At 68.2% G+C, this 115,343-nt stretch carries 95 protein-coding genes, 2 tRNA genes, 2 pseudogenes and 1 riboswitch (1 of these 100 running past the window's edge); of the genes and pseudogenes, 38 read left to right on the forward strand and 61 right to left on the reverse strand.

Annotated elements, in window-relative coordinates; translation table 11 throughout:
- Positions 1-223 precede the first annotated feature (223 nt).
- The 4 genes from folP to rlmE form a co-directional block, all read right to left on the reverse strand.
- Positions 224-1,123, reverse strand: a complete 900-nt coding sequence (folP, locus tag WB794_RS01240; protein WP_337334029.1) for a dihydropteroate synthase — start codon at positions 1,121-1,123, stop codon at positions 224-226.
- 12 nt (positions 1,124-1,135) lie between these two features.
- Positions 1,136-1,627, reverse strand: a complete 492-nt coding sequence (locus WB794_RS01245; protein WP_337334030.1) for a hypothetical protein — start codon at positions 1,625-1,627, stop codon at positions 1,136-1,138.
- 142 nt (positions 1,628-1,769) lie between these two features.
- Positions 1,770-3,692, reverse strand: a complete 1,923-nt coding sequence (gene ftsH / locus WB794_RS01250; RefSeq protein WP_337334031.1) for an ATP-dependent zinc metalloprotease FtsH — start codon at positions 3,690-3,692, stop codon at positions 1,770-1,772.
- Positions 3,685-4,338: a 23S rRNA (uridine(2552)-2'-O)-methyltransferase RlmE gene (gene rlmE, locus WB794_RS01255; RefSeq protein ID WP_337334032.1), complete on the reverse strand. Its 654-nt coding sequence runs from the start codon at positions 4,336-4,338 to the stop codon at positions 3,685-3,687. The genes ftsH and rlmE overlap by 8 nt, the downstream gene beginning before the upstream one ends.
- 70 nt (positions 4,339-4,408) lie before the next feature.
- Between rlmE and yhbY the strand changes: the two genes are divergently transcribed.
- From yhbY to rnt, 6 genes are all read left to right on the forward strand, one after another.
- Positions 4,409-4,711: a ribosome assembly RNA-binding protein YhbY gene (gene yhbY / locus WB794_RS01260; protein ID WP_337334033.1), complete on the forward strand. Its 303-nt coding sequence runs from the start codon at positions 4,409-4,411 to the stop codon at positions 4,709-4,711.
- 9 nt (positions 4,712-4,720) lie between these two features.
- On the forward strand, positions 4,721-5,104 hold the full coding sequence (locus tag WB794_RS01265; RefSeq protein WP_337334034.1) for an Mth938-like domain-containing protein: 384 nt from the start codon (positions 4,721-4,723) through the stop codon (positions 5,102-5,104).
- A gap of 82 nt (positions 5,105-5,186) precedes the next feature.
- Complete coding sequence (locus WB794_RS01270; protein ID WP_337334035.1) at positions 5,187-5,594, forward strand: HvfA family oxazolone/thioamide-modified RiPP metallophore; 408 nt, start codon at positions 5,187-5,189, stop codon at positions 5,592-5,594.
- 22 nt (positions 5,595-5,616) lie between these two features.
- A complete protein-coding gene (locus WB794_RS01275; protein ID WP_337334036.1) occupies positions 5,617-6,477 on the forward strand; it encodes an HvfB family MNIO-type RiPP peptide maturase in 861 nt (286 codons plus the stop codon).
- The gene (locus WB794_RS01280; RefSeq protein WP_337334037.1) at positions 6,467-7,219 is read left to right on the forward strand and encodes an HvfC family RiPP maturation protein; all 753 of its coding nucleotides are present in this window, start codon (positions 6,467-6,469) and stop codon (positions 7,217-7,219) included. The genes WB794_RS01275 and WB794_RS01280 overlap by 11 nt, the downstream gene beginning before the upstream one ends.
- A gap of 64 nt (positions 7,220-7,283) precedes the next feature.
- Positions 7,284-7,940, forward strand: a complete 657-nt coding sequence (gene rnt / locus WB794_RS01285; protein WP_337334038.1) for a ribonuclease T — start codon at positions 7,284-7,286, stop codon at positions 7,938-7,940.
- Between the two features lie 61 nt (positions 7,941-8,001).
- On the opposite strand, the gene WB794_RS01290 is transcribed toward rnt, so the two are convergent.
- From WB794_RS01290 to hrcA, 11 genes are all read right to left on the reverse strand, one after another.
- Positions 8,002-8,075: transfer RNA gene (locus WB794_RS01290), tRNA-Cys, on the reverse strand.
- Between the two features lie 85 nt (positions 8,076-8,160).
- A tRNA-Gly gene (locus WB794_RS01295) sits at positions 8,161-8,236 on the reverse strand.
- Positions 8,237-8,339: 103 nt separating this feature from the next.
- Positions 8,340-10,139 (reverse strand): SpoIID/LytB domain-containing protein, encoded by a 1,800-nt coding sequence (locus WB794_RS01300; RefSeq protein WP_337334039.1) that lies wholly within the window; start codon positions 10,137-10,139, stop codon positions 8,340-8,342.
- A gap of 84 nt (positions 10,140-10,223) precedes the next feature.
- On the reverse strand, positions 10,224-10,817 hold the full coding sequence (pgsA, locus tag WB794_RS01305) for a CDP-diacylglycerol--glycerol-3-phosphate 3-phosphatidyltransferase (RefSeq protein WP_337334040.1): 594 nt from the start codon (positions 10,815-10,817) through the stop codon (positions 10,224-10,226).
- A complete protein-coding gene (uvrC, locus tag WB794_RS01310; RefSeq protein WP_337334041.1) occupies positions 10,814-12,694 on the reverse strand; it encodes an excinuclease ABC subunit UvrC in 1,881 nt (626 codons plus the stop codon). The genes pgsA and uvrC overlap by 4 nt, the downstream gene beginning before the upstream one ends.
- Before the next feature lie 28 nt (positions 12,695-12,722).
- Complete coding sequence (locus WB794_RS01315) at positions 12,723-14,150, reverse strand: redoxin family protein (protein WP_337334042.1); 1,428 nt, start codon at positions 14,148-14,150, stop codon at positions 12,723-12,725.
- Positions 14,151-14,201: 51 nt separating this feature from the next.
- Positions 14,202-14,681: a low molecular weight protein-tyrosine-phosphatase gene (locus WB794_RS01320; protein WP_337334043.1), complete on the reverse strand. Its 480-nt coding sequence runs from the start codon at positions 14,679-14,681 to the stop codon at positions 14,202-14,204.
- A 169-nt stretch (positions 14,682-14,850) separates the two neighbouring features.
- A complete protein-coding gene (gene dnaJ / locus WB794_RS01325) occupies positions 14,851-15,966 on the reverse strand; it encodes a molecular chaperone DnaJ (protein ID WP_337334044.1) in 1,116 nt (371 codons plus the stop codon).
- Between the two features lie 258 nt (positions 15,967-16,224).
- Complete coding sequence (gene dnaK, locus WB794_RS01330; RefSeq protein ID WP_337334045.1) at positions 16,225-18,135, reverse strand: molecular chaperone DnaK; 1,911 nt, start codon at positions 18,133-18,135, stop codon at positions 16,225-16,227.
- A gap of 123 nt (positions 18,136-18,258) precedes the next feature.
- On the reverse strand, positions 18,259-18,765 hold the full coding sequence (grpE, locus tag WB794_RS01335; protein ID WP_337334046.1) for a nucleotide exchange factor GrpE: 507 nt from the start codon (positions 18,763-18,765) through the stop codon (positions 18,259-18,261).
- Between the two features lie 84 nt (positions 18,766-18,849).
- Positions 18,850-19,893: a heat-inducible transcriptional repressor HrcA gene (gene hrcA / locus WB794_RS01340; RefSeq protein ID WP_337334047.1), complete on the reverse strand. Its 1,044-nt coding sequence runs from the start codon at positions 19,891-19,893 to the stop codon at positions 18,850-18,852.
- A 128-nt stretch (positions 19,894-20,021) separates the two neighbouring features.
- Between hrcA and recN the strand changes: the two genes are divergently transcribed.
- Positions 20,022-21,686, forward strand: a complete 1,665-nt coding sequence (recN, locus tag WB794_RS01345; protein ID WP_337334048.1) for a DNA repair protein RecN — start codon at positions 20,022-20,024, stop codon at positions 21,684-21,686.
- Between the two features lie 93 nt (positions 21,687-21,779).
- Here recN and pnp read toward each other — a convergent pair whose 3' ends face one another.
- The 5 genes from pnp to WB794_RS01375 all read right to left on the reverse strand — a co-directional run bounded on the left by pnp (position 21,780) and on the right by WB794_RS01375 (position 28,752).
- On the reverse strand, positions 21,780-23,879 hold the full coding sequence (pnp, locus tag WB794_RS01350) for a polyribonucleotide nucleotidyltransferase (RefSeq protein WP_337334049.1): 2,100 nt from the start codon (positions 23,877-23,879) through the stop codon (positions 21,780-21,782).
- Positions 23,880-24,005: 126 nt separating this feature from the next.
- Positions 24,006-24,266 carry a 30S ribosomal protein S15 gene (rpsO, locus tag WB794_RS01355; RefSeq protein ID WP_337334050.1) on the reverse strand — a complete coding sequence of 87 codons (261 nt, stop codon included), beginning with the start codon at positions 24,264-24,266 and terminating at the stop codon, positions 24,006-24,008.
- Between the two features lie 431 nt (positions 24,267-24,697).
- Entirely contained in the window at positions 24,698-25,075 is a 378-nt protein-coding gene (locus WB794_RS01365) for a hypothetical protein (protein ID WP_337334051.1), read from the reverse strand.
- Between the two features lie 357 nt (positions 25,076-25,432).
- Entirely contained in the window at positions 25,433-28,207 is a 2,775-nt protein-coding gene (locus tag WB794_RS01370; protein WP_337334052.1) for a serine/threonine-protein kinase, read from the reverse strand.
- Positions 28,204-28,752 carry an ECF-type sigma factor gene (locus WB794_RS01375; RefSeq protein WP_337334053.1) on the reverse strand — a complete coding sequence of 183 codons (549 nt, stop codon included), beginning with the start codon at positions 28,750-28,752 and terminating at the stop codon, positions 28,204-28,206. Before WB794_RS01375 ends, WB794_RS01370 begins: the two co-directional genes overlap by 4 nt.
- A 174-nt stretch (positions 28,753-28,926) precedes the next feature.
- On the opposite strand from WB794_RS01375, the gene WB794_RS01380 reads away from it, so the two are divergent.
- The 6 genes and pseudogenes from WB794_RS01380 to WB794_RS13560 all read left to right on the forward strand — a co-directional run.
- A complete protein-coding gene (locus WB794_RS01380; protein WP_337334054.1) occupies positions 28,927-29,538 on the forward strand; it encodes a hypothetical protein in 612 nt (203 codons plus the stop codon).
- A 71-nt stretch (positions 29,539-29,609) separates the two neighbouring features.
- A complete protein-coding gene (locus WB794_RS01385) occupies positions 29,610-31,049 on the forward strand; it encodes a hypothetical protein (RefSeq protein WP_337334055.1) in 1,440 nt (479 codons plus the stop codon).
- A gap of 71 nt (positions 31,050-31,120) precedes the next feature.
- Positions 31,121-32,047: an LCCL domain-containing protein gene (locus WB794_RS01390; RefSeq protein ID WP_337334056.1), complete on the forward strand. Its 927-nt coding sequence runs from the start codon at positions 31,121-31,123 to the stop codon at positions 32,045-32,047.
- Positions 32,048-32,314: 267 nt separating this feature from the next.
- Positions 32,315-33,205 (forward strand): Lcl C-terminal domain-containing protein, encoded by an 891-nt coding sequence (locus tag WB794_RS01395; protein WP_337334057.1) that lies wholly within the window; start codon positions 32,315-32,317, stop codon positions 33,203-33,205.
- On the forward strand, positions 33,202-34,377 hold the full coding sequence (locus tag WB794_RS01400; protein ID WP_337334058.1) for an Lcl domain-containing protein: 1,176 nt from the start codon (positions 33,202-33,204) through the stop codon (positions 34,375-34,377). Before WB794_RS01395 ends, WB794_RS01400 begins: the two co-directional genes overlap by 4 nt.
- Positions 34,378-34,496: 119 nt before the next feature.
- Positions 34,497-34,653: pseudogene (locus WB794_RS13560) on the forward strand (helix-turn-helix domain-containing protein); the annotation flags it as partial.
- On the opposite strand, the pseudogene WB794_RS13500 reads toward WB794_RS13560, so the two are convergent.
- The 12 genes and pseudogenes from WB794_RS13500 to WB794_RS01465 form a co-directional block, all read right to left on the reverse strand.
- Positions 34,605-35,026 (reverse strand): annotated as a pseudogene (locus WB794_RS13500) (transposase zinc-binding domain-containing protein); the annotation flags it as partial. The pseudogenes WB794_RS13560 and WB794_RS13500 sit on opposite strands and share 49 nt — an antisense overlap.
- Before the next feature lie 257 nt (positions 35,027-35,283).
- Positions 35,284-36,252 carry a DNA polymerase III subunit delta' gene (gene holB, locus WB794_RS01415; protein WP_337334059.1) on the reverse strand — a complete coding sequence of 323 codons (969 nt, stop codon included), beginning with the start codon at positions 36,250-36,252 and terminating at the stop codon, positions 35,284-35,286.
- Positions 36,249-36,875: a dTMP kinase gene (gene tmk / locus WB794_RS01420; protein ID WP_337334060.1), complete on the reverse strand. Its 627-nt coding sequence runs from the start codon at positions 36,873-36,875 to the stop codon at positions 36,249-36,251. The genes holB and tmk overlap by 4 nt, the downstream gene beginning before the upstream one ends.
- Positions 36,872-37,945: an endolytic transglycosylase MltG gene (mltG, locus tag WB794_RS01425; RefSeq protein WP_337334061.1), complete on the reverse strand. Its 1,074-nt coding sequence runs from the start codon at positions 37,943-37,945 to the stop codon at positions 36,872-36,874. The genes tmk and mltG overlap by 4 nt, the downstream gene beginning before the upstream one ends.
- Positions 37,946-38,035: 90 nt before the next feature.
- Positions 38,036-39,409 (reverse strand): aminodeoxychorismate synthase component I, encoded by a 1,374-nt coding sequence (locus tag WB794_RS01430; RefSeq protein WP_337334062.1) that lies wholly within the window; start codon positions 39,407-39,409, stop codon positions 38,036-38,038.
- Positions 39,410-39,427: 18 nt separating this feature from the next.
- Positions 39,428-40,666, reverse strand: a complete 1,239-nt coding sequence (gene fabF / locus WB794_RS01435; protein WP_337334063.1) for a beta-ketoacyl-ACP synthase II — start codon at positions 40,664-40,666, stop codon at positions 39,428-39,430.
- A gap of 82 nt (positions 40,667-40,748) precedes the next feature.
- Complete coding sequence (acpP, locus tag WB794_RS01440) at positions 40,749-40,988, reverse strand: acyl carrier protein (RefSeq protein ID WP_337334064.1); 240 nt, start codon at positions 40,986-40,988, stop codon at positions 40,749-40,751.
- 114 nt (positions 40,989-41,102) lie between these two features.
- Positions 41,103-41,846, reverse strand: a complete 744-nt coding sequence (gene fabG, locus WB794_RS01445; RefSeq protein WP_337334065.1) for a 3-oxoacyl-ACP reductase FabG — start codon at positions 41,844-41,846, stop codon at positions 41,103-41,105.
- Positions 41,843-42,781 carry an ACP S-malonyltransferase gene (fabD, locus tag WB794_RS01450; protein ID WP_337334066.1) on the reverse strand — a complete coding sequence of 313 codons (939 nt, stop codon included), beginning with the start codon at positions 42,779-42,781 and terminating at the stop codon, positions 41,843-41,845. The genes fabG and fabD overlap by 4 nt, the downstream gene beginning before the upstream one ends.
- Before the next feature lie 110 nt (positions 42,782-42,891).
- Positions 42,892-43,866, reverse strand: coding sequence for a beta-ketoacyl-ACP synthase III (locus WB794_RS01455; RefSeq protein ID WP_337334067.1), 975 nt, complete (start codon positions 43,864-43,866; stop codon positions 42,892-42,894).
- Between the two features lie 136 nt (positions 43,867-44,002).
- Positions 44,003-44,197, reverse strand: coding sequence for a 50S ribosomal protein L32 (gene rpmF, locus WB794_RS01460; protein ID WP_337334068.1), 195 nt, complete (start codon positions 44,195-44,197; stop codon positions 44,003-44,005).
- A 50-nt stretch (positions 44,198-44,247) separates the two neighbouring features.
- Positions 44,248-44,781, reverse strand: a complete 534-nt coding sequence (locus WB794_RS01465) for a YceD family protein (protein WP_337334069.1) — start codon at positions 44,779-44,781, stop codon at positions 44,248-44,250.
- 168 nt (positions 44,782-44,949) lie between these two features.
- Here WB794_RS01465 and WB794_RS01470 point away from each other — a divergent pair, with 168 nt between their 5' ends.
- Positions 44,950-45,426 carry a hypothetical protein gene (locus tag WB794_RS01470; protein WP_337334070.1) on the forward strand — a complete coding sequence of 159 codons (477 nt, stop codon included), beginning with the start codon at positions 44,950-44,952 and terminating at the stop codon, positions 45,424-45,426.
- A 9-nt stretch (positions 45,427-45,435) separates the two neighbouring features.
- Here the strand turns inward: WB794_RS01470 and WB794_RS01475 are convergent, their stop codons facing one another.
- A complete protein-coding gene (locus tag WB794_RS01475; protein ID WP_337334071.1) occupies positions 45,436-47,274 on the reverse strand; it encodes a glycosyltransferase family 39 protein in 1,839 nt (612 codons plus the stop codon).
- Between the two features lie 42 nt (positions 47,275-47,316).
- Between WB794_RS01475 and WB794_RS01480 the strand changes: the two genes are divergently transcribed.
- The 4 genes from WB794_RS01480 to WB794_RS01495 are packed head-to-tail and all read left to right on the forward strand — an operon-like array spanning position 47,317 to position 51,811.
- A complete protein-coding gene (locus WB794_RS01480; RefSeq protein ID WP_337334072.1) occupies positions 47,317-48,267 on the forward strand; it encodes an AAA family ATPase in 951 nt (316 codons plus the stop codon).
- A 14-nt stretch (positions 48,268-48,281) separates the two neighbouring features.
- Entirely contained in the window at positions 48,282-49,280 is a 999-nt protein-coding gene (locus WB794_RS01485; protein ID WP_337334073.1) for a DUF58 domain-containing protein, read from the forward strand.
- A 3-nt stretch (positions 49,281-49,283) separates the two neighbouring features.
- Positions 49,284-51,260, forward strand: a complete 1,977-nt coding sequence (locus WB794_RS01490) for a transglutaminase TgpA family protein (RefSeq protein ID WP_337334074.1) — start codon at positions 49,284-49,286, stop codon at positions 51,258-51,260.
- On the forward strand, positions 51,257-51,811 hold the full coding sequence (locus WB794_RS01495; RefSeq protein WP_337334075.1) for a Slp family lipoprotein: 555 nt from the start codon (positions 51,257-51,259) through the stop codon (positions 51,809-51,811). Before WB794_RS01490 ends, WB794_RS01495 begins: the two co-directional genes overlap by 4 nt.
- 33 nt (positions 51,812-51,844) lie before the next feature.
- Here the strand turns inward: WB794_RS01495 and folE2 are convergent, their stop codons facing one another.
- The 5 genes from folE2 to efp all read right to left on the reverse strand — a co-directional run bounded on the left by folE2 (position 51,845) and on the right by efp (position 56,439).
- Positions 51,845-52,804 carry a GTP cyclohydrolase FolE2 gene (gene folE2, locus WB794_RS01500; protein ID WP_337334076.1) on the reverse strand — a complete coding sequence of 320 codons (960 nt, stop codon included), beginning with the start codon at positions 52,802-52,804 and terminating at the stop codon, positions 51,845-51,847.
- 135 nt (positions 52,805-52,939) lie between these two features.
- Positions 52,940-53,746, reverse strand: a complete 807-nt coding sequence (locus WB794_RS01505; RefSeq protein WP_337334077.1) for a hypothetical protein — start codon at positions 53,744-53,746, stop codon at positions 52,940-52,942.
- The gene (locus WB794_RS01510) at positions 53,743-54,420 is read right to left on the reverse strand and encodes an HAD family hydrolase (RefSeq protein ID WP_337334078.1); all 678 of its coding nucleotides are present in this window, start codon (positions 54,418-54,420) and stop codon (positions 53,743-53,745) included. The genes WB794_RS01505 and WB794_RS01510 overlap by 4 nt, the downstream gene beginning before the upstream one ends.
- Positions 54,421-54,474: 54 nt before the next feature.
- Positions 54,475-55,809, reverse strand: a complete 1,335-nt coding sequence (locus WB794_RS01515) for a TRZ/ATZ family hydrolase (protein WP_337334079.1) — start codon at positions 55,807-55,809, stop codon at positions 54,475-54,477.
- 63 nt (positions 55,810-55,872) lie between these two features.
- Positions 55,873-56,439 carry an elongation factor P gene (gene efp, locus WB794_RS01520; RefSeq protein ID WP_337334080.1) on the reverse strand — a complete coding sequence of 189 codons (567 nt, stop codon included), beginning with the start codon at positions 56,437-56,439 and terminating at the stop codon, positions 55,873-55,875.
- A gap of 79 nt (positions 56,440-56,518) precedes the next feature.
- Between efp and epmB the strand changes: the two genes are divergently transcribed.
- The 5 genes from epmB (at position 56,519) to mnmA (ending at position 61,844) form a co-directional block, all read left to right on the forward strand.
- Positions 56,519-57,532, forward strand: coding sequence for an EF-P beta-lysylation protein EpmB (gene epmB, locus WB794_RS01525; protein ID WP_337334081.1), 1,014 nt, complete (start codon positions 56,519-56,521; stop codon positions 57,530-57,532).
- Between the two features lie 67 nt (positions 57,533-57,599).
- Entirely contained in the window at positions 57,600-59,678 is a 2,079-nt protein-coding gene (locus WB794_RS01530; RefSeq protein WP_337334082.1) for an EAL domain-containing protein, read from the forward strand.
- Between the two features lie 77 nt (positions 59,679-59,755).
- On the forward strand, positions 59,756-60,286 hold the full coding sequence (locus WB794_RS01535) for a hypothetical protein (RefSeq protein WP_337334083.1): 531 nt from the start codon (positions 59,756-59,758) through the stop codon (positions 60,284-60,286).
- A complete protein-coding gene (locus WB794_RS01540; RefSeq protein ID WP_337334084.1) occupies positions 60,283-60,738 on the forward strand; it encodes an NUDIX hydrolase in 456 nt (151 codons plus the stop codon). Before WB794_RS01535 ends, WB794_RS01540 begins: the two co-directional genes overlap by 4 nt.
- The gene (gene mnmA, locus WB794_RS01545; RefSeq protein ID WP_337334085.1) at positions 60,735-61,844 is read left to right on the forward strand and encodes a tRNA 2-thiouridine(34) synthase MnmA; all 1,110 of its coding nucleotides are present in this window, start codon (positions 60,735-60,737) and stop codon (positions 61,842-61,844) included. The genes WB794_RS01540 and mnmA overlap by 4 nt, the downstream gene beginning before the upstream one ends.
- Positions 61,845-61,929: 85 nt before the next feature.
- On the opposite strand, the gene WB794_RS01550 is transcribed toward mnmA, so the two are convergent.
- Positions 61,930-63,810, reverse strand: coding sequence for an HAL/PAL/TAL family ammonia-lyase (locus WB794_RS01550; protein WP_337334086.1), 1,881 nt, complete (start codon positions 63,808-63,810; stop codon positions 61,930-61,932).
- Positions 63,807-65,213, reverse strand: a complete 1,407-nt coding sequence (gene hisS, locus WB794_RS01555; RefSeq protein WP_337334087.1) for a histidine--tRNA ligase — start codon at positions 65,211-65,213, stop codon at positions 63,807-63,809. Before hisS ends, WB794_RS01550 begins: the two co-directional genes overlap by 4 nt.
- 360 nt (positions 65,214-65,573) lie before the next feature.
- On the opposite strand from hisS, the gene WB794_RS01560 reads away from it, so the two are divergent.
- Positions 65,574-66,920, forward strand: coding sequence for a formimidoylglutamate deiminase (locus WB794_RS01560; RefSeq protein ID WP_337334088.1), 1,347 nt, complete (start codon positions 65,574-65,576; stop codon positions 66,918-66,920).
- A 183-nt stretch (positions 66,921-67,103) separates the two neighbouring features.
- Here WB794_RS01560 and WB794_RS01565 read toward each other — a convergent pair whose 3' ends face one another.
- Positions 67,104-69,059, reverse strand: a complete 1,956-nt coding sequence (locus WB794_RS01565; RefSeq protein ID WP_337334089.1) for an OPT family oligopeptide transporter — start codon at positions 69,057-69,059, stop codon at positions 67,104-67,106.
- Positions 69,060-69,282: 223 nt separating this feature from the next.
- Between WB794_RS01565 and WB794_RS01570 the strand changes: the two genes are divergently transcribed.
- Positions 69,283-72,540 carry a lamin tail domain-containing protein gene (locus tag WB794_RS01570; RefSeq protein ID WP_337334090.1) on the forward strand — a complete coding sequence of 1,086 codons (3,258 nt, stop codon included), beginning with the start codon at positions 69,283-69,285 and terminating at the stop codon, positions 72,538-72,540.
- 191 nt (positions 72,541-72,731) lie between these two features.
- Here the strand turns inward: WB794_RS01570 and ilvN are convergent, their stop codons facing one another.
- From ilvN to WB794_RS01595, 5 genes are all read right to left on the reverse strand, one after another.
- A complete protein-coding gene (ilvN, locus tag WB794_RS01575; RefSeq protein ID WP_337334091.1) occupies positions 72,732-73,319 on the reverse strand; it encodes an acetolactate synthase small subunit in 588 nt (195 codons plus the stop codon).
- Between the two features lie 9 nt (positions 73,320-73,328).
- Complete coding sequence (locus WB794_RS01580) at positions 73,329-75,086, reverse strand: acetolactate synthase 3 large subunit (RefSeq protein WP_337334092.1); 1,758 nt, start codon at positions 75,084-75,086, stop codon at positions 73,329-73,331.
- Between the two features lie 338 nt (positions 75,087-75,424).
- Positions 75,425-76,660: a dicarboxylate/amino acid:cation symporter gene (locus tag WB794_RS01585; RefSeq protein WP_337334273.1), complete on the reverse strand. Its 1,236-nt coding sequence runs from the start codon at positions 76,658-76,660 to the stop codon at positions 75,425-75,427.
- 207 nt (positions 76,661-76,867) lie between these two features.
- On the reverse strand, positions 76,868-77,575 hold the full coding sequence (locus tag WB794_RS01590; RefSeq protein ID WP_337334093.1) for a BamJ family beta-barrel-assembly machinery protein: 708 nt from the start codon (positions 77,573-77,575) through the stop codon (positions 76,868-76,870).
- Positions 77,576-77,697: 122 nt separating this feature from the next.
- Complete coding sequence (locus WB794_RS01595; protein WP_415926627.1) at positions 77,698-78,291, reverse strand: glutathione peroxidase; 594 nt, start codon at positions 78,289-78,291, stop codon at positions 77,698-77,700.
- A 182-nt stretch (positions 78,292-78,473) separates the two neighbouring features.
- Here WB794_RS01595 and WB794_RS01600 point away from each other — a divergent pair, with 182 nt between their 5' ends.
- The 5 genes from WB794_RS01600 to WB794_RS01620 all read left to right on the forward strand — a co-directional run bounded on the left by WB794_RS01600 (position 78,474) and on the right by WB794_RS01620 (position 81,727).
- Positions 78,474-78,803: a hypothetical protein gene (locus WB794_RS01600; RefSeq protein WP_337334095.1), complete on the forward strand. Its 330-nt coding sequence runs from the start codon at positions 78,474-78,476 to the stop codon at positions 78,801-78,803.
- A 2-nt stretch (positions 78,804-78,805) separates the two neighbouring features.
- Positions 78,806-79,186, forward strand: a complete 381-nt coding sequence (locus WB794_RS01605; protein ID WP_337334096.1) for a GntR family transcriptional regulator — start codon at positions 78,806-78,808, stop codon at positions 79,184-79,186.
- Positions 79,183-80,037: an ABC transporter ATP-binding protein gene (locus WB794_RS01610; protein WP_337334097.1), complete on the forward strand. Its 855-nt coding sequence runs from the start codon at positions 79,183-79,185 to the stop codon at positions 80,035-80,037. The genes WB794_RS01605 and WB794_RS01610 overlap by 4 nt, the downstream gene beginning before the upstream one ends.
- Positions 80,034-81,026 (forward strand): ABC transporter permease, encoded by a 993-nt coding sequence (locus WB794_RS01615; protein WP_337334098.1) that lies wholly within the window; start codon positions 80,034-80,036, stop codon positions 81,024-81,026. Before WB794_RS01610 ends, WB794_RS01615 begins: the two co-directional genes overlap by 4 nt.
- Positions 81,027-81,127: 101 nt before the next feature.
- Positions 81,128-81,727, forward strand: a complete 600-nt coding sequence (locus WB794_RS01620; RefSeq protein WP_337334099.1) for a YggN family protein — start codon at positions 81,128-81,130, stop codon at positions 81,725-81,727.
- Positions 81,728-81,861: 134 nt separating this feature from the next.
- Here WB794_RS01620 and WB794_RS01625 read toward each other — a convergent pair whose 3' ends face one another.
- The gene (locus tag WB794_RS01625; protein WP_337334100.1) at positions 81,862-83,271 is read right to left on the reverse strand and encodes a class II fumarate hydratase; all 1,410 of its coding nucleotides are present in this window, start codon (positions 83,269-83,271) and stop codon (positions 81,862-81,864) included.
- A 108-nt stretch (positions 83,272-83,379) separates the two neighbouring features.
- Between WB794_RS01625 and WB794_RS01630 the strand changes: the two genes are divergently transcribed.
- Positions 83,380-84,684 carry a hemolysin family protein gene (locus WB794_RS01630; RefSeq protein WP_337334101.1) on the forward strand — a complete coding sequence of 435 codons (1,305 nt, stop codon included), beginning with the start codon at positions 83,380-83,382 and terminating at the stop codon, positions 84,682-84,684.
- Positions 84,685-84,858: 174 nt separating this feature from the next.
- Here the strand turns inward: WB794_RS01630 and WB794_RS01635 are convergent, their stop codons facing one another.
- From WB794_RS01635 to WB794_RS01650, 4 genes are all read right to left on the reverse strand, one after another.
- Positions 84,859-87,366: an ABC transporter permease gene (locus tag WB794_RS01635; RefSeq protein ID WP_337334102.1), complete on the reverse strand. Its 2,508-nt coding sequence runs from the start codon at positions 87,364-87,366 to the stop codon at positions 84,859-84,861.
- Positions 87,367-87,374: 8 nt separating this feature from the next.
- Entirely contained in the window at positions 87,375-88,073 is a 699-nt protein-coding gene (locus WB794_RS01640; RefSeq protein ID WP_337334103.1) for an ABC transporter ATP-binding protein, read from the reverse strand.
- A 4-nt stretch (positions 88,074-88,077) separates the two neighbouring features.
- On the reverse strand, positions 88,078-89,196 hold the full coding sequence (locus tag WB794_RS01645; RefSeq protein WP_479686622.1) for an HlyD family secretion protein: 1,119 nt from the start codon (positions 89,194-89,196) through the stop codon (positions 88,078-88,080).
- 83 nt (positions 89,197-89,279) lie between these two features.
- On the reverse strand, positions 89,280-89,840 hold the full coding sequence (locus WB794_RS01650; protein WP_337334104.1) for a hypothetical protein: 561 nt from the start codon (positions 89,838-89,840) through the stop codon (positions 89,280-89,282).
- Positions 89,841-90,607: 767 nt separating this feature from the next.
- On the opposite strand from WB794_RS01650, the gene purB reads away from it, so the two are divergent.
- On the forward strand, positions 90,608-91,972 hold the full coding sequence (gene purB / locus WB794_RS01655) for an adenylosuccinate lyase (protein WP_337334105.1): 1,365 nt from the start codon (positions 90,608-90,610) through the stop codon (positions 91,970-91,972).
- 86 nt (positions 91,973-92,058) lie between these two features.
- Entirely contained in the window at positions 92,059-93,738 is a 1,680-nt protein-coding gene (locus WB794_RS01660) for an ABC1 kinase family protein (protein ID WP_337334275.1), read from the forward strand.
- Positions 93,739-93,856: 118 nt separating this feature from the next.
- Here WB794_RS01660 and WB794_RS01665 read toward each other — a convergent pair whose 3' ends face one another.
- On the reverse strand, positions 93,857-96,031 hold the full coding sequence (locus WB794_RS01665) for a S46 family peptidase (RefSeq protein WP_337334106.1): 2,175 nt from the start codon (positions 96,029-96,031) through the stop codon (positions 93,857-93,859).
- 165 nt (positions 96,032-96,196) lie between these two features.
- Here WB794_RS01665 and tdh point away from each other — a divergent pair, with 165 nt between their 5' ends.
- The 3 genes from tdh (at position 96,197) to WB794_RS01680 (ending at position 101,459) form a co-directional block, all read left to right on the forward strand.
- Positions 96,197-97,219, forward strand: coding sequence for an L-threonine 3-dehydrogenase (gene tdh / locus WB794_RS01670; protein WP_337334276.1), 1,023 nt, complete (start codon positions 96,197-96,199; stop codon positions 97,217-97,219).
- Between the two features lie 113 nt (positions 97,220-97,332).
- Positions 97,333-99,279: a M2 family metallopeptidase gene (locus WB794_RS01675; protein WP_337334107.1), complete on the forward strand. Its 1,947-nt coding sequence runs from the start codon at positions 97,333-97,335 to the stop codon at positions 99,277-99,279.
- 80 nt (positions 99,280-99,359) lie between these two features.
- Positions 99,360-101,459: a S46 family peptidase gene (locus WB794_RS01680; protein WP_337334108.1), complete on the forward strand. Its 2,100-nt coding sequence runs from the start codon at positions 99,360-99,362 to the stop codon at positions 101,457-101,459.
- Between the two features lie 83 nt (positions 101,460-101,542).
- Here the strand turns inward: WB794_RS01680 and secF are convergent, their stop codons facing one another.
- The 3 genes from secF to yajC all read right to left on the reverse strand — a co-directional run bounded on the left by secF (position 101,543) and on the right by yajC (position 104,752).
- Positions 101,543-102,481 carry a protein translocase subunit SecF gene (gene secF, locus WB794_RS01685; protein WP_337334109.1) on the reverse strand — a complete coding sequence of 313 codons (939 nt, stop codon included), beginning with the start codon at positions 102,479-102,481 and terminating at the stop codon, positions 101,543-101,545.
- A 19-nt stretch (positions 102,482-102,500) separates the two neighbouring features.
- Positions 102,501-104,354 (reverse strand): protein translocase subunit SecD, encoded by a 1,854-nt coding sequence (gene secD, locus WB794_RS01690; RefSeq protein WP_337334110.1) that lies wholly within the window; start codon positions 104,352-104,354, stop codon positions 102,501-102,503.
- 68 nt (positions 104,355-104,422) lie between these two features.
- Positions 104,423-104,752 carry a preprotein translocase subunit YajC gene (gene yajC, locus WB794_RS01695; RefSeq protein WP_337334111.1) on the reverse strand — a complete coding sequence of 110 codons (330 nt, stop codon included), beginning with the start codon at positions 104,750-104,752 and terminating at the stop codon, positions 104,423-104,425.
- Between the two features lie 298 nt (positions 104,753-105,050).
- On the opposite strand from yajC, the gene hutI reads away from it, so the two are divergent.
- Positions 105,051-106,280 carry an imidazolonepropionase gene (gene hutI, locus WB794_RS01700; protein WP_337334112.1) on the forward strand — a complete coding sequence of 410 codons (1,230 nt, stop codon included), beginning with the start codon at positions 105,051-105,053 and terminating at the stop codon, positions 106,278-106,280.
- Between the two features lie 81 nt (positions 106,281-106,361).
- A riboswitch (S-adenosyl-L-homocysteine riboswitch) is annotated at positions 106,362-106,437 on the forward strand.
- Positions 106,438-106,490: 53 nt separating this feature from the next.
- Positions 106,491-107,936, forward strand: a complete 1,446-nt coding sequence (gene ahcY / locus WB794_RS01705) for an adenosylhomocysteinase (RefSeq protein ID WP_337334113.1) — start codon at positions 106,491-106,493, stop codon at positions 107,934-107,936.
- Between the two features lie 73 nt (positions 107,937-108,009).
- Here the strand turns inward: ahcY and WB794_RS01710 are convergent, their stop codons facing one another.
- The 6 genes from WB794_RS01710 to WB794_RS01735 form a co-directional block, all read right to left on the reverse strand.
- Positions 108,010-110,409 (reverse strand): TonB-dependent receptor plug domain-containing protein, encoded by a 2,400-nt coding sequence (locus WB794_RS01710; protein ID WP_337334114.1) that lies wholly within the window; start codon positions 110,407-110,409, stop codon positions 108,010-108,012.
- Between the two features lie 132 nt (positions 110,410-110,541).
- Positions 110,542-111,264: a sulfite exporter TauE/SafE family protein gene (locus tag WB794_RS01715; protein WP_337334115.1), complete on the reverse strand. Its 723-nt coding sequence runs from the start codon at positions 111,262-111,264 to the stop codon at positions 110,542-110,544.
- Positions 111,254-111,496, reverse strand: a complete 243-nt coding sequence (gene ccoS, locus WB794_RS01720; protein ID WP_337334116.1) for a cbb3-type cytochrome oxidase assembly protein CcoS — start codon at positions 111,494-111,496, stop codon at positions 111,254-111,256. Before ccoS ends, WB794_RS01715 begins: the two co-directional genes overlap by 11 nt.
- The gene (locus WB794_RS01725; RefSeq protein WP_337334117.1) at positions 111,493-114,054 is read right to left on the reverse strand and encodes a heavy metal translocating P-type ATPase; all 2,562 of its coding nucleotides are present in this window, start codon (positions 114,052-114,054) and stop codon (positions 111,493-111,495) included. The genes ccoS and WB794_RS01725 overlap by 4 nt, the downstream gene beginning before the upstream one ends.
- Before the next feature lie 11 nt (positions 114,055-114,065).
- Positions 114,066-114,581, reverse strand: a complete 516-nt coding sequence (locus WB794_RS01730; RefSeq protein WP_337334118.1) for a FixH family protein — start codon at positions 114,579-114,581, stop codon at positions 114,066-114,068.
- A gap of 5 nt (positions 114,582-114,586) precedes the next feature.
- Positions 114,587-115,343: the end of a 4Fe-4S dicluster domain-containing protein gene (locus tag WB794_RS01735; protein ID WP_337334119.1), read on the reverse strand. 815 nt of this gene lie beyond the right edge of the window; the window shows 757 of its 1,572 coding nt (coding positions 816-1,572); the start codon falls outside the window, past its right edge — the gene reads right to left on this strand; it ends in the stop codon at positions 114,587-114,589.

Raw genomic sequence — 115,343 nt, forward strand, 5'->3', positions numbered from 1 at the left:
AAACGCGCCACCAAGCCTCGCGTCGGCGGCGCGGCATCCCGTCGGGGACGTAGGTCGGCCCTACGCGGCCGACGTTGCCGGGAATCGAACATCCCGTCGGGGACGTAGCCCGACCTACGACGACATCGCGTTGCGGCGTGCGAAAACGCGCCACCAAGCCTCGCGTCGGCGGCGCGGCATCCCGTCGGGGACGTAGGTCGGCCCTACGCGGCCGACGTTGGCGTCAGTCGTCGTCCGGCCAAAACGGCGCGCTGGCGCGTGCCGCCGGCTTCGACACAGGCCGCAGCGGCTTGAGCGCCTCCCACAGCGCCAGCGCGTCGCGCAGCGCCGGGATGTCGTGGCTGCGCAACAGCATCGCACCGCGTTCGGCGGCCATGAGGTGCGCGGCGGCGGAACCTGCCACCCGCTCGCCCGGCTCGCGACCCGTGACTTCGCCGATCATGCGCTTGCGCGACATGCCGGCCAGCAGCGGCACGCCAAGTTCGGCAAACGCATCCAGCTGCGCCAGCAGGGCGAGGTTGTGCTCCAGAGCCTTGCCGAAACCGAAGCCCGGATCGACCACGATGCGCGATTTCGGAATCCCGGCCAGCTCGCAGGCAAAGATGCGATCGGCGAGAAAACGCCGCACCTCAGCCACCACGTCGTCGTAGTGCGGCGCGGCCTGCATCGTGCGCGGCTCGCCCTGCATGTGCATCAGCACCACCGGCACGCCCAGTGCCGCCGCCGCCGCCAGCGCGCCCTCACGGCGCAGGGCGTAGACGTCGTTGATCATGCCGGCACCGGCGGCCACGGCGGCGCGCATCACCTCGGGCTTGGACGTGTCCACGCTGATCGGCACCGTCGTCTCGCGCGCGAGCCGCTCGATCACCGGCACCACGCGCGCGATTTCCTCCCCCACACCGACCTCGGCGGCACCCGGACGGGTCGATTCACCACCCACGTCCAGCGCATCGGCACCCTCTGCCACGAGCATCAAACCATGCGCCACGGCAGCGTCCGCATCGGCGTGCGCGCCATGGTCGGAAAACGAATCGGGCGTGACGTTCACCACGCCCAGGATGCGCGTGCGGTCGAGCTTCAGCGGCCGGCCGGCGCAGTCGAGCGTGGGAACGATGTCGAACACGGCTGCGGTGGCCTACAGATCGCCCAGGCGCGCGCCATCGACCGGGCTGACCAGCCACGAGGCGATGTCGCTGCCGATGGCCCTGACGGTGCGCCCCAGCACCGAACAGGAGCCCTTGAACCCCGCGCCGAAACCGCCGCGCGAATGGCGTCGGGCGCGGAAAGCCGCGATCCTTTCGCCGTTGTCGTAGAGCACGCCGAGCACCGACGTGGACTTCATGTGCCCCGTCCAGGCATTGCCGACACTTTGCGCATCGATGATTTCAAGCATCAGAACCCGGCCTTCCGTCGCTTGGGATGCCGCATCATCGAACACCACGTTCACACCGGATCTCGCGGAGAACTCGCGCACGAAATCGGCCAGCTGCCGGCCAATCGGACACTCGGCCTTGATATTCGCCGCCACGAAATTGTCCTCGGCGTAGGGCACGAGGCTTTGCAGGCGCACTTCGCCGGCCGTCGCAGCAACGGCAAAGGCACACGCCAACACGCCGGACAACAGCAACACTGTTCTTCGAATCACCGTTTTTCCCCTCGCCATGCCATGCCAATGGCATGGCCATGATGCCCCAGCCGCCTGAAATGAAAAAGGCCAGGTTGCCCTGGCCTTTTTCCTTCGGGATTCCGCAGGCACCTGGCGCCGCCGCTCACACCTGCGGCGCGGGGCCGCCCACGGTGGCACCGGCGTTGGGGCCGCTGCCGTCCTTGCGCGGCGGCAGCGGGCTCTTGCCGCTCTTGGCCCAGTCCGCCGGCGGGCCCGGATCGCGCCCTTCCATGATCTCGTTGATCTGCGCGGCGTCGATGGTCTCGTACTGCAGCAACGCTTCGGCCATGGCGTGCAGCTTGTCGCTGTTGTCACGCAAGATTCCGGTGGCACGGGCGTAGGCGCGATCCAGGATGCCGCGCACCACCTCGTCGATCTTGCGGGCGGTTTCGTCCGAGACGTTCTTGGTCTGGGTCACCGAGCGGCCGAGGAATACCTCATCCTCTTCCTCGCCGTAGGCGATCGGCCCCATCTCATCGGAAAGACCCCACTTGGTGACCATGTTGCGTGCCATCTTGGTGGCGCGCTCGATGTCGTTGGAGGCACCGGTGGTGACCTTGTCCGGCCCGAAGATCAGTTCCTCGGCCACGCGCCCGCCGTAGAGCGAGCACAGCTGCGATTCGATCGCGACCTTGTTGTAGCTGTACTTGTCGCCCTCGGGCAGGTACATGGTCACGCCCAGCGCGCGGCCGCGCGGGATGATGGTGACCTTGTAGACCGGATCGTGCTCGGGCACCAGGCGGCCGACGATGGCGTGGCCGGCCTCGTGGTAGGCGGTGAGCTTCTTTTCGTCCTCGCTCATCGCCATGGAGCGGCGCTCGGCCCCCATCATGATCTTGTCGCGGGCCTTGTCGAAGTGCTCCATGCGCACCTCGCGCGCGTTCTCGCGCGCGGCGAACAGGGCCGCCTCGTTGCACAGGTTGGCAAGGTCCGCGCCGGAGAACCCCGGCGTGCCGCGCGCGATGGTCATCGGATCGACATCGTTGTCCAGCGGCAGCTTGCGCATGTGGACCTTGAGGATCTGCTCGCGCCCCTTCACGTCCGGCAGCGGCACCACCACCTGGCGGTCGAAGCGGCCCGGACGCAGCAGTGCCGGATCGAGCACGTCGGGGCGGTTGGTCGCCGCAATCACGATCACGCCCTCGCCGCCCTCGAAGCCGTCCATTTCCACCAGCAGCTGGTTGAGGGTCTGCTCGCGTTCGTCGTGACCGCCGCCCAGGCCGGCACCGCGGTGGCGGCCGACCGCGTCGATCTCGTCGATGAAGATGATGCAGGGCGCGTGCTTCTTGGCCTGCTCGAACATGTCGCGCACGCGGCTGGCACCCACGCCCACGAACATCTCGACGAAATCCGAACCGGAAATCGAAAAGAACGGCACCTTGGCCTCGCCCGCGATGGCGCGCGCCAGGAGCGTCTTGCCGGTGCCGGGCGAACCGACCATCAGGATGCCGCGCGGAATCTTGCCGCCGAGCTTCTGGAAGCGCGAGGGATCGCGCAGGAACTCGACCAGCTCGCCGACCTCTTCCTTGGCCTCGTCGCAGCCGGCCACGTCGGCGAAGGTCACCTTGACCTGATCCTCGCTCTGCATCTTGGCGCGCGACTTGCCGAAGCTCATCGCGCCGCGCCCGCCGCCGCCGGACTGCAATTGGCGCATGAAGAAGATGAAGATGCCGATGAAGATGACGTAGGGCAGCAGGTTCAGCAGGATGTAGGCGAGCGAAGGCCCGGTCGAGATCGGCGACTGCACGATCTTGACGTTGCGCGACACCAGATCGTCGATCAGCTTGGGATCGTTCGGCGGCAGCGCCACGCTGAACTTGCCGCCGTCCTTGGTGGTGCCGGTCAGCTCGCGGCCGTTCTCCGAATAGGTGACCTCGCTCACGCGTTCGGCCCGCACCTGGGCGAGGAACTCCGAATAGGACAGCCCCTGGGCGCTGCCCACGCGCGGCGTGAAGCTCTGGAACACCGCCATCAGCACGACGGCGATCACCACCCAGAGCACCAGATTCTTGGTCAAGTCATTCATTCCTGTTTCCTGCGCCCTGTCCCTGGGCTTCTCGTTTGTCGGTTGCCAGCGCGTAGACCTCGGAAGATCGGCTGCGTGACGCTTCCGGCTTCCTCACCTTGACCTGCCGATAGCGCCTGCGCAAGTCCCGGATGTAATCGTCGAATCCCGTGCCCTGGAACAGCTTGATGAGGAACGTGCCGCCGGCCCGCAGGTGCTGGTCGGCGAAATCCCTGGCCAATTCCGCCAGATACATCGAACGCGGCTGGTCGACGGCATCCACGCCCGACATATTGGGGGCCATGTCGGAAAGCACAAGGTCCACGGGCTGGCCATCCAGGAGGGCTTCGAGCCGTGCCAGCGGCTCCGGCTCGCGGAAATCGCCGAGAATGAACTCGACCCCGGCCAGCGGCGGCATGTCGAGGATGTCCAGCGCGATCACCCGTCCGCTGTCGCCCAGCTCGCGCCGCACCAGCTGCGACCAGCCGCCCGGTGCCGCGCCCAGGTCCACCACCACCATGCCCGGCTTGAGCACGCGATCGCGTTCGAGCAGCTCCTCCAGCTTGTAGGCGGCGCGCGAGCGCAGGCCTTCGGCCTGGGCCTTCTTCACGAAGGGATCGGAAAAGTGCTCGCGCAGCCAGCGCTGGCTGCTCTTGCTGCGTGCCATGGGTCGGTGCGTGGGAGCGGGAAGGCGTACATGGTAACCTGTCGCGCTCATCTTCCCGCTGCGACCGTTCATGCCCGCCCCGCTGACCTCGAACCAGAAACGCTACCTGCGCGGCCTCGCGCATCCGCTCAAGCCGGTGATCCTGGTCGGTGCCAAGGGCGTCACCGAGGCGTTGCTGGCCGAACTGGACCTCGCGCTCGACCACCACGAGCTGGTCAAGGTACGCATCGCCGCGGAAGACCGCGACGCGCGCGATGCCGGCATCGCGATCCTGATCGAGCGCTCCGGTGCGCAGCTGGTGCAGCGCGTGGGCAACATCGCCTGCCTGTTCCGCCGCAACCCGGAAGCCCCGCAGGTTCCCCTGCCGCGCTGATATCCCGCCATGCAGCTCGCCCACCAGTCCGACGAAGGCCACCATGCGGTACGCCGCCTGGGCGCGGGCTTCGTGCAGGTGGGCGACCGCGTCTTTTCCGCCAGCCTGCTGTTGGCCCCGGACCGCTGCATCGACGACTTCGCGCCGCATTCCCTGGACGAGTTCGACGCCGCGGCCATCGCGGCCGTGCTTGCGCTCGAACCGACCGTGGTGCTGATCGGCACCGGCGAGCGCCAGCGCCTCGCGCCGCCGGCGCTGATGGCGGCCTTCCTGGCGCGCGGCATCGGGCTGGAAGCCATGGACAGCGCCGCCGCCGCGCGCACCTTCAACCTGCTGGCCGGTGACGGCCGTCGGGTGGTCGCGGCGTTCCTGATCGGGACCGCGGATTCCTGAAGGCACCGTTGTGCACCGCAGCGGCGCAGGTTCCTCCCGCTCGACTATCATCGCCGCCTTACTTCCGGCCGCAGGAGCCGCCATGTCCCGTTCCCGTTTCGCCACCCCGCTGATGCTCTCGCTTACCGCCGTCGGCGCGTTCGGGCTCGCCGCCGCCCAGGCCGGCATCGTCGATCTGCCTTCCGGCTACGGGCTGGTGGAGGACGCGCCCGCGAAGTCGCAGGATGACGGCAAGAAGGCGGAGCACGAGCACCGCTGCGGTGCCCGCCACGCCGAACACGCCGAACGCATGAAGGACAGCAAGGAAGGCATGTGCGGCGCGGATCATCCCGAGCATCTCCAGCACATGAAGGACGGCCACGAAGGCAGCTGCGGTGCCGGCCACCACGCCCCGGCCGAGGCCGCCGCGGCAGAAACGGCCAAGGACGATCAGGAAGGCAAGTGCGGTGAGGGCAAGTGCGGTGAAGGCAAGTGCGGCGGCATGATCTGACGCCGCGCGACGCGGCATCGTGATGCCGGAATCGCCCCGCACCCTGCCCGCCCGGTCCGCAGGGCTCGGGCTGCGCCGCGCGCTGGCCGCGCCGCTGCTCGCGGCTCCGGCCGGCGCGCTGGACTTCCTCGAAGTGGCACCGGAGAACTGGATCGGCGTGGGCGGTCGTCACGGCAAGGCCTTCGCCGCACTCGCCGAGCGCCATCCCATCGTCTGCCACGGCCTGTCGCTCTCGCTCGGCGGCCCGGCACCGCTCGACATGGACTTCGTCGCGACGCTGAAAGACTTTCTGGATCGCTGGCAGGTGCCGATCTGCAGCGAACACCTGAGCTGGTGCGCCGATGAGGGCCACCTCTACGACCTGGCACCGATTCCGTTCACCGAGGAGGCCGTGCGCCACACCGCGGCGCGCATCGCCCGGGTGCAGGACGCCCTGGGCCGGCGCATCGCGGTGGAGAACGTCTCCTATTACGCCGCACCCTGGCAGGAGATGCCCGAGATCGACTTCATCAATGCGGTGCTGGCCGAGGCCGACTGCGACCTGCTGCTGGACGTGAACAACATCCACGTCAATGCCGTGAACCACGGCTACGACGCCCTCGCCTTCCTGCACGCGCTGCCGTCGGAGCGGGTGCGCTACATCCACGTGGCCGGCCACTTCCGGCAGGCGCCCGACCTGCTGGTGGATACCCACGGCGCGGCGGTGACCGATCCGGTCTGGTCGCTGCTCGCGGCGGCCTATCGCCACGCCGGCGTGCGGCCAACCCTGCTGGAGCGCGATTTCAACATCCCGCCGCTGCCGGTCCTGCTCGAGGAAATCGACACCATCCGCATGATGCAGGACGCCGCGCTGGCCGAAGGAGCGCCTGCGCGTGTCGCCTGAGTCGTCCCGCCTGGCGCAGCAGCAGGCGATCTTCGCGGCAAACCTGCGCGATCCGGCGCATGCCGAACCCGTGCCGGTCGCGCCCGCACGCATCGCGCTCTACCGCGAACTGTTCTTCAACACCCTGCGGGATCTGGTCGGCGGCACCTTCCCGGTATTGCGCGCAATCCTCGGGGAAACCGGCTGGGAAACGCTGATCCACGATTTCCAGCGCGAACACCGCTGTCGCACGCCGCTCTTTCCCGAGCTGGGGCGCGAATTCCTCGACTGGCTCGACACGCGCCCGGCGCAGCCGCCCTTTCTGCACGAGCTGGCGCACTACGAATGGATCGAGCTGGCGCTGGCGCTGGACGAGGCCGATACCGTGCTGGCGGACGTCGATTCCGACGGTGACCTGCTGAACGGCGTACCCGTGGCCTCGCCGCTGGCCTGGCCGCTGGCCTATCGCTTCCCGGTGCACCGCATCACCCCGGCATTCCAGCCGCAGGAGCCGCCGGCCGCGCCCACTTTTCTGCTCGTGCGGCGCGATGCGGACGACGCCATCCACTTCCACGCGATCGACGCTCTCACCCATGCCCTGCTGCAGACCCTGCACGATGCGCCGGCAATCCGCTCCGGCTTGCAGCTGATCGAACACCTCGTCGGCGGTCGCGAGGACGCTGCGGCGCTGCGTACCCAGGCCATCGCGCGGCTGCATGAACTGCATGACCGCGGTGCCATCTGCGGCACGCGGCGCGCGTGAACGGCGGCTGCGCGCGGCAGCGGCGCGGCACGCAAAAGCGCATGGCACGCTCTAAACTTTCCCGATGACCGATTCCCCCGACTACGGTGCCGCCTTCGCCAGCACCATCGCCGCGCGCTTTCGTGGCTTCCTGCCCGTGGTGGTGGATGTGGAAACCGGCGGCTTCGACTGCAATCGCCACGCGCTGCTGGAAATCGCCGCGGTGCCCGTCACGCTCGATGCCGCCGGACTTGCCGTTCCCGGCACCACCCTGCACGCCCACGTCGCGCCTTTCCCCGGTGCCGAACTCGATCCCCGCTCGCTCGACATCACCGGCATCGACCCGCACAACCCGCTGCGCGCGGCGCTGTCCGAACGCGCCGCGCTCGACCACATCTTCAGCGGCGTGCGTCTGGCGGTGCGCGAGGCCGGCTGCAACCGCGCGATCCTGGTCGGTCACAACGCCGGTTTCGACCTGGGCTTCATCAACGCCGCCGCCCTGCGCGTGGCGCACAAGCGCAACCCGTTCCACCCGTTCAGCAGCTTCGACACCGTGGCCCTGGCCGGCCTTGCCTACGGCCAGACGGTGCTGGCCAAGGCAACCGAGGCGGCCGGCCTGGCGTGGGACGCCAACCAGGCCCACTCGGCCATCTACGACGCGGAAATCACCGCCGCGCTCTTCTGCCGCATCGTCAACCGCTGGCGCACGCTGTCGCTGCACGACACCGCATCCTCGGCCTGAGCGCTCGCCGCACGACGAAAAGCCCGCGTGCGGGCGGGCGGGCTTTTCGTGTTCGACGCTATGGAGGCCTGGGTCGGAATCGAACCGGCGTACGCGGATTTGCAGTCCGCTGCATGACCACTCTGCCACCAGGCCGGAGGCGTTCACCGCGTGCGGCGGCGTGGATCGGAGGGCGATCCATAAATGCGAAACCCCGGCGAACCGGGGCTTCGACCGCGTTTGGAGCGGGAAACGAGACTCGAACTCGCGACCCCGACCTTGGCAAGGTCGTGCTCTACCAACTGAGCTATTCCCGCGTTGTCGGACCATTCTAGACGAGATCGTGTCGATGTCAATATGCGGCAGCGCCGCAACCTGCGGAAACCCCTGGATCAACGCGGTCGCACGAATCCACCGGCGTCACGGGCCGCCTTCGAAACCATCAGCGAAAATCGCGCCGCCCGGCACCTGGATCGTCACGGCTCCCGGCACCGTTTCCAGCGCCAGCGGCAGGTCCGTCGCGCTGATCGATCCGTTCTCGTCCACGTCCAGATACAGCGAGACCCACAGGGCGTAGCTGCCCGCAGGCGTGCCCGGCGGGACCTGGAAATCGCGGGTCACGGCGTGGGTTCCAGGGGCGAGCGAGATCGGCGCGTCGTTCGCGCCATCGTCAATGTAGCCCACGCCGCTGCGGTAAAGGCTCGCGCCCATCAGGAGGTGCGCGTGCGCGGCTCCGGCGGCATTGGTGGCCTGGGCCTGGATCTGGAACGTGGCACCGGGCAGCAGCGCGGCGAGATGGGCCTGGATCGATGCGAGGGAGACGGGCGAGGTCATCACCGCGGTGCGCAGGCCGCTGCCGGCCCCGCTGGCGTTGTAGTAGTGGTCGACGATCCACGGCCAGGACTTGCCGTTGGGCGCATCGCCCCAGCGCTTGGTGCCCCACTGTGACATGCCGCGCCCGTGGCCGAAGCAGCCGCGCCCCGCAGCAACCGCATCGGCGAGGCAAGACCAGCCGGTCGCCGGCGAACCCACGAAGCCATTGCCGCAGGAAAGGTCCGAATTGCTGCAGTTCAGCCCGTCGTCGGGGTCGTCCCAGCTGTTGTTCTCGGCCGAATACTCGCTCGATATCGGGCCGCTGGCAGCGCGCATCAACATAATGCCCGGGGTGCGCGCCACAGCGTTGGTGGTACTGGTATAGGTATCGGGATCGTTGACCTGGCAGCAGGCGCTGGAGCAGATGTCGAAGGTCGGGCGGATCGGATTGGCGACGCGCCAGGCACCGTAGCTGCGGTAGGCGATGCTGCCGGCGCGCAGGCTGGCCTGATTCCAGCCGCTGATCCACTCGTCGCCGAGGCCGCGCGCCACGTAGGTTTCCAGCGAATAGGTGCAGGTATGTGTGCAGCTTCCGGTGCAGCAGATATCGGTGCAGGCGGCGTTGGAGTAGCCGACCCGGATCGACGCGGGCGGCAGCAGGGTCGGCGCGACCAGCGGGCCGATCGGCATCCGCGCACGCGCGGGCAGCGCACCCGTGAGGACCTCCCCGGCCGCATCGCCGGTCACCGCAGAATCGCGACGATCCATCGCGCCGATCACCTCGCGCGACAGCCCGGGTGCCTCCCCGCCCAGCGCCAGCAGGCGCGTCTGGACGCCGGGCGTGCAGACCAGCCCATCGCGAACCTGCTCGGCGAATCCGGTGGCCTGCACCCGCAGGCGCGAGCGGGTCAGGTCGCCGGGTCCGCAGGCGACTAGGGCGAGTTCGAAATGTCCCTCGGCGTCGCTGTAGGCCACGCGTCCTTCGAAATCGATGCGCGCGCCGGCGACGGCCGCGCCGTCGTCGCTGCGGCGCACCCAGCCATGCAGCCAGCGTGCGGCAGGATCGCGCGCCGCCTGCGCCGAGAGCCGCGCGACGGCCTCGGGCTCGACCAGTGGATCGAGCAGCAGGGTCATCCCGGCCGTCGCGGGATCGAGCGTGAAGCCCAGATCGCGGTATCCGGCCGCGCGCGCCGTGGCCTGGACCTGGCGCGACGGCGAGGCAACCTCGGCCAGTCGTCCGTGGACATCGAAACGGCGCACGCCGCCCGGATCGGCGAATTCCACGCTCGCGTCCAGCGGCGCGCCGGTGCGCGCGTCGCGCGCGGCCAGCTCCAGTGCCGAACCCGAACCGGCCGCGAGCAGCCAGAGCGCCGTGACCAGCCCACCGCGAAAAATCATCCTTCCCATGGTTCCCTCGTCCAACCCGCACGCCCCCGCGGGGTTCGAGCCTAACCCGGAGCGGGGCACCGCAAAGCGTCGGCAATGCCGCGCCTATTCGTCCGGCGCGTCGCGCAGCGCGGGCCAGGCCGCGCGCAAGTACTGGAAACCCGACCACAGAGTGAGGAGGGCCGCCACGGCCAGCAGCCAATCGCCGATATGGAAGATCGGGCCGCCCATCCAGGGCGCGACCCGGCCGGGCTTGTCCGGCACCACGGAGTACAGCAGGAAGATCAGCGCCACCATCTGCACCACGGTCTTGAACTTGCCGATCCAGGCCACCTTCACGCGCGCGCGCTGGCCGACTTCCGCCATCCACTCGCGCAGCGCCGACACCGCGATCTCGCGTCCGACGATGACCGCCGCCCAGAGCGCCATCCACGGCGTCGGGTGCGCCTGCACGATCAGGAACAGCGCCACCGTCACCATCAGCTTGTCAGCCACCGGATCGAGGAAGGCACCGAACGCCGAGTACATCCGGTAGCGGCGCGCAATCCAGCCGTCGAGCCAGTCGGTGAGCGCTCCCAGCGCAAAGATGAGCGCGGCGGCGATGTGGGTCCAGGAATAGGGCAGGTAGAACACCACCACGAGCACCGGAATCAGCGCGATGCGGAACAGCGTCAGCAGGGTCGGGATGGTGAGCTTCACGCGGGCCCCTGATCGGTCGGATCGGGGACGCCGTGCAGCGCCCTCCAGAGGCGCTGGGCCAGGGCCATGTTGATGCCTTCCACGCGTGCAATCTCCTCGACGCCGGCAGCCTTGAGCTCGGCAAGGCCGCCAAAATGCCGCAGAAGCATAGCGCGGCGACGCGGGCCGATGCCCGGAATATCCTCCAGCCGGCTGTGCTCGCGCGTCCTGGCGCGCCGCCCGCGGTGTCCGGTGATGGCGAAACGATGGGCCTCATCGCGCACCTGGGCGATCAAGTGCAGCGCAGGTGAATCGGCACCCGGATGCAGTTCACGGCCATCGCCCAGCACCAGGGTTTCATCGCCGGCGCGGCGCGCCGCGCCCTTGGCCACGCCCACGAGGATGATGTTTCCGATGTCCAGCTCCCCCAGCACCTCCATGGCCTGCGCCAGCTGTCCCCGGCCGCCGTCGATCAGCAGCAGATCCGGCAGCACGCCCTCCTCCCTGGCGCGCAGGAAGCGGCGCGTGAGCGCCTGGCGCATCGCGGCGTAGTCGTCGCCCGGCGTGATCCCGGCGATGTTGAAGCGCCGGTACTGGCCGCGCACCGGCCCGTCGGCATCGAACACCACGCACGAAGCCACGGTGGCCTCGCCCTGGGTGTGGCTGATGTCGAAACACTCGATGCGGCGCGGCGGGCCGTCGAGCGCCAGCAGCTCGCACAGGGCATCGATGCGGGCGCGCTGGGTCGCCTCGCTGCCCTGCCGCGCGGCCAGCGCGATCTTCGCGTTCTGCATGGCGAGATCCAGATAGCGCGCGCGCTCGGCGCGCACCGAGGATTTGAGCGCGACGCGCCCGCCGCGGCGCTCGCCCAGCACCGTTTCGATCAGCGCCTGCTCGGCGATCGGGTGGCTGAGGATGACCTCGCGCGGCGGCAGCTGGCTGCCGTAGTACTGCGAGACGAAGGCCTCGAGCACCTCGCCCGGTTCGTCGGCACCGTTGGTGCGCGGGAAGTAGCTGCGCGTGCCCTGGTTCATGCCGCCGCGAAAGCACAACAGCACCACGCAGGCCGCGCCGCGGTCGATGGCGCAGGCCAGCACATCCATGTCGATCTGCTCGCCATCGACGTACTGGCGCGCCTGCATCCTGCGCAGGCTGGCGATCTGGTCGCGCAGCTGTGCGGCGCGCTCGAACTCCAGTGCCGCGCTGGCCGCCTCCATCGCCACGGCCAGTTCATCGACCAGCGCATCGCTGCGCCCGTCGAGGAACAGCTCGGCGCGGCGCACGTTGGCGCGGTAGTCCTCGGCGCTGATGAGCCCCACGCACGGCGCGCTGCAGCGTCCGATCTGGTACTGCAGGCAGGGGCGGCTGCGGTTGCGGAACACGCTGTCCTCGCAGGAGCGCAGCTTGAACAGCTTGTGGATCAGGTTGAGCGTCTCGCGCACCGCCGAGGAGCTCGGGTACGGCCCGAAGAAGCGCCCCGGCAGGCTGCGCGTACCGCGATAGAAGGTGATGCGCGGGAATTCATCCTGGGTCGAGATGTAGATGTACGGATAGCTCTTGTCATCGCGCAGCAGCACGTTGTAGCGCGGCTTGAGCGACTTGATGAGCTGGTTCTCCAGCAGCAGCGCCTCGCCTTCGGTGCGCGTGACGGTGACCTCCATGCGCGCGACCTGGGCCAGCATCGCGCGCTGGCGCGGGCTGCGCTCGGCGGTGACGAAATAGCTGGCCACGCGCTTCTTCAGCGAGGCCGCCTTGCCGACGTAGAGCACGCTGTCGTCGGCCGCGTACATGCGGTAGACGCCGGGCGCGGTGGTCAGCTCGCGCGCGAAGCGCTTGCCGTCGAATCCGGGGGCATCCTCACCCGGGCTCCGGGCCCGTTCGTCGTTCGAACCGCGCATCGCCCGCCCCGGTTTCAGCCGGTGCCCATCATGCCGTCATCGGCAGAACGACGGCCTCGCGCGAGGCAAGATCCACGCGCAGCACTTCGTGCGCGTCGGTGTTGGAAACCCACAGCCGCGCACCGTCGCTGACCACGGCGGTCGGGCGACGCAGGGGATAGTCCACCGGCAGATGGGTCAGCTCGCCGGTGCCCAGTCGCAGCATCGCGATGGCATCGTTGTAGCAGTCGGCCACCCACAGCACCGGCGATTTGGGATCGAGCGCGATGCCCACCGGGTACTGCAGGCGCGCGGTCGGGCGCTTGCCGCTGGCCTGGCCGAAATCGAACAGGCCCAGCCCGATCAGGGTCTGCACCATCCCGCTGCCCAGATGCAGGCTGCGCAGCGCCGAGGCCTGGCCGTCGGCCACATACAGCGTGTGCTGCAGCACCGCCAGGCCCATCGGCTGCGCGAACGCGGCCAGCGCGCCGGCACCGTCAGCCAGCGCCAGCCGTCCGGACCCTGCGAGCGGGCGGAACCCGAAGCGGGTCAGATCCGCCTCCCAGACCTGGTTCGCGCCCGCCATCGCGATGTAGAGACGATCGAAGTTGGCCGCAAGACCGCACGGGCGATCGAGCAGCACGGGGCTCTCGCGGAAGTTGGCGACCGCCTGCGGCGTTCCCGGCGATCCCTGGCCCAGCAGCGTATCGACCTGCCCGGTGCCCAGCTGGATGCGGCGGATCGCGTGGTTGCCGACGTCCGAGACATACAGGGCATCCTTGAGCACCACCAGACCGCCCGGCGACTGGAAGCTCGCCTGGATGCCCGGCCCGTCCTCGAACCCCGCCGAACCTGAGCCGAAGACGCGCAGCACCTGACCCTCGTGGCTGCACTCCATCACGCGATGGTGCCCGCTGTCGCAGACGTAAAGCCGCTGCGGCGTGAGCGCCAGCGCGGTGGGAAAACACAGTTCGCGCATCGGCTCGGGGCGCAGCGCGGGCTGCGCGTTCTCGTAGACCCGAACGCCGCGCTCGCCGGCATCGTCCAGGAGTTCCACGATCCGCTGTTCAAGCGCTTCGCGCTGCCGGTCTCCGGCGATGATGTCCACCAGCCGCCCGAACGCGTCGACCAGCGCCACCGAGGGCCAGGCGCGGATGCCGTAGTGCTGCCAGGCCACCGCATCCGGGTCGCTCGCCACCGGAAAGCGCACGCCCAGCCGGTTCACCGCCCGCGCCACGAGGTCAAGCTCGCGCTGGGCATCGAACTTCGGCGTGTGGATGCCGATCACGCTCAGGCCGTCGGCGTACTTGGTCTGGAGATAGCCGATATCGGCCAGGGCGTTGGCCGAGGTGGCCGATCCCGTGTGCCAGAAGACCAGCGCGACCAGGCGGCCGCGCAGCGCCGCGATGCGCAGCGGTGCCGCGTTGACCCAGTCCAGCGCGGGAGGAAGATCGGGAGCCAGCGGGGATTCGGTCATCGGCAGGCCTGTTGCGCGGAAAGCCCGCGCATCATTGGAGCATTATCGGGATCAGGCCCGATCCCGCAAGCGCGCAATCAGGCCGGGCATCGCCGCGTGCAGCATGGAAGCCACTTGGCGGAAGTCGCCCAATCCGCCGTAGTAGGGATCGGGCACCTCGGTTCCAGCCGCAGCGCCGCACCAGGGCAGCAGCAGATCCAGCTCGCCGCCGGTCGTGGCCGGACGATGCTGATGCAGCCAGGCGAGGTTGGCGCGGTCGGCGGCGAGGATCAGATCGAAGCTGCCGAAGTCCCGTGCCGCCACCTGGCGCGCGCGCAGGTCCTCGATGCCGCAGTCGATCTCCCGCGCGATGCGGCGCGCGCGCTCGTCCGGCGGCGCGCCGACGTGGTAGTCGTGCGTCCCGGCCGAATCGAGCGCCAGCGTCAGCCCGGCATCGCGCAGCGCGACGCGGGCGATGCCCTCGGCCAGCGGCGAGCGGCAGATGTTGCCCATGCAGACGAACAGGATCGATGAGATTTCTTTGCGCTTCATTCTGTGACAAGTCCACTCATGGCGGCGCAGGTGATGGCCCGGCGGTCCCCGCGGACCTGCGGGAAGACCGGCTCGCGCACCGCCACCCGGTCAGGCGACTTTCCATCATGCCGCGCTCCGCACCCGCAGCGGCCGCGCCCTGCCGCTGGCGGATGCGGCCCCGATGCCATCACGACGTCATGCGCGACCAGAACGCCTTGACGCCATCCAGGAAGGTGCTCGAACGCGGCGAATGCGCGGCGCCCTTTTCGCCCTCGAACGTGGCCTCGAAGTCCGCCAGCAGCTCGCGCTGGCGGCGGGTGAGGTTGACCGGGGTTTCCACCACTACTCGGCACATGAGATCGCCGGGCGCGTGGCTGCGCACCGACTTCACGCCCTTGCCACGCAGGCGGAACAGCTTGCCGGTCTGGGTCTCGGCGGGAATCTTCAGCTCGACCATGCCATCGAGCGTCGGCACCTCGATCTGCGCGCCCAGCGCCGCCTGCGACAGGCGGATCGGCAGCTCGCAGTAGAGGTCATCGCCATCGCGCTGGAAGATCGCGTGCTCGCGAACGCGCACCTCGACGTAGAGATCGCCGGGCTGGGTGCCGGCCGGTCCGGCCTCGCCTTCACCCGCCAGGCGGATGCGGTCGCCGTTGTCCACGCCGGCGGGAATCTTGACCTGCAGGGTTTTCTCACGCTCGACGCGGCCGTGCCCGTCGCAGTCCTTGCAGGGATTGACGATGTGGCGTCCGCTGCCGCCGCAGGCCGGGCACACCTGCTGCACCGCGAAGATGCCCTGCTGCATCCGCACCCGACCATGACCACGGCAGGTGGGGCAGGTGTCGGTCTTGCCATCCTCGGAACCCGAGCCCTTGCAGCCCTCGCACGACACCAGCCTGGGCACCTGGATGGTGCGCTCCACGCCGAAGACGGCGTCCTGAAGGTCCAACTCGATCACGTAGCGCAGGTCCGCCCCGCGTCGCGCCTGCTGACGTCCACGCGCGCCGCCGAAGATGTCGCCGAAGATGTCGCCGAAGATGTCGCCGAAGTCGGCACCGCCACCGCCACCGCCCATGCCCTGCTCGAACGCGGCGTGGCCGTGCTGATCGTACATGCGGCGCCTGGCCGGATCGGCCAGCACCTCATAGGCTTCCTTGCACTCCTTGAACGCGGCCTCGGCGCTGGCATCCCCCGGATTGCGGTCCGGGTGGTACTTCATCGCGCAGCGGCGATAGGCCTTCTTCAGCTCATCGTCGCCGGCGCTTTTGGCCACGCCCAGGATTTCGTAGTAGTCGCGTTTCATGGGAGCCGGGAATCGGGAATGGGGAATCGTTGAAAGCTCCCTCTCCCCCATCAGCTGATGGGGAGGGGGTTGGGGTGAGGGGGCTTTTCAGGCTGTTGCCTTGGATATCAAAAAGCACTCGCGGCATCGCCGCTCACCCCTCACTCTGGCCCCCGGCCAGCCGACTTGCTTGTCGGCTGGCGCTTGCAGGCTCGCAGCGATGCTGCTCGAAAGCCCTGCGCGCCCCCGCCGCGGGCGGGGGAGAGGGGATGTAGCGGCTTACTTGTTGTCGCCTTTGACTTCCGTGAACTCGGCATCGACCACATCCTCGTTGCCGCCCGCCGGAGCTTCGGGCTGTGCGCCGCCTGCGCCGGCCTGTGCGGCGGCGAAGAGCGACTGCGAGGCGTCTTCCAGGGTGCGGGTGCGCGCCTCGATCTGGGTCTTGTCGTCACCCTTGGCGACGCCGTCGAGATCGGCGATGGCGGCCTCGACGCGGCCGATCACGTCGCCCGGCACCTTGCTGCCGTGCTCCTTGATCGCGTTGCGCGCGGCGTGCAGCACGGCGTCGGCCTTGTTGCGCGCGTTGACCAGTTCGTGGAACTTCTGGTCTTCCTCGCGGTTGAGCTCGGCGTCGCGCACCATCTTCTGGATCTCCTCCTCGGACAGGCCGGAGCCCGCCTTGATCTCGATCTTCTGCTCCTTGCCGGTCTTCTTGTCCTTGGCCGAGACGTGCAGGATGCCGTTGGCGTCGATGTCGAAGGTGACGTCGATCTGCGGCATGCCGCGCGGCGCGGGTTCGATGCCGGCGAGGTCGAACTTGGCCAGCGACTTGTTGTAGCGGGCCTGCTCGCGCTCGCCCTGCAAGACGTGCACGGTGACCGCGGTCTGGTTGTCGTCGGCGGTGGAAAAGGTCTGCGAGGCCTTGGTCGGGATCGTGGTGTTCTTCTCGATCAGCTTGGTGAACACGCCGCCCATGGTCTCGATACCGAGCGAAAGCGGGGTCACGTCGAGCAGCAGCACGTCCTTCACGTCGCCGGCCAGCACGCCGCCCTGCACCGCTGCGCCCATGGCCACGGCCTCGTCCGGGTTGACGTCCTTCTTGGGCTCCTTGCCGAAGAACTCGGCCACCGCCGCCTGCACCTTAGGCATGCGGGTCTGGCCGCCGACCAGGAGCACGTCGTGGATGTCGGACACGCGCAGGCCGGCGTCCTTGAGCGCGGTGCGGCAGGGCTCGATGGTGCGCTTGACCAGCTCGTCCACGAGGGCTTCGAGCTTGGCGCGGGTGAGCTTGATCGCCAGGTGCTTGGGGCCGGAGGCATCCGCCGTGATGTAGGGCAGGTTCACTTCGGTCTGCTGCGCGCTGGAAAGCTCGATCTTGGCGCGCTCGGCGGCGTCCTTGAGGCGCTGCAGGGCGAGCGGGTCCTTGCGCAGATCCAGGCCCTGATCCTTCTGGAACTCTTCCACCAGATACTCGATCACGCGGTTGTCGAAGTCCTCGCCGCCCAGGAAGGTGTCGCCGTTGGTGGCCAGCACCTCGAACTGCTTTTCGCCGTCGATCGAGGCGATCTCGATGATGGAGACGTCGAAGGTGCCGCCGCCCAGGTCGTACACCGCCACCTTGCGGTCGCCGCCGGCGGACTTGTCCAGGCCATAGGCCAGTGCCGCCGCGGTCGGCTCGTTGATGATGCGCTTGACGTCGAGGCCAGCGATGCGGCCGGCGTCCTTGGTCGCCTGGCGCTGGGAATCGTTGAAGTAGGCCGGCACGGTGATGACGGCCTCGGTGATGGTCTCACCCAGGAAGTCCTCGGCGGTCTTCTTCATCTTGGACAGCACTTCGGCGGAAATCTGCTGCGGCGCCATCTTCTTGCCGTCGGCGCTCTGCACCCAGGCATCGCCGTTGTCGTGCGCGACGATGCCGTAGGGCACGTGGCTGATGTCCTTCTGCACCTCGGCGTCGGTGAACTTGCGCCCGATCAGGCGCTTGACCGCATAGAAGGTGTTCTTCGGATTGGTGACCGCCTGGCGCTTGGCCGCCGCGCCCACCAGCACCTCGCCATCCTTGGTGTAGGCCACGATGGACGGGGTGGTGCGGTCGCCCTCGGCGTTCTCGATGATGCGGCCCTTGCCGCCTTCCATGATCGCCACGCAGCTGTTGGTCGTGCCCAGGTCGATGCCGATGATCTTGCCCATGATGTGTTTCCTCCGGAAAGTTGTCTTCGGTCATGCGACCGGGATTGAGCCGTATGTAGGGGTTTTGTCCGCCGCTTCAAGGGCCGGTGCGCGGAAATCGCTTCCGGCCGGTGCGCCGATGCCCTATTCGGCGGCGACCACCACCAGCGCCGGGCGAAGCAGGCGGTCGTTGAGCACATAGCCCTTCTGGTAGACCTGCACCACGCTGCCCGGCGCGTGTGCTTCCGAGGCCGCCACGCTCATCGCCTGGTGCCGCTCGGGATCGAAGGCCTGCCCGGCCGGGTCGACCACCTGCAGGCCGTTGGCCTCGGCCACGCGGGTGAGCTGGCGCAGGGTCAGTTCCACGCCCTCGCGCAGGCTTCCGGCCTCGCCGTTGGCGGCAAGCCCCGCCTCCAGGCTGTCGAACACGGGCAGCAGTTCGGCCAGGAGCTTTTCATTGGCGAACCTGCGCGCCTGCTCGGCTTCCCGCAGCAGGCGCCGACGCTGGTTCTCCAGCTCGGCGCGGTCGCGCAGCTGCTCGTCGCGCGCCTGACCCAACTCCTGCTCCAGCGCCTCGATCCGCAGCGCCAGGTCGTCGGGATTGTCCGGAAGATCCTGCGCGGTCGCGTCCGGGTGGTGGTGTGTCGTCATCGGAATCTCTCCGTGGGTAACGGCAATCGGAAGGAAAAGAAGGCAGCCGGCGCGCGCAAGCACGCCGGCGGCACACTCAGGGGCTTATTGGGCCTGCCCGGCGCGATTCAAGGCCGCGCCCAGCACGTTGGCGGTCGCCTGCACCATCGGAATGACCCGGTCGTAGGCCATGCGGGTGGGGCCGATCACGCCCAGCACGCCCAGCACGCGGCCGTCCACGCCGTAGGGCGCGGTCACCACCGAGCACTGTCCGAGCGGCGCCACGCCGCTTTCCTCACCGATGAACAGCCGCACGCCCTGGGCGTGGGCGCAGCCTTCCAGCAGCTGCAGGAGTTCCTTCTTGCGCGAAAACGCCTCGAACAGGTCACGCAACCGGTCCAGATCGGAAAGATCCTGCACGCCCATGAGCTGGGTCTGGCCGGCCACCAGCATGTCGTCCTCGCCCACTTCGGCAAAGGCTCCTTCGGCGACATCGGCGACCACGGTCAGCAGGCGATCGACCTCGCTGCGCGCCTCGGCCAGCTCGGCACGAAGGCGCTGCCGGATCGCGGGCAGCGGCAGCCCGGCGAAATGCTGATTCAGATAATTCGCGGTGCGCTCCAGCTCGGCCGGCGAATACGGGCGGCGGGTGTGGACGATGCGGTTCTGCACCTCGTTGTCGGTGAACACCAGGATCACCAGCACCCGCTCGGGATCGAGCGTCACGAAATCGATGTGGCGCAGCGCGAACTGGTCGCGCCGCGGCACCGTCACCATGCCGACGAAGTGGGTCATGGCCGAAAGCAGCTCGGAGACCTTGCTGATCAGGCCGTGGGTGCCCAGCTGCGGCGTCAGGCGCTGGCCGATCTGCGCCATCTGGGCCTCATCCAGCGGCTCGACCTGCAGCAGGCTGTCGACGAACAGGCGATAGCCCTGCGCGGTCGGCACGCGCCCGGCCGAAGTGTGCGGGGTGGCGACCAGACCCACGTCCTCCAGATCGGCCATGACGTTGCGGATCGTGGCCGGGGAAATGTCGAGTCCCGCGGATTTGGACAGGGTGCGCGAGCCGACCGGCACCCCGTCGCGGATGTACTGCGCGATCAGGGTCTGCAGGAGATGGCGGGAGCGGGCGTCGAGCGACAGGTTCACGGCGGCGATCGTAGAAGATTTCCCGCTAGATGTGGGGACGCGGACGCGGTTCGACAAGCGTTGGCGGACGCCGCCGCCCGTGCTAGCGTGCGCCCGCCGCGCGGTTGCGGTGGATTGCCACTCATTTCATGCTGGTTTCCCTCTTCGTCAAGGATTTTGCGATCGTCCGCGAGATCGAGATCGCGCCCGTCGGCGGCCTGACCGTGGTCTCGGGCGAAACCGGCGCGGGCAAGTCCTTGCTGGTGGATGCCCTGATGCTGCTCACCGGCGCGCGCGCGGATGCAGGCGCGGTGCGCCACGGCGCGGAGCGCGCCGAACTGGTGGCGCGATTCGCGCCCGCTGCGGACTCCCCGGCGCTGGCCTGGCTGCACGAAAACGATCTTGACGAAGACGCCGAGTGCCAGCTGCGCCGGGTGATCCGCGCCGACGGCGGTTCGCGCGCCTGGATCAACGGCCGGCCGGCCACCGTGGCCCAACTGGCCGCGCTCGGTGCGCTCCTGGTGGAAATCCACGGCCAGCACGAGCATCAGGCGCTGCTGGATCGCCGCCATCAGCTTGCCCTGCTTGATGCCTTCGCGCGTCATCCCGAGGCCCTCGCGCAGCTGCGCGACAGCGCGCGCGACTGGCAGCGCGCGACCCAGGCCATCACCGCTCTGCAGGCGCGCGGCGACAGCGCCGACCGTCGCCTGTACCTGGAGCACCAGATCGCGGAGCTGGCGAACGAAAATCTCGCCCCCGAGGCCATCGAAAACCTGCTGAACGAACACCGCCGCCAGAGCCATGCCACCGCCCTGATCGAAGGCTGCGGCCGCGCCGCCGCGGTGCTGGAGGGCGATCTTCCCGACCTGCTGCGCCGCCTGCGTCACGACCTCATGCGCCTGGTCGAACACGAACCCGGACTGGCCGAGATCGACGCCCTGCTGGACGGCGCGCAGATCCAGGTCGACGAGGCCGCCGCGGCGCTCGAACGCCTGCGCGACGGCTTCGACCTCGATCCCGAGCGCCTGGCCGCGCTCGACGCCCGGCTCGCGCGCCTGCACGACCTGGCGCGCAAGCACCGCACCACCCTGCCCGCGCTGGCGGCGCGGCAGCAGGCGCTGCAGCAGGAGCTGGACGAATTGGGCAACAGCGAGGCGCAGCTGGCCGATCTGGCGCGCGCGCGCGACGACGCGCTGGCGCGCTGGCGCAGCGCCGCGGCGCAGGTCAGCGCCGGGCGAAAGGACGCGGCCACGACGCTTTCGACCCGCGTCAGCGCGATCATGGACGGTCTCGGAATGGCCGGCGGGACCTTCGCCGCATCGCTGGAGCCGATTGACGGCGACGCGCCGCAGGGCGACGGTGCCGAACGGGTCGAGTTCCTGGTCAGCGCCAACCCCGGTCAGCCGGCGCGCGCGCTGCGCAAGGTCGCCTCGGGCGGCGAACTGTCGCGCATCAGCCTCGCCATCGAAGTTGCCGCGATGGGCCTGGACGCGGTGCCGACGATGGTGTTCGACGAGGTCGATACCGGCATCGGCGGTGCCGTGGCCGAAGTCGTCGGCCAGGCGCTGCGCGCCCTGGGCAACGAGCGCCAGGTGCTGTGCGTCACCCACCTGCCGCAGGTCGCGGCGCAGGGGCACCAGCACCTGCGGGTAAGCAAGGCCGACGACGGCGACGGCACCCAGAGCCGGATCGAGGCGCTCGACGCGCAGGCGCGCGTGGACGAGCTGGCGCGGATGCTGGGCGGCGTGGACATCACCAAAGCCACCCTCGCCCACGCCCGCCAGATGCTCGATCACGCCCAGCGGCGCGGCTGAGCGTTGCGCCGGGCGCGCGGAATCAGGCTCGAATCAACATGAAAAAAAGCGGGCCAAAGCCCGCTTTTTTCTGGTGTTTCTGTTGACGGGGAATTACTCGCCGCCGTTCTCGTCCAGCGCCTTCATCGACAGGCGGATGCGGCCCTGCTTGTCCACTTCCAGCACCTTGACCTTGACCAGGTCGCCTTCCTTGAGCTTGTCGGAGACCTTCTCGACGCGCTCGTTGGAAATCTGCGAGACGTGCACCAGGCCGTCCTTGCCGGGAGCGATGGTGACGAAGGCACCGAAGTCCATGATCTTGGCGACCTTGCCCTCGTAGACTCGACCCGGCTCGACGTCGCTGGTGATCTGCTCGATGCGGGCCTTGGCGGCCTGCGCCGCGGCGTTGTTGACCGAGGCGATGACGATGGTGCCGTCGTCCTGGATGTCGATCTGGGTGCCGGTTTCCTTGGTGATGGACTGGATCGTCGCGCCGCCCTTGCCGATCACCTCGCGGATCTTGTCCGGATGGATCTTGATGGTCAAAAGGCGCGGGGCGTACTCGGAGAGCTCGGCGCGCGGCGTGGTCAGCGCCTTGGCCATCTCGCCGAGGATGTGCAGGCGGCCCTGCCGGGCCTGGGCCAGCGCCACCTTCATGATCTCCTCGGTGATGCCGTCGATCTTGATGTCCATCTGCAGCGCGGAAATGCCTTCGGCGGAGCCGGCCACCTTGAAATCCATGTCGCCGAGGTGGTCCTCGTCGCCGAGGATGTCGGACAGCACGACGTAGCGATCCCCTTCCTTCACCAGGCCCATCGCGATGCCCGCGACCGGTGCCTTGACCGGCACGCCGGCATCCATCAGCGCCAGCGAGCTGCCGCAGACCGAGGCCATCGAGGAGGAGCCGTTGGATTCGGTGATTTCCGACACCACGCGCACGGTGTAGGGGAACTCTTCCAGCGAGGGCATCACCGCCATCACGCCGCGCTTGGCAAGGCGGCCGTGGCCGATTTCGCGACGCTTGGGCGCGCCGAAGCGGCCGCACTCGCCCACCGAGAACGGCGGGAAGTTGTAATGGAACAGGAAGTTGTCTTTGTATTCACCGGCGATGGCATCGATGATCTGGCCATCGCGCGCCGTGCCCAGCGTGGTGACCACGATGGCCTGGGTCTCGCCGCGGGTGAACAGCGCCGAGCCGTGGGTGCGCGGCAGCACGCCGGCCTTCACGGTGATCGGGCGCACGGTGTCGAGCGCGCGGCCGTCGATGCGGACCTTCGTGTCGAGCACCGCGTCGCGCAGGGTGCGGTATTCCAGCTCGCCGAACTCCTTGGACAGCTCGGCCTTGTCCCAGCCGTCGGCTTCGGCGCGACCGGCGAGCTGCTCCAGAACGTCCTTCTTGATCGCGGCGATGGCGTCGCGGCGCTGGAGCTTGTCGGTGATCTTGAAGGCACCGGCCAGCTGCGTGCCGACGGCTTCCTTCAGGGCGGCGATCAGCGCCGCGTTCTTGGCCGGGGCAACCCAGTCGCTGGGCTTGGCGCCGGCTTCGACGACGAGCTCGTTGATCGCGCTGATGACCTTCTGCATCTCGCGATGGCCGAAGGTGACGGCGCCGAGCATCACTTCTTCGCTCAGCAGCGCGGCTTCGGATTCGACCATCAGCACGGCGTTGGAGGTACCGGCGACGACCAACTCGAGCTGGGAGTCCTTCAGCTCGGAGACGCTCGGGTTGAGGAGGTACTGCCCGTCCCTGTAGCCGACCTTGGCGGCACCGATCGGGCCCTGGAACGGCGTGCCGGCCAGCGCCAGCGCGGCCGAGGCGCCGATCAGGGCAGGAATGTCGCCGTCCACTTCCGGATTCAGCGAGATCACCTGGGCGATGATCTGCACTTCGTTCTTGTAGTCCTCGGGGAACAGCGGGCGGATCGGGCGATCGATCAGGCGGCTGATCAGGGTTTCCTTTTCGGTCGGGCGGCCTTCGCGCTTGAAGAAGCCGCCGGGGATGCGGCCGCCGGCGTAGAACTTCTCGACGTAATCGACCGTCAGCGGGAAGAAGTCCTGGCCTTCGCGTGCGCTCTTGGCGGCGACGGCGGTAACGAGCACGACGGTGCCGTCCACGTTCACCATCACCGCACCGCTGGCCTGGCGCGCGATCTCACCCGTTTCCAGGGTGACCTGGTGATTGCCGTACTGGAATGACTTGCTAACTTTCGCCACGATCTGGATTCCTTGGACTTGCGTGTGATCCCGCGATCGCACGTGCTGCCGCGGGAGACTGGATGCAATCGCATCCGGAAAAACGCGCGCGGCGCATTTCTGCGCCGCGCGGTTGAAACGGTTGGATCAGCGGCGCAGGCCGAGACGCTCGATCAGCGTCTTGTAGCGCTCGTTGTCCTTGCTCTTGAGATAACCCAGCATGCTGCGGCGCTGGTTGACCAGCATCAGCAGGCCGCGGCGGCTGTGGTGGTCCTGCTTGTGGACCTTGAAGTGCTCGGTGAGCATTTCGATGCGGGCCGACAGCAGGGCAACCTGCACTTCGGGCGAGCCGGTATCGTTGGCGCTGCGCTTGTAGTCGTTGATGATTTTTGCGGTGTCGATGGACATGGTGACCTCGTTGACGCGGGACCTGCAGGAACGCCGGCATCCACCGTACGCACCGCCTGATCCGCCAGGAAAGATCCGCCGCGCGGCGGGAAATGAAGGGCCTTGCGCAAACAAAGCCGCGGAATTATAGCGACGAACCGGGGCCGGCCTCAAGCGGCGATCGCCTTGGCGGTCGCGTCGAGGCCCAAACCGCGGGCCGCTCCCCTTCCCCGAGCGGCCCGCTGGGGCCTCGTGCCGCCCTCCCGACCCCGGCCCGCCGGCTGACGCGCGGGCTCGGACGCGCAGGCTCTTGCCTTCCGTACGCGCTGCCGGCCGCAGCAGGGCCAGCAGGGGCCATGCCGCATCGAAGAGCAGGAGGGGCGCGACATAGCGCAGGAGCTCGTCGACCCGCCCGGCATCGAACAACCTCCCACCGAGCGTCGGCCCCGCCTCTACCTGGAACTCGTTGACGCCACGACGCGCAAGCTCCGCGAGCACCGCTCCGAGGTCCAGTCCACCCGCGCCCGGCTAGTCCCCACGCGCGCGAAGCGCTGCACGAATTCCGCGTCCGCATCAAGCATCGCCCGCAGCAATGCCAGGCGGTCGGGCACCGTGTCCGCATCGCCGATGTAGGTCAGGTTCGCCATGCGTCCGAACTTCGGATCGCGCCAGATGTGCTTGCGTCCCTCAGGCCGCAGGTCCACTACTTCCACCTTGCCGCTTGCTGCCGGTATGGTGCCGAGGCGGATGCCGAGCGAGGGCACGGCGCAACCGCCAAGGAGCAGCGTTGCAACTGCCACGAAGCTTGCGTAGGTCACGGGTTTCGACATCGGTCCATCCTCCTTGCAGGAGCCCGACCGGCCGACGCCGCCCAAGCCGGAGTATAGGAAATTCAACCGCCCATTCTGCATCACCTGCGAAGCAGTCGGCGACGATGCGAGGCCGGTTTCCGGCGCTCGGGAGGGGGGGCGTAGTGTAGCGGGCGCGGGGGCGGCGAACATCCGTTTGCGCAGGCGGGGCGACGGCAGCTTTTGCGTCGTTTCCGGCGTGCGGGCGTACGCCTTCCTGCGGAGCCGTTGCCGCATGGGTGGGATTGCGCGGCGGACGCGAACATAGACCAGACCCGCGCTGGCCGCTGCTCGCGGCGCGATGACAGCATGGAACCGCGACCACGGTGGCGCTGCCTGCTACGGCGTCGCCGGCGGCACAGCAGCGGACGGGCGATCGGCCTCCAGGCTTGAGATCCGTGCCTGCATGTCGGCCTGGCCCCGGGCACCGCCACTGCGCTCATGCATCAGCAGCATGGCGCGGGCATGCCCGATGCGGTTGACCAGCGGCAACGGCGAGTCCTCCCCGCCAATGACCTGATCGGCGGTCAGCAGGTGTTCGCGCCCCGCCTCATGCTGCCCGGCCAGCAATAGCACATGACCCAGTTCCGAACGCACCAGCGCACGCTCCGCGTCGTCCTCGGGCAGCAGCGCCTGCGCCAGCTCCCACGCGGCCTCGGCCTCCGGCAGCGCGGCAGCCACGTCGTCCATGCTGCGCAATACGCTGGCCAGCGAATGGCGGATATACATCGCATTGGTGCGATCGCTGGCATCCAGCGCCTCGTGCATCGCCAAGGCTTCATGCAGCAGATCATGGGCGCTGGAGAAATCCTCCAGCAGCGCATCGACCGTCGCCAACGCCTGGACGAAGAATGCGGTAACCAGGTGCGGTCCGTCGCCATAGGCCTTGCGTGCGACTTGCAGGCCGCGCGCGAAGCGGACCCGGGCCTCGTCCAGCCGCCCCGCATCGCGCAGCAGGTTGCCGGCGGCGCCCAGTGTCATCACGTGGCGCGGGCTGTCGGGCACCAGCGTGGCCGCATAGATTTCGTCGGCGCGCAATGCATTGGCCAGTGCCGGTTCGGCCTTGCCGAGCACGCTTTGCGCGCCCGACAACACCGTCATCACCTCGCCGACCAGGTGGTGCTCCTCGCCATAGAGCGTGCGCCGGATGGCCAGCGCCTCCTCCAGCAACTGCTCGGCTTCGGCCGCGCGACCCTGGTTCAACAATCCCGCCGCCAACCGCCACGCGGCCTCGGTGGTATCCAGATGCGGTTCCGAATAGGCCTGGCGGTAAAGCTCGTAGGCCTGCCGTGCGCCGCGCTCAGCGGCCTCGAAATCCAGCTCGGCCAGGCCGATCGCGGCCAGGTCGTTGTACAGGCCGGCGCGTCCTGTGAGGTTGTCCGGCTCCAGCAGCGGCAGGCTGAGCTGGACCAGTTCCCGCGCCTCGTCGTAGCGCCCCATGTATTCCAACACCTGCGCCATGCGGCGGTTGGCGAAGATGCGTGCGCTGCCGCGCTCGCCGGCCAGCGCCACGGCGTGCGTGGCGGCCTCCAGCGCCTCATCGAGCCGCCCCATCGCACGCAGCGAACCGGCCCGCTCGGACTGGATCGCCGCCTGCTGCACCGCCTCGATCCCGCTGTCTTCGCCCTGCGCCAGTTCCAGCGCACGATCGAACAGCGCCAGCGCGGCGGCATCCTCGCCCAGCGATACGCGAATCCGGCCAACCTGCAGATACAAGTCCACCTGCAACCGTGGGTCGCCGGTGCCCTGCAGGCGCAACCTCTCCTCGGTGGCATCCAGCAGCGCGGTCAGGCCGATGCCGGTTTCCGAGCGGGTCTTGGGATTGATCGCCTCCAGCGAATCGATCAGATAGCGGCTCGCCAGGCTGGCGCGCGCCGCTTCGCGTTCGGCCCGGTCGCGCTGTTGGCGCAGATCGGCCGCCTGCCAGGCCAGCACCGCCGCCATCGCAAGGATGGCCACACCCGCCAGGACGCCGGCCGGCAACACCACCGGATGGCGTCGCAATGCGGTACGCAGCCGATAACCCAGACTGTCCGGCCGCGCCTTCACCGGGCGGCGCTCGATGATGGCGCGAAGATCAGCCGCGAAATCGCCGGCACTGGCGTACCGCCGGGCCGGGTCCGGATGCATCGCGCGCGCAATCACCGCATCCAGGTCGCGCGGCAAGGTACCCAGCACCCGGCTCGGCGGCTCCGGGCCTTTCTCGATACGCGCCACCGCATCGGTGACCGAAAGCCCGGCCAGATCGAACGGCGTGCGGCCCGTAACGATGCGATACAGCGAGGCACCCAGTGAGTGGATGTCGGCCGCGACCGTCGATGCTTCACCGCGCAGGCGTTCAGGCGCGGCGTAATCAGGCGTGAGCCAGCGTGCCACCGTCGCGGTGGCGCTGGCTTCGCCGTCCTCGCCCAGCACCCGTGCGATGCCGAAATCCAGCAGCACCGGATCGCCGGCCGGCGTCACCAGCACGTTCTCCGGCTTGATGTCCAGATGCACCACCAGTTGCCGGTGCGCAGCCGCGACCGCATCGGCCACGCGCGCCACCAGCGACAGTTTCTGCACCAGCGGCTTGGCTTCCGCGTAGCGATGCAAGGCCGCACCATCGACCCGATCCAGCACCAGGAACGGCCAACCTTCCGGCGAGCGGCCAAAATCGCGCAGGCGGCAAATGCCCGGGTGGTCCAGCCGCGCCAGCGCCAAGGCTTCATGCCGGAAGCGTTCGGCGGCACCGGCATCGAACAACGGGATGGACAGCAGCTTGATCGCGGCGTCCTGGCGCACTCCCTCACGCACCCGCTGCGCTCCGAACACCACGCCCATGCCGCCGCGCCCGAGCACCTCGGTCAGATGCCAGCCATCCAGTTCGCGCCCGACCAGCGCTTCGGTATCGAACAGCCCCAGCGCCGAACGGGCGGATGCGCCGAGCTGCTCCACTTCGTCGGCATGGCGCAGATGCGCATCCAGCAGCGCCGCCAGGCGTCGCGCCATCACCGGTGTGGTTCTTGCCATGGCACGCAGCGCGATCTCGCGCGTTGCCGCATCGCTGCCGGCCAGTTCGTCGAACCGTCGCTCCAGTTCGGCCGGATCGATGTTTCCGGATTGCGTACCGCTCATGCTTCCTCCCGCATCGCATCCGCCAGCCAGGCGGTGGCGAACGTCCAGTCGCGCTTCACCGTGGCCAGGCTGATATCCAGCACTTCGCCGATCTCATCCAGCGCCAGCCCGGCAAAACAGCGCAACTGCACCACGTCTGCGTGCCGCGCGTGTTGCTGGCGAAGGCGATCCAGCGCCGCATCCAGATCCAGCAGGCGCGGATCGGTGAAGCTGGCATCGTTGGACGCCCAGCGCAGGCTGACACACTCCACACCACCGCCACGCTTGGCCGCCAGACGCTCGCGCGCCCGATCCACCAACAGGTGTCGCAGCGAAAGCGAAGCCAGCTTGAAGAAATGCGCGCGGCTGTCGGTACGCAGCGCCGACGGCTTCAGCCGCAGCCACAGCTCGTGCACCAGATCGGTGGGCGTGGACACCGTATGCGGCTCATGCCGCAGGCGGGAGGCCGCCAACTGACGCAACTGCGCGTACACCGCCGCCGCCAGATGCGAGGCCGCCTGGCGGTCGTCCGGATCGGACTGCCAGCGCTGCAACAACAAGGTCAATGATGAATCCGGCACAGCACCCCACCCCTGAGAAACGCATACCGCACGACGCGGAAACTAACAGGCCGGGACCACGGGGTCACGCCTGGCGATCACATTTTTGCGCCGGGATGAGCCGTTTGCGCACGGGATTCCGCTAGGGGTCATCGTTCCGGTCCATCAAAGGGAATCCACATGAAGCGTTTTCTCGTCCTAGTCCTCGTCAGCTCACTGGCGTGTCTTTCCGCCGGCTGCGGCAGTCCATCCGAGTCACCCGTTGAAGCCGCCGCCCCTGTCGGCATTGCTGCCTTTCCCTCGCCCGGCATGGCACCTCCGGGTATCGACGATCTACGGATCGGCATGCCCTGCGATGCAGCGCTCAACGTGGTGCGCGCCAACACCCATGGTCAGCAGGGCGGTTTCGACCGGCTTGCCGGACGCCTGCACCACCCTGTCGCCAACCTGCTCAACATCATCCATGCACTGTGCAGCGAAGGCGAACTCGTCGAACTGCGTTTGGCCGGCCCGCCCAGCAATCACATGAACACCGGCGGCATGGCGATGGGCCAGCTTGAGGACCTGAACCGCTTTCTGGTGCAGCACCTGGGGCGGCCCACCGGCAGCGAAGCGGTATCGGTACCCACCTCGCCCCTGCCTGGCCTGCCTGCCCTTCCACTGGATAGTCGGCTGACCCACTGGGCAACGACACAGGGCTTGAACGTGAGCAGCGAACTTCGGGTGCTGCAAGGCATGGATGTCTACGCGGCGATGACGATCCAGCGCGACAAGGCTCCGGATCAATTCTGAAGCGGTGCCCTGAGCCGATCCAGCAACCTTTTCCGCCAACAGCACCATCGATCCAACCAAGGGGAATCCGCATGAAACGCCAAGCCCGACCTGCCCGCACCCGCCTGCGGTATGCCCTGACGGCATATCTGATCTCGGCCCTTGTGCCTGCCTCTGCACAGGCCGCCGATTTGGACGCAGCAGAAGCAGCGCTTCGCGCCAACAACCATGCCGAAGTCGTGAAGCTGCTGCTGCCGGCCTACCGCAACGGCACGCTCACCGATGCACGTGCGTTGTACGTCCTCAGCCGTGGCTGCTTCTTCCAGCGACCCACCCCGTTGCAGGCCTTGAAAAAACAGGCGTGCAACAACCAGTCCGGGCGCATCACTTTCGCAGCGGCCGAAGCGGGCAGCGTGGATGCCATGCTCGACTTGGCCTATACGCTCGAATCCGACCTGCCGGCGATGCGCCATCCAGACTTCCCACGCCAACCGGACAGAGCGTATTTTTTCGCACTGGCCGCAGGCGAGTTCGCGAGCACCGACGAACAACGCGAGCGCGCCAGCAAAGCCATCGCCGAGATCGGAGCCAAGCTGCCCGCCGCCACACGCGAAGCAGTGCGTGCGCAGATCGCGGCTGCCAACGCAATGCACCCGCCACCTGGAAAAGCCCAAGGCGATGCCGCCGGCGGTGTTGCTTCTGCCGGCCACGGCCCGGCCGGCGCCGCAGGTCCGTTCGGACTCACGTTCGGCATGTCCGCGGCGGCCGTTCCACTCAAGCCGGTCGCTACGGACAAGTACGGCCGCGACAGCATTGGTTCGGGCAAAAGCCACTACTCCTGCAACGACACCCTCACCTTTCCGTTCAACGGCAGCTACAACACGAGCGACCTGTCCGGCGATCAGCGCGACAACCACCTGGCGATGCGCGAACTGTGGCTGGACGCATTGCGCCAGACCGATCCTGAGGCCGTCACGATGGCCACCGGGATGAAAGGGGCGACCGTGCGATTCGGCGTCACCTTCGAGAGCCCTGATTCGGCACTCACGGATGTAACGATCAAGAACTACGCCACCGACTCAGGAACAACGCTGTGTCTTGGCTTCTTCAAGGATCAACTTTTCCGGGTAAAGGTGAACCTGTCGGGCAAGCGCGACCTGATCGACCCATTGGTGGAAAAGGTCAAAAAGGACTATGCCGGGGCGCGCTACGAATACTGGCCCAAACGCCCGGTCGACTCCACCCGCACCTACCTGCACCGCTGGGCCGGCCATCCGCAAGGAGTCTGGATCACGATCGAGCACGACGTGTACGAAAGGCCGCGGAACGTGGACTGGTCCAAGGCCTATGCCTTCGGCGGCACACCGCCGTCGCCTCCCAGCCCCGCCGAACTTTCCGCAGAAGCCGATTACGTCTACGCACCACTGTTTGCCCGGGCATTGGCCCATCACCGGGCGCAGAAACAGCGGACAGCCGAACAGCAGCAGACTCGGCGCACGGAACAGCGCGACAAGGCTCTGGACGAATTCTGAAGCGGTGCCCTGAGCCGACTCACCAACCTTTTCCGCTAACAGCACCATCGATCCAACCAAGGGGAATCCAGATGAAACACCTGATGCTTGCGTTGTTCACCATCGGCCTGCTGGCCGCCTGCGGCAGCAGCGGCCCGACCCAAAGCGAAATCCGTGCCGCGTTCGAACAAGAGATTCCGGGCCTACTGGAACTCAAGGAGTTCAAACTCGAACAGGCCCGCAATACCGGTAGCGACGAAAATCCCGTCTGGGTGGCACGCGTCATCGCCACGCTGGCGCCGCGTGAAGCCACCTACGAGATCGATACCGTGGAAGACGGCGTGCGCATCCTGAAACAGGTGCGTGCCGCCGGGGAACGCATCAACACCTATGGCACCGCACGCTCGGTGCGCAACGACAAGGGCTGGCGCCACAGCTTCCAGTACGACGGCAGCACCGACCCGGCTCTGGGCCGCCCGCTCAGCGAGTACGGCGCCGGCGCGCTGGTCGCCGGCACGCCGGAGGCCGATGCATTGCTGGCCGAAATCAAGCGCAAGCGCGAGGAAGCCCGGATTGCCGAGGAGACGCGGCTGGCCGAGGAGGCAGCGGAGCGGAAGCGCAACGAGGAAGCGGAGGCAGCCAAGCGCAAGCGGATCGAGGAGGCGGTTGCGAAGTATCGCGCTGAATTCGCTCCGGAATCGTTGAGTCGCTTCCAGTACGGCTGTGACCGCGGACACATCGGCAAAAGTTACCACTATCTAGTGCAGGACGCTTCCCCCGAAGGGGGCGGGGAATGCAGGGGAACCGACGCATACATGCCAAACAGCAATTTTGTGAGATGCATCGTGCACGCGGGAGTACTGGCGCGAGGGGAGTCGGGCGTGGTGAAAGTGACAATCGGAGGATCACAACGTCACTTCGTCGGTTCACCACGGAACGGAATCAACTCCGTATCTGCCGGAGATGCCTATTGCTCCTATCAGGTCGAATTGGCAGAAAAGTTGCGAGTAACGGACTGAACCGCACATCATTCGCAGCCCGGTCACCATCACCCACTGTTCGACCTGATTAGCCCCACCTCTCAGCCGGCGCCATGGCGGAAAATGGCTCTAGCTCATCATTCCCGCGTGTTCTTGGCGGGAATCCAGTGACTTGGCTTGTGCTGTTTGCCTGGCCATGGCGCAAAAGGGGCTGGATTCCCGCCTCCGCGGGAATGACTGGCTGAGGGATAGGGCTAATCAGGCTGCTCGAACATATCTCCAATGAACAAAGCAGCAGTTATTCCCATGATCCATATTTCCCGCACCACCCCTCCCCACGCGGCGCATATCCGCCGCGCAGGCCCGATGCTGGCATTGCCGCTGGCGCTGGCACTCGCCGCACCTCCGACAGCCTTCGCGCAGGCCACCCCGCTGTTCACCGATGGTTTCGAATCCGAGCAACTCGGCGGCGGCGCCAGCGGCAACGACTTCATCAACGACAGCGGCGTGGGCTGGTGTGCCACCGCATCGGCCATCAACCTGCCCTGCCCGCAACCGGGCTGGCCTCAGCAGGATGGCGAACGCGGGCGCGATGCGCTGGCTGCCGCCGGCAGCCTGCCGAAAATCGGCGGCGGGCGCGCTGGTTTTGATTTCACCAAAGTTTCGTCCCAGGGCGTGATGCTGCCGGCCAGCGCCACACAGTGGGCCTGCGTCCATGATGAAGTCACCGGGCTGACATGGGAGCTCAAGCACGACGGCGGTGGCGGCGCACGGGATTACCGCAACCGGTTTTCCTGGTACGACCCCAACCCCGCTACCAACGGCGGTAGCACGGGTAGTCCAGGAGGCACCTCCACCTGCAACAACAGCCTCAATGGCGCCGCCTGCAATACCTACGAATACGTGAAGTACATCAATGCCGTGGGCCTGTGTGGTGAGAATGACTGGCGTATTCCCACCCGGCGCGAACTGCTGTCCATCGTGGATCGCGGCGCGTATTCCCCACGTGTGGATACGGACTACTTCAAGCCATTCTTCGTCAACTCCCTTCAAGGCCCTTACAGCTACTGGACCGCGACGCCGGCCGCCAATGGCCAAGGTGCCTGGTGGGTCAACTTCTCCAACACTGGCGTATCCAACGCCACCAACGCCTCGCTGAACTGGATCATGCTCGTACGTGGAGGGGCCAACCAATGAAACGTTCCCTGTTCCTGCCCTGCGTGATTGCCCTGGCGTTGTCACTTCCCGGCCCGACCCAGGCGGCCTGCAACCCCAACCTCACGCGCGAAACCCCGGATTCGGATTTCGTCGTCAATGCAGGCGGCCATACCGTCACCCACACCCGCACTGGCCTGACCTGGCGGCGCTGCCAGCTCGGCATGGCGTGGAATGGCAGCACCTGTTCGGGCACTGCGCAGAGCATGATCTGGCAAAGCGCCTTGTTGGCGGTGCAGGCGATCAACGACGGCACCGGCCTGGACGGACACCGCGACTGGCGGATGCCGGACCTGAACGAGCTGATGACCCTGGTCGATCACGCCTGCTACGACCCTGCGATCAACACCAATCGCTTTCCCAACACCGCCTACCCTTCGGCGCATATCGCCAAGTACTGGTCCTCCACCCCGGACGGCAGCGTCGGCCGGGCGTGGAGCGTGGATTTCCAGTTCGGCATGATCGTGGCCGAAACCATGGCCGGCACCTCGCTGCGCGCAAGACCGGTGCGCGGCACGCTGCGGGATACGCCCGGCACGCCCCCACCCGCGTTGCCTTCCTTCGTGGATAACTTCGACACGCTGGAAGGTACCCACGCCAACCAGTGGATCACCGGCAATTTCAGCGAGCCGGAGGGCGCGCGCACCTGGTGGCTGTTCGACAATTCCTATTTCGACGCCCAGGCCGGCGCACCGGAAAGCTTTGTCAGTACCACGTTCGAGGCCACCGGTGACAACGGCACCATCAGCGACTGGCTGGCCACGCCTTTGCTGGAATTCCGCAGCGGCTCCTCGCTGAGCTTCTACACCCGCACCGTAACCGGCGCCTATTACGCCGACCGGCTCCAGGTACGGCTGTGCACCGGCGAACCCTGCAACAGCGCCGGGCCTGGAGCGCTGGGTGTCGGAGGATTCACCACGCTGCTGCTGGACATCAATCCGAACCTGCTCTCTGGTCCGGATGGCAGCGGCGTCAACGGCTATCCCGATACCTGGACCCGCTTCCAACTCGGCGCAGCACAAGGCATTCCGAGCAGCGGTCGCGGGCGCATCGCGTTCCGCTATTTCGTACCGGATGCCGGCGCCTATGGCCTCCACTCGCATGCCATCGGACTGGACACCGTACGGATCGAAGCCACGCCGATCCTGGACTGACGACACTCCGCATCGAGTAACGGTGCGGAGGGCGGATTCAACCCTGAAGTGCAATTTCCTTGAACCGAGGCGGGCCAGGTGCCGTAGGCTGGGCCGCTCCACGACCAAGCGAAGCTGCCATGTCCTATCGACACCTGACCCAGGAAGAACGCTACCAGATCGCCGCCCTGCTGCGTGCAGGATTCTCCAATGTCGCCATCGCCCGACAGCTTGGCCGCCACCCCAGCACCATCGGCCGGGCCGATGGCTTCCGGCTTGCTGGCGAACAGGGAGCGCAGCGGGTACGGAAAGCTCAGCACCCATTGCCGCACCGGGCACGGGCCGAACACTTCTTCCACCAGATGCCGCGCGGATTCGGCCATGCGCCGCGCGCCGCAACTGGGGCAGAAGCCGCGTCGCTTGCAACTGAACGCGACGAGGCGCTCGGCGTGGCAGTGTTCGCACACCACACGTACGAAGCCGCGTTCGAGCACGCTCGCAACGCAAATACGCATCGAACTCCTCTCGCACATGCATCGGCGGTATGCGGCCTTCGCAAGGCGGGCGCGTGGTCGCGCACCAGCCCGTAAAGGCGCGTGTGTTCGGGAACGTGGCGTGCGTGGCGCGGCGATGCGGACGCCGCGCGCAATGGCGGGGCAGTGCGCGACATGGCAACGCGCAGTGTTTGCGGCCGTCAGCGCGCACGGCATCGGCGTTCGCCGCAACGTGGGCTGGGAAATTTCCCGCTGATCGAACCAGGTACCCCTGCCCGCTATGCGGCAAGCGCGGCGCCCCCCATCGCCTTGAGCAGGTCACGTCGATCCACGGCATACCTCCGGCGGGAAAACGGGAGCGCGGATTCCAGGCCGCACCCGCAGGCCGCAATAGGCCCAACGGGCGCGATGCCCGATCAGCGGCGCGCTGGCTTCAGACGAAGAGTTCGCGCCAGCGCACCAGGCGCTCGGCAATCTGCAGCTCGTCGCGCAGCGGGCCATCGAGCGCGTTGAGCGCGCGGGTCGCGCCGTCGAACCAGGCTCCCAGCTCCGCAATGCCCACGGTTCGCGGCAGATCGGCCAGCGGATCGGAAAGCGGGCCGCCGGCGCGCTGCGCCAGGTGGTCGCGCACCAGCTCGCCGGCAAAGCGCAGCCGCAGCGCCGGACGATCGCTCGCCCAGGCCGATGAAAGCTCTGCCGCGCCGGCGCGTCCCGCGGCCAGCTCCACCAGCTCCCGGGCCACCGCGCGCCGCAGCGCCAGGGCATCGCCGGCGAGATACTCCTGCGCCAGGCCGGGATTGCCCTGCGCGGCATCCAGCGCCTCGCGCGCGGGGCGCGCGTCGTGGCCATGCGCCGCCAGCCAGCCCAGCGCCTCCTCGCGCGCGGGCAGATCCAGGCGCAGCAGCTGGCAGCGGCTGCGGATCGTGGCGGGAAGACGCTGTGGCTGATCGGCAACGAGGATCAGGTAACGCCCGGCCGCCGGCTCTTCCAGGGTCTTGAGCAAGGCGTTGAAGGCGCTGCGGTTCATGGCCTCGGCCGGATGGATCAAGGCCACCTGCGCGGCCGCGATCTGCGGCGTGAGCGCCAGCTTCTCGCCCAGCCGCCGGACCTGTCCGATCAGGATTTCCTTGCGCAGCTCGCCCTTGTCGTTGGGCTCGAAGGTTTCCTCGATGAGATCGGGGTGGGTGCCCGCAGCGACCAGCGCGCAGCCGCGGCACTGGCCGCAGGCGTGACCGTCATGGGGCGAGGCGCACAGCAGGCGGCGCGCCAGCGCGCGAACCAGGGCACGCTTGCCCAGCCCTGCGGGACCACCAACCAGGAGCGCGTGCGGCAGCCGACCGGCGTCCAGCGCCGCCATCGCCTGCGCCCAGGCACGCGCCTGCCAGGGCGAAAAGCCGGTCATGGGCGCGCCTCGAAGTGCGCGTCCAGCGCGGTACCGAGCGCGACGAGCACCTCGTCCAGCGGCCGCGAGGCGTCGATCACGCGCCAGCGCGCCGGCTCCTGCGCCGCGCGCTGCCGGTAGGCCGCGCGCACGCGCTCGAAGAACTCGGTGCGCTCGGCTTCGATGCGATCTGTGGGGCCACGCCCGCGCGCGCGCGCCAGGCCCTGGTCGACCGGAAGATCGAGCAGCAGGGTGAGGTCGGGCCTGATGCCGCAGGCCCAGCGCTCCAGTTCGGCGATGCGGCCGGCGTCGATGCCGCGCCCGCCGCCCTGATAGGCGAAGCTGGCGTCTGTGAAGCGGTCGCTCAGCACCACCGCGCCGCGCGCCAGCGCAGGTCCGATCACCTCGCGCACGAGTTGGGCGCGCGCGGCGAACATCAGCAGCAGTTCGGTTTCCGCGCACAGGCCGGCGTGACCCGGATTCAGCACGACGCGGCGGATCGCTTCGCCGGCTTCGGTACCGCCCGGCTCGCGTACCTGCAGCAGTTCCACCCCGCGCGCGGCGATGCGCCCGGCCAGGAAGGCCATGGCGGTCGACTTGCCCGCGCCCTCGCCGCCTTCCAGCGTGATCAGCCGCCCGGTCACTGCGCGCGCATCCTGCGCCGGTACTCGGCCACGGCGCGATTGTGTTCGTCCAGGGTGCGCGAAAAGACGTGGCCGCCGCTGCCGTGCGCCACGAAATACAGCGCCTGCCCCGCATCCGGGTGCAGGGTCGCGTGGATCGCGGCGCGCCCGGGAAGCGCGATGGGCGTCGGCGGCAGGCCGTCCCGGGTGTAGGTATTCCAGGGCGTGTCGGTATCCAGGTGGCGGCGGGTGAGCGGGCCGGCAACGTCCGCGCCGCGCCCGTAGATCACGGTCGGATCGGTCTGCAGCCGCATCCCGCGCTTGAGCCGCCGCACGAAGACGCCGGCGACCTGGTCGCGCTCTTCCGGTATGCCGGTTTCCTTTTCCACGATCGAGGCCAGCACCAGCGCCTCGAACGGCGTGGCCAGCGGCAGGTCCGGCGCGCGCGTGGCCCAGGCCGCCGCCAGCGCCTCGCGCAGCGCCTGATGGGCGCGGCGCAGGATCTGGGCGTCGGTGCTGCCGCGGGTGAACTGGTAGGTCTCGGGCAGGAACTGGCCTTCGGGCACGCGCGCCGCTTCGCCGCCTTCGATCGCGTCCCCTGCACCAATGGCCGCCAGCAACTCGTCATCCGGGATGCCGGCCAGCGTCTGCACCAGCACCGGATCGGCCGCCAGCGCCAGGCGCAGCTCGCGCAGGGTCCAGCCTTCGACCAGGGTGATCCGGTACTGGACCACCTGCCCGCGCGCCAGCTTGTCGAGCAGGGCCGGCGGCGTCAGGCCCGGTTCGATGGCGTATTCGCCGGCCTGGATGTGCGCCTTGCGCTGCCAGCCCAGCGCGCGCCAGTAGGCTTCGTGCACGCTGCCGTCGAGGCCCGCCTGCCGCAACTGCGCCACCGCGCCGCGAAAGCTCTGCCCGCGTGCGATGTCGATCACGTGCGGCGCGCCGCCGCGGGCGAGCGGGGTTTCAAGGAAGCGCTGGTAATCGCGCCATACCCACAGGCCGGCCGCCGCCGCGGCCACGAGGCACAGCAGCGCGAACAGGAACAGGCCGCGCCAGAAGCCGCGCTGGCGCGCTGGGCCGGGGCGATTCACGCGCGGCCTCCGCCGCGCGCGGGCGGCGAAAGCGCGGGAAAATGCGTGTGGCAGTGATTCATTGCGCAAGGATACCGGAGCCGGGTGCCCTCACCCGGCCACGCCGAACGCGCGCAGCAGCCCGCGCGCCTTGGCGCGGGTTTCCGCCAACTCCCGATCCGGATCCGAATCGGCCACGATGCCGGCCCCGGCACGAAAGCTGGCGCGATTCTCGTGCAGGGTCAGGGTGCGGATGAGGATGTTGAGATCCATGCGCCCGTCGTGGCCCAGATAGCCCAGCGCCCCGGTGTAGGCGCCGCGCCCTTCGCCTTCCAGCGCCGCGATGATCTGCATGCAGCGCACCTTGGGGCAGCCGGTGATGGTGCCGCCGGGGAACAGCGCGTGCAGGACATCGCCGGGCGACGCATCCGGCCGCAGCCGCCCGCGCACGTTGGAAACGATGTGGTGAACGTGGGCGTAGCGTTCCACCGCCATCAGCTCGTCGACCTCGACGCTGCCCGGCGTGCAGACGCGCCCCAGGTCGCTGCGCTCCAGGTCGATCAACATGATGTGCTCGGCCCGCTCCTTGGGGTCGCCCACCAGTTCCACCGCGCGCGCCGCGTCGTCGTCATCCGGCAGCCGCGGCCGGGTGCCGGCGATCGGCCGGGTCTGGATGCGGTCCCCGCGCACTTCCACCAGGCGCTCTGGCGAGGAGCTGGCGATGGCCCAGTCCTCGAACGCCAGCAGCGCCGCGAACGGTGCCGGATTGGCGTCTCGCAGCGCGGCATAAACCGCGGCCGGCGAGGTTCCCGCAGCCAGGTCCATCTCCCAGCGGCGCGAGAGGTTCACCTGGAAGGCATCGCCCGCCGCGATCCAGGCCTTGGCGCGACGCACCGCCCGCAGGAAATCCTCGTCAGGGGCTTCGCGCACCGCGCCGGCAACCAGCGCCGGGGCAGACACAGGCGCGCCGCCGCAGGCGGCCACGTCCTGCGCCAGAGATTCGAGCAGCGCCATCTGGCCCGGCTCGACCACCACCCAGGTCACCGCCTCGGCGCGGTCCACGATCACCGCACCGGGGCAACGCAGCGCCAGCGCCACCGGCAGCGGCCCGGGAGCCGCAGGCAGACTCAGGACGGGCTCGATGACGCCGGCATATTCATAGGAAAGGAAAAGCGCCCAGCCGCCGGAAAACGGCAGCCGCGCGGCCTGCGCGGCATCCGGATCGGGGCCCATCGCCCCGGCAAGCGCGCGCTGCGCCGCATCCAGCGCGTGGGCGAATTCCTGCGGGCAGATGCGTCCGTCGAGGTGGCGCGTGCCGCCGTCGCGATCCCGCCGCAGGCCCTCGCCCGAGCAGGCCAAGGCGATGTCGTGGCGCGCGCGCCCGGGTTCGAACGCGGCGCTTTCGAGGATCAGCGGATAGCGCGCCGGATCGCGCCGGTGCAGCGCCAGAGGATCGATCCGGCCGGGAAGCCTGAGGACGGGCAAGACCGCGGCGCGCCCGAGTCAGATGCGGCGGAAGACCAGGGTGCCGTTGGTGCCGCCGAACCCGAAGCCGTTGGACATCACGGCATCCAGCGACACCTCGCGCGCCACATTGGGCACATAGTCGAGATCGCAGCCTTCGCCGGGTTCGTCGAGGTTGATCGTCGGCGGCGCGATGCCGTGGTGCAGGGCCAGAATGGTGAAGATGGCTTCCACCCCGCCGGCCGCGCCCAGCAGGTGCCCGGTCATGGACTTGGTGGACGACACCAGCACGCGCCTGGCGTGATCGCCGAAGGCACGCTTCACCGCAAGGGTCTCGGCCAGGTCGCCGAGCGGGGTCGAGGTGCCGTGCGCGTTGAGGTAACCGATCGCCTCGGGCGCAAGGCCCGCATCGCGCAGCGCGGCGTGCATGCAGCGCGCCGGGCCTTCGCCGTTCTCGGAAGGCGCGGTCATGTGCCAGGCGTCGGAACTTGCGCCAAAACCCGCCAGTTCGCAGTAGATCCGCGCACCGCGCGCCCTGGCATATTCGTATTCCTCGAGGATCAGCACGCCGGCACCGTCGCCCAGCACGAAGCCGTCGCGATCCTTGTCCCAGGGCCGCGAAGCGCGTGCCGGGTCGTCGTTGCGGGTGGACATGGCCTTCATCGCGCAGAAGCCGCCCATCGAGGTGGGCGAGGAGCCGCGTTCGGCACCGCCGGCCACCATCACGTCGGCGTCGCCGTACTGGATCGCGCGCATCGCCAGGCCGATGGAATGGTTGGAGGAGGCGCAGGCCGACACCGCCGACATGCTCGGCCCCTTGAGGCCCTTCAGGATGCTGATCTGGCCCGGCAGCATGTTGATGATGGTGCTGGGCACGTAGAACGGGGATATCTTGCGCGGGCCGCCTTCGTGCAGGCGGATCGCGGTTTCCTCGATGCCGTAGATGCCGCCGATGCCGGAACCGACGAGGACGCCGATGCGCTCGGCATTGTGTTCGCCCACTTCCAGCCCGGAGTCGTCCAGCGCCATGAAGGCCGCCGCCACGCCGTAGTGGATGAAGGGGTCCATCTTGCGCGCGTCCTTGGCCGGCACGAAGGCCGCCGGATCGAAGTCGCGCACTTCGCCCGCGATGGTGGTGGCGAAGCCGGTGGTATCGAACCCGGTCACCTGTCCGATGCCCGAGCGCCCGTTGACGATGGCATCCCAGGCCGATGCAACGGTATTGCCGACCGGAGAGACGATGCCCAGACCGGTGACCACGACGCGACGTCGACTCATGCGCGGGTTTCCTCAGAATTGGGGAATGACAGGCGCCGGAACCCTTGCGGCCCGCGCGGGGCCCCGGCGCCTTGGGCGTGCGTCAGGACTTGACGTGCGCCTTCACGTAGTCGATCGCCTGCTGCACGCTGGTGATCTTCTCCGCGTCCTCGTCCGGAATCTCGCACTCGAACTCTTCTTCGAGCGCCATCACCAGCTCCACGGTATCGAGGGAGTCCGCGCCCAGATCGTCGACGAACGAGGCGTTGGCGGTGACATCCTCCTCCTTGACGCCCAGCTGGTCCACGACGATCTTCTTGACACGCTCTTCGATGCTGCTCATTGCTTGTTGTCCTCCGGGAAAAAGCCCGCGCATTGTAGTGGACGCCGGCGAGGCGAGCCAGCCGCCGGCGCATGAACCAGGAGGCGTGCCGAAAGCCCGGCGCGCCGGGAAAAATCAGGGCATGTACATGCCGCCATTGACGTGCAAAGTCTCGCCGGTGATGTAGGCCGCCGCCGGCGACGCCAGGAAAAGCACCGCGTCGGCGATGTCCTGCGGCGAGCCCAGGCGGCCCAGCGCGATCTGCCCCAGCATCGCCTCGCGGGCGCTGTCGGGCAGGTCGCGCGTCATGTCGGTTTCGATGAAGCCCGGGGCCACCACGTTGACGGTCACGCCGCGCGAGCCGATCTCCTTGGCCAGCGACTTGGAGAAACCGATGATGCCGGCCTTGGCGGCGGCGTAATTGGCCTGCCCGGCGTTGCCGGTGACGCCGATCACCGAGGCGATGTTGACGATGCGTCCGCCGCGCGCCTTCATCATCGCGCGCATCACCGCCTTCGAGGCCCGATAGATGCTGGTCAGGTTGGTGTCGATCACCGCCTGCCAGTCCTCGTCCTTCATCCGCATCAGGAGACTGTCGCGGGTGATGCCGGCGTTGTTGACGAGGATGGAAATCGCGCCGAAGTCCGCCGCCACGGCCTCGACCAGGGCCTCGATCGCGCCCGGAACGGACACGTCGAGCACGCGCCCCGCCCCGCCCTGCCCGGCCAGGCGCGCGGAAATCGCGTCCGCGCCCGCCTGCGTGGTGGCGGTGCCGATGACCGTTGCGCCGTGTGCGGCCAAGGTGTCGGCAATGGCGGCACCGATACCGCGGCTGGCACCGGTGACCAGGGTGATTTCGCCCGCGAGGGTCTTGCTCATGCCCAGGCTTCCAGGGCCGCGTTGAAGTCTTCCGGCGTACCCAGCGCGCGCGCATCGAGGGTCTTGTCGATGCGTCGCGCCAGACCGGTCAGCACCTTGCCCGGTCCGCATTCGCCCATGCGCGCGGCTCCACGCGCGACCAGCGTTTCGACGCAGGCAACCCACTGCACCGGCAGGTAGAGCTGGCGCACCAGGGCATCGCGGATCGCCTCCGGCGTGTCATGCACCTTGCCATCGACGTTCTGCACCACCGGAATGGCGGGCTGACGCCAGTCCAGTGCGGCCATCGCCTCGGCCAGGCGATTGGCCTCATCGCGCATCAGCGGCGTGTGGGACGGCACGCTGACCGCCAGCTTCACCGCCTTGCGCACGCCGCGTTCGGCCAACAGCGCCAAGGCACGATCCACCGCCTCGACATGGCCGCCGATCACGATCTGCCCCGGCGAGTTGAAGTTCGCCGGGACCAGCACCTGGCTCTGCGCCGCGATCCCGCAGACCTCGCGCACCAGCGCCTCTTCGGCACCGAGTACGGCGGCCATGGCACCGGTACCGTCAGGCGTGGCTCCCTGCATGAGCTGGCCGCGCAGGCGCACGAGCCGCGCGCCCTGATCCAGCGGCAGCGCGCCGGCGGCGACCAACGCGGCGTACTCGCCCAGGCTGTGTCCGGCCAAAAGCGCCGGTGACGCACCGCCGGCCGCCTGCCAGGCGCGCCACACCGCGACACCGGCGGCAAGCAGCGTCGGCTGGGTGTACTCGGTGCGGTTGAGCAGTTCCTCCGGCCCCTGCTGAGACAAGGTCCACAGGTCGATCCGCGCACCTTCCGAGGCCTCGGCAAAGGTGTCGCGAATCAGCGGATGCAGGTCCGACAGCCCGGCCAGCATTCCCGGCGACTGCGAGCCCTGTCCGGGGAAAACGAACGCCAGCGATTGCGTCATGGCAAGTTCTTCGGGAAAGGCCGGACATGATAAGTCAGGCCCGGCGCGAGCGTCTGTACCCGGGCGTAGGGTGTCTGCGACACGTCCTCGGGAGCCGGGCGGCCGCAGGCTCAGTAGCGGATCAGCGCCGAGCCCCAGGTGAAGCCGCCGCCGAATGCCTCCAGCAGCAGCAGTTCGCCGCGCTGCACGCGCCCGGAGCGGACCGCCTCGTCGAGCGCCAGCGGCACCGAAGCGGACGAGGTGTTGCCGTGGCGATCCACCGTCACGACCACCCGATCCATCGGCATGTCCAGCCGCTTGGCCGTGGCGGTGATGATGCGCAGGTTGGCTTGATGCGGAATCAGCCAGTCGACGTCCGAGCGCGACAGCCCGTTTGCATCCAGGGTTTCATCGACGACGGCATCCAGCGTCTTGACCGCGAACTTGAAGACCTCGTTGCCGGTCATGTGGACCTTGACGCCGTGGTTGGGCGCATCGGTGAATCCGCGCGAGACGCCCACCGGGTTGTAGAGCAGGTGTTCGTGCCCGCCGTCGGCGTGCAGATGGGTGGAAAGGACCCCCGCCTCGGTGTCGGCCTTCAGCACCACCGCGCCGGCACCGTCGCCGAACAGCACGCAGGTGCCGCGGTCGCTCCAGTCGATCATGCGCGAGAGGGTTTCCGCACCAACCACCAGCGCGGTTTTCGCCGCCCCGGCACGGATGAAGTTGTTGGCCACGCCCAGCGCATAGATGAAGCCCGAGCAGGCGGCGTTGACGTCGAACGCGGCGCAGCCGTTGGCACCCAGGCGATGCTGCAGCAGGCAGGCGGTGGACGGGAAGATGATGTCGGGCGTGGTCGTGCCCAGCACCAGCAGGTCGATTTCGGAAGCATCGACGCCGGCGGCTTCGAGCGCGCGCGTGGCGGCCTCGAAAGCCAGATCCCCGGTGGTCTGTCCCGGCAACGCGATGTGGCGCTGGCGTATGCCGGTGCGTTCGCGGATCCATTCGTCGCTGGTCTCGACCTGCTTTTCCAGATCGGCGTTGGTGACGATGTTGTCCGGCAGGTAGCTGCCGGTTCCGACGATGCGCGCGTACGCCTGCGTCATGCTCTGCTCCGGGAATGAATGTGGCTGGCGCGGATCGTACCGCGGGAAACGACGACGCGACGCGCCTGCACGGCAGGCACGTCGCGTCGGGGGATCAGCGGGTGGCCGACCTGCGGCACGCGGGCCGCGCGGCACGTCAATCCTCGGCGGCAACGTCCGTCTTGACATCCACCACCTTGCGGCCACGGTAGTAGCCATCCTTGGTGATGTGGTGGCGCAGGTGGGTCTCGCCGGTGGTCGGATCGGTGGCGAGCTGCTTGGCGCTGAGGGCGTCATGCGCGCGACGCATGCCGCGGCGGGAGGGGGTCTTGCGACTTTTCTGGACAGCCATGGGAATCGTTCCTCGAAATTCGACAGACTTCTGTTGCCTGCGGGCGCCTGTCAGCCCGCGTGTTTTTTCCAATCGGCCAGCGCCGCGAAGGGACTGGCCTGTACCGAATCCTGCGATGGTGCCCGGGCCCCATCAACGTCCTGCCACACCACGCCATCGTCGCTCGCGCAACTGCCCGATACCGGCACCACCGGCACGGCGAGGATCAGCTCGTCCTCGATCGCATCGGCCGGCCGCAGCGTCGCATCCAGCGGCACCAGCAGCGGCTCGACGCCCTCCTGCAGTCCCGCCTCCTCGGCCTCGCTGCGGATCAGCCCGAGGCGCTGGTGGATCGAAACCGGCAGCTCGAAGCGCTCCAGCGTCCGCTGGCAAACCAGCGGCAACCGCGCCTCGGCGTGCACCTGGAGGAAAGCAACGCCGCTTGCGTCCCGATCAAATTCGAGCAGATACTCGCATTCGCCTTCGGCATCGGCCAGATACATCGCCAGCCGGGGCATCGAATCGAGCCGGATGCGGCCCTCGAAAATGCGCCGTGCCGACACCATCCGCCATGCGTCGACCGCTTCGGGCAGGGCACTGGACATAAGCCGCACATCTTATCAAACACGGCGGCACAGTCAATCCATGCCCGCTGCGCTCGCCGCCGGGACGGAAATGATGCGTCGGCATTCGCCCAGCGGCGCGATGCATGCATTTGCCCGGCACGTGGACGATTTGGCAGACTCGTGGGCCGACCGATCCCTGACACGCGCGTGAACCACTTCCACCTTGCCATCCTCGCCATCGGCGCACTGGTGCTCCTTGCGGCCTGGCTGCGGCATCGCGGCTTGCGCCGCGAGCGCAGCTTGCGTCACCTGCTGGATCGCGCCGACGCGCTCGAGCAGGTCCTGCACCGCACCCGCGAACGCATGAAGGACATGCGCGAGGTGGTGGATCGCGTGCCGCAGGAAATCGCCGCGCGGGCGCACGCCTCGCTCGATGCCCAGGACCAGGTCCAGCAGGGCCTGCGCGATGTGCTTGAGCACCGCCTGTGGATTTCCAGGCACGGACTCAGCGCGCCGCAGAAGGAGCTGGATGCCGCCTGCCGCGCCATGGATCGCGCCCATGCCGCCATTTCCGACCAGCTCGCCCGTCTGGAAAGCGCCGGTGCCGAACTGGCCGATGTCACCCAGGCCGCGCTGGAACAGGCCGCGCGCGAGCCCTCCACCCTGACCCGCCGCAGCGACTGATCCAGACGGTCAGCGCGCCGGATCGATCCGCACGCGCGGACCACGCCAGCGCTCCACGCTGCCGTCGCCGCCGTACAGATCCAGCGACAGACGCCGCCAGCCGGCCGTGCCGTCGGCAAGCTCGACCACGGTCTCGAACTGGACGCGCGGCGCATCCGGATCGCGCGAGGTGCCCCCGAGGAAATTCATCACCCAGGCGTTGTCGGCTTCGCGCCGCGCCTCGGCCACCGCGGCGTCATCGAGCCGCACGACGATGCGCCCGATGCCGGCCTCATCCTTCACCGCCCAGCCGCGCACGACAAAGCGCCGTCCCACGGTTTCGCCATCGTCCGGCAGATCGACGTGCGCGACGGCGGGCGTAACGCAGGGTGCCGGTGCCGGGTCCGGCGGCAGCGCCAGCAGGACAAAGCGCCGCGCCCCCGCGTCGACCTCGACCACATCGGGCGGCGGCAGCGGCCCCAGGCGCGCGCACAGGGACTGGTAGTGCGCCAGCAGCGCGCTGAACTTCACGTCGCTGGCCCCGACCACCAGCAGCCGCCACCCGTCGCGACCGCCCTCGTGGAGCAATCCCCAGTCCTGAAGCTGGCGGGCGCGGCCGTGGCGATGGTTGAGCGGATGATCGAGCACGGCGATGTCCGGCTCGCCCAGGGCAAACCCCAGTTCGGCACCCAGCTTGAAGTGGTCGGCGATCAGGCGCGTGCCTTCGGGCAGCGCCGCCCGTCGCACGCGCACGGCCTCGGCAAGTTCGCTCCAGCCGGAGAAGTTCGCCGGGTGCATCCCGGCATCGGCCAGGCGCACGCGCCCGTCGGACGAAGCCACCATCACCTGCCCGGCCAGCGCCACGCCGCAGGCCGCGATCAGGCACCCCCATGTCGCCGCGCGCATTCCGCGCGACCAGCCCGCCAGCACCGCCGGCACCAGCGCCAGCAGGGCCAGGTAGCCGGGCAAGGGCCAGTGGAAGCTGGCGCGATCCGCATCGGCGACGAAACCGAGCAGGAAAAAGCCCAGCAGCGTCAGCCCACCGCTCAGCGCCAACCAGCGCTGCGCCACGGGAAAGCGCGGGCGAAACCGCATTGCCGCCTGGATCAGTGCGGCCAGCAGCAGCGGCGTGACAAGTGCGGCCTGCACCGCAATGAACCGCCAGCCCTCGATTTGTGGCGTCCAGGGATGACGATCGACGAACTGGAAGCGCCAGCCGGCCTCGCCGTGCCCCAGGTTCCACAGCACCAGCGGCAACCACGCCGATGCCCCCAGCGCGATGGCGAGCCATAGCCGCCCATCGCGCAGCGCGCGGCGGCCCTGCGGCAGGATCAGCAGCGCGACCAAGCCCACCGCGATCACGCCGACGAATCGATAGTGGCTCAGGGCTCCGACGATCAGGCCCAATGCCAGCCACGCGACCGCCGCCCAGTCCACGCCGCGCAGCGCGCGCGCGCCGCCCAGGAGACACAGCGCGGCGGCAAGGTTCATCGGCACATCCGGCAGCGCCAGCACGCCCAGAAACCCGGACAGGGGAAAGAGCAGCGCGAGCAGGCCGGCACGCCAGGCCGGCAGCGCACCCAGCGGCCACGCCAATCGCACCACCAGCCAGGGCAGCAGGCTGCCGAGCGCGAGGAAGGGCCAGCGCACCCCGAGCAGGCTGTCGCCACCCAGCGCGGTGCCCAGCGCGATCAGCCAGGCGGTCAGCCCGGGAAGGTCGGAATAGGCCGCCGCCAGGTGCCGGCTCTCCTGCCAGTAGAAGGCCTCGTCCACGAACAGCGGGAGGCGCGACGCGATCGCCACCTTGGCGACCAGCAGCGCCATCCACAGCGCGAAAAACGTGAACCGCGCGCCTCGCTCCTCCCGCATATCCCGCTACACTCCCGACCGACCGTTTCAGCGAGATACCGGATGGCTGCTCCCGCCCACGCATCCACGATACCCGACTTGCCGCTGGCCGCCCTCACCCGCGCCCGCGCACAGGTCAATGCGCTGGTCCTGGGCAAGGCGGCGCAGGTGGATCTGGCCTTCGTCGCGCTGCTGGCCGGCGGCCACGTGCTGATCGAGGACCTCCCCGGCCTGGGCAAGACCACGCTGGCGCAGGCGCTGGCGGCCACCCTCGGGCTGGATTTCCAGCGCGTCCAGTTCACCTCGGATCTGATGCCCGCCGACGTGCTCGGCATCTCGATCTACGATGCGCCTTCGCGCGAGTTCCGCTTCCATCCGGGACCGGTGTTCACCCGCGTCCTCCTGGCCGACGAGATCAACCGCGCCCCGCCGCGTACCCAGAGCGCGCTGCTGGAAGCCATGGCCGAGCACCAGGTCACCCTGGACGGCGTCACCCACACCCTGCCGCAGCCCTTTTTCGTCATCGCCACACAGAACCCGGTCGATCTTTCCGGCACCTTTCCCCTGCCCGATTCGCAGCTCGACCGGTTCCTTCTGCGCTTTTCGCTCGGCTACCCGGATACCGATTCCGAACGCGCGCTGCTCACCGGCAGCGACCGCCGCGAGCAGATCGCGGTAACGCAGGCCCAGCTCGACGCCGGCAAGGTGCTGGCGCTGCGCGCGGCGGTGGACCAGGTGCACGCAAGCGAGGCGCTGGTGGGCTACGTGCTGGCACTGCTGGAGCGCAGTCGGCGCGATCCGCGCGTGGAAGTGGGCCTGTCGCCGCGCGCCGGCCTCGCCCTGCTGCGCGCCGCCCGCGCCCATGCCCTGCTCGCGGGCCGATCCCACGTACTGCCCGACGATGTGCAGGCACTTTTCGTTCCGGTCGCCGCGCACCGGCTGGTGCCGGCGGCGGACGGCGGCTCGGGCGCAGCGCTGGCCGAATCGCTCCTGGCCCGCGTGGCGGTCGACTGACCCGGCCCGGCATCGTGCCGCTTCGCTTCACCCGCGACCGGACCCCGCCACCCGACCGGGACGCACTTTCGCACGAGCGTCCGCGCATCCCGCGCCTCCTGCGCCGATTCGTCAAGCCGCGCGGTCCCGAGCCGCTGCCGATCGGCCTGCACCGCCGCCGCATCTACGTGCTGCCCACGCCCTACGGCCTGTTCTTCGCCGCGCTGCTGGCCACCATGACCCTGGGCGGGCTCAACTACAGCAACAACCCGGCGCTGATCCTGTGCTTCCTGATGCTCTCGGTGATGCTCACCGCGCTGTTGCGCGGCTACCTCAACCTGAGCGGAGTGCGGCTGGACGCGCTCGACGCCGCGCCGGTCCATGCCGGCTGTCCGCAGACCCTGCGCCTGGAATTTTCCGGCAGCGGCACCCGGCTGCGTGAAGGGCTCGTGCTGGAGCAGGCCAGCCAGCGCGCGGCCTTCAATCTCGCGGCCGATACCCCGGCCCACGTCGAGCTCACGCGAGCCACGCGACGCCGCGGATGGCAGGCGGCGGGACGATTCAAGCTCTCCTGCCGCCAGCCGATGGGCCTGTTCGAAGTCTGGAGCTGGCTGCATCCGGAGACGAACACCCTGGTGTGGCCGGCGCTGGAAAAGGATCCGCCGGCACCGCCCGGTGAAGGCGGGCGCAATCGCCCCCAGCCGCGGCGCGGTGACGGCGACGAGCCGATCGCCCTGCGCGACTGGCGCCAGGGCGACGCGACCCGCCAGGTGTCCTGGAAACACAGCGCCCGCCTCGACCGCCTGCTGGTGCGCGAGTACGAACAGCCCGCCGGCAACGAACGCCTGCTCTCGTGGGAGGCGCTGGCACCGCTCGCGAGCGAGGCGCGCGCACGACGGCTGGCGCGCTGGCTGGCCGATGCCGAACGCGCCGGCGAGTCGACCACGCTGCACCTGCCCGGCCAGCGCCTCGGGCCCGGACAAGGGCAGGCGCACCTGCACGCCTGCTTCCGCGCCCTGGCGCTGGAGCCTTAGGGCATGAAAGCCGTCGCGCTGGACCGGACCAGCTTCCTGTGGGTCGCCGCGGCGGTGGTGGCGGCACTGCTGCCGGTGCTGCCCGCCTTCCCGATCTGGCTGGCGGCGCTTTTGCTGGCGATCATCGCCCTGGGCATCGGACTGGGACTGCGGCGCAAGCGCCTGCCGGTCGTGCTGCGCCTGCTGCTCACGCTCGCCACGGCGGTCGCCGCGGTAGCCGCCTCCGGCTTCAGCGTGTCGCAGGACACCGGTGCCGCGCTGCTGGCCGCCATGCTCGCCTCCAAGCTGCTGGAGACCGGCAGCGTCCGCGACGGGCGCAGCGCCTGCAGCTTCTCGCTGTTTGCGGTGATGGCCGGCTTCCTGCGCGACCAGGGCCCCTGGACCCTGCTGCTGGCATTGGGAGCCTGCGTCCTCATCCTGACCGCGCTGATCCGGCTCGCACGCGTGGAGCTTCCCGGCCTGGAGGCCGCGCCGGTGCGGCCGGCGCGCGCACTGGCCGCCAGCATGAAAATGCTGGCGATCTCCCTGCCGTTCGCCGCCGTCGTGTTCTTTCTGTTCCCGCGCTTCCCCGAGCCGCTGTGGGGCAGCCCCGGGGCGGAGGACCGCGCCCGCACCGGCCTGTCCAACGAGATGAGCCCAGGCGATATCGTCGAGATGCTGCTCGACGACAGCCCTGCCCTGCGCGTGACTTTCGAAGGCGACCCGCCGTCCGCCAGCACGCTGTACTGGCGCGGTCCGGTGCTCTCGGACTTCGACGGGCGGCGCTGGTCGCGCTGGATCGGCGGTGGATTCGGTCCGGAAACCGAACTGGAGGCCACCGGCCCGATGCTGTTCCACGAGGTGATGCAGGAGCCGACGGTCTATCGCTATCTGGTGGGTCTGGACGTGCCCGGCGTGGCTCCGGAGGGCGCGCGAATCGCCCCCGACCGCACCGTGTACGCGACGCGCCCGAGTCGATCGGTGCGCCAATTCCGCATGGGATCGGCGGTGCAGTATCGCCTCGAACCGGCGCTGCCGGCGCTCTCGCGCCAGCGCCAGCTGCGCCTGCCCGAGGGCTACAACGCGCAGACCGCGCAGCTCATGGCGCAGTGGAAAGCCGAGGATGCCCGGCCCGATGCCCTGATCCAGCGCGCCCTTGCCCTGTTCAACCGCAGCTTCACCTACAGCCTGACCCCGCCGCCGCTGGCGCGCGACAGCATCGACGACTTCCTTTTTGCCACCCGCGAGGGCTACTGCGAGCATTTCGCCTCGGCCTTCGTCGTAATGATGCGCAGCGCCGGCATTCCGGCGCGCGTAGTCACCGGCTACCAGGGCGGGTTCCACAACCGCATCGGCGATTACTGGCTGGTGCGCAACTCCGACGCGCATGCCTGGACCGAGGTGTGGCTGGAAGGGCGCGGCTGGGTGCGCGTGGACCCCACGGCGGCAGTCGCGCCCGAACGGATCCAAAGCGGACTGTCGGGCATCGTGCCGCCGCCCGGCGCGCTGTCGCGCTTCGGCCAGCCGCTGTGGAACACGCTCGACGCGCTGCGGCGCGGCTGGAACTACCTGATCGTGGACTTCAACGCCGCCCGCCAGCGCCAGCTGCTGCGCCGGCTCGGGCTGGACATCGAGGACTGGCGCCAGCTCGGCGTGGCGCTGATCGCAGCCATCGCGCTGGCGCTGGCGCTGTCCTTCGCGATGCTGTGGCGCTCGGGATCGACCGTTGCCGAGGACCCGCTGCTTGCGGCCTGGAAAAAGCTGTGCCGACGCCTGGCCGGTGCCGGGATTGAAAAGATGCCGTCGGAGACCCCGACGCAATTCATCGAACGCGCCGCCCGGGCGCTGCCCGACGATGCCCGGCACCTCCAGTCACTTAGCGTCCGTTATGTCGCCCGGCGCTACGCTGACCAGCCACGGGATTCGGACGCCACCCGCGCGCTGATCCGCGAGTTGAAGCAGTTTCGTCCACGCACCCGCATCACCAGGAGGGCACCATGAACCGCATCTTGATTCTGTCCCTGTTGTCCGTCGCCGCCGCCGGCTGCGCCACCGCGCCCAAGCCGCTGCGAGGCGAGTTCGCCGCCGTCGCGCCGGAGCAGAGCGCCCTGAGCGGCCAGGTTGGCGGCACGGTACGCTGGGGCGGCCGGATCATCAGCGTGGATCCTTCGGAGCAGCAAACCTGCTTCGAGATCGTCGCGCGCGAGCTGTCGTCCGGCGCGCGCCCGGTGCAGGCCGTCGACCACAGCCTCGGGCGCTTCATCGCCTGCCGCAGCGGCTTCTACGACCCGGCCATCTTCACCAACGAGCGCGACGTCACCATCACCGGGCGCATCGTCGATTTCGAGACCCGCCGCATCGGCGAGTACGACTACCGCTACCCGCGCCTGGCGGCCGAGGTGATCTACCTGTGGCCGCTGCGCGTGGCGCAGGAGCGCATCTACTTCAGCGACCCGTACTGGCCGGGCTATTACGGCGGCTGGGGCTATCGCGCGCCGGTGATCGTGCGTCCGGTGCCCAAATCGGAGCCGACGCCACCACCGTCCAAGTGAGGCGCGACGATCGTCGCGCCATCTCGGCGGGAGTCAATCGGGCGTGAAACCGCCGGCCACACCCTTGACCACCCGCGCGACCGCATCGTGCGGGTGCAGGCTTTCCAGGTGCGCCGCTTCGATCGCGTAATCGGCCACCCAGGCTTCGGCATCCAGCGCCGCCGCGAGGCGGCGCGCGGCGTCTTCGCAGTACATCGGGTGGGCACCGTTGAGGCGCGCGAATTCCTGCTCGTCCATGCGCTTGACCGCAGCCTGCACCGGCGTGGCCAGCGCGCGCTCGGCCAGATCGACCAGGTGCGCCATCGGCAGGTGCGCTTCTCCGATGCCGTCGGCCAACCTCACGTCCAGCGTCGCGCGCGAGCGTTGCGCGTGCGGCGTTGCGGCACCGCCGTCGGGCGATTCCAGCCAGCGCGCCACCGCCGCCGCATCCACCGCGCCGCCGCCGAAGCGCCCGGAAAACCGCTGCGCGACCACCTGCCGCGCCATCGCCGCGGAGCCCGGGCAGGTACTCGAATAAAGGACATCGACGCCCAGCTCGCAGCGCCAGCGCCCCTGCTCCAGCGATGCGGCAATCCTTACCGGGTACTGGCGCCAGCCTGACAGTCCGCTCAGCAGCGCAACGCGCCGCAGCGGAAGCTCGAAGGCGATGCCCAGCCAGGCACCCTGGGAAAGCCCGGCGTGCGAGGCCAGAAGCGCCTCCAGCAGCGCGCGCAGCCGGCTGCGATCCAGCGGCTCGGCGGCGGAAACGTGCGCATCGCACAGGCGATAGAGCCGCGACATGTGGATGCCGCGCGCCGCAGGATCACGCAGATCGACCGCCACCTCGACGCGCGCCGGCAGCAGCGCAGGGCCGTCGTCCAGCAGCACGCGCACCGGCATTTCGATGCCGCGCATGCCGACGCGATCCAGCGGGGCCAGTCGCGCGGCGGGCATCCGCGCCACCTCGTCGGCCAGCGGATCGGTGAAGGAGTCGGGAGACGGAAGATCGGTCATGGGATCGGTGCGAGGAGGGTTTGGCATCAAGACAGGCCGGCAATGATCGGACAAGGGCGCGGAAGGAGGCATGAATCGGGCGGCATGATGATGGGATGCTGCGTTCCATTCACGCCACCCGCGCCGGCGCTGGAATCAGCCTGCCACACCGCGCGACGCGCACCAGCTTTGCCAGAGGATGCCCAGGCCCGAACCGGCGAATGGCTGCGGGTGACCGCGACGCAGCCGCCGCAGCGCGAGGGTATCAAGGCGGGTGCGCGCCCGCCGCAGGCGCGGCCCGACCGGCGCACAGGGACAGCCCAGCAGCGCCTCGGCCATGTCGGCCAGAAGCGGCGCGACGGCGGGATCGGCCGGATTCGCGTACACGTCCTGCGCGCGCAGGCTGTGACGCGCCAGCAGCTGCAGCGGCAGCCAGCCCGGGCGCGGATCGCGCTCGCGCCGGTGCTGGCGCCACTGCCACACGACCAGCGAGCGCGCCACCGCCCCCGCATCGCCCGCGCCACTGTCCGGCCACAGCGCGGATTCCACCGCCGCCAGGGCACGCCCCAGGGCCATGCGGCTGCCGATGAGGGCAGGAAAATCCGTTGGGTGCGCCTCCCGCGATACCAGTTCCAGCGCCGAATGCGCCGCATCGGCCCAAAGTGTGGCGGGCACCGCCTCGCCGCCGGCGAGAGCGAAGGCCCGCACCAGCGGGTGAGCCGACTCGGCGGAGGTTTGGCCCAGAGCCTCGCCCCACCACGCCAGCTTGACCCGCGCGACGCCCGCATCGCTTGGCATGAAGCAGGCCTCCAGCCAGGCGTCCAGCACCGCACCCCAGAGCGCGGCCAGCGGACGTCCCGAGGCGGCAAACAGCAGCGCGGTTTCCATTTCCGGCTCGCGCGCGAGCCACTTGGCGATGTGGCTGCGGCTGTCTTCGCCCAAGGCGGCTGGCTCGGGCGTCATCGGATTGCGGCCGCGGACAGCACGCCTGCGCCCAGCAGGTGAATGGGCTCGTCGACCACCGCATCCGCGCCCCAGCCGGCCGGGTCGTCGACAGCGGCGTGGAAGCCCCAGCGCACCGCCAGGGTTCGCGTTCCGGCGCTGCGTCCGGCCTCGATGTCGCGCCGGTCGTCGCCGATGAAGACGGACCGGTCGCAGGCCACGCCGAGGCGCTGGCAGGCGGTGACGACCGGCAGCGGATCGGGCTTGCTGCGCGCCAGGGTATCGCCGCCAATGAGGATCGCGCAGCGCGCGCCCAGATCGAGCCGCTCCACGACGCGGCGCGCCAGATCCTCGCGCTTGTTGGTGACCACGCCCCAGCGCGAACCGGCCTCGTCGATGGCGGCCAGCACCGCGGCGATGCCCGGAAACAGGCGATCGCTCTCGCCGATCCGTTCGCGATAGAAGGCCAGGAACACGTCGCGCTGCGCCTCGCGCTCGGCCTCGGAAAGCTCCGGCAGCCCCTGTCCCAGGATGGCGCGGGCACCGGAGGAAATGGCGGTGCGCACCTGCGCATGCGCCACCGGTGCCAGGCTGAAGCGGGCGCGCACGTCATTGAGCGCGGTGGTCAGGTCGCCGACCGAATCGACCAGGGTCCCGTCGAGATCGAACAGCACGAGCGGCGCGATCCTCGTCATGGTGCCGTCTGCGCCAGCCCGCAGGCCCGTGTCAGCGAACACATCGCGGCCGGCTCAGCTCGCCCGCGGCAGGCGCGCGATGCGCTCGCGCCACTCGCGCGCGCGGGCGAGGACTCCCGCCACATCCATGCCCACCAGCCCGCGCTCGCGCAGCCGGGCCTCACCGTCGATCCACACCCAGTGCACCTGATGGCGGCCTGCGGCGTACACCACTTGTGCGATCGGATCGTAGAGCGGCTGGGTTTCCGGATCGTCCAGTCGGATCGCGGCAAGATCCGCCTGTTTTCCCGGCTCGATCGAACCGATCCGGGTATCGAGGTCCAGCGCACGCGCCGCATCCAGCGTGGCCATGCGCAGCACCGAGGCGGCATCGAGCGCGGCGGCATCCTGCGCCACCGCTTTGGCGAGCAGCGCCGCCGTGCGCATCTCCCCGATCATGTCCAGGTCGTTGTTGCTGGCGCAGCCGTCGGTCCCCAGCGCCAGATTGACGCCGGCGCGGCGCAGCGCTTCGACCGGCGAAAACCCCGAGGCCAGCTTGAGGTTGGACTCGGGGCAATGCACCACCGAAACGCCCTGCTCGGCGCACAGCGCGATTTCCGCCTCGGTGAGCTGGGTCATATGCACCGCGATCAGGTGCCGATTCACCAGGCCCAGCCGCTGCAGGCGCGCGAGCGGACGCTGGCCGTGCTCCCTGAGCGAGTCCTCCACTTCCTGCGCGGTCTCGTGGACATGGCAGTGCACCGGGAGATCGAGCTGGTCCGAGAGCATCCGGATGCGCTCGAAGCCGGCATCGCTCACGGTGTAGGGCGCGTGCGGCGCAAAGGCGGTCGACACGCGCGCATGCCCGATGAACCCGTCGTGCACCTCTTGCGCCTTTTCGAAATACTCGTCGCGGGTGCGCGCCCAGGGCGTGGGAAACTCGATCACGGGCAGGCCGAGACGACAGCGAAATCCCAGGCGGGCGTAGACCGCGCCGATCGCATCGGGGAAAAAGTAGTTCTCGTTGCAGCAGGTGGTGCCGCCACGCAGCATTTCGACCACCGCCAGCTCCGCGCCGTCGGCGCAGAAGCGCGGCCCCAGCACCGCCGCCTCGATCGGCCAGATGTGGCCGGTGAGCCACTGCATCAGCGGCAGGTCGTCGGCGACTCCGCGCAGCAGCGTCATCGGATTGTGGGTGTGGGCGTTGACGAAGCCCGGCAGCAGGGCGCTGTCGGGCAGTTCGACGCGTTGGCGCGGGGCGTAGCGCGCCCGCGCCTCGGCAATCGGGAGCACGGCAAGGATGCGTCCGTCGTCCACCGCCACCGCATGGCTTTCGAGCGCCACGCCGTGCGGCTCGACCGGAATCACCCAGCCGGCTTCGATCACCAGGTCGCAGGGATGCGAATCCATCAGCAACCGCGCCTTGCTGCGCGCCCGGCGCAGCACCGCAAACCGTTGATCCTCATTCCCGCGTCACTTCACCCGGCTGACGTATTCGCCGGTGCGGGTATCGACGCGGATCACTTCCTCCTGGCCCACGAACAGCGGCACCCGCACCACGGCACCGGTTTCCAGCTTGGCCGGCTTGCCGCCGCCGCCGGAGGTGTCGCCGCGCAGGCCCGGATCGGTCTCCACGATCCTGAGCTCGACGAAGTTGGGCGCGGCCACGGCGATCGGCACGCCGTTCCAGAGCGTCACCACGCACTCTTCCTCGCCCTTGAGCCACTGCCCGGTTTCGCCCATGGCGTTGGCATCGGCGGTGTGCTGCTCGAAGGTGTCCGGCTGCATGAAGTGCCAGAACTCGCCGTCGTTGAAGAGGTACTGCATGTCGGTATCGACCACGTCGGCGGTTTCCACCGAATCGGTGGACTTCATCGTCACTTCGCCCACGCGACCGGACCGGATGTTGCGGTACTTCACGCGGGTGAAGGCCTGGCCCTTGCCAGGCTTGATGAAGTCGGTATCCACGATCACGCACGGATGTCCGTCCACGATGATCTTCATGCCGTTCTTGACGTCGTTCATGCCGAGGGTGGCCATAGGCGGACTCCGGTTCCTGCCGCTCGCGCGGCTACAATGGTGGCAAGGAAAAGTCGGCACAGCGCCGACCGAGCACGCCATGATACCTGCAACACCCCGCGCCGCGCAGCCGTCGGACTGGCGCAGGCAGTACCGGGACGCCATCACCCGACCGCACGAACTGCTCGCCCTGCTGGGGCTGACGCATCTGGCCGACCGCGTGCCGGCCGACGCCGCCGGCTTTCCGCTGCGGGTGCCGCGCGCCTTCGCGGCGCGCATGCGCCACGGCGACCCGGACGATCCGCTGCTGCGCCAGGTGCTGCCGCTGGACGAGGAAACCCGCTGCGCCCCCGGATTCGGGATCGATGCGGTCGGCGATCTGGCGGCGCGCGAGACCCGCGGCCTGCTGCACAAGTACGAAGGCCGCGCGCTGCTGATCGCCACCGGCAGCTGCGCGGTGAACTGCCGCTACTGCTTCCGACGCCACTTCCCCTACGCCGAGGAAACCGCCGCCGCGAACGGCTGGCGCGAGGCCGTCGCCCACCTGCTGGCAAGCCCCGACATCCACGAAGTGCTGCTGAGCGGTGGCGATCCGCTCGCCCTGTCCACCGCCAAGCTGGCCGAACTCACCGCCGCTCTGCGCGCTGCCCCGCACCTGAAGCGCCTGCGCATCCATTCGCGCCTGCCGGTGGTGCTGCCGGCGCGGGTGGACGACGCCCTGCTCGACTGGCTGGCCGCCCTGCCCTGGCCGGTGGTGATGGTCATCCACGCCAACCACGCGCAGGAAATCGACCCGTCGGTGGCAGCGGCCTGCGCGGCGCTGGCCAGCCGCCCGGTGCGGCTCTACAACCAGTCGGTGCTGCTGCGCGGGGTCAACGACAGCGTGGACGCCCTGGCGGACCTGTCCGAGCGCCTGTTCGAGATCGGCGTACAGCCCTACTACCTCCACCAGCTCGACCGCGTCGCCGGCACCGCGCACTTCGAGGTTCCGGAGTCCCGCGCCGTTGCGCTGTACGAAGACCTGCGCGCGCGCCTGCCGGGCTACCTCCTGCCGCGACTGGTCCGGGAAGTGCAAGGCGCGCCTGCAAAGCTGCCGCTTTTCGGCACTTCATGACCTCCAGTGCTGGACATTATCCGACAAGCGTGTAAAAACACCCGACGAAACTCCACTGCCCCAACCCATGTCCAAACAGCAATCCGTCATCCGTCTCATGCTGGTCGACGACAAGATCGACGACGCCGAGCAGAGCATCAGCCTGCTGCGCAACGGCGGCATCCCGGTTCGTCCGAGTCGTCCCGAGACGCTGGCCGAGCTGGAGGCTGCCCTGACCAACGCCAGCGGCGAGATCATCCTGGCCAGCTACGCGGCCAGGACGATCCCCTTCAAGGCCGTGGCCGAAGCGGCGCAGGCCAGCGGCAAGGACGTGGTGGTGATCGCGCTGCTCGACCAGCTCGACGAGGCCAGCGTGAACGAGGTTCTGGCCTCGGGCGCGCGGGGATTCGCGCTGCGCGGACGGGCGAAGTTCCTGCAGTTCGTGATCGGGCGCGAAGCGCGCATCTCCGAGCGCCGCCGCCTGGTGCGTCGGCTGGAGGCCTCGCTGCGCGAAACCGAGCGCCGCTGCGACGCCCTCATCGCCTCCTCGCGCGATCCGATCGCCTATGTGCACGAGGGCATGCACATCCGCGCCAACCAGGCTTATCTGGAGATGTTCGGCTACGAGAGCTTCGAGGAGATCGAGGGCCTGCCGCTGCTGGACATGGTCGGGCCCGAAAACGCGGACCAGTTCAAGCAGCTGCTCAAGGACCTGAGCCGCGGCGAGCCGCCGCCGAAGAACCTGGAGCTGAAGGCGCGCCGCGCCGACGGCGAAACCTTCGACGCGCTGATGGAGTTCGCCCAGGCCAGCTACGAGGGCGAGCCCTGCATCCAGATCGTGATGCGTCCGCAGCTCATGGACGCGGAGATGGTCAAGGAACTGGACGCCCTGCGCCAGCGCGACCAGATCACCGGCCTCTACAACCGCCAGCATTTCCTTGGTGAGCTGGACGTGGCGATTTCGGCCGCGGCCGAGGGCGCATCGGATCAGGCCCTGCTGCTGATGGAGCTGGACAACTACGCCACCTTGATGAACGCGGTCGGCGTGGCCAACGCCGACGCGCTGCTCAAGGCCACCGCCGAGCGTATCGCGCGGCAGCTCCCGGAAAACGCCATTACCGCGCGCTTCACCGAGCACGGCATCGCCGTGCTGCTGCGCGGCTCCAACCACAACCAGACGCGCGATCTGGCCAAGGTGCTGTGCAAATCATTCGAAAACGCCATTCTTGAAGTCGGCGATCATTCGCTCAACGCCACGCTCAGCATCGGCGGCGTCCAGATCGGCCAGAAGATCGCCAGCGCCCAGCAGGTGCTCAACAAGGTGGTCAGCCAGATCCAGTCGGCACAGGCCGAAGGCGGCAATCGCGCCCTCATCTTCGATCCCGCAGCGCGCGACCGCGCCGAAGAGGAGCGCATCGCGCAGTGGGTGGCGCATATGGAGTCCGCGCTCAAGGGCGAGGGTTTCGTGCTGTTCTTCCAGCCCATCATCCACCTCACCGGCGAGCCCGAGGAAACCTTCCAGGTGCTGCTGCGCCTGACCGGCCCCAACGGCGACATCGTGACGCCCGGCGTCTTCATGGGCATCGCCGAGGAACACGGCATGATGGCGCGCATCGATCGCTGGGTGATCCAGCGCGCGATCGCCGCGATCGCGCAGCGGCACCGCAGCGGGCGCAACACGCGGCTGTTCGTGAAGGTCACGGTGGAAAGCCTGCAGGACCCCAAGCTGGCGGCGTGGATCGCCGCCAACCTCAAGCAGGCCAATGTGCCGCCCGAAAACCTGGTGATCAGCCTGCCCGAGTCCAAGGCCTTCACCAACCTCAAGGCGGTCCAGGAACTGCACGCTTCGCTGTCCAGGCTCGGCTGCGGCATGTGTCTGGAACAGTTCGGCCTGGGCCTCAATTCGTTCCAACTGCTCAGCCACGTCCCGGCCGACTACCTGGGCATCGACCACAGCCTGATCGAGGATCTGGCCCGCAATCCGGAAAGCCAGGCCAAGGTGCGCGAGATCACCGACCGCGCCGCCGAGCTGGGCCGCAAGACCATCGCCGAAGGCGCGCAGGACGCCGGCAGCATGACGGTCCTGTTCACCAGCAACGTGCAGTACGTGTACGGCAACTTCCTCGCCCCGCCCGAACACGACATGAGCTTCGACTTCAACCAGTAGGGCGCTGCGCTGCCGAACGTGGCGTTTTCCCGGCGCAGGACGGACAATCCGTTCCCCACCCTGCACGAGCCAACGCCATGCCGCGCTTCATCCATTCGGGCCTTGTCACCCTGCTTGTGGCCTGCTGCCTGCCGCTTGTTGCGCACGGCGCCAGCAATGCCGACATCGAACCCGCCGCCGCGGAATCGAGCGCGACTCCGGCCGTACCCGACCCTCGCATCGGTCCGCTGCTGAAGGCCCACGGCACGCCATTCACCATCGATGACGACGGGGACTACCGCATCCTCGTCGATCTGGGTGATGACCGGACCCAGATCGTCTGGGTCCGCAGCGTGGTGCACGAAACCGGCGAGCAGCGCATCCGCGAGGTCTGGACCTACGGCTACCGCTCCGATGAGCGCCGCATTCCGGCAACCGTCGCCAACCGGCTCCTGTCCGAGAACTTCGACCTGATCCTGGGTGCCTGGGCGCGGTCGGAGGGAAACGCGGTGCTGGTGCTGAAGATCCCCGCCGATGCCGACGCCGACACGCTCAATGAGGCCATCGACCTGGCGGCCTCGATCGGCGATCGCATGGAAAAGCAGCTGGTCAGCGGGGACGAACTGTGACCGCGGCGGGCGTCCCGCGCCCGCGCGTCACCGTCGCCACCGTGGTCGCCCGCGACGGGCGGCTGCTCTTCGTCGAGGAGGAAAGCCCCGACGGGTATGTCATCAACCAGCCGGCCGGCCATCTGGAGGCCGGCGAATCGCTGGCCGAGGCCGCCGTGCGCGAAACCCTGGAGGAATCGGCCTGGCGCGTCCGCCTCACCCATCTGGTCGGCATTTACCAGTGGCGCGCGCCGAACGGGCAGGCGTTCGTGCGCGTGGGATTTGCCGCCCAACCGCTGGCGCATGAATCCGGGCGCCCGCTCGATGCCGGCATCCATCGCGCGCTCTGGCTCACACCCACCGAAGTGCGCGCCGAGCGTGCGCGCCTTCGCAGCCCGCTGGTCGAGGCGCTGCTGGACGACTGGCTGGCCGGATCCCGTTTTCCCTTGTCAATGACTCACTTGGCAAAATGACTTCACCAGCTTTCGATGCCATGGTCGGCGTCTCCGGCGGGGTCGATTCCGCCGTCGCCGCGCTCCTGCTCCAGCGTCGCGGCCTGCGCATCGCCGGGCTGTTCATGCAGAACTGGGACGACGACGGCTCGGGCGAGTGTCGCGCCGAAGACGACCGCCGCGACGCGGTTGCCGTCTGCGGCAGGCTCGGCATTCCCTTCCATTCGCGCAACTTCGCCAGCGAATACTGGACGGGGGTGTTCGAGCACTTCCTCGCCGAGCACCGCGCCGGCCGCACGCCCAATCCCGACGTGCTGTGCAACCGCGAGATCAAGTTCCGCACCTTCCTCGATGAAGCCCGCGCCCGGGGCGCGCAGCGCATCGCCACCGGCCACTATGCCCGCGTGGCCGAACGCGACGGCCGCTTCCGCCTGCTGCGCGCCGTGGACGCGGCCAAGGACCAGACCTATTTCCTGCACGCGCTGGGGCAGGAGGCGCTGGCTTCCACCCTGTTTCCCATCGGTGAACTGCCCAAGGCGCGGGTGCGCGAGATCGCACGCGAGGCCGGCTTTTCGGTGCACGCGAAGAAGGATTCCACCGGCATCTGCTTCATCGGCGAACGCGATTTTCGCGACTTCCTCGGCCAGTACATCCCGGCCCGGCCCGGCCCGATCCGCGCCGTCGATGGTCAGAATCTGGGCGAACACGCCGGCGTCTTCCACTACACCCTGGGCCAGCGCGAAGGCTTGAACCTGGGCGGCGTACGCGGTCGCCCGCAGGCGCCGTGGTTCGTCGTCGGCAAGGATGTCACCGGCAACGTGCTCTACGTCGATCAGGGCCACGACAGCCCGTACCTGCAATCCAGCACGCTGCGCGCTTCGCAGGCCACATTCACCGGCGGCGACGCTCCCGCCGCGCGGTTTTCCTGCACCGCCAAGACCCGCTACCGCCAGCCGGACGAGCCCTGCCGCGTGGAAATTCTCGACGATGGCACGCTGGAAGTGCGCTTCGACCGCGCGCAGCGCGCGGTGACGCCGGGACAATCGGTGGTTTTCTACGACAGCGAGGAATGCCTGGGCGGCGCGGTGATCGATGCAACGGATGCGCCTCCCCCTTGCGCCGTATGACAGCTTTTGCAGGAGCGACCTCGGTCGCGATGAAAACCCGCCGCAGGGGCCAATCGCGGGCAAGCCTGCTCCCACACGCTTCCGATCACCCCAGCAGCACGCCCCGCTCCACCAGTTCGCAGACCTTGGCCACTTCGCCATCCATGGCGCGGTCGCGCTGCATGAAGGCGATGTGCTCGCGCAGGCGCGCGTGCGCGCGCTGCACGCGCGGCGAGGCGTGGAAGTCCGCATCCCGGGCCAGCTGGGCCATGAGATCGGCGCACTCGACCAGGAACTGGCCGTGTACCGCGTCACCGGGCAGCGGCGCGTTGGCCACCTTGGCGGCAATGGCCAGCACGTCGCCGCGCCGCGCCAGGGCCCGCGCCGCTTCGATCATGTCGCGGCGGTAATCCAGCGCCTGGGCGGCGGTGTAGATCTCCAGCGCCAGCACGTGCGCGAGGTCGTCCACCATGTCGAGCGCGTGGCGCGCTTCGTTGGCGCCCATCGAGACGTGGTCCTCGGCGTTGGCGCTGGTGGGAATGGAATACACGCTGGCCGGATGCGCGCGTGAAGCCAGATCGTTGACCAGGGCCGCGGCGGTGTACTGCACGATCATGAAGCCCGAATCGGTGCCGTCCTCGTTGCCGATCAGGAAGGCCGGCAGGCCGTCGTTGGTGGCCGGATCGACGAGCTTGTTGAGGCGGCGTTCGGAGATGGACGCCAGCACCGGGATGGCGGCCTTCAGATAGCTCATCGCCAGCGCCAGCGGCATGCCGTGGAAGTGGCCGGCGCTGATCACCTGATCCTCGATATGGCGCGCGTCGGGCGTATCGGGAAACACCAGCGGATTGTCGGTGACGGCGTTGAGCTCGATGTCGATCACGCGCCGCGCCTGCGCCAGCGCATCGCGCACCGCGCCGTGCACCTGCGGGATGCAGCGCAGCGAGTAACTGTCCTGCGGCTGGTGCTTCTTGCCGCCGCGGAACGGCAGGAAGCGGGTGTAGAACGCTTCGCGTCCGTGCCGCTGCGAAGGCGGCACCCACTCCCAGCAGATATCGAAGTGGTGCGCCTGATCGGACGGATCGGACCAGCTTTCCGGCAGCCACGCGCGGAATCGCGGCACGAGGTGATAGGGAATATCGACCAGGGTGGAGCCGTCGAGCAGTTCGCGCAGGTTCGCCGCCGACTCGACCTGCCCCGGATGCGGGCGCAGGTCGTGCACGCGCGCATCGAAGGCACGGGTGCGGCCGGCGAAGGCTTCCAGCGTCATCGCCGCGGCGAGATCCGCGGTTTCCAGCAGCTCACCCATGCGCTCGATCGCCAAGGTGGCCGTGGCCAGCATCTGGGCGGTGCCGTTGTTGAGCGCAAGCCCTTCCTTGAACGACAGGCGAACGGGTTCCAGGCCCGCGCGCTCCAGCGCCTGTGCGCCGGGCATGCGCTCGCCCTCGAAAAACGCCTCGCCGCCGCCCAGCAGCACGATGGCAAGGTGCGAGAGCGGGGCCAGGTCACCGCTCGCGCCCACCGAGCCCTTCTTCGGCACCACCGGCACGATGCCGGCATTGAGCAGCGACGTGAGCGCCTGCAGGGTGTCCACGCGAATGCCCGAGTGCCCGTGCATCAGCGTGTTGATGCGGATCACCAGCATCGCGCGCACCACCTCGGCCGGGAACGGCTCACCCACGCACACCGCGTGGGTGATGATCAGGTTGCGCTGCAGCTCCTCCATCAGGCTGCCGTCGGAAGGGTGCCTGCCCGGCAGGCCCTCGCGCGCGCGGCGCGCGCCCAGGAGCTTGTCGGCATTGCTGCCAAAGCCCGTGGTGACACCGTAGATCGGTTCCTGCTTTTCCACCTGCTCGGCCAGGAAATCGGCCGCCGCGCGCACCTTCTCCAGCTGCGCCGAATCCAGTTCGACCGCAACGCCGCCGCGCGCGATCGCGCGCACCTGGGCGCGGGTCAGCGACCGCCCATCCAGCCGGATCGCGCTCATGCGCTGTCCCCTTCCATCCGCACGCGCATCGCACGCGCCTGCTCCAGCTCGACCCGCAGGGTGCGCGCCAGATCCGGACGCGCGACCTCGAACTGCTCGGCGCGGCGCAGGTCCTTGACCGAGACCACGCCGCGCGCCTCCTCGTCCTCACCCACGATCACCACGAAGCGGATGCCGGCGCGATCGGCGTACTGGAACTGCCGCGCCAGCTTGCGCGGCTCCAGCTGCACCTCGACGTTGAGCCCGCCCGCGCGCAGCTCGCTGGCGATGGCCAGATAGGTCGGCAGGCGCTCCTCGTCCATCTGGCTCACCAGCACATCGACGCTGCTCTCGGCGGTATCCACCAGGCCGGCCTCGCGCAGCTGCCAGAACAGGCGCGTAAGCCCGATCGAAATACCCACGCCCGGCAGCTTCGATTTCGTGTAATGGCTGGCGAGGTTCTCGTAACGTCCGCCCGAGCAGATCGAGCCGATCTGCGGAAAATCGTCGAGCGTCGTTTCGTAGACGGTGCCGGTGTAGTAGTCCAGCCCGCGCGCGATGGAAAAATTGAGCGCGTAGTGGGTCTCGGGCACGCCCAGCGACTTCACCAGATCCAGCACCTCGCGCAGTTCGGCCACGCCCCGGCTCAGCTCATCGCTGCCCTGCCCCAGCGCGGCGAGCCTGGCGAGCGCGTCATCGTGCCCGCTGGAGCGCACCTGCACAAAATCGAGAATCCGCGCCACGACATCGGCCGCGAGGCTGAAACCTTCGCCGGCAAGCGTCTCGCGCACATGCTCCGCACCGCGCTTGTCGAGCTTGTCGACCTCGCGCAGCACGCCCGTCTGCAGCTGCGGATCCCTCACTCCGAGGCTCTCGAAAAAACCGCGCATCAGCCTGCGGTTGTTGAGCTGGATGGTGAACTTGCCGATGGCAAGCTCGCTGAACACGGCGTGGATCACCGCCGGCAGCTCGGCGTCATAGCGCACGCTCAGCGCGTCCTTGCCGATCACGTCGATATCGCACTGGTAGAACTCGCGGAAGCGCCCGCGCTGGGCGCGCTCGCCGCGATAGACGCGCTGCATCTGGTAGCGGCGGAACGGGAAGGACAGCTCGTGCTCGTGCTCGGCCACGTAGCGCGCCAGCGGCACGGTGAGATCGAAGCGCAGCGCCAGTTCCGGCACGGCACTCCCGCTTTCCGCCGCATTGGACAGCGCGCCGGTGGACTGCACGAAATACACCTGCCGCTCGGTTTCGCCGCCGCTCTTGGTCAGCAGCACCTCGGACAGCTCGAACACCGGCGTTTCGATCGGCAGGAAGCCGAAGCGCTCGAAGTTGCGACGGATGGTGTCGAGCATCTGCTGGAAGGCGATCTGGTCGCGCGGCAGCAGTTCCATGACGCCGGGCGGAGTGCGGGGCTTGATCAAGGTGGAATCCTCGATGGGGTGGCACGGAAACGGAGCCTGTCATTCTACCTGCTGGCGCGCTCGACTCGGCCCGGTCCGCCGCCCCCGCCAAGCGATGCCCGGATCGCCTCCGCGCCTCGCGCGATGAGCCGACGAACACCAACCCTGGCGCGCAGTCGGTCAGGACGGATCGGGACCGCCTGCGTGCCGCTACACTGGACGCCGCATCCGTACCGAAAGCCCGGCGGTCGAACGTTTTTCCGGCACCTGCATCCTTTCGATCGGCCGGCGGGCGGATCGCGGGTTCCGGTCCGACTTCGGCACCATGTCGAAAAATGGCCGGCGGCCACGCCGGTCGATCCCTTCCCCAGGAACACCGCGATGATCGACGCCACTCCGCTGCGCTGCCTGACGCCTTCCGGCTGGACCACCGCACGGCTGCGCACCGATGCGACCGGCCGTGTGCGGCGACTCGACCCCACGCGCGACGCTACGGCCCGCTTCGCACTGCCGGGCATTCCCAACACCCATTCGCATGCCTTCCAGCGCGCCATGGCCGGATTGGCCGAGCACCAGGAGAATGTCGAGGACAGCTTCTGGACCTGGCGCGAGCTGATGTACCGCTTCGCGGGAAAGCTGGATCCCGACTCCCTTCGCGACATCGCCACCCAGCTCTACGCCGAGATGCTGGAGGCCGGCTACACCCACGTCTGCGAATTCCATTACCTGCACCATCAGCCCGACGGCACGCCCTACGCCGACCGCGCCGCGATGTCGCGCGCGCTGATCGAGGCGGCGGAGCAGGCCGGCATCCGCATGACGCTGCTGCCCGTGCTCTACATGAGCGGCGGCTTCGACGGACGCGCGCTGGAGCCGCGGCAGCGGCGCTTCGGCCACGCGCTGGACGACTACCTCGCCCTGCTCGCGACGCTGCGCCGCCTGCAAAACGATGCGTTGCGCGTGGGCGTCGCCCTGCACAGCCTGCGCGCGGTGCCGCAGGAGGTGATGCCGGCGCTGCTCGAAGCGCTGGCCGGGCACGACTTCCCGATCCACATCCACATCGCCGAACAGATCGCCGAAGTGGAGCAGTGCATCGCCGCGCGCGGCGCGCGCCCGGTGCGCTGGCTGCTGGACAATGCGCCGGTCGATGCGCGCTGGACCCTGGTGCACGCCACCCACCTCTCCGACGGCGAGATTTCCGGCATCGCGGCCAGCGCTGCCTGCGTCTCGCTCTGCCCGACCACGGAGGCCAACCTCGGCGACGGGCTGTTTCCGCTGCGCGCCTTCCTCGACGCCGGCGGACGCTTTTCCATCGGCAGCGATTCGCACGTCTCGGTGTCGCCGGTGGAGGAGCTGCGCTGGCTCGAATACGGCCAGCGCCTGGCCACGCAGCGGCGCAACATCGCCAGCAGCGCGCGCACGCCGGGCGTGGGCCAGTCCCTGCTCCGGCACACCTGGCAAGGCGGCGCGCAGGCTGCCGGCCTTGCGCTGGGTCGGCTGGAAGAAGGTGCCTTCGCGGATCTCATCGTGCTCGATCCCGACGCGCCCGCGCTCGCTGGCGCGCGCGATGGCGAGGTGCCGGAACGCTTCGTGTTCGCCGGAAACCGGCCACTGGTGTCGGAAACGTTCGTCGGCGGCCGGCGCGTCGTGGCCGAGGGCCGCCACCATCAGCGCGAGACCATCGCGCGACGCTACGCAAAAACCCTGCGCCGCCTGCTGGCCGATTGAGCCGCCGCCCAAATCAAGCCGCAAAGGGAAGCCCTCGCAGGGCGGAGCCCGCGCAGCGGTTTCCGCCGACACTCCACCCAAGCCGCAACGTCAGGCGACAACCGCGTCGTCACGCCGCAGCGGAATCGCCTGCGGCGCTTCCGCCCTGCCAGGCAACGCCTGTGATGCGGTGATCGCGGCGGCTCAGGTTCGCTTGATCGCGGTGCGATAGAGCAGCACGGCGGTCAGCGCCAGCAGGGCCAGGCCCAGCCACTGCGCGGCCTGTTCGCCCAGTTGCAGGGCCTCGGGCAAGGCCAGCACGTCGGCGCTTCCGGCCACCACGATCGGCACCGCGATGCCGATGCCCATCAGCGCCTCGCCGGTGATCAGGCCCGCGCCGAACAGCATGCCGCGCTGGTGGACCTTCTCGCGCTCGGGATCGTCAGCCTTGACGCCGAACTTGCGCTCCACCATCCAGGCCACGATGCCGCCGGCCAGGATCGGCACCGACAGCTCGATCGGCAGGTAAATGCCCACGGCGCAGGCCAGTACCGGCACCCGGAAGCCGGCTTTGCGCGCCTGCAGCCAGCTGTCGAAGGCGATGATGGCCGCGCCGATGCCCGCGCCGATGCCGATGGTGGTCCACGGCAGCTCGCCGCCGAAGATGCCCTTGGCCACCGAGGCCATCAGGGTGGCCTGCGGGGCCAGCAGCGGATTGGGGTGCGCCTCGCTCACCACGCCGATGCCGTAGGCCTTGGCCAGGATGTTGAGCACCGGTGCCATCACCAGGGCCGCGGACACCGCGCCGATGGCGAGCATCACCTGTTGCTTCCACGGCGTTGCGCCGACGATGTAGCCGGCCTTGAGATCCTGCAGATTGTCGCCGCCGATGCAGGCCGCGCAGCACACCACCGCGCCGATCATGATCGCCGCCACCGCACCGATGCTCGAATCGCGCCCCAGCAGCAGCACCAGCACCAGCGCCGCGAACAGGATGGTGGCGATGGTGATGCCGGACACCGGGTTGTTCGAGGAGCCCACCAGGCCGGCCATGTAGGCCGAGACCGAGACGAACAGGAAGCCGGCCACGACCATGATGACCGTCATCGGAACGCTTACCGTCCACTGCCCCACGATGGCCTGGTAGAGCGCCAGCAGCGGCAGGGTGAAGAGGATCAGGCCGATGCCGATGTACTTCATCGGAATGTCGCGCTCGGTATGCGCCAGGTTTGCGCCGCCCCCCGCCTTGGCCACGGCCATGCCGCTCTTGACGCCGGAAAACAGCGACTTGCGCAGCGAGATCAGGGTCCAGACGCCGCCGATCAGCATCGCGCCCACGCCCAGGTAGCGTATCTGCGCCGACCAGATCGCGCCCGCGGCGCATTCGGCGTCGCCGCCGATGCCGCCGCAGCCGGCGATGATCGACTGCATGAGCTGCGGATCGTTTTCCAGGAAGAAGGTGCTGTAGAGCGGAATCGCGATGTTCCAGCCGATGAAGCCGCCGGCAAAGACCACGATGCCGATGTTGAGCCCCACGATGTAGCCCACGCCGAACAGCGCCGGCGACAGGTTGGTGCCGGCGTAGCCGATGGTCTTGCCGAACCAGGCGGCCACCTGCGCGGTGTCCGGGATCAGGCGCAGGCCGCTGCCGGCGGCGAGCTTGATCAGGCCGCCCAGGATCGCCGAGCCGGCCAGCAGCTTGATGCCCTGCCCCGGGTTCTCGCCGGTCTTGAGCACCTCGGCCGCGGCCTTGCCCTCGGGGAAGGCCAGCCCCTGGTCGACGATCAACGAGCGGCGCAGCGGCACCGAGAACAGCACGCCGAGCAGGCCGCCCAGGCCCGCGATCGCCAGCACCCACGAATACTTGAAGTCGTCCCAGTAGCCCAGGATCACCAGCGCCGGGATGGTGAAGATCACGCCCGAGGCGATGGAGGAACCGGCCGAGGCGCCGGTCTGGACGATGTTGTTCTCCAGGATCGTGCCCCCGCCCAGCGCGCGCAGCACGCCCATCGACACCACGGCGGCGGGAATCGCCGAGGCGATGGTGAGACCGGCGAACAGGCCCAGATAGGTGTTCGCGGCGGCCAGGATCACCGCCAGCACGATGGCCAGCAGTACGGCGCGCAGGGTGAGCTGCGGTGGAGAAACGGTCTGGTTCATTCGATACTTCCCCTTCGGAAACGGGCCGCGATACGCGGCGCGAAGTTCCGCATTCGACTGCAAGCACCCCATCCGGGGCAAGTCCCGCGTGGATCGCGCCTGTGCGAGAGTGCCAACCAGCGACACATTGGCGTCACGCGACACTGCTAGGCTCGCGGCTTCCAACCCGCTCGGGCACCGCCCGATCGGGCACTGCACTTCCTGTCGGGGTTTTTCCATGCAAATGACGACACATTCACGGTTGCGCGCCGTGCTCGCCGGCCTGTTGACGCTCGTGCTCGCCGGCGCGGGTACGGCCTCGGCGCAGGTGGTGATCAGCCAGTCCTACGGCGGCGGCGGCAACTCGGGTGCCACCTACACCCACGACTTCATCGAGCTGTTCAACCGCGGCTCGACGCCGGTGAGCCTTGCCGGCTGGTCCGTGCAATACACCTCCGCCGCGGGCACCTCCTGGCAGGTGACGCCGCTCGGCAGTCACGTCCTGCAACCCGGGCAGTACTACCTGATCCAGCAGGCGCAGGGGGGTGGCGGCACGACGCCGCTGCCGACGCCCGAGGTGATCGGCAGCATCGCGATGAGCGCTTCCAGCGGCAAGGTTGCCCTGGTCAGCAACACCACGGCGCTCACCGGCACCTGCCCGACCGGCGCTGCGATCCAGGATTTCCTCGGCATCGGCAGCAGCGCCAACTGCTTTGAAGGCAGCGGCCCGGCCCCGGGAATCGCCAACACCACCGCGGCGATGCGCGCCGCCGCCGGCTGCACCGACAGCAACGACAACGCCGCGGACTTCTCCCCACAGGCACCTACGCCACGCAACTCCTTCGCCACACCCAACGCCTGCGGTGCGGCGGCGACGCTGCCGGTCTTCAGCTTCGACAGCGCGACGGTTTCGGTGCTGGAAGGCGATACCGCCGCGTCCATGTTCAGCTACACGGTCAACTTCGCCCCGGCCATCGGCAGCGGCGACACGGTGTCCTTCGACATCGCCGTCAGCGGCCCCGCCGGGCGCTATGCCTACACCGGCCCCGCCAGCGTCACGCTCGACGGCAGCGCCGCCACGCCGTATCTGATCAAGGTCGAGACCGTCCCCAACACCGTCGTCGACGGCAACGCCACGGTCACCGTCACCCTGTCCAACTTCAGCGGTGCCGACGTCACCCAGACCGATCCGATCAGCAAGTCCGGCACCATCATCGACGACGACATCGTGTTCACCCCGATCAGCCAGATCCAGGGATCCGGGCAGATTTCGCCCTTCGACGGCCAGATCGTGACCACGCGCGGCATCGTCACCGCGATCACGTCCAACAGCCAGCGCTACTACCTGCAGTCGCTGGCGGCCGACGAGGACGGCGACCCGACCACATCCGAAGGGCTACTGGTGTTCGGCCCCGCCAGCAACCCCGCCGCGACCGGGCTTGCGCTGGGCGATCTGGTACAGGTCACCGGCACCGTCTCCGAGTACGGGCCGGGCGGCAGCCTGCCGATCACCGAGCTGACCTTCGCCACCACGACCGTGGTGTCTTCCGGCAATCCGCTGCCTGCGCCGGTGGTGCTCGGCCCGGCCTCGATCGACCCGGCCGGCGCGATCGACCAGCTCGAACGCTACGAGTTCATGCGCGTCAGCGTGCCGCGCCTGGTCACGGTGTCGCCCACCGGTGCCGGGGCCAACGACGAGTTTTTCGGCGTGGCCGAGGGCCTCCAGCGCCCGATGCGCGAGGCCGGCGTCGATCTCTTCCGCTGCGGCATCGATCCCGCGATCCCCGGCTCGCTGCCGCTGCCGGCCGAAGCGCCCGCGAACGTGCCCTGCTGGGACAACAATCCCGAGCTGCTGCGCGTGAAGACCAACCTGCTCGCCGGCGGCAGCACCAAAACGCTGCGCAGCGGTAGCGTGATCGAGAACCTGACCGGCGTGCTCGACTACGCTTCGGCGCGCTACACCGTGCTGACCCGCGACGCGGAGTTCGGCACGGTCGACGCCACCGGCGCGGCGGCGGGCACGGCGGTGTCCGTCGCCGCGCCGACCGACGTCACCATCGGCGGCTACAACGTCGAGAACCTGGCCCTGGCCGGCGGCACCACCTACCCGCGCAAGGCCGACAAGATCGCCCAGACCATCGTGAACTACCTCGGCACGCCGGACGTGCTCGGCCTGATCGAAGTGGCCAACCCGGAAACCCTGGCCGATATCGCCACGCGCGTTGGCACCATTGCCGCCAATGATCCGGCGTATCAATCGGTGATGGTGTCCACCAGCGGCACCCAGCGCCTGGGATTCCTGCTGAAGAAGTCGCTGGTCGGCGGCCAGCCGCGCGTCACCCTGGTCGGCGCCGCGCAGGAATACGGTGCCGGGCTGCACGTGCTGTGCCCGGACGGGGTGAGCTACACCGCGGGCCTGCTCAACGATCGCCCGCCGCTGGTGGTGGACCTGCTCATCGCCGGGCCCAACGGCAGCCAGCTCCCGGTCACCGTCATCAACAACCACCTCAAGTCGATGATCGACCTGGACAGCACCGCCGACGCGGATGCCAACTACGCCTGCTTCAATGATCCGCTCAATCCCGGCGGCGGCGAGGGCCGGCGCAACCGCGCCAAGCGCCAGCAGAACGCCGAATTCCTGGCCGAACTGGTGCAGCAGTTCCAGGCTGCCGATGCCAGCCGCGCCATCGTGCTGGTGGGCGACTTCAACGCCTACGAGTTCAACGACGGCTATGCCGACCTGATGGGCACGATCAAGGGCGAGCCCAGCGCCAACGATGCGACCGTGGTGCCCGACGACGGCACCGATCTGGTCACCCCCGACCTGATCCTGCTGACCGAGCTTGCGCCGCGCGACGAGCGCTACAGCTACACCTTCGCCGGCAACGCCCAGACCATCGACCACATCCTGGTCAACGAAGCCGTCGTGTCCCGGACCGTCGGCGAGCCGCGCATGGAGTTCGCGCGGGTCAACGCCGACTTCCACCAGGCTGACCGCACCGACACCGGCAACGCCTTCGCCAACTCGGACCACGACCCGGCGCTGGCCTTCCTCGACGTGGCCGCCTTCCGCACCGCCGACCTGTCGGTCTCCAACGCCTCGGTTGCCGCCACCGCAAGCGTGGGCGATACGCTGACCTACAGCTTCAGCGTCGCCAACGCCGGCGCGGACGAAGCCGTGGGCGCGCAGGTGGTGCTGACCCTTCCGACCGGCGCGGGCTTCATCAGCCTCACCGCACCCGTCGGCTGGGTGTGCTCCGAACCCGCCATCGGCAGCAGCGGCGTGGTCCAGTGCGGCATCGCATCGCTCGCGGCCGGGGCCAGCGGCAGTTTCACGGCGACGGTCATCGTCCAGCCGGCGGCATCGGGCCAGACCCTGGCCGCGCCGCTCGCCGCCAGCACCGCCAGCACCGACCCGCTGCCGGGCAACAACGACCACGCCTTCACGACGGTGGTGGCCGTGGTGCCCGACGCGATCTTCTCGGACGGCTTCGAGAACTGATCCGGGCTCCGCAGGCTCTCGAAAAACCCCCGCCCCGGCGGGGTTTTTTCTGCGCGCGGATTCTGTCCGATGCCCCGGCGCGGCGTCGCCCTGGAGGGATCACGCGCCGGGTGCGGTGCCTTCGGCTGCGCCGCTTCGCAGCGGCTGGATCCGCCGAGGTTTCCGGCTCGCGCCCGGCGCAGGCCCGAGCCTCAAGTCGCCTCGCCGCCGCGACTGATCGCCACCACGCCGGTGCGGCTCATCTCCACCAAACCCAGCGGAATCATCAACTCGACGAAGGCGTCGATCTTGCTGGGCGCGCCGGTCAGCTCGAAGGTGAAGCTGGTGTGGGTGATGTCGACCACGTGGGCGCGGAACACGTTGGACAGGCGCAGCATCTCGGCGCGCTGCTCGCCGGTGCCAGACACCTTCACCAGCGCCATCTCGCGTTCCACGCCGGGCTTGTCCACCGCGAGATCCACCACGCGATGCACCGGCACCAGGCGGCCCAGCTGGGCCTTGATCTGCTCGATGACGTGCGGCGTGCCGGAGGTCACGATGGTGATGCGCGAGGTGCGCTTCTGGTGGTCGGTCTCGCCCACGGTGAGCGATTCGATGTTGTAGCCGCGCCCGGAGAACAGGCCCACTACGCGCGCCAGCGCGCCAACCTCGTTGTCCACCAGCACGGAAAGGGTGGCGCGCACGGGCTGCGGGACGTCGTCGCTGAGGAAATATGCCGAGGCGGGCTGTGACGGTGCCGGCTTGCCGCCGGTGCAATGCTTTTCGTTCTGGCAGGACATGGGGGCTCCTCAGACCATCATGCGACCGGCTTCGGTCACTTCGGCCGCAGCGGTATCGGGCAGGATCATTTCGAAGTGCGCGGCCCCCGAGGGAATCATCGGCAGGCAGTTCTCGGCCTTGTCCACGACGCAGTCGACGATCACCGGGCCGGGGTGGTCGATCATCGCGCGAATGGCGTCATCCAGCGCCGCCGGATCGCTCACCCGGATGCCCTTGCCGCCGTAGGCCTCGGCCAGTTTGACGAAATCCGGCAGCGCCGCCGAGTACGACTGCGAATAGCGCCCGCCGTGCAGCAACTGCTGCCACTGCCGCACCATGCCCATGTACTCGTTGTTGAGGATGAAGAGCTTGATCGGCAGCCTGTACTGCACCGCGGTCGAGAGCTCCTGCATCGTCATCAGCACGCTGGCTTCGCCGGCGATGTCGATCACCAGCGCCTCGGGATGCGCCACCTGCACGCCGACCGCGGCCGGGATGCCGTAGCCCATCGTGCCGAGGCCGCCCGAGGTCATCCAGCGGTTGGGCCGGTCGAAGTGGAAGTGCTGGGCCGCCCACATCTGGTGCTGGCCGACCTCGGTCGTAATGAAGGTTTCGCGCTCGCGGGTGAGCGCGTGGAGGCGCTCGATCGCGTACTGCGGCTTGATGGTTTCATCGGATTTCAGGTACGACAGCGAGCGGCGCGAGCGCCAGCCCTGGATCCGCTCCCACCACGCCTCGCGCGCGGCGGCGTCGATTTCCGACACGCGCGGAGCAACGCCTGCCACCAGCGCCTCCAGCACGCTCGCGCAGTCGCCCACGATGGGCACCTCCACGCGCACGATCTTGTTGATCGAGGACGGATCGATATCGACGTGGATCTTGCGCGAACGCGGCGAAAACGCATCCAGGCGTCCGGTGCAACGGTCATCGAAGCGCGCGCCGAGCGCCACCATCACATCGCACTCGTGCATCGTGAGGTTGGCCTCGTAGGTACCGTGCATGCCGAGCATGCCGAGCCACTGCGGATTGCTGGCCGGAAACGCGCCCAGCGCCATCAGCGTGGAGGTGACCGGGAAGCCGGTGAGACGCGCCAGTTCGCGCAGCAGATCGGAAGCGCGCGGCCCGGCATTGATCACGCCGCCGCCGACGTAGAACACCGGGCGCTTGGCCGACAGGATCAATTCCACGGCCTGCGCGATGCGCGCCGGATCGCCCTGGGTCTGCGGCTGGTAGGTCGGATGCAGCAGCCCTTCGCGCGGGCCGGCGTAGGTGCCGCGCTTGAACTGCACGTCCTTGGGGATATCCACCACCACCGGGCCGGGGCGTCCGCTGGTGGCGATGTGGAAGGCCTCGTGCAGCACGCGCGCCAGGTCGTTCACGTCCTTCACCAGGAAGTTGTGCTTGGTGCAGGCGCGGGTGATGCCGAGGGTGTCGCATTCCTGGAACGCATCGGTGCCGATCAGGTGGGTCGGTACCTGCCCGGTGAGGCACACCACGGGAATCGAATCGAGCATCGCATCGGCCAGGCCGGTGACGGCATTGGTCGCGCCCGGACCGGAGGTGACCAGCAGCACGCCCGGCCTGCCGGTGGAACGCGCATAGCCTTCGGCGGCGTGCGCCGCGCCCTGCTCGTGGCGCACCAGGATGTGCTCGATCGCCTCCTGCTGGAACAGCACGTCGTAAATCGGAAGGACCGCGCCGCCCGGATAGCCGAAAATGTGCTCCACGCCCTGCTCCTGCAGCGCGCGAACGACGATCTCTGCACCCGTGGGTTGCTGGTCTGACATGGCGGTGATACCTGCGCTGGCCGGGGGATCGAGCCTGCCTGCGTTATGGCAGGCTCCCGGTCCTTATCACACATTTGCGGCAGTGCATCAATAGCAGAAATGCGCATCCCTGCGCGATTCATGAAAAAACTATTGCAGGGCAGCAGAAACCGGAGGATTTTGCCTCGCGGCGCAAACCTGCGCAGCCCGCGGCGTCGGCCACGTAGGGCCGACCTACGAAATCCTCCGCAGGTCGGGGCTACGTCCCCGACGGGGTGTTCGATGCCCGGCAACGTCGACCGCGCAGGGTCGACCTACGGAAGCGCGTAGGTCGGGGCTACGTCCCCGACGCTTATGCCTCAGGCCTGCGCGCCGGGATCGTCTCCCAGCGTAACCCCCACGCCGCGCGGCGGCGCGTCGTACACGGCCCGATCCAGCAGTCCTTCCTCGCGCGCCACCAGCACCGGCACCAGCATCTGCCCGGTGACGTTGGTCATGGTGCGCATCATGTCCAGGATGCGGTCGATGGCGACCAGATAGCCCAGGCCTTCCAGCGGCAGGCCCGCCGCACCCAGCACCACGGTCGCCATCACGATGGCGGTGCCCGGCACGCCGGCGGTGCCGAAGCTGCCCAGCACCGAAGCCAGCAGGATCACGAAATACTGCGAACCCGACAGCTCGATGCCGAAATACTGCGCCACGAACACCGAGGCGATGGCCGGATAGATCGCGCCGCAGCCGTCCATCTTGATGGTGGCACCGAGCGGCACGGCAAAAGCCGCGTAATCCTTGTCCACGCCCAGGTTGGTGGTGACACAGCGCAGCGCCACCGGCATCGAGGCAAAGCTCGACGAGCTCACGAAGGCTACCTGCATGCCGGCTGCCGCACCGCGGAAAAACCGCAGCGGGCTGAGTCCGTGCAGGGCCAGCAACCCGCCGTAGGTGAACACGATCTGCAGGGTGCAGGCCACATAGATCGCAATCACGAAACTGCCCAGCGGCACCAGCTTCCCGAAGCCATAGGTTCCCACCAACGCGGCGATCAGGCCGAAGGTGCCCAGCGGAGTCATCTCCAGCACCCAGCGGGTGATCTGCATCATCAGCGCGCTGGTTTCCCCGGTCAGCTCGCGCAGGCGCGGCACGCGATCGCCGAGCTTGACCAGCGCCGCCCCCGCGAGCGCGGCAAAGAACAGCACCTGCAGGATATTGCCCTGCGCCAGCGCGGCGAACGGGTTGGACGGCACCACGTCGAGCAGCACCTGCACCGGCCCGGGCACCTGCCGCGGCACGTAGTCGGCGGGCAGCACCAGGCCGGTGACGCCCTTGCCCGGCTCCATCAGCCAGGCCACGCCCAGGCCGATGGCCACCGCACAGATCGCGGTCAGCGCGAACCACAGGAAGGTCTTGCCGCCCAGCGCCGCGATGCTCTTCTGCCCGTGCAGGCGGCCCACCGCGTCGATCACGGCAAAGAACACCAACGGCACCGCGATCATGCGGATCAGGGTGATGTAGAGATCGCCCAGCGGCTGCAGCCACGGCCCGGCCGACTCGCCCATCAGCCAGCCGACCAGCGCGCCGAGCACGAACGCGCCCATCACCCGCTGCCAGAACGGAATGCGGAACCACCAGGCGACCGACTTGAGCACGGACTCCTCCCGGAAAACGACGTGCAACGATAGCGCATGCGGCCGCCGCCGGAGCGGGACGACATCCGCATTTGCGGCCTGACGCGCACCGGTGCCGCACGAAAAAGGCCGGCGATTTCGCGCCGGCCCTTCCCGCGTCACGCCTGCGCGCGAGGCTTATTGCTTGACGATTTCCAGCAGCTCGACTTCGAACTTCAGGGTCGCGTTGGGACCGATCGGGCCGGGCGTGCCGCGGTCGCCGTAGGCCAGTTCGGAGGGAATCCAGAGGGTGTACTTGCTGCCCACCGGCATCAGCTGCAGGGCTTCTGTCCAGCCGGGAATCACGGCGTTGAGGGCGAAGGTGGCCGGCTCGCCGCGATCGACCGAGCTGTCGAACTTGGTGCCGTCGAGCAGGGTGCCGGTGTAGTGGACCTTGACCGTGTCGGTGGCGGCGGGCTTGGCACCCTTGCCCTGGGTCACGACCTGGTACTGCAGGCCCGAGGCCGTCGCGGTGACGCCCTTCTTGCCCTTGTTCTGCGTCATGAAGGCCTCGCCCTCATCCTTGTTCTTCTTGGCGGCCGCGGCCTGCTCGGCGGCGTGCTTGGCCTGCAGGCGCTCGGCAAAGGACTTCTGCACTTCCTGCGCATCTTCGGCCGAGAGCAGCGGCGTGCCGTTCTTGAGCGAAGTTTCGATGGCCTGGAACAGCACCGGCAGGTCGACCTCATCCTTGATCTGCTGCAGCGAGGCACCGATCTGCATGCCGACCATGTAGCTGACCTTGTCGCGCTCGGTCTCGAGCTTGTCCTTGGCGAACGCAACGCCGGAGACGCCGAAGATGGCGACGGTGGCGGCGGCAAGCAGGGTGTGACGCAGGGAACGATTCATCGAAAACTCCAGTGGAAGATGGAAGAGCGCCCGCGTCGCGAGCGCGCAAGGGCGGGATATTCTGGGGCCCGGGATCGGGCCATGCAACGCCGCGGCCTGTGACCGTTCGGACCGATGGAGGTTCAGTCGGCCGCTGGCGGCGGTTCAGACGGTGCAGGCTCGGCCAGCAGCGCCTCGATCCTGGCCAGCAGCGCCGGATCGTCCGGCCGCGTGCGGCTGCCGAAGCTCGCCACCACGTCGCCCTGCCGGTTCACCAGATACTTGTGGAAGTTCCAGCCCGGCTTCTCGCCGGTGGCTTCGCGCAGCTGGCGGTAGATCGGCGTCGTGTCCTTGCCCTTGACGTGGACCTTCTCGTACATCGGGAAGGTCACCCCGTAGGTGAGCCGGCAGAAGTCCTGGATCTGCTCCTCGCTGCCCGGTTCCTGCCCGAGGAAGTCGTTGGACGGAAAGCCCAGTACCGCAAAGCCGCGCGGCGCAAGGCGATCGTGCATGGCCTCCAGGCCTTCGTACTGCGGGGTGAAGCCGCACTTGCTGGCAACGTTCACCAGCAGCAGCACCTTGCCCTGATGACGGCACAGGCTCTCGGGCGTCTTGCCGGCCAGCGGGCGAAGCTCATGGTCGAGCAGCGCGCTGCACTGCGCGTGGCCGACCGCCGGGATCAGGAACAGGGCGGCCAGCACGAGCGCGGCGACGGTGGAACGAAAGGCGATCATCATGACCTCGGCAATGGCATGGGGATGCCACGATAGTGCCACTGCGGCCACGGTGGCGAAGCGCATACCTAAACGGGGACTGAACCGACAGACGCCTTCCGGAGGCAGTAGTTGCATTGATCGAAATGGTGTTGTAGTTTACTACCACACCGGATCAACAACACTGCACACCCAAGGAGTCCGCCATGCACACCAAGCTCAAGCACCTCGTTGTGGGTCTTGCGTTAAGCACTCTGGCCATCGCCGGCGGCGTGCTCGTGGGCGAACCGGCCCCGGTGCCTTTCGCCCGTTACCACACCCTCTGCGAACCGGCCACGGGCCTGCTGGCCGCCGAGGCCCAGCCGGAGGGAGCCGCGCCCCTCGACCAGGCAGCCCGGAGCGATTCCCCCACTCCCCGGCAAACCCTCTCGCCGGCCCGGCACTGGAACCCGGAAGCCCTGCGCGCCAGCTTCCAGATGCCCTTCTTTTCCTTCGGTGCGATCCTGCCGCGCGCGCCGGCCTCATCGGAGAACTGAGCATGAGCGTTGTGTGGAACGATACCTCGCCGATCTACCTGCAGCTCAAGGCCCGCATCGTCGCGATGATCCTGGACGGGCTGCTCAAGCCCGGCGAGGCGGTGCCATCGGTACGTCAGGTGGCAGCGGATTTTCAACTCAACCCCATCACCGTCTCGCGCGCCTATCAGGAACTGGCGGACGAGCAGCTGGTGGAAAAACGCAGAGGACTTGGCATGTTCGTTACCGAAGACGCCCCGGAAAGGCTGCTGGCCTCCGAGCGCGAGCGTTTCCTTACCCAGGAATGGCCGCAGATCGTCGAACGCATCGTGCGGCTCGGGCTTTCCTGGGACAGCCTTCGCAACCAGATCGACGCCGCGCGCGGCAAGGCAGGTGTCGAATGAGCGCCATCGTCGCCCGCAACCTCAGCAAGAAGTACGGCGGCAAGCCGGCGCTGGACGAAGTCAGCTTCTCCATCGAGCCGGGCCGCATCGTCGGCCTGATCGGCCCCAACGGTGCCGGCAAGACCACGGCGCTGAAGGCCATCCTCGGCCTGACCGCGTTCGAGGGCGAGCTTTCGGTACTGGGCCAGGACCCGCGCGTGGCGCGCGACAAGCTGATGAACGAGGTCTGCTTCATCGCCGACGTCGCCATCCTGCCGCGCTGGATCCGGGTGTCGCAGGCCATCGACTTCGTCGAAGGCGTGCATCCGCGCTTCTCGCGCGCCAAGTGCGAGGCCTTCCTCGCCCGCACCAAGCTGCATGCCAAACAGCGCGTACGGGAAATGTCCAAGGGCATGATCGTGCAGCTGCACCTGGCGCTGGTGATGGCGATCGACGCCAAGGTGCTGGTGCTCGACGAACCGACCCTGGGCCTGGACATCCTCTACCGCAAGCAGTTCTACCAGAGCCTCCTCAACGACTACTTCGACGAGGAAAAGACCATCGTCGTCACCACCCACCAGGTCGAGGAGATCGAGCACATCCTCACCGACCTGATGTTCATCCGCTCCGGCAAGATCGCGCTGTCGGCAAGCATGGACGAGGTGGCCGAACGCTTCACCGAAGTGTTGGTGTCGCCCGATCGCGCCGAAGCCGCCCGCGCGCTGGGCCCGCTGGACGAGCGCCAGGTGTTCGGCAAGACCATCTTCCTGTTCGACGGCATCGCCAAATCCCGCCTCGCCGAGCTGGGCGAGACCCGCACCCCCAGCGTCGCCGACCTGTTCGTGGCCACGATGAAAGGAACCTACGCATGAACGCCACTTCTTCGATTTCCCCCGTGCGCAAGTTCGGCTGGCTGCTGCGCCGCGAATACTGGGAAAACCGCGGCGGCTTCTTCTGGGCACCGATAGTCGCCGGCATCGTGATCTGCGCGCTGAGCCTGATCGGCGCGGTGGCCGGCAGCCTGCATCTTTCGGGCATCGAGAAACCGGAAAACCTCAATGCGGGCATGGCTGAGGCCGAGATCGCCCGACAGATGGGCTTCATCGGCGATGGCGGCCTGCTTTCGGGCGTCGGCATCGTCGCGCTGGTGCTGGGCTTCGTGGTGTTCTTCTACTGCCTGGGCACGCTCTACGACGACCGCCGCGACCGCAGCATCCTGTTCTGGAAATCGCTGCCGGTCTCCGACTGGCTCACAGTCAGCTCGAAGCTGGCCTGGGCGCTGCTGCTGGCCCCGGCGCTGGCGATCCTCATCGGCCTTGGCATCGGTGCCTGCCTGCTGGTGATCTCGGCGTTGACGATGAAGCTCAACGGCATGCCGGGCAGTTGGGCAATGATCTGGCACTCGCACCCGATCAAGGTCATGTTCAGCGCGCTCAGCATCGTGCCGGTCTACGCCGCCTGGTCGCTGCCCACGGTCGGCTGGCTGATGCTGTGCTCGGCCTTCGCACGCTCCAAGCCGTTCCTGTGGGCCGTGCTGGTGCCGATCCTCTCCGCCACGCTGCTGAGCTGGCTGGGTGCCCTGCCCGGCATCTCGATGCCGCACGGCACGATCTGGTACGTGCTCGGCTATCGCGGCCTTTTGAGCATCGCGCCGGGCACCTGGTACATCGACGGCACCCTGATCGGCCGCCTCGCCGCCAGCGCGCAGAACATCGAGAACCCCTCGGATCTGATGCGGGTCATCGACCTGAGCCGCGGCTGGCACATCTTCGCCGGCACCGACGTGTGGATCGGCATGGCCGCCGGCGCCGCGATGATCGCCGCCGCGATCTGGCTGCGGCGCAGGCGCGACGACGCCTGATCCACTCCCCACGACCACCGGCACCACACGCGACGCCGTCCCGGCGAACGCCGGGATGGCGGTACAGGACCCACTGCGACCTTCCCCACCGAGACCACGTCATGAAGACTTTTCGCACCCGCCTCCTGCCCCTTGCAGCCGTCATGCTCCTGACCTTCGCCGGCCACGGCATCGCGCGCGATTTCATCGACGCGACAGTCGACCAGGCCATCGACGAAGCCCGTCGCGAGCTGCATTCCGAAAACCTCAGCCTGGGCAAAACCGACGGTCAGCCTTCGGCCGCCATCTCGCCGCACGGCGACCTCCTGATCGACGGCGCGGCGGTTCCCGTCACACCGCGCCAGCGCGAGCTGCTGCTCGACCACCGAGGCCGCATCATCGCCATCGCCGAAACAGGGCTGGAAGCCGGCAAGGAAGGCGGCAGGATCGCCCGCCGCGCGATCTGGAGCATTCCGGCGCTGATCTTCGGCGGCGAGAAAGCCGCCGAGCGCTTCGAACGCCGCATCGAAGCCGAAGCCGCCCGCGTCGAACTCAAGGCCCTGGCCATCTGCGACCGGCTGCCGGAAGTTCTCGAAAGCCAGCAGCGCCTCGTCGCCGAACTGCCCGCCTTCGTCCCCTGGGCCACCATGACCCAGGACGACATCGACGACTGCGCCAAGGATCGCGCGCAAGCGCTGGCGCGGGTGGACAAAATGCCCTGATTGGCCCCATCTCCACTTCGCCTGCCGGCAGTGCCCGCTTGTGTCGGCGGGCGCTCTCAAGCTGGCCGTTGAGCCACTGGAAGGCCCTGCTCGGCCCGGAAGAAGGGCTCAGGATTAAACGCGCGCCTTTGCGCTCAACCGCCACCACCCGATCCACCGTGAATCCCGCCCTTGGCGAGTACGGCCGGGTCGAGCAGCTTCTTCAGCTCCTTTTCCGACAGCCCGGTGGTCTCCAGCGCCACGTCGAGGATCGGGCGGCCTTCCTTGTAGGCCTGCTTGGCGATGGCGGCGCCTTTTTCGTAGCCGATGACCGGGTTCAGCGCGGTGACGAGGATCGGGTTGCGCGAGACGGCTTCGGCGACGTGCGCCTTGCGCACGGTGAAGCCGGCAATGGCGGCGTCGGCCAGCTGCACCGAGGCGTTGGCGAGCAGTTCGATCGACTGCAGGAGGTTGTAGGCCACCAAGGGGAGCATCACGTTGAGCTGGAAGTTGCCGCTTTGTCCGGCGATGGTGATGGCGACGTGGTTGCCCATCACCTGGGCGCAGACCATGGCCATCGCTTCGGGGATCACCGGGTTGACCTTGCCGGGCATGATCGAGGAGCCGGGCTGCAAGGCCGGCAGTTCGATTTCGCCCAGGCCGGCGAGCGGGCCGGAGTTCATCCAGCGCAGGTCGTTGGAAATCTTCATCAGCGAGGTCGCCAGCGTATTGAACTGGCCGGACAGCTCCACCGCGGCATCCTGCGAGGCGATGCCTTCGAACAGGTTGGGCGCGGACTCGAAGCGCTCCCCGGTGAGCTCGGACAGATGCGCGGCAAAGCGCTTGCCGAAGCGCGGATCGGCGTTGATGCCGGTGCCCACCGCGGTGCCGCCCTGCGGCAGGCGGCGCACGCGCTTGCCGGTGTCGGCAAGGCGCGCCTGCGCTGAAGCGATCTGCGCCGACCATGCCGACAGTTCCTGCCCGAAGGTGATCGGCATGGCGTCCATCAGGTGGGTGCGGCCGGTCTTGACCACACGTGACAGTTCCTTCGCGCGCCGTTCGATGCTCGCGCGCAGGTGCGCGAGCGCGGGCAGGAGGGTCTTGCTCACCGCCAGCCAGGCCGACACCTGCACCGTGGTCGGGATCACGTCGTTGGAGCTTTGCCCGAGGTTGACGTGGTCGTTGGGATGCACCTGCAGCGTGCCGTTCCGGTTGACCAGGTGGGCGATGACCTCGTTCGCGTTCATGTTGGTCGAGGTGCCTGAGCCGGTCTGGAACACGTCGATCGGAAAGTGCGCATCGACCCGGCCCTGCGCCACCTGCCGCGCGGCCTCGACGATGGCCTTCGCGCGCGCGGCGTCCAGATGCCCCAGCTCCTCGTTCGCGCGCGCGGCGGCGGCCTTGACCTGGCCCAGGGCATGGATGAAGGCCGGCGGCATCGTGAGCCCGGAAATCGGGAAGTTCTGCACCGCGCGCTGGGTCTGGGCACCGTAGAGCGCATCGGCGGGCACGGACAGTTCACCCATGGAATCGCGTTCGATGCGGGTTTCACCGGAGGTTTTCATGGAAATGATTCGCATTTTTGAGCGATCGCCATTCTAGCGTCGCGCCGCGCGAAGCGGCCGGTGGGTGCCTGCTAGACTGTGCGCGTTTTCCGCCACGCCGAGCCACGCTTGCAGAACCTGCTTTACCTCATCGCCGCGCTGCTGCTGGTGGCACTCAACGGCTTTTTCGTCGCCGCGGAATTCTCGCTGGTCAAGCTGCGCCACACCCAGGCCACGGCGCTGGCCGAAATCCACGGCTGGCGCGGGCGCATCCTGCTGAGCGTGCACGCCCATCTGGACGCCTACCTGTCGGCCTGCCAGCTCGGCATCACGCTGGCCTCGCTGGGCCTGGGCTGGATCGGCGAACCCGCCTTTGCGGCGCTGCTCGATCCGCTGTTCAAGATCCTCTCACTGGATCCGGAAACCGCGCATCTGGTGGCCTTCATCGTCGCCTTCACGATCATCTCCTTCCTGCATATCGTGCTGGGCGAGCTGGCGCCCAAGTCGCTCGCGCTGCGCCGCCCCGAGAGCGTATCGCTGTGGACGGCGGCACCGCTTTTCGCCTTCTACTGGCTCATGTACCCGGCGATCTGGGTGCTCAACGCCAGCGCCTTCCTGATCCTGCGCTGGTTCGGGCTTGAGCAGGCCGACGAGCACGCCCAATCGTTCTCGCGCGATGAGCTCAAGCTGATCCTGCACGGGCGTCGCGGCGTCCGCGACGGCGGCGAGGAAATCACCATGATGAGCCACGCGCTGGAACTGCCGGAGCTGGTGGTCGGCGACCTCCTGCGCACCCGCGAGCAGCTCGCCAGCCTGCACGAGGGCATGACCCAGGAAGACATCCTGGCCGAGTTCCAGCGCTCGCAGTTCAGCCGCTACCCGTGGTTCGACGCCGACGAGGAGCAGGTCATCGGCGTACTGCACGCCAAGGACCTGCTGCAGGCCATCGCGGGCGGCAAGCGCATGGGCGACGTGCGCCCGCTGCTGCGCCCGGCGATCGTGGCCCCGCTCGACACGCCGATCTTCGAAGTGCTGCGCCAGTTCAAGGGCGGGCATTCCTCCATCGCGCTGGGGCGCGAGGATTCGGGCCGCATCGCCGGCTTCCTCACGCTCAACGACATCGTGCAGGTGATCATCGGCGACGTGCAGGATGAAACCCGCCGCCATGGCACCAGCAGCATCCCGCGCGCCGCCGACGGCAGCTTCACCATCAGCGGCGGCATTCCGATCTATCGCCTGGAGCGCCTGCTCGACCGCGAGATCGCCGCGCCCGACGACATCAACTCGGTCGGCGGGCTCATCACCTCGCGCCTGGAGCGCCTGCCGCAGGAAGGCGACACCCTGCGCTTCCCGGAAGGCTTCACCCTGGTCGTGCGCACCGTGGAAGGCCCGCGCGCCACCGCCATTTCGGTGCAGCCCCACGGCGGCGGATGAGGCTGCCCCGAGGGCACCGGGACTGCCGGCAAGGCAAAACCGTCGAAGGCGACCATGCCATGCCCCCAGCGACAATGTTCACAACGTTGGCCGCCCCCAAAATATTCTGCGATCCAGCTTCTGCGACACCGCCTTCCGCGTTTCGTGCCATGACCCGGAAAGCCGCCGCAGCGATCACTCACTCTGCAACGCTCGAGCCGGGGATTCTGCCAGCACGCGATACAGTGGCGGCACCACCCCAACGAGCAGTGAAAGGAGAACAAGGCCCCACGCCATGCCCACGCTGCCATGAAGGGGCAAGGGCAACAGCGATTCCGGAAGCAGCAGCAGCAGCACACTCAAGACCGAAGCGGCCACCACAGGCCAAAACAGTTCATGCAAAACGAACCGTGCTGCAATCCGATGCTCCGGTTCACCCAATGCCATGCGAATGGCGATCTCGCCACGCCTGAAGCTGCACAGGAGCCGCATGCCGCTCATCGAACCCAGCGCTGCGCTCAGCATGACGATCGAGATGATGGCCAGGCCAAGCAAGCTTGCGAGCAAATGCTGTACCGCCCGCTCGCGAACCTGGTCCGCAAGTCGATGGGTCTGAACGCTGTATCCCTTTTCACGCAACCGCAGACTGACTGATTCGAGCCAGCGCTGAACTTCGCCCCGATCCATCGAAGACTGGAGCAGGAAACTGGCCGTCGCCGGCTGGCCCACATCGCCTGGAAAACGATCCGAATAGGGAACGAAAGCAATCGGATAGTGGGAGAAAATTCGTCCCAGCATGGAGACTCCGCCCACTCGCTTGGCATCGACAACGCCTGCGACGACCAAGCCGTTGTGCCAGACGTCCGAATCACCCATCAGCGGGCTTGCGGGAATTCGCGAGCCGACCGGGTCCTGATCGGGAAACATCAGACGATCAAGTTCCGGCGTGAGGATCGCGACATTGTCCTCGTCGTCGTCAAACACATGCCCCGCCAGAAGCGGAAACCCCATCATTTCGAAATAGGCGGCCTCGACTCGTATGATGCTCGCCTGATACGTCACGAAATCGCTCTTGTCGCGGGCAGGAACATCATCCATCGCAACAATGACCGCACCATCGGAGCGACCAACGATCCGACCAAAAACTTCGCGCGGCCCCCTGTATGTCACTCCAAGGCCGATCAGATCCAACGGGGGGGAGGACAGCAAGGCACCTTGCACGACACCGGGTTGGGCGATAGCGGCCTGCTTGATCTGGCGTGCCTCCATGGCTACCAGTCGCGCCGCGTGCGCTCCGCGCCTCTGGATGCGGACCTCGTACAGATCGGCCGTATCGACCGACAGCGAATTGCGTATCGTCTGCAGCGAGTACTCTGAAAAACCCAGCGCTGAACCAAGAAGAAGCAGGATGATGCAGGCCTGGAGCGTGACCAGTGCCCGCAGAACGCCGCTTCCCAACTGAAAGCGGGCTGCGCCCCTGGTATGGACAAGCGTGCCGCCTGTACGACTCTGAGCCCGCACGATCAGCCGCAACAGCGCCAGCGCCAGCGCACACTCGCCCAGCAGCACGAGACCTCCTGCCGCGAGGAAGCGTGGGGTGATCGGCATCCCGATCTGCGGGTTGAGACGCGCGAGCGCGCAGAGCAGCGCAAATATCGCGATTCCAGCGACAAGCATGCCCAACGTGATCCAGGTCGATTCGCTTGCCGTAAATCGGAAGGCCCGGCCACCCGAAGCGCCAAGCACTTCCAGCAAGGCGTGCTCGCGCGCCTGCATGCGCGCGCGGATCGCGCTTGCACCAACGGCCGTTATCAGCACGCTGACAAGCAGCAGACCCGTCAGGAGCAGAAGTCGACTCGCCAACGCAGCACCGTCGCCAGCGACCCACCCGGTCAGTGGCCTTAGTATCGGAGTCAACACCGCGGATCCGGAGTCGCTGCCAACCATCGACAGCGCTCTCGTCACGCTCGCGCGCAACGCTCGGAAATCCAGTTCGCTCCGACCGATCAGAAGAAACTGCGCATTTTCCGCCGTATCGGCAAATTGCGACTCCTGCGCCGCGACGTAAACCACCGGTGTCAATCCGGGCACGCGCCGAATGCTGGCAGGAGCAGGATGCACGAACCGTTCCGACAGCGTACCCACCACGCGATACGCTTTCCCGCCCGCCTCCATGACCTGCCCGATCGCGTGCGCCGCCGACCCGAACCGCGCTTTCGCGAAGGAAGATTCGAGCACGACTTCCGGGCGGTTGGGTTCGGGCATGCGCCCTTGTTCGACCCGCACCCCCAGGACCGGGAAAAAAGCGTCGTCGACAGCGAACGCCGGAACATCCTCCTCACGCCCCTCGTGCACAAGCGTCAAGGTCAGTGGCCGCCCCATACCCAAGGCGGTGAAGCCGTTCTGGCGAAAGGAAAACTCATCGATCACCCGCCGAGAGCTTTGCACGAGGGCACCGAAATCGGCATCGATATTGGCGGCGACCTGTGAATCCAGAATCTGTACCTGCCAAAGCCTCTCCGCTTCGAGATACCCGAAGTCGCGCTCGAGCGCACCGTCCAGCCAAGCCATCGTTACAGCAACGAGAGCCGCGCCAAGCGACAAGGAAAGAACCGCGATGAGTGTATTCCCCCAGTCGTGACGGAGTCTGCGGAGCGCGTGCCACCGAGCCAATCCTGAATAGGTTCGAGAAACTGCGTACATCAGGATGCTCAGAAATCCGACAAGACGCCGTCATTCATGACCATCCGGCGCGACGCTTGTTGCGCGCACAACGGATCATGGGTCACCAGGCAGATGGCCAGGCCCTCTCGATTCAGCTCGACGAGCAGCTGCATCAGGGATTCGGAATTTTCGCTGTCCAGATTGCCCGTCGGCTCGTCCAGCAACAGCAGGTCCGGCGCGTTCGCGAGTGCGCGAGCGACCGCAACTCGCTGTTGCTGCCCCCCGGACAGTTCGAAAGGCCGGTGAGCCCTCCGATGCGAGATTCCCAGCCGCTCGGTCAATTCGTCCACGCGACGCCTGATCTGATCGCGTTTGGCGCCAGCCAGAAGCATCGGAAGCGAAATATTTTCCGCAACGGTCATGTCGGAAATCAAATGAAAGAACTGGAACACAAAGCCGAGATGGCGATTGCGCAACATCGCGCGGTCGGCTCGCGACATTCCAATGAGCTCACGACCGAAAGCGGTCAATTGCCCATCGGACGGCGACTCGATCAGCCCCAGCATCGCCAGCATGGTCGATTTCCCGCTGCCGGAACGGCCCATGATCGAAACAAAATCCCCAGGCCGAATCGTCAAATCGGCACCGGAAACCGCAGTTGTCTCGATATTGCCGACACGAAAAATCTTGGTGAGACCAGCGCATTCCAGTATCGGGACGGGAGAACCAGGAGAAGAGGGGCTCACGTCATCACCCGGCCGCCAGCCGCTTGGGCATGGATGGAAACGAAACCTGATCTCCCGCCTGAATACTGGTCGGAAAAACCAGGTATCCGTCCAACTCCACGACATCATCAAGGATGACGTGGTCTATGATATCGCCGCGCTTGCGCAAGACCTCGACCCGGCCGCTCCAGTCCATTCCGTAGACCGGCACCGGAATATGCTTCGCGTCCTCGATGCGATCAACCCTGACCGTAGCGCGCACCACCATGCCGATACTGGCGGTGGGCCAGTCTCCGTTGGGGCGCGCCTCTACGCTGCCGTACCCGTCACGCAGATCGGCGCTGATGCTCGCAAGCTCGGCTTTCGCGATTCTTCCGTTGTAGGAAATCTCGATCGGCATCCCCACCCGCAGCGACTCGATATATCCTTGAGGAAACTCGATCGCAACGAGGTCCGGAGATTCCGGACCAACGGAGAAAAGTGGATTGCCCGGTTGCACCGAACTGCCAAGATCGACGAAAACCGTCTTTATGACGCCTGATTCCGGTGCCTGTACCGCAAGATCCTGAATTCGGCCTTCGATGCGCTCCACACGCTCTCGTTGCTGGATCACCCTTGCTTCCGCCTGCGCCAGTCGCGATTGAGCCAGCGAAGCGCTCGCTTTCCCCGAAGCCACCTGCGACTCCACGCGCGATTGCGCCAGACGCGCATCGGCCTGCGCGCGCTCAAACTGAAGGCGTGACACAACCCCTTTTTCAAGAAGCGCGCGGTAGGCCTTCAGATCCGCATCCTTGACCTCCTGCTCGTACTGCGCTTCAAGCAAGATACTCCGCGCGCGGATCTCATCCAGCGCAAGCGAAGCACGCTCGGCGGCAAAGGCGTCTCGAGCATCCGTCAACGCGCGCCGCGCATCCTCAAGCTCGATCCCAAGCTCAGGATTCTCAAGCCTCAACACGACATCCCCCACTGCCACGCGCTCCCCGGAGCGTCGCACCAACTGCCCCACCGTGGCGGCCTCTCGGGACGCAACAAGCCGCTGCTTCGCTGAAGCGAACTGCCCGGTGCCCATCGCTGTCGGCTCCAAAGTTCCGGCCGAAACCGTATACCAGAGCGCCTCGTCGGCACGCGGAAGTGCCATCTTCACGACTACGAGTCCACCAGCGATCAGCGCGGCGATTGCGACAGCCAGCCAGCCCAAGGATCGGCGTCGAGATGGACGGCTCCAGGCTACCTCTCGATCCACGAGCCGTCCTCCGAACTCATCTGGAGACGCTCAAGCTGGGCCGCCAGTTCCAGATCATCATAACCGACGCGAACGGACTGCAACCGCCCGTTCGAACCAATTCCGTAGAACACCGGCGTGACCTTGGGCACAAGCCAATCGGCCTTCCCACGCGAATCGACGTAGAGTATGCGGTCAGCCGGCACACCCACTGGCGGTGAAATGGCATCGGATTCGAGAAGAAAAAACACCGGCGGCCATGAGACCGAAACGCCACTGGTCTGACCGACACGAATCTGGTTCACGGCAGAGCGACAGGGCGGACATTCATCGTGGTATAGCATCAATATGCCGGGGCGATCAAAAAAAGCGGCAATGCTGCGCGCACTTTCGTCGACTGCGCGAACGACAAGAAAGTCTGCCGGAAGAATTGTTCCGACATGCCGTTCCAGCTCAGCGCTGCGGTGATTGACGATGAACTCGCCGACACTCAACAACAAGGGTTTGCGAAAGATCCAGGCGGTCAGGGGCAGCATGACGACAAGCAGCACCACGAGCCACTTCATCCATGAAGATTTGCGGTTTCTTTGCACGAGACATCATCCTGTTCAGCGAATCTGCGCTGTTGCATCGCCGCACAGCGCGCTGAAATTTCGGGCTGCCGCCAAGCGGCAGCCCGAAGTTCTGGCCGCATCATCGACCGCAAGGAAGCTCCGAACCAGACAACTCTCAATGCCAATATGTCAAATCGAGTCAGCGAAGCGCAGGAAATTCCGCCCGCCCCACATCCGAATCAATTCGTGGCATTCAAGAACTACCCTGCGCACTGGCAGCCTCCCGCCGACCAGTCGCTATTTCTCTTGCTGACCTGGGCAGGGGATATCTTCACAAGTGGTGCTTTCAAAACACCAACTTCCCCAAAAAGGCAGTGGAATGCAGGTTCTTGATGTCGTGCACTGTTGACACGTGATGGAACTCAGGGAATTGCCAACTCCGGCTGCCAGGCTTGCCCCGGATACCAGGATAAGCGCCCCGAGTAGCGACGCGCCAAATTTACTATTCATGATCATCCTCCCTAGTTTGAGATATGCCGCAACTTTCGCGGCTTCCGCAACTCCCGCGGCAAGGGCGGCAAGGGCGGCAAGGGCGGCAAGGGCGGCAAGGGCGGCAAGGGATGCTAGAATTGACTGCAAAGATTTGTCAAGAAGCCAAGACTCACATGAAGTCGGCCCGCGCGCCACCGCCATTTCGGTGCTGCCCCACGGCGGCGGATGAGGGCCGGGACGCGCGCTGCGGGTAGAATCTGCAGCCGCTTCCCTTCCGCAGCATCGCCATGACCAACCCGCTTTCCGCCCTCTCGCCGCTCGATGGCCGCTATGCCGCCAAGGCCGCGCCGCTGCGCCCGATCTTCAGCGAGTACGGGCTGATGCACCGACGGGTGCGGGTGGAGATCGCCTGGCTGATCGCCCTGGCGGACGAGCCGGCGATCGGCGAGGTGCCGGCGCTTTCCGCCGACGCGCGCGCCTTCCTCCACACCATCGCCGAGGATTTTTCCGACGCCGATGGCGAGCGCATCAAGGCCATCGAGCGCACCACCAACCACGACGTGAAGGCGGTCGAATACTTCATCAAGGAAAAGATCGCCGATCACCCCGAGCTGGCACAGGCCAGGGAATTCGTGCACTTCGCCTGCACCTCGGAAGACATCAACAACCTCGCTTACGGCCTGATGCTGCGCGATGCGCGCGAGGGCGTGCTGCTGCCGGCGCTGGATCGGGTGATCGACGCACTGCGCGCGATGGCGCACGCGCAGGCGGCCCGGCCGATGCTCTCGCGCACCCACGGCCAGACCGCCACGCCCACCACGCTGGGCAAGGAAATCGCCAACGTGGCGGCGCGCCTGGTGCGCCAGCGCCGCCAGATCGCGGGTGTGGAGCTGAGCGGCAAGATCAACGGCGCGGTGGGCAACTACAACGCGCACCTCGTGGCGTACCCGGACGTGGACTGGCCGGCCTTCGCGCGGCGCTTCGTCGAGGGCCTGGGGCTGGCGTTCAATCCCTGGACCACCCAGATCGAGCCGCACGACTGCGTAGCCGAGATCGGCGACGCGACGCGCCGCGCCAACACCGTGCTGATCGATTTTTCCCGCGACGTGTGGGGCTACGTCTCGCTCGGCTACTTCAAGCAGAAGCTCAAGGAGGGCGAGGTCGGCTCGTCGACCATGCCGCACAAGGTCAACCCCATCGATTTCGAGAACGCGGAAGGCAACTTCGGGCTGGCCAACGCGCTGTTCGAGCACTTCTCGGCCAAGTTGCCGATCAGCCGCTGGCAGCGCGACCTGACCGATTCCACCGTGCTGCGCGCGCTGGGTACCGCCTTCGGCCACTGCCTGATCGCGCTCGATTCGCTGATGAAGGGCCTGGGCAAGCTGGAGGTGAACCCGGCGCGCCTGGAGGCCGACCTCGACGCGAGCTGGGAAGTGCTGGCCGAAGCGGTGCAGACGGTGATGCGCCGCCACGGCCTGCCCAACCCCTACGAGCAGCTCAAAGCCCTCACCCGCGGCCAGGGCATCACCCGCGACTCGATGCACGCCTTCATCGGCGGCCTCGATCTTCCCGCCGATGCGAAAGCCCGGCTGCTGGCGCTGACGCCGGCGTCGTATGCGGGACTGGCGGAACGGCTGGCGCGGGAAATTTGAGGCGGGTGGTGCAGGCTCCTTCCCCATCCTCCGCGCGCTGCAGTTAAGCTCGCACCCGACGACCGGGACGCGGAGAACGGGCGATGCTGCTGGAAGCGCTGAGCGCGGTGCGCGACATGGGGCGGGTGCAGGAAATCGCCGGGGTGCTGATCCGCTACGGCTTCGGCGACGTGGTGCAACGCGTGGGTATGGCCAGGGTGCTCGAACGCGCCGGCCGGATACTGCACTGGCAGGCAGTGAGCGAGGAAATGCTCTCGCTCTCACCGCCGCAGCGCGTGCACCGCGCGCTGGAGGACCTGGGCCCGACCTTCGTCAAGCTCGGGCAGATCCTGGCCACGCGCGTGGACCTGTTCGGGCCGGAATGGATCGCCGAATTCAGCCTCCTGCAGAACGCCGTGCCGGCGGTGCCGTTCGAGGAGATCGCCGCGCAGCTCGAGGAAGACCTGGGCTGCCCGCCGCACGAGGCTTTTCGCAACCTCAAGGAAACTCCGCTCGCCGCGGCTTCGCTCGGGCAGGCGTATCTGGCCGAACTGGACGATGGCACGACGGTGGTGCTCAAGGTGCGCCGGCCCGACATCGCACCGACCATCGAGGCCGACCTGCGGCTGCTCAACCGTCTCGCCGAGGCGATCGAAAGCGAGATGCCCGACTGGCGGCGCTACAAGCCGCGCGAAGTGGTGCGCCAGTTCGCCATCTCGCTTCGGCGCGAGCTGGATTTCGCCGCCGAGTGCCGCAGCTCCGAGCGCATCGCGCGCAACTTCGAGGACTTCCCGGAGCTCGTCGTTCCGCGCGTGCACTGGAAGTACGTCTGCGAACGCCTCAACGTGCAGGACTTCGTGGTGGGCGTTCCCGGCGGCGCGATGGACCAGATCGACGAGGCCAGGCTGGATCGGGCGCGGCTGGCGCGACTGGGTGCCGCGGCGATCCTCAAGATGGTGCTGGAGGACGGCTTCTTCCACGCCGATCCGCATCCCGGCAACGTGTTTTTCCTGCCGGGAAACCGCATCGCGCTGATCGACTTCGGCATGGTCGGGCGGCTGGGCGTGGATCGCCGGCGGCAGATCGCGCGGCTCCTCTACGGGCTGGCGACGCAGGAAGTGAATGAGGTGTCCGAGGTGCTGCTGGACTGGGCCGGCAGCATCGACATCGACGAGACGCAGCTGCTCACCGAGATCGACGCCTTCGTCGACACTTACCGCGGCGTGCCGCTCAGGCATCTGGGCTTTGGCCGCATGCTCACCGACATGATCGCGGTGCTGCGCAACAACGGCCTGACCCTGCCGCCGGATCTGGCACTGATGCTCAAGGCCTTCGTCACGCTGGAGGGCATGGGACGCGAGCTGGATCCGGATTTCGACATGGCCGCGGTGGCCCTGCCCTACCTGCGCCGGGCGCTGGCCGAGCAGTACTCGCCCCGCGCGCTGGCGCGGCGCGGCTGGCACGTCCTGTCCAGCACGATGAGCCTGATGGCCAGCCTGCCGCGCGACCTGCGCCACATCCTGCGCATGGCGCGGCGCGGCAAGCTGCATGTGGAAGTGGAAGTCACCTCGCTCAAGCCATTCGGCGACCAGCTCGACCGCGCCGTCAGCCGGCTCACGGTCGGGCTGGTCACCTCGGCCCTGATCATCGGTTCGGCCATCGTGATGAACATCAAGGGGCCGATCGCGCTGTCGACCATCTCCGGCTTCGGCGTGCTGGGCTTCATCGGTGCCGCGCTGGGCGGGGTGTGGGTGCTGATTTCCATCCTGCGCGGCGGGCGGCGATGAGCAGCCCACCGCCACCGTAGGTCGGCCCTACGCGGCCGACGCTTGCGTTGCAGTGTACGGAAACCTCCGTCGTCGGGGGCGTGGCCCCCGACGCGATGGTGCGCCCCGACGCAATGGCTCAATCCAGGTGCGGACTCACGCCCAGTTCCTCCAGGATCGCCGGCGCGGGATGGACCTCGTCCATGACCCAGAGCATGTAGCGCGAATCGACGTGGATGGTGCGGGTCAGGGCCGGATCGAAGACCCAGTTGGACGCGACCGATTCCCAGATGCCGTCGAAGATGAGCCCCACCAGTTCGCCCTTCGCGTTCAGCGTGGGTGAGCCGGAGTTGCCGCCGGTCACGTCCAGATCGGCCAGGTAGTTGACCGGCACGTCCTTGAGCGCGGGCACTTCCCAGGTGCCGAAGCGGCGCGCGGCGATGGCGTCGAGCTGTGCCGCGGTGGCGTCGAACTCGCCTTCGCCGGTGTGCTTTTCCACCAGACCCCGGGTGGTGGTGAAGGGCTGGTAATACAGGCCGTCGCGCGGGGAGACGCCCATCACGTTGCCGAAGGTGATGCGCAGGCTGGAGTTGGCGTCGGGATAGGTGGCACGATCCTGGCTGTCGCGAAAATCGATCAGCGCCTGCATGTAGCCCGGCTGCAGGCGCGCCACGGCACCGTTGAAGGTCTTGCGCTCGGCCTCCAGGCGCTGCATCGCGGGATAGAGCGCGGCGGCGAGACGGAGGAAGCCGTCGTCGCTGGCCTCCAGTTCGGCCGGTGTGGCGGTGAAGGCGGCCAGGCGCGCATCGAGCGTATCCAGGCGGGTGCCGGCATAGAGCGCATCGATCCTGGCCTTGAGCCCATCGGTGGCGGGCGCATCGCCGGAAAGCCCGGCCCAGGCGTCGAGTTCGGGCAGGCGCTGGGCGGCCGGCAGCGCGGCGTACTTCGCCAGCCAGTAGCCGAGGATCCGGCGATCCACGCCCGGATCCATGCGGCGGTCGAGCTGGCGCTGGCCGGCTTCCAGCACCGGCCAGTCGCGCTCCTGGTAGCCCGCCTCGCGGAGGGCGTCATCGGTCTTGGCGCGTTCGCGCGCGAGGCGATAGAGCGTGTTGGCCGAGCCGATCAGGCCGCTGCCGCTCATCATCGCCATGATGCGGTCGCGCTCGCGGGTGGCGCGCTGGCCGTTGATGAGGTCCACGTACTGGCGATAGTTGTCCAGCGCCGCCTTGCCCGAGCGCCCCTGCGACTGCAGCCAGGCCACCAGCGCGTTTTCCTCGCCCCGCTTGATGCCGGCGGCGTCGGCGCGGCGGAAGCCTTCCAGCATCCCGGCCATGTTCTTGCGGGCGTTGTTCAGGCCGGCCATGGTCGCTACGTAGGTGATCGCCACCTTCGGATCGGCCTCGCCGGCCGACCGGATCAGCGCCATCAGATCGTCGAAGATCTCGATCTGGGTCGGATAGCTCCAGGAAATGGCGTCTTCAATCTGGTCGGCGAGCTGGTAGCGCTGGGTGCGGCCGGGGTAGCCGGCGACCATCACGAAGTCGCCTTCGGCCACGCCGTCCTTCGCGATGGGAAGGAAGTGCCTGGGCCGATAGGGCACGTTGTCCTTCGAGAACGGCGCGGGCTTGCCGTCCGGGCCGACGTAGGCACGATAGAAGGTGAAGTCGCCGGTGTGGCGCGGCCATTGCCAGTTGTCGGTATCACCGCCGAACTTGCCGATGGCCTCGGGCGGCGCGTAGGCGATGCGCACGTCGCGGATTTCCATCTGGCGGAACAGGCGGTACTGCACCCCGCCAAAATGCGAGAACACGCGGCAGCGGTACTGGCCGTCGGCCTCGCATTCGGCCACCAGCCTCTTCTGCGCCGCTTCGATGGCGTCGTTGCGCTGGCGGTCGGTGGCCTTGCGCGAAATCGCCCCGAGCACTGTGCCGGTCACGTCGCTGATGTCCTCGGTCACCCAGATGCGCGCGGCGGGGCCGGCGGAGGGTTCGTCGGCCAGCGAGGCGGCGATGAAGCCATCGCGCAGCATGTGGTTTTCGGGCGTGGAATTGAGCTGCAGCGCGCCATAGGCGCAGTGGTGGTTGGTGACCACCAGGCCCCTGGGCGAGACGAACGAGGCGGTGCAGCCGCCCAGCGACACCACCGCGCCCATCGGCTGGCCGCGCAGGTCGGAGAGCGCGGCCGGATCGAGCTGGAGGCCGGCGCGGGTCAGCGCCTCGGAAATTTCCGGCAGCTGCTCAGGGGTCCACATGCCCTCCACGGCCAGGGCGGGCATTGCGGCCAGAAGGCCGGCGAAGATCAGGGGAAGGCGCATTGCTGGGATCTCGTGAACGGCTGACGGAACTGCCGAGTATAGGTGCCGCGCGGGGCGCGAAAATGGGCCGATGGTCAGGGGCCGCCCGATGCGGCCCGGCCCCGCCGCGGTCCTATAATCGGCGTTCCCCGCACTTCCCGGACGCACCCTGCCATGTCCCAAACGATGAAGGCGCTGGTCAAGCGCGACGCCACCCGCGGCATCTGGATGCAGGACGTGCCGATCCCCGAGGCCGGCCCCAACGAGGTCCTGATCAAGCTGGAAAAGACCGCGATCTGCGGTACCGACCTGCACATCTACCTCTGGGACGAGTGGAGCCAGCGTACCATCAAGCCGGGCCTGGTGATCGGGCACGAATTCGTGGGCCGCATCGTCGAGGTGGGGCCGGGCGTCACCGGCTACCGCGTCGGCGACCGGGTCTCGGCCGAAGGTCACATCGTCTGCGGCCACTGCCGCAACTGCCGCGCCGGCCGCCAGCACCTGTGCCCGAACACCATCGGCATCGGCGTCAACCGCCACGGCGCGTTTGCCGAATACATCGTCATGCCGGCCTCGAACCTGTGGCCGATCCCGGACCAGATTCCCTCCGAGCTGGCGGCCTTCTTCGATCCCTACGGCAACGCCGCGCACTGCGCGCTGGAATTCGACGTGATCGGCGAGGATGTGCTGATCACCGGCGCCGGCCCCATCGGCATCATCGCCGCGGGCATCTGCAAGCACGTGGGCGCGCGCAACGTCGTGGTGACCGACGTCAACGACTACCGCCTGAAGCTCGCCGCCGACATGGGCGCCACGCGCGTGGTGAACGTGGCCAAGCAGTCGCTGCGCGAGGTGGTGAGCGACCTGCACATGGAGGGCTTCGACGTGGGCCTGGAGATGAGCGGCAACCCGCGCGCCTTCGCCGACATGCTCGACTGCATGTACCACGGTGGCCGCATCGCGATGCTCGGGATCATGCCGCGCGGTGCCGGCATCGACTGGGACAAGGTGATCTTCAAGGGCCTCACCCTGCACGGCATCTACGGGCGCAAGATGTACGAGACCTGGTACAAGATGACCCAGATGGTGCTGACCGGCTTCCCGCTGCAGAAGGTGCTCACCCACCAGATCCAGATCGACGACTTCCAGAAGGGTTTCGACCTGATGGAAGCCGGCCAGTGCGGCAAGATCGTCTGCAACTGGACCTGAGCCGACGATTCCCGCATCCGACCCGCGCCGCGATCAGCCACGCGCGCCACCAGACCCCGGTTTTTCCGCGCCGTCCGACGACGGCATCCGCCCGAACCCATGAGGCACACGCCATGACTCCTGTTCGCACCCTGCTTGGAACGGCCATCGCCGCCACCCTGCTCACCCTGACCGCCTGCGGCTCCGCGCCTGAAAACGAGGCCGCGAAAACACCCGCCGCCGCGCCGGCGGAAAGCGCCGACGCCTTCATCGCCCGTGCCAACCGCAGCATCGAGGAAGTCACGCCGGAAATCACCTCGGCGCAGTGGCTCTCCAGCACCTACATCAACGCCGACAGCCAGCGCGTCGCCGCCGGTGCCAACGAGCGCTGGCTGACGCTGCGCAACGCCCTGGTCGAGCAGGCCAAGACCTATGACGAGGCCGCGCAGACGCCGGCCACGGCGCGCGCGCTGCACATCCTCAAGACCGATGCCGCGATGCCGGCACCGCGCGATCCGGCCCGGCTCAAGGAACTGGCCGGCATCGCGACCCGCATGGAAGCCGCCTACGGTGCCGGCAAGTGGTGCCGCGACGGCGAGGCCGCCAAGGACTGCCTCGACATCGGCCGGATTTCCGAAATCCTCGCCGACACCGCCACCAGCAGCTACGACGAGCAGCTCGCCGCATGGGAGGGCTGGCACACCGTATCGCCGCCGATGCGCGCCGACTACCGGCGTTTCGTCGAGCTGACCAATGAAGGCGCGAAGGAAATGGGCTACGCCAACACCGGCGAAGTCTGGCGCGCCGGCTACGACATGACTCCGGCCGAATTCCAGGCCGAAACCGACCGCCTCTGGAACCAGGTCAAGCCGCTCTACACCCAGCTGCAGTGCTACACCCGCGGCAAGCTGGTGGAAAAATACGGCGACAAGGGCCAGGTGGACGGCATGCTGCCGGCACACCTCACCGGCAACCTGTGGCAGCAGGACTGGGGCAACCTCTGGCCGATCCTGGAACCCTACAAGGGCGTGGGCAACCTCGACATCAGCACCGCGCTGCGCCAGCAGCGCGACGATGCGCTCAACGCCTCGGTGGCGCAGGCCGGCGGCCTGGGCAAGCTCACCGCCGAGCGGCAGGTCGAACTCAGCCGCCAGGCCGACCTGGACATCGCCACCAAGATGACGCGCCTGGCCGAGGGTTTCTACACCGGTCTCGGGATGCCCGCGCTGCCGGGCTCGTTCTACACCGATTCCCAGCTCATCCAGCCGCGCGACCGCGACGTGGTCTGCCACGCCAGCGCCTGGCCCATGGATACCCACGGCGAAGTGCGCATCAAGATGTGCATCAAGCCGACCGAGGAAGAGCTCACCACGATCTACCACGAGCTCGGCCACATCTTCTATTACATGGCCTACAAGGAGCAGCCGCCGCTGTTCCAGAACGGCGCGCACGACGGTTTCCACGAGGCCATCGGCGACACCATCGTGCTGTCGATGACGCCCGAGTACCTGGCGTCGATCGGGCTGCTCGACCAGACCACGATGAGCGAGCAGGCAGTTATCAACGCGCAGATGCGCATGGCGCTGGCCAAGGTCGCGTTCCTGCCCTTCGGCCTGATGATCGACCGCTGGCGCTGGGGCGTGTTCGACGGCTCGATCGCGCCGGAGAACTACAACGCGGCCTGGTGGGAACTGAAGGCCAAGTACCAGGGCGTGGCACCGGCCCAGGCGCGCGGCGAGGACTTCTTCGACCCGGGTGCCAAATACCACGTGCCGGGCAACACGCCCTACACCCGCTACTTCCTTTCGCACATCCTGCAATTCCAGTTCTACAAGGCGCTGTGCGATGCCGCCGGCCACAACGGTCCGCTTTACCAGTGCAACTTCGCCGGCAACCCCGAGGCAGGCGCGCGTTTCTGGGCGATGCTCGCGGCCGGCAGCAGCCAGCCCTGGCAGAAGACCCTCAGGGAGCTGACCGGCGGCGAACAGATGGATGCCGCCCCGGTGCTGGAATACTTCGCCCCGCTCAACGCCTGGCTGGAAATGAAGAACCAGGGCAAGGACTGCGGCTGGGAAGGCTGAGGACATCGGCGGCGGGGCGCACGGGCCGCCTCGCCGCCGCATCCTGCTAGGCTCCCGGCTCCCCTGCCGACGGAGCGACCATGCGATCTCTCATCCTCGCCCTGCCCGCGCTCGCCGCGCTCGCCCTTCCCGCCGCGCCCGCATACTCCGCCGAGGGCATGTGGACGCTCGACAACCTGCCCGCGGCCATGCTGCAGCGCGACTTCGGCTTCAGCCCCGATGCCGCGTGGGTGCGCCACGTCATGCAGGCCTCGGTGCGGCTGGAATCGGGCTGTTCGGCCTCGTTCGTCAGCCCCGACGGGCTGGTGCTGACCAACTCGCACTGCGTTCGGCGCTGTGTGAGCGACCTGTCCACCGCCCGGCGCGACCTGACGCTGACCGCCTTCGTCGCCGATTCGCGCGACGACGAACGCACCTGCCCGGGCCTGGAAGCCAGCCGCCTGGTCGAAACCCGCGAGGTCACCGCCACCGTGCGCGCCGCGCTCGACGGCACCCGGGGCGATACCTTCGCCGCCGCGCGCAGCCGCATCCAGGCCGAACTGGAAGCGGCCTGCGTGGCAGGTGACGCCGACAGCGTGCGCTGCCAGCTGGTGGAGCTGTATCAGGGCGGGCAGTACTGGATCTACCGCTACGAGCGGCTGCGCGAGCTGCGCCTGGTGTTTGCGCCGGAGGAAGCCGCCGGCAGCTTCGGCGGCGATCTCGACAACTTCGAATTCCCGCGCTTTTCCTTCGATGCCGCGCTGCTGCGCGTATGGAAGGACGGCGCACCCTATCGCACCGGCGACTGGTTCGCGCTGCATCCGGCCGGGATCGCCGAAGGCGCGCTGGTGGTCGCCACCGGCCAGCCGGGGCGCACCCGCCGCCTGCTGACGGTGAGCCAGCTCGAGACCCTGCGCGACGTCGAACTCACCGCCGCCGCGCTGCGCCTGGCCGAGCTGCGCGGCCTGCTGACCCGCTATCGCGCCGAAGGCGCGGAGCAGTCGCGCCTCGCCGGCGCCGATCTTCGCCGCGCGGAAAACCAGCTCAAGGTGCTGCGCGGCGAGATCGAGGCGCTGCACGATTCCGATCTGTTCGCGCGCAAGCGCGCGGACGAGCGCGCCTTGCGCGATTTCGTCGCGGCCGATCCGGCGCTCGCGGCGCGCAGCGCGGGCGCGTGGGAGGCCATCGCACAGGCGCAGGCCGCACGCCGTCGCCTCGGTGCCGAATACACCCAGCTTGAAACCGGACACGCTTTCGCCAGCCCGATGTTCCTGCACGCGCGCAGCCTGGTGCGCGCCGCCGCCGAGCGCGCGCGGCCGGACGGCGAGCGCCTGCGCGAGTATTCGGAATCCGCCCTGCCCGCGCTGCGCCAGCGCACCGTGGCAGCGATCCCGTTCCATCCCGACTACGAGGCCATGACGCTGGCCTGGTCGCTGGGCCACGCGCGCGAGGTGCTCGGCAGCGGGCACCCGGCGATCCGCCGCCTGCTGGGCAAGGACTCACCGCACGCCGTCGCGCAGCGCGTGATGCGGGCCACCGGCCTGGGCGATGCGGCCGAACGCGCACGCCTGTGGGACGGCGGCACGGAAGCGATCTCGAGCAACCGCGACCCGCTGCTCGCGCTCGCCGCCGCGATCGACCCGGCCGCACGCGCGGCGCGCAGCGCGTGGGAATCACAGGTCGAATCAGTCGAAGTGGCGCAGCACGCGCTTATCTCGGCGGCGCGATTCGCCCGCGACGGCGACAATGCCTATCCCGACGCCAGCTTCACCCTGCGCGCCGCGTTCGGGGTGCGCCGCGGCTACGAGGAGAACGGCCGCGAGGTCGCCTCGCTCACCACCCTCGGGCAGATGTACGAGCGCGCCACCGGGGCCGCGCCCTTCGCCCTGCCGGCGCGCTGGCTCAACCGACGCGGCACCGTGGATCCGTCCACGCCGCTCAACCAGGTCACCACCATCGACACCATCGGCGGCAATTCCGGCAGCCCGATCATCGATCGCCAGCGCCGCCTCGTGGGCCTCAATTTCGACCGCAATCGCCACGCCCTCGGGCGCGCCTACGGTTTCGATGAAACCCGCGGCCGCAACATCTCCGTCCACCCCGCCGCGATCCTTGCCGCGCTCGAACACATCTACATGGCCCCCGCGCTGGTGCGCGAGCTGCGCGCGGCGAAGAAAGCCGCGTCCCGGCAAGAACCGTAGCGGCGCATGGCGGCGGAACCGCCGCAGGTGATTCCGCCGCGCCCTTGCGACACGCCCGCGGCGGAAACCGCGGGCGCGCTGCGTTACGGACGACGTGCGAGATCGGCGTCGTCGCGCACCTTGGGCATCATGTCCATCTTGGTGGTGCCAAGCAGGAGCAGCAGCGGGCAGGCCACGAAGATCGAAGACAGGGTGCCGACGATGATGCCGCATATCTGCGATTCGGCCATGCCTTCGAGCGAATCGCCGCCGTAGATATACAGCGCGATCACGGTCAACAGCGCCACGAACGAGGTGATGACGGTACGCGACAGGGTCTGGTTGACTGATCGATTCAGCACTTCCCGGGTGTCCACTTTTTGCAGGGAGCGGAAGTTCTCGCGCACGCGGTCGAAGACCACGATGGTGTCGTTGATCGCGTAGCCCATCACCGAGAGCACGCCGGCCATCACGGTCAGGTCGAACTCGCGCCAGGTCACCGCGAACAGGGCCGTGGTGATGATGAGGGTGAAGGCGGTGGAGAGGATGGCCGCGATGGCGAACTTCCATTCGAACCGTATGGAAATGTAGATCACGAAGCCCAGCATCACGAAAATCGCGGCAAGGATGCCGTTCTGTGCCAGCTCCTTGCCCACCTGCGGCCCGACGAAATCGCTGCGCACCAGGGTGGCCGGGTTTTCGTTCGAAGACAGCACGGTCCGCACCGCATCGCCCGTCTGGGTGATGTTGTCCTGGCCTTCGCTCGACTGCAGCCGTACCATCACGTCGAACTCCGAGCCGAAAGCCTGCACCACGGCACCGGGATAGCCCCCGGCGTCGAGGCGGTCGCGCAGGTCGTCAAGGTCGGCAGGATGCTCGAAGGTCAGTTCGGCCACGGTGCCGCCGGTGAAGTCGAGCGCGTAGTTGAGCCCGCGCACGCCCAGCAGCACCATGCTGCCGATGATCATGAGCACGGCAATCACCAGGGCGACGTGGCGGTAGCGAAGGAAATCGATCTTGCTGTCGTAGGGAAAAATATTCATCGCTGATCTCCTTCGTGCCTCAAATCAGAACCCGCTTGACCTTGCGGCGACCGCCGTAGATCAGCGTGGCCACGCCGCGCGACACGTCGACGGCGGTATAGATCGAGGTCAGGATGCCCAGGCACAGGGTGACGGCGAAGCCCTTGACCGGTCCGGTGCCGAAGGCGAACAGCGCGATGCCGGCCAGCAGGGCGGTGACGTTGGCATCCCAGATCGTTCCCGAAGCGCGGTCGTAGCCTTCGGCGATGGCGGTCTGCGGCGGCAGGCCGAGGCGCAACTCCTCGCGTATTCGCTCGTTGATGAGGACGTTGGCGTCCACCGACAGGCCCACGGTGAGCGCGATGCCGGCCAGTCCCGGCAGGGTCAGCGTGGCACCCAGCAGCGACATCGCGGCAACCACAAGCAGCAGGTTGAGCAGCAGCGCGATGTTGGTGACCACGCCAAAGACCTTGTAATACACGATGAAGAAGGCCAGCACGAAGATGAAGGAGTAACTCACCGCGGTCCAGCCGCGCTGGATGTTCTCCTTGCCCAGGCTCGGGCCGATGATGCGCTCCTCAACGATGTCCACCGGCGCGGCCAGCGAGCCGGCGCGCAGCAGCAGGGCCAGCTCGGAGGCTTCGGTCGAACTACCCAGGCCGGTGGTCTGGAACTTGCGGCCGAACACGCCGTTGACGCGGGCGTAGTTGATGACTTCCTCGGTCACGCGCACGCTGCGAACTTCTTCGCCGTTGACGATCTTGGTTTCGGGCAGGCGCTCGATGTAGACCACGCCCATGAAGCGACCGACGTTGTCGCGGGTGAAGTCGTTCATGCGCGCGCCGGCGGCCGAATTCAGCGTCACCGACACCATCGGCCCACCGCCCTGCGGATCGAAGCCGGAGCGCGCATCCACCAGCTGGTCGCCCGAGGCGATGATGCGGCGCGACAGCAGGATCGGGCGCTGGGTGCCGCGCTCGTAGTACAGGCGCGCATCGGGCGGCACGCGGCCGCTCTGCGCCGCCTCGAAGGCGTTGCCGTCGACCGCTGCGCGATATTCCAGCGTGGCGGTGGCACCGAGGATCTTCTTGGCCTGGGCGGTGTCCTGCACGCCGGGGAGCTGCACCACGATGCGGGTCGCGCCCTGGCGCTGGATCACCGGCTCGGCCACGCCCAGTTCGTTGATGCGGTTGCGCAGGGTGCCGATGTTCTGTTCGACCGCATTGTCGAGGATGGTCTTGAGCTCGGCCTCGCGCAGGTGGGCGACCAGCACCGCCGGCTCGGTGCCGTCTTCCAGCTGGAGCTGGGGCACGTCGCGACCGATGAGGCCGGCGGCGGTGTTGCGGTCGGCGGCGTCGCGCAGGCGGATCAGGATGCCGGTGGCACCGCGATCCACGCCGGCGTAGGGAATCTTGTTCTCGCGCAGCACGCCGCGGATGTCGTCGAGCATGCTTGCCTCGCGCTTTTCCAGCGCGCCCTTCTGGTCCACTTCCATCAGGAAGTGCACGCCGCCCTGCAGGTCCAGGCCCAGCAGCATCGGCTTGGCACCGATGGCGGTGAGCCAGTCAGGCACGGTGGAGGCCAGGTTGAGCGCAACGATGTAGCCCTGCCCCACTACACCGCGAATCGTATCGGCTGCGCGGATCTGCAGATTGGGGTCTTCCAGACGAACCAGGAGGTTGTTGTTCTCGATCCCGATCGATTTGAAGCCGATCCGGCTTTGCTCGAGCACGCCCTGGACACGCTCCTTGAGGGCATCGTCGAGCTGTCCGCCGCGGGTGGCGGTGATCTGGACCGCGGTGTCCTGCGGATACAGATTGGGCAGCGAGTAGATCGAAGCGACAATGAAGATCAGTGTCGCCAGCACATATTTCCAGCGCGCGTATTCAAGCATTTGGATTCACCAGACAGCGGTGGGCACCGGGAGCCATGCCCTCGGCGCTCGGACAGCGGGAAAACGACTCAGGCGGACTTGAGCGTGCCCTTGGGAAGCACCGCCGCGATGGCGTTCTTCTGCACGCGAATGACCACCTTCTCGGCAACTTCGATGGCGAGGAAGGCATCGCCCACTTCATCGACGCGGCCAAGCATGCCGCCGTTGGTCACCACCTCGTCGCCCTTGGCGATGGCCGAAACCATGGTGCGGTGGTCCTTGGCGCGCTTCATCTGCGGGCGGATGACGAAGAAGAAGAACACCGCCACGAACACCAGCATCATCACCAGCGGCGACCACGGCGAAGCCTGCGGCGCACCGGCTGCCTGAGCCCAGGCGGAAGAAATCAGGAAATCCATCGAGAGACTCGCTTTGTTCGGAAAGGGGCCGGCGCGTGCCGGAAAAGCATGGGATTATGCCACGCGCGGCCTCCCTGTGTGGGGACGCCCAGCGCGCGGCTCAACCCCCTCCCTCTACGCGCGGCGGCGAAGTGCCCACGGCTGCAGGTCGGGGCTACGCCCCCGACGGGGTGTTCAATGCCCGGCAACGTCGGCCACGCAGGGCCGACCTGCGGCGATGGCGTTCTCCGCACGGCTCGACACGCGCGTCGGACGCCGCGATCATCGGCGCACTCCCGCGTTTTGCCAGAGCCGGACCATGCCCGACACCGCCCCATTCGATCTTTGCCTGACCCGCGCGCGCCTGGTCACGCTGGCCGACGACCGTGGCTACGGGCTGATCGAGGACGGTACCCTTGCCTGCCGCGACGGCCGCATCGTCTTCGCCGGCCCGGCGCACGCGCTTGCGGCGCAGGAGGCGCTTGCCGCGTCGGTTGTGGTCGACTGCGGCGGCGCGCTGGTGACGCCGGCACTGATCGACTGCCATACCCACCTGGTCTTTGCGGGAGATCGTGCCGGCGAATTCGAACAGCGCCTGGAGGGCGCAAGCTACGAGGACATCGCCCGCGCCGGCGGGGGCATCGCCTCCACCGTGCGCGCCACGCGCGCGGCCAGCGAGGACGCTCTGGTCGAAATCGGCCTCGCCCGCGCCCGCGCGCTGGTGCGCGACGGCGTGGGGACGATCGAGATCAAGTCGGGCTACGGCCTCACCATCGACAGCGAACTGTCCATGCTGCGCGCCGCTCGCCGCATCGGCGAGGCGCTGGGCATCGGGGTGCGCACCACCTTCCTCGGTGCCCACGCGCTGCCGCCCGAATACGCCGGCCGCGCCGACGACTACATCGACTTCGTCTGCCGCACGATGCTGCCCGCAGCGGCGGCCGAGGGCCTGGTCGACGCCGTGGACGCCTTCTGCGAGCGCATCGCCTTCAGCCCGGAGCAGACCGCGCGGGTATTCGAGGCGGCACGCGCGCTGGATATCCCGGTGAAGCTGCACGCCGACCAGCTCGGTGATTCGGGCGGCGGCGCGCTGGTGGCGCGCTTCGGCGGCCTATCCGCCGACCACGTGGAATACACCAGCGAGGACAGCGTGCGCGCCATGGCCGCGAGCGGCACGGCGGCGGTGCTGCTGCCCGGCGCCTTCCTCTGCCTGCGCGAGACCCGCCTGCCGCCGATCGATGGCTTCCGCCGCCTCGGCGTGCCGATGGCTGTGGCCACCGATGCCAATCCCGGCACGTCGCCGCTGCTGAGCCTGCGCCTGGCGATGGCGCTGGCCTGCATCCAGTTTCGCCTGACGCCCGAGGAATCCCTGCGCGGGGCCACCGTCAACGCCGCGCGTGCGCTGGGGCTTGCGGATCGCGGGCGGCTGGCTCCCGGCCTGCGCGCCGATCTCGCGCTCTGGAACGCGAGCGATCCGGCGGAGCTGAGCTACTGGCTGGGCGGCGACCTGCTGCGCGCGCTGTACGTCGGCGGGCGGCGCGTGGACTGAACCTCCGGCGCGATCCCCAACGCCAGCCGACCCGCCGTCTCGAGACCGCGGATGCGGCACCGCCCGGCTGCTAGAATGCCGCCCGCCGAGGGGCGCTGCGATTGCGGGATTCCTGTCCGCAACCAGGCTCGGCCATCCACAACGGCGCCCGGTTTGTCTGTCCCTGCCCTGCCCGCCTCGGTCAGGTGCCCAATGAACCGGAGTCTCGCCATGAACGCACCACACCAGCCCGCCGCCGCGGGCGACTACAAAGTTGCCGATCTTTCCCTGGCCGACTGGGGCCGCAAGGAGATCGACATCGCCGAGCACGAGATGCCGGGCCTGATGTCGATCCGCGGCAAGCACGCCGCCACCACCCCGCTCAAGGGCGTGCGCGTGACCGGCTCGCTGCACATGACCATCCAGACCGCCGTCCTGATCGAGACGCTCAAGGACATCGGTGCCAACGTGCGCTGGGCCTCGTGCAACATTTTCTCCACCCAGGACCACGCCGCCGCCGCCATCGCCGCCACCGGCACGCCGGTGTTCGCGTGGAAGGGCGAGACGCTGGAGGAATACTGGGACTGCACGCTCGACGCGCTTTCCTTCCCCGACGGCAAGGGCGGCTTCCTCGGCCCGCAGCTGGTGGTGGACGACGGCGGCGACGTGACCCTGCTGATCCACAAGGGCTACGAGCTCGAGCAGGGTGACGAATCCTGGGTCAACTCGCCCTCGGGCAGCCACGAGGAGCAGGTGATCAAGAACCTGCTCAAGCGCGTCGCGAAGGAGCGCCCGGGCTACTGGACCCGCGTGGTCGCAGACTGGAAGGGCGTGTCGGAAGAGACCACCACCGGCGTGCACCGCCTCTACCAGCTGGCCGAAGCCGACAAGCTGCTGGTCCCGGCGATCAACGTCAACGACTCGGTGACGAAGTCGAAGTTCGACAACCTCTACGGCTGCCGCGAATCGCTGGCCGACGGCCTCAAGCGCGCGCTCGACGTGATGCTGGCCGGCAAGGTCGCCGTGGTCTGCGGCTACGGCGACGTCGGCAAGGGCTGCGCCGCCTCGCTGCGTGCCTACGGCGCGCGCGTGATCGTCACCGAGATCGACCCGATCTGCGCCCTGCAGGCCGCGATGGAAGGCTACGAGGTCACGACCGTCGAAGACACGCTGGGCGAGGCCGACATCTACGTCACCACCACCGGCAACAAGGACATCATCCGCGTCGAGCACATGACCGCGATGAAGGACCAGGCCATCGTCTGCAACATCGGCCACTTCGACAACGAGATCCAGGTCGATGCGCTCAAGGCGTTGGCGGGCGTGAAGCAGGTCAACATCAAGCCGCAGGTGGACAAGTACGTGTTCGCCAGCGGCAACGCCATCTTCCTGCTGGCCGAAGGCCGCCTGGTGAACCTGGGCTGCGCCACCGGCCACCCGAGCTTCGTGATGAGCAACAGCTTCTCCAACCAGACTCTGGCGCAGATCGACCTGTGGGCCCACAAGGACCGCTACGAAAACAGGGTCTACATCCTGCCCAAGAAGCTGGACGAGGAAGTCGCGCGCCTGCACCTGGAAAAGATCGGCGTGAAGCTGACCCGGCTGACCGCGGCCCAGGCCGACTACCTCGGCGTGCCGGTCGAGGGCCCGTACAAGCCCGAGCACTACCGCTACTGAGCCGGCCATCCGCGGCCTCGCAACGAAGAAGGGCGCCCCGCGGCGCCCTTCTTCGTTTCCAATCCGCTTGCGGTCAGAACGAATAGCTGAAGCGGGTGAAGAAGGCGCGGCCGTTGATGCCGAACTGGACGCCCTCGTAGATGTAGCCGTTGTCGGTCTCGTCCGGATTCTGTCGGCTCGGGAAGGTGTCGAGCAGGTTGGTGCCGCCGAGCGTGAGCTTGGCGTTCTCGGTGAAGCTGTAGGTGAACGCGAGATCCGCCGAGGTCTTGCCCGAGTACTCCTGGTTGGGCTCCGGCGGACCGGAGAAGGTGCCGAGCGTCATCGGGCCGAAGTAGATCACCTTGAAGTCGGTCGCCCAGTTGCCCAGCACGTAGTCGAAGCCGAGCACCGCCTTGGAGCGCGGCGAGCCGCCTTCGATGAAGCGGCGGTCGCGCTCCTCCAGCAGCGACTCCTCGCGCCCGAGGAGGTTGGGCGGCGTGTTCACCTTCTGCACCTTGGTGGTGCCGCGATTGAAGGCGAGGAAGGTGTTGAGCACGCCCTGGCCGACGTTGGCGCGATGGTTGATGGTCAGGTCGATGCCGCGGGTGCGGGTGTCCACCGAGTTCACGAAGAACTGCGCCTCGCCCACGCCCAGCTGCTGCAGGATGTCGCCGATGCTCGGGTCGTCGTCCTGGAAGCGGCCGCTGAGCACGATGCGGTCGTCGATCTCGATCTGGTAGCCATCGAGCGTGACCGAGAGCGCATCGGTCGGAGTCCAGGTGAAGCCCAGGGTGAAGTTCATGGACTCCTCTTCCTTCAGCGACGGGATGCCGGCCGCGGTCGCGACGGCACCGCCGTTGGGGGCCAGCACCACGTCGGTCGGCACGCCGGCGACGAAGTCGGTGAAGGTGGAGGAGAAGTAGCGCTGCTGCAGCGAGGGCGCGCGGAAGCCGGTGCTGGCCGAGCCGCGCAGCAGCCAGGCCTCGTTGGCACGGAACGCCGCGGCCAGCTTGCCGGTGGCGGTGGAGCCGAAGTCGCTGTAATCCTCGAAGCGGATCGCCTGGCTGGTGCTGAACCGGTCGGTCCAGTAGGTCTCCACGTCGAGGTAGCCGGCCCAGCTGTGGCGGCTCTTGCTGGTCGCATCGCCCGGCTGGAAGCCGGGGAAACCCTGGCTGCCGGCGTTGCCGCCGCCGGGGCCGTCATAGTCGGCCCACGAGCCTTCTTCGCCGGCGTAGATCTTGTAGGTCTCGTGGCGGAACTCGGCACCGAAGGCCAGGTTGAGGCCGCTGCGCCAGCCGCTGAAGAAGCGCGAGACGTCGAAGTTCGTGGTCTGCTGCGCGAACGAGAAGCCGCCCGCATCGAACACGCTCGGGCTGATGCCGCTGCCGCCGTTGATGAGGTCGAGGTTGGCGATCGAGGCATTCATGGTGTTGCGGATGGTGTCCATCAGGCGGTTGTAGCCCGCGGTCTGGGACAGATCCATGCGCCAGTCGCCGCTCATCCACCAGGCACCGACGGTGCCGTGGCGATCCTGCACGTAGGCGTCGATGAAGGGCGCGTAGCCGTCGGGATACATCGCCTCGGAGTTGCGCGAGGGAATGTCGTCGGAGCCGATGCCACCGCGCCCCCAGGCCGCCGAGGACGCGTCGCGGTTCTGGATGCCGCCGTTGAAGTAGAACGTCGCATTCTCGCCGAACGGCAGCTCGCCGTTGAGGTAGAAGGTGCCGTTGCGCACCTTGCCATCGCCGATGATGCGGTGCGGATCGGCCTCGGTGGCGCGGTTGGAGCGGCCGCGGTCCTGGTACTCGGCGGTCAGCGCCAGTACGCCGTCGTTGCCGATGCCGAAGCCGCAGTAGCCCGAACCGGTCCAGTTCTCGCCATCGCCGCGCGAGTACTGGCCGTAGCCCGCCACCACTTCGCAGCCCTTGCTGCGCTTGAGCGAGAGGTTGATGACGCCGGCGATGGCATCGGAGCCGTACTGCGCCGCGGCACCGTCGCGCAGGATTTCGACCTGGTCGAGCGCCAGCAGCGGGATGGTGTTGAGGTCGGCACCGGTGGCACCGCGATTGCGCACGCCGAAGATGTTGACCAGTGCCGCCGTGTGCAGGCGCTTGCCGTTCACCAGCACCAGGGTCTGGTCCGAACCCAGACCGCGCAGCGCGGCGTTCTCCACCGAGTCGGTGTTGTCGGCACCGGTCTGGCGGCCGGCGGTGAACGAGGGCGAGGCGTACTGCAGGTATTCGGTCAGATCGAACTTGCCCCCTTGCGTGGCGGCTGCCTGCATCGGCAGGACGTCGATGGGAACCGGCGTATCCGTATCCGAACTGCGATCGTGACGACGCGAGCCCAGCACCGTGACGGCGTCCAGGCGCTGTGCCTCGGTGGCGGTGGAGCCGGCCGCGCCCTGTCCGGCGGCGCTGACCGAACCCGGCATCGCGACCAGCGCCATCAGAACGGCGACATACAACGCATTGCGATGGGTCGAGCTGTACATGAAATCCCCTTGCCGTGGTTGGTTAACAAAACGTTGCCGAGTGTATCGAACTCGACGGTCGCTGTGTCCGGCTCTCCCATTGCGGTGCTTGACCTGGATCAGGCGCGGTGAGGGCCCGGTCCCGCCGTGCCCTCAGGACGTTCGCGGCAGGCAGCCCAGCGCCGCAAGCGCATCGTGCAGCGCGGGCAGCTGCATCAGCCAGGGCGCGGCCAAGGTGGTCAGTCCGGCCAGCAGCATCAGCACACCGGCGAGGCGGCGCTGGCCCGGTCGCGCCACCCAGCGCGCGCCGCTGTAGCTCAGCGGCAGCATGGCTGGCAGCGTGCCCAGCCCGAACGCCGCCATGATCGCGCCGCCGCCCGGCGCGGTGGCCTGCAGCCAGGCGACCGTGAGCAGGGTTCCGGAGAGGCCACAAGGCATCCAGCCCCAGATCATTCCCAGGCCGAAGCGGCGCGGGAAAGTGTTCGCCGGCAGCAGGCGCGCCTGCAGCGGCCGCACCATCGACCAGAGCACTTCACCAGCCGCCCCCAGGACGCGAAACCGCCCGGCCAGCCCGAGCGCGCGCAGCGCGATCAGGATCAGCACCAGCCCCGCCAGCGCGCGCAGGGCGAACATCAGCGATTCGGCGCGGAACAGCGCCACCAGCCCATGCCCGAAGCCGCCCACGATGATGCCGGCCAGCACATAGCCGCTGACCCGGCCGAGGTTGGTGGTCAGCGCCACCCGCCAGGCGGTTTTCCGATCCGCGCCGAAGGGCGCGAAGCCGGTGGCGATGCCGCCGCACATGGCCACGCAGTGCACGCTTCCGATCAGGCCGGCGAGCAGCGCGGCACCCAGCGCGACAAGGTCAATCGGCATCGCGGCCGTCCGGGTCGCGCACATTCGCCGCTGCGTCCCGCGACGGCGCCGCCGCATCCGCCGCCTGCGATGGCTGCACGGCCTGGGCGGCCGGCGCATCCTCGACCAGGATGTCCAGCGCCGGGGTTTCCAGATCGTCGAACTGCCCGCGCCGCACCGCCCAGACGAAGGCCCAGATCGCAATGCCGAGCAGTACCACGCTGATCGGGACGAGCGCGAGCAGGATGTTCATGCCGCGGACCGGGCTGCAGCGGCGACATCGGGCCGCATCGCCGGCTCACGCCGCACCAGGCGCAGGGCGTTCAGCGTCACGATCAGCGAGGAGCCGGCCATGCCCAGCGCCGCCAGCCACGGCTCGATCCAGCCGGCCGCGGCAAACGGCAGCGCAATGAGGTTGTAGCCCAGCGCCCAGGCCAGGTTCTGCCGCAGCGTCACGCGCGCGCGGCGCGCCAGCGCGATCGCCTGCGGCACGCGCGCGAGCTGCTGCGCCGTCAGCACCACGTCGGCCGCCCCGTGGGCAAGCGCCGCACCACCGTGCATGGCGATCGAGACGTCCGCGCCGGCCAGCACCGGCGCATCGTTGATGCCGTCGCCCACCATGAGCACGACGCGGCCTTCGCGCTGCAGGGCGCGGATGCGCTCCAGCTTCTGTTCGGGGGTGCGACGCGCGCTGTGGCGGGAAATGCCCAGCGCACGGGCGGCCGCGGTCACGGCGGCTTCGCCATCGCCGCTCAACAGCTCGCACTCCAGCCCGAGCCTGCGGCACGCGGACACGGCCTCGGCGGCATCCGGACGCAGCGCGTCGCGGATCGCGAAGCGGGCAAACGCGGTTTCACCGTCACCCAGCCAGAGCGCGCCGTCGTCGGGGCGACTGGCAGCGAACGCGGCATGGCCGAGCCGCCAGCGCCGGTCACCGGCATGCGCTTCGACGCCGAAGCCGGGTATGTGCTCGATGCGTGCGCTCTCCGTACGCAGCAACATCGACTCCTCGATCAGGGTTTCCTCACCGTCGTTCCCGTGCCGGCCGGGATCCATCCGGCTTTCAACAGCAGAATCAAACGGGCTCCCGGCCTGCACCGGGATGACGGAGCGGGGCGTGCCCTGGTTCTCCGGCGATTCCCGGACAAACACGCGCGCCAGCGGATGCCGGCTGTCGCGCTCCAGCGCCCGCGCGATGCGCAGCGCCTCGGCGCGGGTGATGCCACCGAAGGTCTCCACCGCGCGCAGGCTCGGCTCACCCAGACTCAGGGTGCCGGTCTTGTCGAACACCACGGTGTCCACGCGCGCCAAGACGTCGAGCGCGTCCGGACGCATCGCCAGCACACCGATCCGCGCCAGCGCGGTGTGGGCGCTGGCGATGGCGGTGGGAATGGCCAGTGACAGCGCGCAGGGGCAGGCCACCACCAGCACCGCAAGCGTAACCTCGAAGGCGCGCGAAGGATCGTGCTTCAGCCACCACAGGCAGGTGAGTGCGGCGGCGGCGAACAGCGCCAGCACGAAGCGCGTGGCCACCGCGTCCGCCAGCCGCGCCGCGGCGGGGCGCTCATTCTGGGCGCGCTCGATCAGGCGGGAAAGTTGCGAAAGCCAGGTGTCCTGCCCGGTGCGCGTCACGCGCAGGCGCGCCACGCTGCCGACCACGATGCTTCCGGCGCGCAACTCCTCGCCTTCAGCGCGCGACACCGGCTCGGCTTCCCCGGTCAGGAGCGATTCGTCCACCGCGGCCGCGGCCAGCGCGAGGCCATCGGCAGGCACGGCTTCGCCCGGCGGCACCCGCACCACATCGCCCGGCGACAGCGTGGCGACGGGAACCTGCGCAGCGCAGCCATCGCCGTCCTCACGCCACGCGAACGCCGGCCGCGCGCGCGCCAGCGTATCGACGTGATCGGTGGCGCGCGCGCGCGCCGCCGCTTCGATCTGGCGCGCGATCAGGAGGAAAAGCACGAACATCACTGCGGCATCGAACCATACGTGCGTGCCGCCGCGCAGGGTCTCGAACAGGCTGGCGAAATAGGCCAGCAGCACCGAGGTGGCCACCAGCGTATCCATGCCGAAGCGGCGCAGCCGCAGCTCGTTCCACATCCCGGCGATGAAGGGCCAGCCCGAATAGAACACCACCGGCGTGGCCAGCAGGAAGGTGACCCAGCGCAGGAAGTCGCGCAGCGGGATCGACATTTCCCGCGCGGTGTCCAGGTACAGCGCCTCGGCGAACATCATCGCCTGCATCGCTCCCAGGCCGGCCACGCCCAGGCGCAGGATCGCGCTGCGGCGCTCGCGCCGGCGCGCATCTTCGCGCGCCTGTCCGGGCGAAAGATGGGCGCGGTAGCCGAGCGCCGACAGGTCGTCAAGCACCTGCGACAGGCGCATGGCCGAGGCATCCCAGGTGATGCGGATGCGCCCGGTCACCGCATTGGCAACGACCTCGCGCACGCCGGCGCGGCGGCGCAGGGCGCGATCGATCAGCCAGGCACAGGCGGCGCAGCGCATGCCATCGGTCAGCACCGTGATCTGGCTGCCCTCCGACACGCTGCGCACGTGTTCGGCCTGCACCTCGGGGCGATCCCACAGCGAAAGGTCGGCGTCGCTGTCATCGACCCGCGCGCCCTGCGCCTGGCGCAGGCGGTAGTAATCGGCCAGACCGGCGGTGGCGATCCATTCGGCCGCGCCGGCGCAGCCGCGGCAACAGAAGTCGTGCTCGGCATCGGCGATCCACGAGGCGATGGCCTCGGCACCCAGGGGTTCGCCGCAGTGGAAGCAGCCCGCTTCCACGCTGCGGGTTTGGCCGACTTCCATCACGCAGGCAGTCAATGCCCCTCCGAGAACTGCGGTGCCAGCGCGATCGCGGCGCGTCCGGCCTCGAAGCGCCCGGCGATCCGCCAGGCACCGTCATCGGCCGACACCAGCACCGTCCAAACCGCCGGCAGCGGCAGCGGCACGCGCCCGAGGAAGCGCTCGCCGCTGCGGGTGAGCGTCAGATGGCGATCCTGCGCCGCCCGGCTGGGGTGGATCAGCGCCAGCCGCAACCGTACCGCGGATTCCGGCAGCGGATCGATGCCGACGTCGACCGCCCCGGTCGCCGGATCGATGGACAGCGTGCCGCGCATGCCCAAGGCAATGGCGGCGCGATCGGCGCGCAGGTCTTCCACCTGGATCTGCGCGGTGCGCCTGACGTCGACGGGCAGCGCCTCGTCCGCGCCCACGTGCACGGAGATGGCCACCAGCACCAGGCTGGCTGTGACCATCACGGCGGGAATGCCCGCCACCAGCCACATCATGGGTTCGCGATACCAGGGTGACGCGGTGCGTGCGGAGTCGGTCACGGCGCTCACCTCGCCGGGCCGAAGAAAGCCGCTTCTTCGCTGATCCGGATCGGCTTGCCCTGCGACTCGCCCTCGATCACGAACTCGACCGTGGTGCGACCGCGCACCGCGCCCAGCGGGGCGCTCAGCGTCACCGGCAGGTTGACGACTTCCTGCGCCGGAATCTCGACCACCCGCGGCGCATCCGCCAGGCTCACGCCCGCGTCGCTTTCCACGCTCACCCGATAGGTCGCGGCACGCTCGGTCTTGTTGATCAGCTTGACCCCGTAGCCGTTTTCGATCGTGCCCTGCGCGGTCTCGCGATACAGCGCATTGCGGTCGCGCAGCACTTCGACCGTGACCGGCGAACGCGAGGTCACGCCCACGCCCCAGCCGACCAGGAGCATGAGCAGCAGCAGGCCGTACACCCAGATGCGCGGGCGCAGGATGCGGGTGGGCTTGCCTTCGAGCGCGTTCTGGGTGGTGAAGCGGATCAGGCCGCGCGGGTAGCCGGTCTTGTCCATCACTTCGTTGCAGGCATCCACGCACGCCCCGCAGGCGATGCATTCGTACTGCAGCCCGTTGCGGATGTCGATGCCGACCGGGCAGACCTGCACGCACAGCGAGCAGTCGATGCAGTCGCCCAGCAGCGTCTTGTCGAGGCTGGCCTTTTCGTACAGCGCCCGGCCCAGCTCATCGCTGTTGCCCCAGTCATCGACCAGGCCGGTGGTCACGCGCGCGTCGACCGCGCGCGAGGCGGCGCTCTGATGCCGGGCCGCGTAC

This window comes from Denitratimonas tolerans, assembly GCF_037203605.1.
Classification (GTDB): Bacteria; Pseudomonadota; Gammaproteobacteria; order Xanthomonadales; family Xanthomonadaceae; genus Denitratimonas; species Denitratimonas tolerans.

Excerpts from the sequence above, each read along its gene's own strand:
- mnmA (WP_337334085.1), top strand. The coding sequence starts at position 60,735 with ATGACTTCACCAGCTTTCGATGCCATGGTCGGCGTCTCCGGCGGGGTC.
- ftsH (WP_337334031.1), bottom strand. The coding sequence starts at position 3,692 with ATGAATGACTTGACCAAGAATCTGGTGCTCTGGGTGGTGATCGCCGTC.
- WB794_RS01550 (WP_337334086.1), bottom strand. The coding sequence starts at position 63,810 with ATGAGCGCGATCCGGCTGGATGGGCGGTCGCTGACCCGCGCCCAGGTG.
- WB794_RS01595 (WP_415926627.1), bottom strand. The coding sequence starts at position 78,291 with ATGATGATCGCCTTTCGTTCCACCGTCGCCGCGCTCGTGCTGGCCGCC.
- WB794_RS01530 (WP_337334082.1), top strand. The coding sequence starts at position 57,600 with ATGTCCAAACAGCAATCCGTCATCCGTCTCATGCTGGTCGACGACAAG.
- WB794_RS01275 (WP_337334036.1), top strand. The coding sequence starts at position 5,617 with ATGCCGGAATCGCCCCGCACCCTGCCCGCCCGGTCCGCAGGGCTCGGG.
- yajC (WP_337334111.1), bottom strand. The coding sequence starts at position 104,752 with ATGGATTTCCTGATTTCTTCCGCCTGGGCTCAGGCAGCCGGTGCGCCG.
- secD (WP_337334110.1), bottom strand. The coding sequence starts at position 104,354 with ATGCTTGAATACGCGCGCTGGAAATATGTGCTGGCGACACTGATCTTC.
- WB794_RS01315 (WP_337334042.1), bottom strand. The coding sequence starts at position 14,150 with ATGACCGAATCCCCGCTGGCTCCCGATCTTCCTCCCGCGCTGGACTGG.
- WB794_RS01465 (WP_337334069.1), bottom strand. The coding sequence starts at position 44,781 with ATGTCCAGTGCCCTGCCCGAAGCGGTCGACGCATGGCGGATGGTGTCG.
- WB794_RS01270 (WP_337334035.1), top strand. The coding sequence starts at position 5,187 with ATGTCCCGTTCCCGTTTCGCCACCCCGCTGATGCTCTCGCTTACCGCC.
- WB794_RS01565 (WP_337334089.1), bottom strand. The coding sequence starts at position 69,059 with ATGAACCAGACCGTTTCTCCACCGCAGCTCACCCTGCGCGCCGTACTG.
- WB794_RS01300 (WP_337334039.1), bottom strand. The coding sequence starts at position 10,139 with ATGGGAAGGATGATTTTTCGCGGTGGGCTGGTCACGGCGCTCTGGCTG.
- WB794_RS01580 (WP_337334092.1), bottom strand. The coding sequence starts at position 75,086 with ATGTCAGACCAGCAACCCACGGGTGCAGAGATCGTCGTTCGCGCGCTG.
- rpsO (WP_337334050.1), bottom strand. The coding sequence starts at position 24,266 with ATGTCCATCGACACCGCAAAAATCATCAACGACTACAAGCGCAGCGCC.
- epmB (WP_337334081.1), top strand. The coding sequence starts at position 56,519 with ATGATACCTGCAACACCCCGCGCCGCGCAGCCGTCGGACTGGCGCAGG.
- WB794_RS01265 (WP_337334034.1), top strand. The coding sequence starts at position 4,721 with ATGCAGCTCGCCCACCAGTCCGACGAAGGCCACCATGCGGTACGCCGC.
- WB794_RS01510 (WP_337334078.1), bottom strand. The coding sequence starts at position 54,420 with ATGACGAGGATCGCGCCGCTCGTGCTGTTCGATCTCGACGGGACCCTG.
- WB794_RS01395 (WP_337334057.1), top strand. The coding sequence starts at position 32,315 with ATGATCCATATTTCCCGCACCACCCCTCCCCACGCGGCGCATATCCGC.
- WB794_RS01605 (WP_337334096.1), top strand. The coding sequence starts at position 78,806 with ATGAGCGTTGTGTGGAACGATACCTCGCCGATCTACCTGCAGCTCAAG.
- WB794_RS01570 (WP_337334090.1), top strand. The coding sequence starts at position 69,283 with ATGACGACACATTCACGGTTGCGCGCCGTGCTCGCCGGCCTGTTGACG.
- WB794_RS01675 (WP_337334107.1), top strand. The coding sequence starts at position 97,333 with ATGACTCCTGTTCGCACCCTGCTTGGAACGGCCATCGCCGCCACCCTG.
- rlmE (WP_337334032.1), bottom strand. The coding sequence starts at position 4,338 with ATGGCACGCAGCAAGAGCAGCCAGCGCTGGCTGCGCGAGCACTTTTCC.
- rnt (WP_337334038.1), top strand. The coding sequence starts at position 7,284 with ATGACCGATTCCCCCGACTACGGTGCCGCCTTCGCCAGCACCATCGCC.
- dnaK (WP_337334045.1), bottom strand. The coding sequence starts at position 18,135 with ATGGGCAAGATCATCGGCATCGACCTGGGCACGACCAACAGCTGCGTG.
- yhbY (WP_337334033.1), top strand. The coding sequence starts at position 4,409 with ATGCCCGCCCCGCTGACCTCGAACCAGAAACGCTACCTGCGCGGCCTC.
- WB794_RS01480 (WP_337334072.1), top strand. The coding sequence starts at position 47,317 with ATGGCTGCTCCCGCCCACGCATCCACGATACCCGACTTGCCGCTGGCC.
- WB794_RS01585 (WP_337334273.1), bottom strand. The coding sequence starts at position 76,660 with ATGGGCGCGTTCGTGCTCGGCGCGCTGGTCGGCTGGCTGATGGGCGAG.
- dnaJ (WP_337334044.1), bottom strand. The coding sequence starts at position 15,966 with ATGAAACGCGACTACTACGAAATCCTGGGCGTGGCCAAAAGCGCCGGC.
- WB794_RS01710 (WP_337334114.1), bottom strand. The coding sequence starts at position 110,409 with ATGTACAGCTCGACCCATCGCAATGCGTTGTATGTCGCCGTTCTGATG.
- WB794_RS01635 (WP_337334102.1), bottom strand. The coding sequence starts at position 87,366 with ATGTACGCAGTTTCTCGAACCTATTCAGGATTGGCTCGGTGGCACGCG.
- WB794_RS01665 (WP_337334106.1), bottom strand. The coding sequence starts at position 96,031 with ATGCGCCTTCCCCTGATCTTCGCCGGCCTTCTGGCCGCAATGCCCGCC.
- WB794_RS01610 (WP_337334097.1), top strand. The coding sequence starts at position 79,183 with ATGAGCGCCATCGTCGCCCGCAACCTCAGCAAGAAGTACGGCGGCAAG.
- holB (WP_337334059.1), bottom strand. The coding sequence starts at position 36,252 with ATGACCGGCTTTTCGCCCTGGCAGGCGCGTGCCTGGGCGCAGGCGATG.
- WB794_RS01625 (WP_337334100.1), bottom strand. The coding sequence starts at position 83,271 with ATGAAAACCTCCGGTGAAACCCGCATCGAACGCGATTCCATGGGTGAA.
- fabF (WP_337334063.1), bottom strand. The coding sequence starts at position 40,666 with ATGAGTCGACGTCGCGTCGTGGTCACCGGTCTGGGCATCGTCTCTCCG.
- WB794_RS01380 (WP_337334054.1), top strand. The coding sequence starts at position 28,927 with ATGAAGCGTTTTCTCGTCCTAGTCCTCGTCAGCTCACTGGCGTGTCTT.
- WB794_RS01475 (WP_337334071.1), bottom strand. The coding sequence starts at position 47,274 with ATGCGGGAGGAGCGAGGCGCGCGGTTCACGTTTTTCGCGCTGTGGATG.
- WB794_RS01560 (WP_337334088.1), top strand. The coding sequence starts at position 65,574 with ATGATCGACGCCACTCCGCTGCGCTGCCTGACGCCTTCCGGCTGGACC.
- WB794_RS01680 (WP_337334108.1), top strand. The coding sequence starts at position 99,360 with ATGCGATCTCTCATCCTCGCCCTGCCCGCGCTCGCCGCGCTCGCCCTT.
- efp (WP_337334080.1), bottom strand. The coding sequence starts at position 56,439 with ATGGCCACCCTCGGCATGAACGACGTCAAGAACGGCATGAAGATCATC.
- acpP (WP_337334064.1), bottom strand. The coding sequence starts at position 40,988 with ATGAGCAGCATCGAAGAGCGTGTCAAGAAGATCGTCGTGGACCAGCTG.
- WB794_RS01455 (WP_337334067.1), bottom strand. The coding sequence starts at position 43,866 with ATGACGCAGGCGTACGCGCGCATCGTCGGAACCGGCAGCTACCTGCCG.
- WB794_RS01650 (WP_337334104.1), bottom strand. The coding sequence starts at position 89,840 with ATGAAGTGGCTCGTGGTGCTGCTTGTCGTCATGCTGCCCCTGACCGCC.
- recN (WP_337334048.1), top strand. The coding sequence starts at position 20,022 with ATGCTGGTTTCCCTCTTCGTCAAGGATTTTGCGATCGTCCGCGAGATC.
- ilvN (WP_337334091.1), bottom strand. The coding sequence starts at position 73,319 with ATGTCCTGCCAGAACGAAAAGCATTGCACCGGCGGCAAGCCGGCACCG.
- purB (WP_337334105.1), top strand. The coding sequence starts at position 90,608 with ATGACCAACCCGCTTTCCGCCCTCTCGCCGCTCGATGGCCGCTATGCC.
- WB794_RS01490 (WP_337334074.1), top strand. The coding sequence starts at position 49,284 with ATGAAAGCCGTCGCGCTGGACCGGACCAGCTTCCTGTGGGTCGCCGCG.
- fabG (WP_337334065.1), bottom strand. The coding sequence starts at position 41,846 with ATGAGCAAGACCCTCGCGGGCGAAATCACCCTGGTCACCGGTGCCAGC.
- folE2 (WP_337334076.1), bottom strand. The coding sequence starts at position 52,804 with ATGACCGATCTTCCGTCTCCCGACTCCTTCACCGATCCGCTGGCCGAC.
- rpmF (WP_337334068.1), bottom strand. The coding sequence starts at position 44,197 with ATGGCTGTCCAGAAAAGTCGCAAGACCCCCTCCCGCCGCGGCATGCGT.
- WB794_RS01390 (WP_337334056.1), top strand. The coding sequence starts at position 31,121 with ATGAAACACCTGATGCTTGCGTTGTTCACCATCGGCCTGCTGGCCGCC.
- WB794_RS01715 (WP_337334115.1), bottom strand. The coding sequence starts at position 111,264 with ATGCCGATTGACCTTGTCGCGCTGGGTGCCGCGCTGCTCGCCGGCCTG.
- grpE (WP_337334046.1), bottom strand. The coding sequence starts at position 18,765 with ATGACGACACACCACCACCCGGACGCGACCGCGCAGGATCTTCCGGAC.
- secF (WP_337334109.1), bottom strand. The coding sequence starts at position 102,481 with ATGAATATTTTTCCCTACGACAGCAAGATCGATTTCCTTCGCTACCGC.
- WB794_RS01620 (WP_337334099.1), top strand. The coding sequence starts at position 81,128 with ATGAAGACTTTTCGCACCCGCCTCCTGCCCCTTGCAGCCGTCATGCTC.
- WB794_RS01320 (WP_337334043.1), bottom strand. The coding sequence starts at position 14,681 with ATGAAGCGCAAAGAAATCTCATCGATCCTGTTCGTCTGCATGGGCAAC.
- WB794_RS01385 (WP_337334055.1), top strand. The coding sequence starts at position 29,610 with ATGAAACGCCAAGCCCGACCTGCCCGCACCCGCCTGCGGTATGCCCTG.
- WB794_RS01370 (WP_337334052.1), bottom strand. The coding sequence starts at position 28,207 with ATGAGCGGTACGCAATCCGGAAACATCGATCCGGCCGAACTGGAGCGA.
- WB794_RS01505 (WP_337334077.1), bottom strand. The coding sequence starts at position 53,746 with ATGACGCCCGAGCCAGCCGCCTTGGGCGAAGACAGCCGCAGCCACATC.
- WB794_RS01495 (WP_337334075.1), top strand. The coding sequence starts at position 51,257 with ATGAACCGCATCTTGATTCTGTCCCTGTTGTCCGTCGCCGCCGCCGGC.
- WB794_RS01600 (WP_337334095.1), top strand. The coding sequence starts at position 78,474 with ATGCACACCAAGCTCAAGCACCTCGTTGTGGGTCTTGCGTTAAGCACT.
- hutI (WP_337334112.1), top strand. The coding sequence starts at position 105,051 with ATGCCCGACACCGCCCCATTCGATCTTTGCCTGACCCGCGCGCGCCTG.
- WB794_RS01615 (WP_337334098.1), top strand. The coding sequence starts at position 80,034 with ATGAACGCCACTTCTTCGATTTCCCCCGTGCGCAAGTTCGGCTGGCTG.
- tdh (WP_337334276.1), top strand. The coding sequence starts at position 96,197 with ATGAAGGCGCTGGTCAAGCGCGACGCCACCCGCGGCATCTGGATGCAG.
- ccoS (WP_337334116.1), bottom strand. The coding sequence starts at position 111,496 with ATGAACATCCTGCTCGCGCTCGTCCCGATCAGCGTGGTACTGCTCGGC.
- WB794_RS01590 (WP_337334093.1), bottom strand. The coding sequence starts at position 77,575 with ATGAATCGTTCCCTGCGTCACACCCTGCTTGCCGCCGCCACCGTCGCC.
- ahcY (WP_337334113.1), top strand. The coding sequence starts at position 106,491 with ATGAACGCACCACACCAGCCCGCCGCCGCGGGCGACTACAAAGTTGCC.
- WB794_RS01400 (WP_337334058.1), top strand. The coding sequence starts at position 33,202 with ATGAAACGTTCCCTGTTCCTGCCCTGCGTGATTGCCCTGGCGTTGTCA.
- WB794_RS01725 (WP_337334117.1), bottom strand. The coding sequence starts at position 114,054 with ATGGAAGTCGGCCAAACCCGCAGCGTGGAAGCGGGCTGCTTCCACTGC.
- WB794_RS01535 (WP_337334083.1), top strand. The coding sequence starts at position 59,756 with ATGCCGCGCTTCATCCATTCGGGCCTTGTCACCCTGCTTGTGGCCTGC.
- uvrC (WP_337334041.1), bottom strand. The coding sequence starts at position 12,694 with ATGCGCGGTTCGAACGACGAACGGGCCCGGAGCCCGGGTGAGGATGCC.
- WB794_RS01365 (WP_337334051.1), bottom strand. The coding sequence starts at position 25,075 with ATGTCGAAACCCGTGACCTACGCAAGCTTCGTGGCAGTTGCAACGCTG.
- WB794_RS01515 (WP_337334079.1), bottom strand. The coding sequence starts at position 55,809 with ATGGATTCGCATCCCTGCGACCTGGTGATCGAAGCCGGCTGGGTGATT.
- fabD (WP_337334066.1), bottom strand. The coding sequence starts at position 42,781 with ATGACGCAATCGCTGGCGTTCGTTTTCCCCGGACAGGGCTCGCAGTCG.